Genomic DNA, 114,173 nt, shown 5'->3' with positions numbered 1-114,173 from the left:
GGGTCAGACGTCGGTGGAGAAGCGGACTCCACCGTCGGGCAACTTGACGCCTGGCCACACGCGCGCGCCGCGGAGCAACTCGCAGCGGGCTCCGATGTCGGCACCGTCGCCGATGACCGCGTCGCGCACCAGAGCGCGGGGTCCGATACGAGCACCGAAGCCGAGAATCGATCGCTCGACGACGGCACCCGCTTCGACGACGGCACCGTCGAACACGACGGCTCCGTCGAGGCGGGCACCCGCTCCGATCTCGGCACCGCGTCCGACGACGGTTCCACCGATCAGCAGTGCGCCCGGTGCCACTCCCGCGCTCGGATGTACCAGCGATTCGCCGCGGTCCCCGTGCAGCGCAGGCGACGGCGCGATGCCGCGAACCAGATCGGCCGAGCCCTTGACGAAGTCCTCGGGTGTTCCCATGTCGCGCCAGTACGCACTGTCGACGTGTCCGTAGACCTTCTTGCCCTCGGCGAGCAAGGCCGGGAACACTTCTCGCTCCACCGACACCGGACGGCCGGCCGGAATGGACTCGATGATCTCGCGCTTGAAGACGTAGCACCCGGCGTTGATCTGATCGGTCGGCGGATCCTGCGTCTTTTCGAGAAACGCTGTCACTCGGCCGGATTCGTCGGTCGGCACGCAGCCGAACGCGCGCGGGTCGCCGACACGAACCAGGTGCAACGTGACATCGGCATCGGTGTTCCGGTGCGTGTCGAGGACCGCGGTCAGATCGGTGCCGCCGAGGACGTCGCCGTTGAAGACCATGACGTTGTCCGCGCGCAGGCGCGGAAGTACGTTCCTGATGCCGCCACCGGTACCCAGCGGCTCGGTCTCGAAGACGTACTCGAGGTCGATGCCCATCGAGGACCCGTCCCCGAAATGCTGCTCGAACACTTCGGCTTTGAACGACGTTCCGAGGACGACGTGCTCGATACCCGCGGCCTTGATGCGCGCCAGCAGGTGCGTGAGGAACGGCAGGCCTGCGGTGGGGAGCATCGGCTTGGGTGCCGAGAGTGTCAGCGGCCGGAGCCGAGTTCCCTTGCCGCCGACCAGAATGACTGCGTCGGTACGTGCGGCGACCGATGTGGGACTATCCGGCATGTCCAGCCTCTGTTCTCTCGTCCGATTCTCGTCCGTCAACTGCTCGCGCCCGAAGCGCCGAGGCCACAACGATCTTCGAACGAAGACCGAGACCGCCACGCAGGGCCCATCGTAAGGGAGCCTGCCACGTTCGGTCGTGTCGATCGGCCTGGAAGCGGTACGCACTGGTGTGATGTGCGGGCAACATCACTTCCGGATGCCGTCCTGCCGCATGGCCTTTCGAGTGGGTCACCTCGACGTCGGGAACGTAGACGTTGTGCCAGCCCGCTCTGCCCAGACGGTCGCCGAGATCCACGTCCTCCATGTACATGAAGTAGCGCGAGTCGAATCCGCCGATCGAATCGAACGCCGAACGCCGCAGCAGCAGACAGGATCCCGACAGCCACCCCACCGGCCGCTCGCTGACGGTCTCGTTCTCCTGGCGATACCGCCGAGTCCACGGGTTCGTCGGCCAGAGCTTGCCGAGCACCGCGTGACCCGCACCGGACGTGAGATCGGGTACCGACCGTGCCGACGGGTACCGCGAGCCGTCCGGCTCGCGAATGAGCGGTCCGAGGGCACCTGCCCGTGGCCACCGCGCCGCTGCGTCGAGCAGACCGTCGAGCGATCCGGGATGCCACCGCACGTCCGGATTGGCCACGACGACGAACTCGACGTCGGGGTCGATCTCGGCCACCGCGCGATTGACCGCTGCGCCGTATCCGATGTTCGCGCCGGTTCGCAGCAACTCGGCCTCCTCGAACGCGACCTCGGCTGCCTCGGGCGCGCCGTCGACCGAGCCGTTGTCCGCCATGATCACCCGAAGGGGCCGCGTCGTCGCCTCACGTAGAGACGTCAGGAACTGGTCAAGGTATTCGCCGGGTGAATAGGTCACCGTCACCACGGCCAGCTCGGAACTCACGCGGGCAAGACTAGCCCGATCTCCCGTCGAACCCTCATGTCGACTGCGTCAAGGCTGCTGACAACGCATCCGACCACGGCCGCGCCGGGGTCAGACCGGCATCGACCCACGCGGTCGGTGAGAGCACCGAGTACGCGGGCCGAGGGGCCGGAACCACGTATTCGGCGCTCGAGCACGGCTCGACTCGCTCGGGATCGGCACCGATCCCCGCGAACACCGCGCGTGCGAGGTCGAACCAGCTGGCCTGCCCCGCATTGGTGAAGTGCAGCGTTCGTCCGCGCACAGCAGGGTCGGCTTCGATCTCGAGCAGGCCCGACGCCAGATCCAGGGCGAACGTGGGCGAACCGATCTGATCGTTCACCACGGAGATCGTTTCGCGCTCGCCTTCGAGTCGGCGCATCGTGGTCACGAAATTCTTGCCCGTGTTGTCGTACACCCAGGCGGTCCGCACGACCACGGCCTCGGGCAGCTCCTCGTGCACCGCGAGCTCGCCTGCGAGCTTGGTGCGTCCGTACGCCGACTGCGGTGCGGTCTTCGCATCGACCTCGTACGGTTCGGTTGCTGTGCCGTCGAACACATAATCGGTGGAGACGTGGATCAACCGGGCTCCGACACGCCCGCAGGCGCGCGCAAGATTTCGAGGGCCGTCCGCGTTGACCGCCGACGCCCGGTCCTCGTCGGTCTCGGCGGCGTCGACGGCGGTGTAGGCAGCGCAGTTGATCACCGTTGCCCCCGCGCTCACCGCGGCGTTCACGGCGTCGGGGTCGGTGATGTCCAGGTCGGCGGACGAATATCCGAACACCTCGACTCCGTCACCTCGTTCGGCGGCCAGAGACATCACTCGGCGGCCCAACTGGCCGTGTGCACCGGTCACCACGATCGCATTCACGGTTGCCAAGTGTGGCACGCCGCGTTCGCTTCGGCGAGGCAGCGACCGGTGACAAGTAACCTTCGAACGGCGGGGGGAGAACAACGAAGTAGGCGGGTTTCAGGCCGGCCGGAAACGAGAGAGGGTCGTCACGGTGCCACGAGATCCAGGCACGCCCGGAGGTGAGCGCACTCCCCCGCCGAGGCGGAGCGGTCCCCGGCGATCCGACGATCCCCGAGCGCGCACCTCGGGACGCTCCAGCGAGCGCGAGGGCGCCGCCCACCGATACGTCGACGACGAACACCGCGGAGAACGCCGCACCGGAGAACGCAGACATGGCGCTCCCAGCGAACGCGCGACCAGATCGCGTCGTCCCGATCGGCGAAGCCCTCGCGGTGGCGTCGAGCGACCCGGATCCGGCGGCAGGGGCCCTCGCGTCGGCAGTACCCGATGGCCCGCGACCCACGTCGCGGTCGCAGTGCTCTCGATTCTCGTCCTGCTGGTGACCGGTTTCGCGTGGCGCAGTGTCGACAGCCTGCGCTCCAATATCGCCACCGCGGGTGGTCTCGGTCTCGGCGGAGCCGCCGACGGTGCCGTCGACATTCTGATGGTCGGCACGGACAGTCGTACCGATGCCCACGGCAATGCGTTGTCCCCCGCCGAACTCGCATCCCTCAATGCCGGCGAAGAGGTGGCGTCCAACACCGACACGATCGTGCTGATCCGCGTTCCGAACGACGGTTCGTCGGCCACCGCGATTTCCATCCCGCGAGACTCGTACGTCGAGGTACCCGGCATCGGCATGTCCAAGATCAACGCCGCGTACGGCGCGACCAAGGAGAACAAGCGACTCGAATTGGTCGAGCAAGGGGTGACGGACGCCGATGCCGAATCCCAGGCCACCGAGGCCGGCCGCGAGGCCCTCATCGATTCGGTCGCCAACCTCACCGGCATCACCGTCGATCACTATGCCGAGGTGGGGCTGCTCGGCTTCGTGCTGCTGACCGATGCCGTCGGCGGTGTCGCGGTGTGCCTGAACAACCCTGTGCAAGAACCACTGTCGGGTGCGAACTTCCCCGCAGGCGAGCAGAATCTCTCCGGTTCGCAAGCTCTGAGTTTCGTCCGACAGCGGCACGATCTTCCGCGCGGAGATCTGGACCGCATCGTGCGCCAGCAGGTGTTCATGGCCTCGCTCGTGCGGAGTGTGCTCAGCGCCAAGACGCTGAGCAACCCCGGCAAACTGGGCCAACTCAGCACCGCGGTGCAGCGATCGGTGACTCTCGATTCCGACTGGGACATTCTGCAGTTCGCCACTCGCCTGCAGGATCTCGCCGGCGGCAAGGTCAAGTTCGAGACGATCCCGGCAGTCGACATCAATGCGACCACCGACTACGGCGAATCGATCGTGCAGGTCGATCCCGCTGCGGTGAAGAAGTACGTCGCAGGCCTGCTCGCCGACGGTAATTCGGCGGAGGCCAACGCCGAGGATTCGGACGCGCCGGCTGTCGATCCGTCTACGGTGACCGTCGACGTCGCGAACGACAGCGGTATCGACGGGCTGGCCAACGGTGTCGCCGGTTCGTTGACGGCGTTGGGGTACGTCGACGGCACCATCGGAAACTACGAGGGCGCGTCGATCTCGGCGAGCCGCATCCAGGCTGCCGATGTGGACAGCGATGCCGCGCGCGCCGTCTCGGCAGCGCTCGGCGGACTGCAGATCACCGCGGACGACACCCTGTCGGCAGATACCGTTCGGGTGGTCCTCGCGAACGACTACGCGGGGCCGGGCTCGGGTCAGGCCGCGACGGCGGAAACCGTTGCTCCCGAGTCGGGTACGGCGGTTCCCGAGGCACCGGCTGCTCCGATCGACGCCGGTTCCGTCGGCCCGATGTGCGTCAACTGATCGGCGTTCGCTCAGAGCGTGTGAATCGGAGTCGTCGAGCGTCATCTAGGGTCGTGGGGTGGCTTCGAATCTGACTCAGACCCTGCTCGACCCGATTCTCGCCGCCGATCCGGCCGGTCCGCGCATCACGTTCTACGACGACGCGACCGGTGAGCGGGTCGAGGTGTCGGCGGTGACCCTCGCGAACTGGGCGGCCAAGACCGCCAATCTGTTGCGCGACGAGTTCGGCTTCGAGGTGGGTGGCAGGGTGAGTGTGCTGTTGCCCGCGCACTGGCAGACGGCTGCGGCGCTGCTCGGAATCTGGTGGGCAGGCGGCGAGGTGATCCTCGGGGCCGACGACTCCGCGGACGTCGCGATGGTGTCGGGTGATCGGCTCGACGAGGCTCCCGACACAGACGAAGTGCTGGCCTTCTCGCTCGACGCCTTCGGCAAGGCGGTCCCCGATCTGCCGATCGGGATGACCGACTACGCGACATCGGTGCGGGTGCACGGCGATCAGTTCAGGGTCGCAGGTTCCGGGAGCGCGGGTTCCGGGAGCGCAGCCGCGGCGCTGGACGGACGTTCGGTGGACGAGGTACTCGCTGCCGCTCGTGAGCGAGCCGACGCACGGGCCTGGACGGCCTCGGATCGGGTCATGTCCAGCGCGTCCTGGACCACAGCCGACGAGCTGATCGACGGTCTGATCTCGGTAATCGTCGTGGGGGCGTCGCTGGTTCAGGTGGCACATCCGGACGAGGAAAAGTCGCAGCGGCGCGCCGAGACCGAGAAGGTCACCGGCAATCTTGCTCAGCCGGGCTGACGGTAGCCACCGTCGGCGAGTCCGGCCTCGATCTCGTACTTGTTGGCCGGGCCCCGATGTCGCGCTTCTTCGGCGAGGTAGCGGAACGGGAAGGTGACCCCGAAGTTCGCCCATTGGTCTGCATGGACGGCCTCGTGTCGCAGTACCCGACGGGCGGTGTTGCCCTTCGTCAGGTAGGCACCGCCGAATGTCGTTCCGCCGCGGCCGAATCCGCCACGCAGACCGGTGCACACGAACAGGGAGAATTCGTCGTCGAAGCGCGCCGTGCCGCGCCAGAGTCGGGCATAGAACAGCGCCAGCCGCGTCACCAGCATGGACTGCCGACTACCGCGACCGGCGCGCCGGATCTGCTCGCTTCGTGACACGGCTGCGCTCACCCGAGCAGAGTGGTGCGCAGAGCTTTGTCCTTCTCGAGCACCATGGCCTCGAGTGAGGCCTGGAACGCGGACATCCGTTCTTGCAGAGCCGGATCGGAGGCACCGAGAATCCGTACCGCGAGCAACCCTGCGTTGCGTGCACCGCCGATGGAGACCGTGGCCACGGGGACTCCGGCGGGCATCTGAACGATCGAGAGCAGCGAGTCCATACCGTCGAGGTACTTCAGCGGCACCGGCACGCCGATGACCGGCAACGGCGTGGCCGACGCGACCATGCCGGGCAGGTGGGCCGCTCCCCCGGCCCCGGCGATGATCACGCGGATCCCCCGGCCTGCGGCCTCGCGGGCGTAGTCGAGCATGCGCTGCGGGGTGCGGTGCGCCGACACCACGCCGACCTCGAAGCGAATTCCGAACTCCGCGAGCGCTTCTGCCGCGGCTTCCATCGTCGGCCAGTCGGAGTCGCTGCCCATGATCAGGCCGACTTGGGGGCCTGAGTCGATCGTGTTGTCAGTCATCGTGCGGGTCCCATCCGTCGGTCCATTCGGCGTGCGACATCCAGTGCGCTGCACGCTCGGCTCGCTCGCGCACCGAGGCCACGTAGGCGGGGTCGGCGAGCGAACCCGACTGCGCGCCCAGGATGTTCACGTGTCCGATCTTGCGATCCTTGCGCTCGCCCTTGCCGTACAGATGCACCTTCGCATCGGGCAGACGGGCGAACAGGTGATGCAGCCGCTCGTCCATCGTCATCTCGGGGGCCTGCGGTGCGCCCAGAATGTTGGCCATGACCGTCAGCGGAGCGAGTGGATCGGTGTCACCGAGCGGGTAGTCCAGTACTGCACGCAGGTGCTGCTCGAACTGCGAGGTGCGGCACCCGTCCATGGTCCAGTGACCGGAGTTGTGGGGTCGCATGGCCAGTTCGTTGACCAGGAGCTTGCCGGAGGTGGTCTCGAACAGTTCGACCGCGAGATCTCCGACCACGCCGAGCGCACCTGCGATGTCGAGGGCAAGCCTGCCTGCGAACGTGGCCACGTCCTCGTCGAGGTCGGGAGCCGGTGCCAACACCACCGCGCACTGGCCGTTGCGCTGCACTGTCTGCACCACGGGCCATGCAGCTCCCTGGCCGAACGGCGATCGTGCCACCATCGCCGACAGCTCACGGCGCATGGCCACCTTCTCCTCCACCATGAGCGGTACACCCAGGTCGAGTTGTGCGGTGACGATCTCCTCGGCTTCCTCGGCGTCGGCGGGCATCCACACTCCGCGCCCGTCGTAGCCGCCGCGCACTGCCTTGAGCACCACCGGCCAGCCGTGCTCGTCGCCGAACGCGATCGCGTCCTGCGCCCACGAGACCTCCGCGTAGGCGGGACCGGGCGCGCCCAGTTCGGCGAGCTTGCGACGCATGCGCAGTTTGTCCTGGGCGAAGATCAACGCGCTCGGCGGCGGTTGTACGTTGACCCCTTCTGCCACGAGTGTCTCCAGGTGCGCGGTTGGCACCTGCTCGTGGTCGAAGGTGAGCGCATTGGATCCGGTCGCGGCAGTGCGCAGCGCATCGAGGTCGTCGTGGTGGCCGAAGACGACGTCGGGGCTGACCTGAGCTGCCGGCTCGTCGGCACCGGCGGCGAGAACGCGAAGAGTCTGTCCGAGTTCGATCGCGGACTGATGAGTCATGCGGGCGAGCTGACCGCCGCCGATCATCGTCACCACGGGCATTCCGGTCGACGACGGGCGCGCAGCAGTGGGGCGCGGTTCGGTACCTGTCACGGCTCACCATGGTGTCATGTCGCACGCATTCGGTCCGAACCGGCAGTCTCACTCGAGACGGCGGACTCGGCGAGGACCTGTGGAAACCCTGATGATCGGAGCCTCGGTTCGGCGGAACCGGAATGTGTTTCGTAGACTTCACCGTTGTGCCGACGATCGCAAGCGTGCTCCAGCGCTTACCCACGCCCCTTCGGGACCTCGCGATTCGGCACAGTGAGCTGATCAAGTTCGCCATCGTGGGTGGCACGACGATGGTCTTCGACCTCGTCATCTTCTATTCGCTCAGCCTGACGGTGCTCGAGCAGAAGCCGGTGATCGCCAAGATCATCTCGGGTGTCCTCGCCACCCTGCTCAGCTACTTCCTCAACCGTGAGTGGGCCTTCAAACACCGCGGCGGACGCGAGCGGCACCACGAGGCACTGCTCTTCTTCGCGATCAGCGGTATCGGTGTGCTCATCGCAGCCGGTCCGCTGTGGATCGCGAACAACGTCTTCGACATCCGCGATACCAGCGAATCCCTGACGACCGTGGTCATCATCGACTTCGTCCTCAACTACATCATCGGCAACCTGTTGCAGATGGCATTCCGGTTCTGGGCACTACGGCGCTTCGCTTTCCCCGAGGACAACGCGCGCACGATCCTGGAAGTGGACGCCGAACGCAACGAGGATCCGACCGACGCAGCGGACGCACTCGACCAACCCTGAGATGCACCACCCCTGAGATGCACCGACCCTGGGATGCTCAGCGCGGTTCGCGCCGAGGCACCGCAGGCGACGGTTCCCGCCACGCAGGCAGGAACACCGAGAAGAGTGCCGGGCGGCGTCGCTGCAGTTCCAGACGTCCGCCGTCCGCCTCGATCAGCGCCCGGGCCAGTGCGAGCCCGACACCGGTGGAGCCGGCTCCCGAGAATCCGCGGTCGAAGATGTGCGGAGCAAGTTCGTTGTTCACCCCTGGCCCCTCGTCCGAGACCTCGACGCAGACCAGTCTCTCGCGGCGTCCCTCCGTGCTCTCGACGGCCGAGACGGCTCGAACCGCCACCGTGCACGCTCCCTCTCCGTGCACCAGGGAATTGTCGATCAGCACCGAGACCGCTTCGCGCAAGCGCGATCCGGTCACCGAGGCCTTCAGATCCGCGTCGCCCTTGATCGCCAGGGTACGACCCACGTCCTCGAAGTTCCGCTGCCATTCGACGATGGTTCCTGTCAGTTCCTCGACGACCGAGACCTCGTGCGCGTCGGCCGCGCCGTCACTACGAGAGGATCGAACGAGCTCGTCTATGGCAAGGGTCAGCCGATCCACCTGGTCCATCGCCTCGTTGGCCTCGTCTACCACCGCCGGGTCCGGGTGTGTGGAAATTTCGTCCAGGCGTAGACGGACAGCGGTCAGGCGACTGCGAAGCTGATGCGAGACATCGGCAACCAACGTGTGCTCACGCTGCAGCCGTCCGGCGATCTCGACGGTGGCCGAGTCCAGAACCTCCGAGACCCGATCGAGTTCGGCGATGCCGTGCCGTCGTGGATCCGGCCTGAAGTCGCCCTCGGCCAGGCGAGCAGCTCGCCGCGCCACATCCTGCAGCGGGTCGGCCAGGCGCTTGGCCGTCACGACGGCCACGACGGTGCCTGCCATCGCAGATGCGAGAACGACGAGCGTCACCGCTCCCAGCGCTTGGCGCTGAAGGGACCGCATGTCGTCGGACGGCACTTCGAGGCGAAGCGAACCCGAGGTACCCATCGACAGCGATTCCACCAGCGGGCGAGGCACGGACGACTGCCCGATGTCCGCGCGCGAGGCGGCATCCTCCGGAGTCGGATAGATGACCACGAGCCGGCCGCCCTGCGGGATCGCCAACCGGAGCGAGCCGATGTCGAGTTGACCCTCGATCAGCCCCGCAGACCCTTCCTGCGAGATGATCTCCGCTGCCATTCGATCCAGGCGTGCCTGCAGGTCGTTGCGGGTGAAATCCTCTACCCACAACCACGCGGTGTACATCAGGGGCAAACCGAGCAGCAACGCCGTCATCACGACGACGGCGAGAATCGAGACCAGAATTCGACGCCGCATCGACCGCTAGTCGCTGTTGATACGGAAGCCGACGCCGCGCACCGTGGCGATGCGACGCTCGGCCACCGGCCCTTCGTCGCCGATCTTGCGACGCAGCCAGGACATGTGCATGTCCAGAGTCTTCGATCCGCGCAACTCTGCGTCGCCCCAGACCTCACGCAGGATCACTTCGCGAGAGACGACCTGGCCCGCATGGTCGAGCAGGACCTTGAGCAGCTCGTATTCCTTGTTGGCGAGAGATATCTCGGTGCCACCGACCAGGACGCGTCGGGCGGCGGGCTCGAGACGAATCGCACCGACCTCGATCGGGGAATCCTCCCCGGCACCACGGCGGCGGAGCAACGCCCGTACGCGGGCCATGAGCTCGGCGAGCCGGAAGGGCTTACCGACGTAGTCGTCGGCGCCGGCGTCGAGACCGACCACGAAGTCGACCTCGTCGGTGCGTGCGGTGAGCATGAGTACGGCAACCTCGGATCGGTTGGCACGCACCTGCCGACACACTTCGAGGCCGTCCATCCCCGGCAGGCCGAGGTCGAGTATCAACAGGTCGAATTTTCCGTCCAGCGCACGCTGAAGGGTGGCGGGGCCGGTCTGTTCGACGGTCACCGTGTAGCCCTCGCGCCCGAGCGCTCGGGACAGGGGTGCAGCAATGGCTTCGTCGTCTTCGGCAAGCAGCACGTCGGTCACATCGGTCACCCTACGGTTCGAAGGTGAGAACAGCCTGTGTTACCTGCGTTTACCGGCTCGCCAACCGGGCTTGGACTCGCCGGCCGAATCCTCGGGTGTCGGCTCGAACGCCGCTTCCCGGCCGTGCACGGGTTCGCGACGGTACTCCATCGAGTCGAATACTTGCTGGTAGAGCAGCGAATGGACGCGTTGCACGTGCGGAATGTCGTCGAACTCGAGTGGGTCGTCCGATGCCGAGGCGATGATCAGCGTGCCGGTCCGCAACATCCGGTCGATCAGTCCGTGTCGAAACTGCACATTGCTGATTCGGCTCATCGGAATGTCGATGCCGGAGTGGGTGAGCACGCCTTGTCTGATCAACACTCGTCGATCGGTGACGATGAAATGCGTGCACTTCCAGCTGATCAGCGGCACCAGGCACCGCCACACGACGATCGCCGCCCACAGCACCGCTGTGGCGATCATGGCGGCGTTCGCAGCGGTCGATTCGAGGCGTGCACTCGCGGCCCCCAGCCCGACGCCTGCCAGGCCCGTGACGAGAACGAACGTGACCGACGGCAGGACGAGCATCTTCCAGTGGGGGTGATGATGAAGCAGGAGCTCTTCCTCGTCGGCCAACGCGTCCTGTGGATAACCCACGTGCACTCCTGACTACTCGCTACGACTTCCGTCGAGTCGATATGGTCTCACGCGAGAGGTCGCAGATGAGTGACATCACCGGCGGCCACGGCCAGCACCGACGGGTGATCGGACCCGGGGTGCTCGACCTCGATCACGATCCGGCCGTGCTCGTCGACGTCGACCGCGGTTCCGACCTTCTCGTCGCCGCCGGGCAGATCGACTCGCACACGCTGCCCGATCGTGCCGCACCTCTCCCGGTACCGGTGGGCGAGGGCGTCGGTGTTCCAGTTCGAGTCCCGCCACGAGTCCACCTCGGCGGCCATCCCCCGCAGAATCGCCCGAACCAACGTGTCGCGGTCGAGAACCGCGGCCCCCTCCAGCGCCAATGACGTCGCCGTGGGTACCGGCAGCTCGTCGACGGTCATCGTCACGTTCACCCCGAGCCCGATGACGACAGTGGGCGACGGTCCGTGCGCGGCGACCTCGGCCAGGATGCCCGAGACCTTCTTACCTCCGATGAGGACGTCGTTGGGCCATTTCAGCCGAGCGTCCACTTCACCGACGGTGCGCAACGCGTCGACCAGAGCGATTCCGGTCATGAGCGACACCCACCCGAGCACGGCGGGATCGATTCCCGGGAACTTCAGCAGCATCGACACGAGGATCTGCGACCGAGGCGCGCCGGAGAACGGTCGCGCATGCCTGCCACGTCCGCTGTCCTGGTGTTCGGCGATCAATGCCGTCCGGTCTGCGTAATTCGCAACCCCCGCGATCAGGTCGGCATTGGTCGAACCGGTCTCCGCCACCACGTCCAGCCGGGACCACGAGGCCTGCGGGCCGTCCACCAGTGCCCGACGAAGCGCGCGGACGTCCAGTGGTGGCCGATCGAGGTTTGTCCACATGCGCACCAGCATATGGGCTCGCCGACAGGCCGACGGCCTGTCGGCAACCACCCTCGGTCGGGGCGCAGATCACACTCGCAGTTAAAGTGGTTCCCCATGACCAGCGTCCAGGATTCCACTGCACACGGGTCGGCCGAAGCCCCCGATATCCATACCACTGCGGGTAAATTGGCCGATCTTCGTAAACGTCTCGCGGTTGCGGAGATTCCGTCCGGTGAGGCAGCGGTGGACAAGGTCCACGCCAAAGGCAAGCTCACCGCCCGCGAACGGATCACCGCGTTGCTCGACGAGGGCTCGTTCGTCGAACTCGACGCCCTCGCCCGGCACCGCTCCCAGAACTTCGGGCTCGGAGACAACCGGCCCTTCGGTGACGGTGTCGTCACCGGCTACGGCACCGTCGACGGCCGCGATGTGTGCGTGTTCTCCCAGGACGCAACCGTCTTCGGCGGCTCCCTGGGCGAAATCTACGGCGAGAAGATCGTCAAGGTCATGGACCTGGCCATCAAAACCGGACGCCCCCTGGTCGGCATCAACGAAGGTGCCGGAGCCCGCATCCAGGAAGGCGTCGTCTCCCTCGGACTGTACGGCGAGATCTTCCACCGCAACGTCCGCGCCTCCGGAGTCATCCCCCAGATCTCGGTGATCATGGGACCCGCCGCCGGCGGGCACGTCTACTCCCCGGCACTGACCGACTTCGTGGTCATGGTCGACGGCACCTCCCAGATGTTCGTCACCGGACCCGACGTCATCAAAACCGTCACCGGCGAGAACGTCACCATGGAAGAACTCGGTGGCGCGCACACCCACATGGAGAAATCCGGTGTCGCGCACTACGTCGCCTCCGGCGAACAAGACGCCCTCGACTACGTCCGCGAACTCCTGTCCTACCTACCGAGCAACAATCGCGCCGACGCCCCCCGCACCGCACCCTCGGACCCGATCACCGGGTCCATCGAAGACAATCTGACCGCCGAGGATCTCGAACTCGACACCCTGATCCCCGACTCACCGAACACCCCGTACGACATGCACGAGGTCATCACCCGGATCCTCGACGACGACGAATTCCTCGAAGTCCAACAAGGTCGGGCCCGCAACATCATCGTCGGGTTCGGGCGCATCGACGGCCGATCGGTGGGGATCGTGGCCAACCAACCCACCCAGTTCGCCGGAACGTTGGACATCGACGCTTCCGAGAAAGCAGCCCGGTTCGTGCGGACCTGCGACTGCTTCAACGTCCCGATCATCACCCTGGTCGATGTTCCCGGGTTCCTGCCCGGCACCGGGCAGGAATACAACGGCATCATCCGACGCGGCGCGAAACTGCTCTACGCCTACGGCGAAGCGACCGTCGGCAAGATCACCGTCATCACCCGCAAAGCGTACGGCGGCGCCTACGACGTGATGGGATCCAAGCACATGGGAGCCGACGTCAACCTCGCCTGGCCGACCGCGCAGATCGCCGTCATGGGAGCCTCCGGTGCCGTCGGGTTCGTCTACCGCAAACAACTACTCGAAGCAGCGAAGAACGGTGAGGACGTCGACGCCCTGCGCCTGAGGTTGCAGCAGGAATACGAAGACACCCTCGTCAACCCCTACATCGCCGCCGAACGCGGCTACCTCGACGCCGTCATACCCCCCAGCCACACCCGCGGCCAGATCGTCACCGCACTACGACTACTCGAACGCAAACAAGTCACCCTCCCACCCAAGAAACACGGAAACATCCCACTATGAACGACGAAGCGAATCATGACGCAGCGAACGACAAAGCGAATCATGACGCAGCGAATCCGAGCGAGGTGGTTTCCCCGTCCCCTGCGGCTGTTCGGGTGGTGAAGGGCAATCCGAGCGATGAGGAAATCGCCGCGCTGGTGACGGTTCTGACGGCTGCCCAGGGCGGGTCCGAGTCGACGGGCGATTCTCGTCCTCGTGAGCTGTGGGGTTCACCGAAGTTGCTGCATCGCCGATTCGCACCTCAGTCGGCGTATTCGTATGCCGCGTCGGGCCGCTACCCACGGTGACAATGCGGTCCTCCGACGCTGCGCCGGGGCCTGTTCGTCTGGTCCTGGCGTCGGCGTCGCCTGCGCGTCTGTCGGTGCTGCGCGGTGCCGGGGTGGAGCCGATCGTCCGGGTGTCGGGTGTCGACGAGGATGCGTTGACAGCAGCGCTCGGGCCGTCGGTGTCTCCGGAAACGGTGGTCACGGAACTGGCCCGAGCCAAGGCCGCCGCGGTGGCCGAGACGTTCTCGGATTCGAGCGACGACCTGGTGATCGTCGGCTGCGATTCGATGTTGGCCATCGGCGGGGAGCTGCACGGTAAGCCACATTCGGTCGAGGTGGCGCGCACGAGATGGCAGTCGATGGCGGGCAACAGCGGCGACTTGCTGACCGGCCACGCTGTGCTCCGGGTGACCGACGGAGTGGTCGTGGCGCAAGCTGCAGCGCACAGTTCGACAGTCGTACATTTCTCGACGCCGTCCTCGGTGGACCTCGAGGCCTACCTCGACTCCGGTGAACCGTTGTCGGTGGCCGGGGCGTTCACGTTGGACGGGCTCGGCGGCTGGTTCGTCGACCGCATCGAGGGCGATCCGTCGTCGGTGATCGGCATCGGCCTACCGCTGGTGCGAACACTGCTCACTCGTGTGGGTACGTCTCTGGCCGCACTGTGGGGCAGCGCCCCGTCCTGACCGTCCGGCTCCGCCGACCGCTGGGCCGGACGGAGCCGAGTTCTGCCGTCAGGGCAGAAGATCGATCAATTCGCGAGCCCACTCCTCGGCCATGGTCTTCGGCTTGATGTTCGACGAGCTGTCGTGCCGAGCATGGGTACCGACCTGCTTGCCGCCGAGCTCGGTGAGCTTCTCCGCGATGATCTCGCCGCCGCGGTTGAAGGTGTCCTCGTAGACCCGGTCGCCCAGACCGAACACCGCGAACTGCAGTCCCGCGAGGTCCGGCGCGTCCTCGACGAGCGCATCGAAGAAGGGTTCTGCACCGGTGGGGAGCTCTCCGTCTCCGTAGGTGGAGCAGATGACCACGTGGAAGTCGTCGGTGTCGATGTCGGACACCTCGTACTCGAGCATGTCGCGTACCTCGGCGTCATGATCGCTGAGCACGTCCGCAATCTTGTCGGCGACCTCCTCGGCCGTACCGGTCTCGGACCCGAACAACACGACCACTGCCATGGATCGCTCCCCTTTCTCACACCTGCTCGAACACTCGAACAGTCGGAAAGCATAGCCTCACCGGCGATCCGGTCGAAAATCCGTCCTTGCCCGCGGTTGTGACTTGTCTCGAGGTCACCAGAACTCGGGCGTCAGGCCCCATCGATCGAACTCCACCTCGACCAGCCCTCTCAGGTGCTCTTTGCTGGGAAAGCTGTCCGGATCGAGCCCGGTGACGCACAGGGTGGCGCGTTCGCCCGATTCGTTCCACCAAGCGCTGACTCCACCGCCCGTGCGGCGTAGTAGGGCCACGTCGGTGTTCTGCGTGATGGACCTCATCGCCACCGCGGTGGCGTCCAGACCACCGATGGTCCGCAGTGCGACGCCTCTGGCACCGAGATTCGAGCACAGGCACAGCGGGGCCGAGCCCGACGCGGCGAGTTTGGCCACGATCGCGTCGGGCAGCAACTGCATCAGCGGTTTGAGGAGCTCGAATGTCGTGGTGACCGTGCGATCGGCCTGGGTTCTGAATGCCTGCTTGCTCGCCGCTCGAATTGCTCCGAGATCGTCGAGATACGTCCCTCCCGGCTCGACGTGGATCGAGACGCCGGACGTCGCGTTGGCACGCCGATCACCCGTGGTCCTGGTACTGACCGGAAGGGCGACGCGTACCCGGTCCTCGGTCGAGACTCGGCCGCTCCCGGTCAGTATCCCGAGCACCACCGCGACCAGCAGGCTGTTGGAACTGCCCCCTTTGCTCGCCGCGGCGGCAGACCACTCCGCGGACAGACAATCGACGACGACGGTGCTCGGCCTCCACGCGCCCTCGGCAGGGGCGACGATCGCACGCGGACGGTCGGCACCGGTGCCCTCCGGTGTTCCTGCGCTCGCGTCGGCGGACGCCGTGGACCGTGCCCGTACCGCCGCCACCGCGGTGCGGCCGAGCGCTCGTGCCGCACCCGAGAGCGCTGCACCGACACGGCCGAGACCATCGGAGAGATCGGCACGGGAGATCGCCGTCGCGGACAGGGGACCGTCATCGAGGCCGACACGCAGAAAATCGTCGGGGACGGCGTGTCCGGCCAGCGCGGCCGCGGCTGCGGAGGTGAGCGCCCCGCCGTCGCCGACGACGTGAGAGCCGACCAACGACACGACCGTGCCGCCTTCTTCCACCGACGTGGCCGACAATCGCCACGCCGGTCCCCCGATCGGATCCAACGCCACGGCGGCCTCGTCCTCGATCCACCTGTCGACCGCCGCGCGGGCGATCGGTGGCCCTATCACCACCGGATCAGCGGATCGACGCGCTGCGGTCCAGCTGTCACGGGCTCCGGGCAGCCGGGCCCGTCGAACGGATCGATCGATGGGGCCTTCGGCGAGCATTCGCCACATCGATCGCAGCGCGTCCGGAGCGACGGCGCGGTCGAACCGCCAGACGATCTGGTTCACCACCGGTACCCCGAGAACGCATTCCATGCGGAGGAACAGGTCGTCGTCGTACGTCAGTCTTTCCACCCCGCGAGACTATCGCTGCACGAGCGCGGACGCAGGTGGGCCGCAAATGTGTTTCCCGCCATATGTTTTCCGATCCGAACTGCGGCCTGCGGGACTGATAGGTTGAGGACGTTTTCCACGCCGACGCGACTGCGAGTGACCCTATGAAGTTCGTGATGCCATTCAACGGCAGTCGCGGTGACGTGACGCCCGGTCTTGCACTCGGCGTCGAACTCGCGGATCGCGGACACGACGTGGTGTTCGGCGCACCACCGAACCTCGTGGACTTCGCTCGCGCGAAAACGGCTGAGTCCGAACGAATCGGCGTGCTCTCGTTCGGGCCGGACACCCAGCGACTGCTGGAGTCGGAGTTGATCAGGGTGCGCATCAAGTCGCGTAACCCGCGGACCAAGATGGCGGCACTCGCGGAACTGGCCAATCACGGCTGGGATCAGATGACGGCCGAACTCGAACGGATGGCCCAGGGCTGTCACGCGATCGTCACCGGTTCGCTGGGGCAGGAGATGGCGTTCAACATGGCGGAGTCTACGGGCAATGCCTTTGTGGCACTTCACTACTGCCCGCTCCGCCGCAACGACGTCGTGCCCGTGACCCCGGGCATCACGTTACCGGGATACGTCAACCGGTCGATGTGGGCGCTGGCGGAGTCGATGCGCTGGAAATCCATGAAGGCCCGCGAGAACGCGCAGAGGAAGTCCCTGGGTCTTGCACCGACGCGTCATTCGCTGCCTGTTCGGTCCGAACGCTACGGCGGAGTGGAGATTCAGGCGTACGAGTCGGCGCTGTTCCCCGGGCTCGCAGAACAGTGGGGCTCACACCGCCCGTTCGTCGGATTCCTGGGGCTGAGCAGCGCTGGCGTCGATTCCGATCCTGCGTTGGAAGAATGGCTGCGGGCAGGCTCCGCGCCGGTGTACTTCGGCTTCGGCAGCATGCCCGTCCCCGATCCCGCGGCACTGCTGCGCATGATCGAGAACGTGACCCGAAGGCTGGGCGTTCGCGCTCTCGTCTGTGCCGGCTGGAGCGATCTGGCCGGTGCCGATCCTGCTGCAGTCCAATCGAATTCGAACATCATGATCGTCGAGTCGGTCGATCACGCGAGCATCCTGCCGCAATGCGTGGCTGCGGTCCACCACGGTGGCGCAGGCACGACGGCTGCCACGGCGCGGGCCGGCCTGCCGACACTCGTCTGCTGGTTCAGCGCCGATCAGCCGTTCTGGGGTGCCGCGCTGCGCAGGATCGGAGCCGGCACCAGCACGAAATTCTCGACCTTGACCGAATCCGTTCTCCAGCAGGGCATTACCGATATCACTACCGCCCGAGCCAGGCAGGCGGCACACCGATTGGCCGGCTCGGTCGCCCCGACTGCAACTGCGGTGGCCGCAGCTGCCGACATCACCGAGGCGGCAGCGCGGAACCGCTGACGCACTCACCAGAAGCGCGCAGTCAACTCCCAGCGGCCCAGCGCCTCCGCCAGATGGTCACGCAGTGCCCGGTCATCGACGAATCGATCTGGGTCCATGGCGTGGACGGTCACGGTGACGCTTGCGTCCGTCTCGCACAGCCAGGCCGTCAGCCCACCGTCCAACGATCGCGCGAATGCGGCGTCGGCACCCGCGAAGGTCGCCCTGCCCGATACGGCACGAGCTCCGATACCGGCCACCGTGGTGAAGACCTCGGGCAGAGCACCCAGGTTCGACGCCAGGCCTTCCGCACCGTCACGCGGTTGCGGAACACGCGCGACCACGGCGTCGGGCAGCATCTGCACGAGGGCCTGCGAGATGCCTGCGGGTGGTAGACCGGCAGCCTGCCTCGCGGCGAAAGCGGTGAACGCCGCCTTGCTGATTTTCCGAATCGTCGACAGATCGCGGTCGGCCGCGTCGGTGACGGGGACCTCGATCTTGACGATCTTGGTGGCATTGGAGCGAGTGTCGTCGACGGTGCGATCGCTGACCGGCAGTGACCACTGCACCGAGTCTCCGATCGAGGCTCGCCCGGCCTGCCCGGAGGCTGCCGTGAGAACGGCGATGAACAGTGAATTGGACGTGCCACCCCATCGTTGCGCAGCCGCTTTCCAAGTACCTGCGTCCACCTCTGCCACCGCGTGAGGCGATACCCAGTCTGCATCCACGGCACCGGCCGTCGGCTGTGAGCGAGTCGGCTGCGAGCGCGGGACAACGATGCCCGGACCGGATCGGGTGGGAATCGGTAGCGCGGATGCAGCGGTGTTCACCAACCAGCCGGCTACGGACCGCACCTGCCCCACGGCGTCTCGCAGGTCCGAGCCGATGGCCGCGATTCCGTCCTCGGTCGGAACCGACCGAGGGTGCACGGACGGGGAGTTCGCAGCCGCGAACGCGGCGATCAGAGCGCCGCCGTCGGCGACCATGTGCGAAGCGACCAACGAGAGCACCGTCCCTCCGTCGGTCAGAGGAGCTGCCGCCAGTCGCCAACCGAGACCGGTCTCGGGATCGATGTCGTCATCGATGCAACCGTCGGCCCAGGCCGACACTTCGGTCGATCCGATGAAGTGTGGGTGAAAATCCAGTGAATGGGAGACGTTCGAGGCCACCCATCGAGCGCGGGCAGTAGGCACCGTCGACGAGACCACTCGGCGCGCGAGCAGACCGTCGGACAGGTTGTCGCGTAGCTTTTCCAGGTCCACTCGCTGGACGGTTTCGTCGAACCACCACAAGAACTGGTTGTAGACGGGATATCCGATGCCGTGATGCATTCGCAAGAATAGGTGATCGGCAAATCCAATTCGAGTCACGCGCCGAACCTACTACATCCACGAACCAGGGGCAGTGGTGTCAATTCGCCACACCAATGCATTCACATTCGGCAATAGGTGCACGAAAAAGGCGTCCCGAATGTGTCCCGGACCATGTTCGATCCATTCGGTGGCGTGGGTCGTGTTTCGGGTCGCACGACAGTTTGCACCACACTTCGATTGTGAACTATCATCACGCTGACCAGCAAAGTCAGTGATTCGTTCATAAGATACGACAATCGGACGCTCCCTCGACTCCCGATCGGCGACCGGCGAGTCAAGACGCTCGGCAGTGAGAAGTATTACTTTTTCGCGCTGCGAAATAATTTCGCTTTCGCCCTATCGTGTTCTCTGAACTCACTTCGGGTCGACGGCAACGACGTTGTTCTTTCAATGCGGAAAGCAGCAATCCAACAGCAATCGGATAAAACGACCGGTCGGCTGCCCGATCATCACCGACGGGTTTACACGATCGACTCGACCGTAATCGAACGTGCAATACCGAACCAACGCCGCGCACCGCCGACCGAGCCCGGAACGGAAGAGGACTCCCATGGAATACACCGAACTCGCCGACTACCCCCTCCCCGCCGGTCGCCTGACCGAGTGGGTCCCCCGCGTCGACGACGACCGTTGGGAACCGGACCCCCGCGGTCTGTCCTACACGCACCAGGACCATTGCGAGCGCAGCGCTCCGGGCTCGTGGATCGGCACGGTGTTCGAGATTCATCGCCGCTACGACGTCGAGGCAGTGCGCGCAACCATCACCGCGTACATGGGTCGGCACGAGGCATTTCGGACCAAGGTCAGGCGCGACGAGGAATCCGGTTCCTGGCTGCGCTACACCGCACCGACAGATGCAGTGCAGGTGACCGACCGGGCACACACCGAACCCCGGACCGAGACTCAGGTCTTCAGCCATCTGCACTCCTGGTTCGGCGACACCGTCTCCCCGACGGCGTGGCCGCATTTCGTCCTCGCGACCATCGAACCGGACGATGCCTCCCGCGCTCTCTCGAACGGGCCGGGAGAGTCGTTTCTGCTTGCGTTCGCCGCCGACCACTCGGTGATGGACGCCTACAGCCAGATCTACGCCATCAACGAGATCGACAAGCTCTACGCGCACGCCCTCGAAGGCATCGACCCCCAGTTGCCCGAGGTCGGCAGCTATGTGGACTTCAGCCAGTCCGAGAGGGCTCTCGGCGAGACACTGACCGGTGACCACAGCGCCGTGCGCACCTGGCAGGACTTCCTGGCCGTGGAGGACGGACGCTTTCCCGCATTTCCCCTTCCGGTGTCGGTCGACCGGTCGCTCACCGGCCCGGCCGCACAGAGCAGCATCTCGTCCTGGCTGCTGACTTCCGAGCAGTCGGATGCCTTCAACGCTGCATGCCGTAACGCCGGGTACAACATGCAGGCCGGAATACTGGCCGCTCTGGCGCTGACGAACGTCCGCCTGTCCGGTCGCACGACGTTGCGCACCGTGATGCCGATGCACACCAGAGACGAACAGAAGTGGGCCGCGGCGGTGGGTTGGTACGTCGGGATTCTGCCCATGGAGATCGAGCTCGGTGACGCTCGCACCTTCGGGGAGGCAGTCGCGGCTGCAGCAACTGCAGGCGCGGCGAACAAGGGGTTGGCACGGATGCCGTACTCCAAGATCGCCCAGATCCTCGAGTCGACAGAAATTCCTCGATTCGTGGTGTCCTACATCGATCTTCGATTCCTCCCGGACGCCGAGCAGTGGCAGGACCGCAAGGGTCGGGCTCTGCGGAGCAACTGCCACGCCGAGGACGAGGTCTACTTCTGGGTCAACCGGACGCTCCAAGGGCTCAACATCTCCGCGCGATTCCCCAGCTCGGATGTCGCGTCGACCAACGTCCACCGCTTCATCACCGAGTTCGTCGCCGTGCTGACGGCAGTGATCGACTCCGACAGTGGTACCGATACGGTGCTCACGTCGGCCTCACGGTCGGTGACCGTCGCCGCAGAGTGAGTCGTCGAATCAGCCCGCGGCCCTTATCGAGGAGGATGAAGCGACCATGATCATCACCGCTATGGGCAGATGGAATCCTGCTCCCGGCCGAGTGCTCGAATGGCACCCCACTGCGGCTGCCCGTGCGAGTGCCCAAGCGGCACCTGTCGATTCGACTCCGGTCTCGTTTCTCCAGGAGGACCACCTGAAGGCCGCGTGGGCGGCCCGCGAACGCGGCGATGTGCACACCGCGTACACCGGGGTGGCAACCGAGATCGACGGTGACGTGGACACGGATGCGATGAGCCGCGCACTGGCCGCCTACGTGCTGCGTCACGAGGGCCTTCGATGCTGGTTCGAGGTCGAGGGAAACAACGTCGTCCGGCATCTCGCCCCGCCCGAGGTCGCGGCGTTCGAGGTGACCGACGCCGGAGAAACCACGGACGACGACCGATTCCAACGGTACGTACGGGGGCGCTTCTCGTCCGAGGCGACCGCGGACGCCTGGCCCGGATTCGTCGTCGGTGTCGTGGCCAGGCCCGGCAGCTTCACCCTGTACTACGGCGCAGATCACGCATTCACCGACGGCGGCTCGCAAGCGTTGGTCATCAGCGAGTTGGCCGATCTGTACGCACTCGAGACCGGCGCGGACGTACCTACCCCGGCAGAGGCAGGTAGTCATCTGGCCTACGCCGCCGACGAACGGGCTCGGGCCGCGACGTTCGGGGCCGATTCTCCCGAAATCGCGGCCTGGCGAGACATTTTCACCCGACACGACGGCCGGATGCCTCGGTTCCCGCTCGACCTCGGCCTCGCGCCCGGCGAGAAAGCTCCGGTCCGCATCGTCGAACGCGACCTGTTGAGCAAAGAACTGACCGCTGCATTCGACGCCGCGTGCAAGACCGCCGGGGCCCGGATGAGCAGCGGCATATTCGCCGCCGTCGGGATCACCGACTTCGAATTGGCCGGTAACACCGACTACTTCGGGATCACCGTGCTCAGCACCCGGCATCACGGTGACTACGGACAGTCCCAGGGATGGTTCGTCAACTTCGCTCCGGTCGCATTCGAGGTGGCGGGACACGACAGGTTCTCCGACGTCGCGGCTGGAGCCCACCGAGGCTTCGAGCAGGCCAAGCAGATCGCGGAGGCCCCGGTGCACGCCGTGCTGGGCGCGCTGGCCGCCGACGGCACTCTCGGTAGCGAGTTGGCAGTGAGTCCGAACATGCTCTCGTACATCGACTTTCGCTGGTTCCCCGGCGTCGGACGAGACGCGGACACGCGCGCGAAGCATTTCACCGGCGAGGGTTCGACGTCGAACGCATCGATGTGGATCAACCGAGACGGTGAGCACCTGTACCTGGTGGCCCAGACCCCTGATACCGACGTTGCCGCCGCAGCGGTGAAGCGGTACCACGATCATCTGGCGCATGTACTGGAAACCATCGCACGCGAGGGTGATTACAATCTGACGCTCGAAAATCTGGTTCAGGAGCCGGCCGGTGCGGGTCACCTCGATCACTGAGTACACCCCGCGCGCGGGCACCGTCGTCGAGTTCACCGCCGTCGTCACTGGGAAACCGCAACCGTCGACGGTTCCGCCGTCGTTCAACCAACGGTTTCACCTCGGCGATCTGGACGAAGCCGAGCGCGTCTGGATTGCCGGAGCCTTCGAGGTGCAGGGCAGGCTCGACACCCGCGCTTTGGGGTGGGCCTTCGAGCGCCTGATCGACCGACACGACACCCTGCGTAGTTCGTTCGTTCGCGCGGCGGCGGGAATCGAGCGGATGGTTCACGAACCGGGTGCGGTCGAGATGAGGGAAACCACTCGAACCACCTTCTCGTCAGGGTCCATGCTCCGGAGTCACCTCCGAAATTCGCTCGAACTACACTGCGACGCACGACGATTCCCGTCGTACACCTGTTTCGGAATCGATCGGCCGGACACCTCGACGGTGTTGTGCGCCTTCGATCATTCCAACGTCGACGCCATGTCGATCGCAGTCGTGGTCGACGAGATCAACACCCTGTACGACGCCTACCGCCGCTGTCCGTCGAACCCGGAGGCAGCCCTGCCTCCGGTCGGTGGGTTCGTCGAGTACTGCCGTGTCGAAGCAACCCAGCCACTCGTCGATCCCACGGACGAACGCATGGTGCGGTGGTCGAACTTTCTCACCGAGTGCGGTGGCACCACGCCGCGTTTCCCGCTCGACCTCGGCGTCGCCGAGGGTGAAACCGCGCCTCAGGCAACGACTGTCACGCCCTTGCTCGACGCGCAGCACACCCTCGACTTCGCGGAGCTCTGCGCCCGTTCCGGAGCCGGGATGTTCGCCGGGGTCGTCGCTGCGATCGGGCAGGCGTGCGCCGGGATAGGCGGACCGAGCCGCGTGCCGTTCCTGTTCCCGTTGCACACCCGCCATCAGCAGCAATTCTCGCGTGCACTGGGCTGGTTCACCACGAACGCTCCCATGACCGTGGAGGTAGAACACGACCTCACCGACACGATCACCGCGGCCCACACAGCGTTTCGTGCAGCACTGCCACTGAGCACCGTTCCGATCCCCCAGGTACTGAACAACCTCGGTGATGCGTTCACCTTGTCGCGTCGAGACGTGTTCATGGTGTCGTACATCGACTACACCAGAATCGGTGGACACGAACGCTTCGACCGAACCGATGCACACCACATCAGCAATGCCACGGTGTCCGACGACGCGCAGTTCTGGGTTTCGCGCACCACGTCGGGCCTGGCATTGCGGTCACGATTTCCCGACACTGCACAGGCACACTCGGTGATGAATGCGTTCACCGCCGAACTCGTCGCCCTCCTGCGGGTCTCCACAGCGAAACCCGAGAGCGCTGCCCTGACGCCCTGACAAAGTCGTTCCGCAGGCTCCACTCCTGCCCTGATAGAAGTCGTTCCGCGGGCTCCACTCCTGCCCCGTGACAGAGGTTCCGCATAGGATCGACAGTGCAGACCGTCCACCCCCGGGCGGGCCGCCAGCCGAATATCTTCCGTAGGAGCCGATACGTGCCTGTACCAACCGATTCCAACGCAACGTTCGCCGACTATGCGCATCCGGATCGTCTCGTATCGACCGAATGGCTCTCCGCTCATCTCGGTACCCCCGGCCTTCGGGTCGTCGAATCCGACGAGGACGTGTTGCTCTACGACGTCGGCCACATTCCCGGCGCGGTCAAGATCGATTGGCATCTCGACCTCAACGATCCGGTCACCCGCGACTACATCGACGGCGAGCAGTTCTCGAAACTGATGAGCCGCAAAGGCATTTCCCGGGACGACACCATCGTCGTGTACGGCGACAAGAGCAACTGGTGGGCCGCGTACGCACTGTGGGTCTTCACGCTGTTCGGACATCAGGACGTGCGTCTGCTCGACGGTGGCCGCGACGCCTGGTTGTCGGAGAACCGCGACACCACCCTCGACGTGCCCGAGTTCCCCGCCACCGACTACCCGGTGATCGAACGCGACGATGCACCCATTCGTGCGTTCGCCTCCGATGTTCTCGGCTCGCTCGGAACGGTGCCGCTGATCGACGTTCGCTCCCCCGCCGAGTACACCGGCGAGCGCACCCACATGCCCGACTACCCAGAAGAAGGTGCACTGCGCGGAGGTCACATCCCCACCGCCGTGAGCATCCCCTGGGCCAAGGCAGCCGCACCGGACGGACGGTTCCGGTCTCGCACGGAACTGGACGAGATCTACTCCGGTACCTCCGCCACCGACGACGTGATCGCCTACTGCCGGATCGGTGAGCGTTCGAGCCACACCTGGTTCGTGTTGACCCATCTGCTCGGGTACCAGTCGGTGCGCAACTACGACGGCTCGTGGACCGAATGGGGCAACGCCGTTCGCGTCCCGATCGCCAAGGGCGAGGAGCCCGGATCGGCTCCGGCCACACGATGAGCGCCTTGCCGGAATCCCTGGCCGAGATAGTCGAGGACTTCGCCGCGGTGGAGGGGCAGGACAAGCTGCAGCTGTTGCTGGAGTTCAGTCGCGAACTGCCTCCTCTGCCCGACCACCTTGCTCAGGATGCGATGGAGCCGGTGCCGGAGTGCCAGTCTCCGCTGTTCCTGTCGGTGGATGCAGGCGATCCGGCGCGGGTCCGGCTGTACTTCAGCGCCCCACCGGAAGCTCCGACCACGCGGGGGTTCGCCTCGATCCTGGCGCAGGGGCTCGACGGTCTCGGCGCACAGGAGATCCTCGACGTACCGGACGATTTCTACTCGGCTCTGGGGCTGAGCGACGCGGTGAGCCCGTTGCGACTGCGCGGTATGTCGGCGATGTTGGCGCGGATCAAGCGTCACCTGCGTTGACCGGCGACGGCGCAGGTGACGTGCCGTCGTCTTGATCGATACAACGCGTCGTCGTTAGACTCCGCGGCAGGGCCCCTGAAGCCCAGTCCCCCCGATGCGTACGACGAAGGTTGGTTGCTGCCGATATGGAGTTCACGGAGTTGGCGGACTACGCGGTTCCCGCGGGCACGCTCACCGAGTGGATACCCAGCGTCGGCCCGCAGGCCCGCACTCCGGAGGCTGCTGGCTGGCATCCCGACGCCAGGCCGACGTCCTACGTCCACGAGGCACACCTTCGTACGAGCCTGAGCAGTCCTCGCCGCGGTCGTGAATCATGGCTCGGCGCGGCCTTCGAAATCGCAGGCCCGCTGGACAAGCCCGCGTTTCGCCAGGCAGTGCTGAACTGGATCGACCGGCACGAGGCGATGCGTTCGAGCGCGTCGATCGACGAGGTGACGGGCGAGATGACGAGGGTGACCGCCGCGCAGGGTGCCATCGACATCTGGCAGGTCGAGCAGGAACGGTGCGCGCAATCGAGTGAGGTGTTCGAGCACCTGCAGTATCTGTTCGACGAGTTCACCTCACCGTTGATCTGGCCCGCCTACGCCTTCGTGACGCTCGAACCGGTGGACGAGACGCGTCCGGTCACCGTGTTCTTCGCAGCGGATCATTCGATCATCGATGGCCTGTCCACGGTGCTGGTCGCGCACGAGATAGCTGCTCTGTACGGCGAGGAACTCGGTGGTGCGCCCGCTGCCCTGTTCGAGGCCGGCAGCTACCTCGACTTCGGTTCCTCCGAACGCGAGAGGAATGCAGAGCTGGAGCATTCCCACGACGCGGTGCGGATATGGCGGGATTTTCTCGTCGACGGCGAAGGCGAGCTACCGGCCTTTCCACTCGACATCGGAGATCCGAGCCCGGACGATCTGCCGCAGGGCGGTTTGTCCGCGTGGGTGCTCGACCCGGACCAGGCCGACTCGTTCTCGGTCGCCTGCCGCAAGACCGGACACAGTCTGTTCGCCGGGTTGCTCGCAGTTCTGGCCATCACCGGCTCCGAACTGGGCGGCGGCACTCGTTTCCGCACGGTGACGCCGGTGCACACTCGCGACGAACCGCAATGGGCGTCGGCGCTGGGTTGGTTCGTCGGACTGTGCCCCATCTCTTTCGACATCGCCGGTGCGGACTCGTTCGGCTCGGTGGTCGCGGCGGCCTCGGCCGAGGTGAAGAAGACCAAACCGATCGCCCGAGTTCCTCTCGATCGCGTGTTCACCACTCTGGGCTATTCCGCCCGCCCGCGTTTCGTCGTCTCCTTCATGGATGTGCGGTTCGCGCCTGCCGCCGAGCACTGGCCGGACTGGAACGCCCGAGCGTTGCGCAGCAAGCAGTACCAGCACGACGTGTACATCTGGATCAACCGCACGCCGCAGGGGATCAACATCGCGGCTCGCTATCCCAACACCGAGCAGGCGACCGCGCGGGTTCACGAATACGTCGGTGCCTTCCGAAAGTTGTTGAGCGATGTTGCGGACACGGGTACCGCCCGATTCCCCCTCACGGGCGACGAGCGTTCCGATATCGGACATACCGACACCGGTCAGATCGCTACCAATCAGTAGCTCACTGCGGCTCGCCGCCGGTCAGCTGCAGCTCTGCAGACCGATTGCAGCGATGACAGTGCCGATGCTTAGACTCCGACGTGACGTTCGTAACGAAGCACGCGAGAAACACATCCGTAGGAGGCTCAGTGCCCAGCCATGCCAGTGCTCAGATCACCAAGGTTCTTGTCGCCAATCGTGGTGAGATCGCGGTGCGGGTGATCCGGGCTGCGGCCGATGCCGGGTTGGCCAGTGTCGCTGTGTACGCCGAACCCGACGCCGACGCCCCGTTCGTCCGTCTGGCCGATGAGGCGTTCGCGCTCGGCGGGCAGAGCTCCGCGGAGTCGTACCTGGTGATCGACAAGATCATCGATGCAGCCGCCAAGTCCGGGGCCGACGCCATCCACCCCGGCTACGGATTCCTCTCCGAGAACGCCGACTTCGCCCAAGCCGTCATCGATGCCGGTCTGATCTGGATCGGACCGTCCCCGCAGTCCATCCGCGACCTCGGCGACAAGGTCACCGCCCGCCACATCGCCGCCCGCGCCAAAGCCCCCTCGGTCCCCGGCACCTCCGAACCGGTCAAGGACGCCGACGAAATCCTCGCCTTCGTCGACGAACACGGCCTGCCGATCGCGATCAAAGCCGCGTTCGGTGGCGGCGGACGCGGCATGAAAGTCGCCCGCACCCGCGAGGAAATCCCCGAACTGTTCGACTCCGCCACCCGCGAAGCCGTCGCCGCGTTCGGGCGCGGAGAATGCTTCGTCGAGCGCTACCTCGACAAGCCCCGCCACGTCGAAGCGCAGGTCATCGCCGACCAACACGGCAACGTCATCGTCGCCGGCACCCGCGACTGCTCCCTGCAACGCCGCTTCCAGAAACTCGTCGAAGAAGCACCCGCCCCGTTCCTCACCGACGCCCAACGCAAAGAAATCCACTCCAGCGCCAAAGCCATCTGCCTCGAAGCCGGCTACTACGGTGCCGGCACGGTCGAATACCTCGTCGGACAAGACGGCCTCGTGAGCTTCCTGGAAGTGAACACCCGCCTGCAGGTCGAGCATCCCGTCACCGAGGAAACCTCCGGCATCGACCTGGTGCTGCAGCAGTTCAAGATCGCCAACGGTGAAGAACTGTCCATCACCGACGACCCCGAACCCCGGGGGCATTCGTTCGAGTTCCGGATCAACGGCGAAGACGCCGGACGCGGCTTCCTACCCGCCCCCGGACCGGTCACCACCTTCCGTGCGCCGTCGGGACCGGGTGTGCGCGTCGATTCCGGTGTCGAATCCGGCTCGGTGATCGGCGGCCAGTTCGATTCGATGCTCGCCAAGCTCATCGTCACCGGCGCGACCCGCGAGGAAGCCCTCGCCCGTTCGCGTCGAGCACTCGCCGAATTCGATGTCCACGGGTTGGCGACGGTGATTCCGTTCCACGCCGCGGTGGTTTCCGATCCGGCGTTCATCGGCGACGGCGACTCCTTCTCGGTGCACACCCGCTGGATCGAAACCGAATGGGACAACCAGGTTCCCCCGTTCACCGCCGGACAACCCATCGACGACGAGGAAGTCCTGCCGCGGCAGTCCGTGGTCGTCGAGGTCGGTGGCCGCCGCGTCGAGGTGTCGTTGCCCGGGGAACTGTCCCTCGGCGGCGGTAGCGGCGGCGGGCCCGCGGGCGCGGTACGCCGCAAGCCCAAAGCTCGTACCCGTGGTGGTGCTGGAGCAGGCGCGGCATCCGGAGACGCGGTCACCGCACCCATGCAGGGCACCGTGGTCAAAGTCGCCGTCGACGAAGGCCAAACCGTCGACGCCGGTGACCTCATCGCCGTCCTCGAAGCAATGAAAATGGAAAACCCCGTCAACGCCCACAAAGCAGGCACCATCACCGGCCTGACCGTCACCGCAGGCGACGCCATCACCCAAGGCACCGTCCTCGCAGAGATCAAATGACGTAGCGATGTCCGAGCTTCCGGAGATCCGAATCGGTACGGCTGATCGAGAGAAAGCCCTCGAGGCACTGAGTCTGCACTTCAGTGAGGGTCGGCTGACTGTGCCCGAATTCGACGAGCGCAGCGCCGTCGTTGCTTCGGCGACGACGCGTGGGGAGATCGACAAAGTCTTCGTCGATCTCCCCGCTGCGTCGACGTCGCACACTCCCGCCCAGCTCGGGAAATCTCCGGCACCGACCGAGGGCGGTGCCGGAATCGATTGGCGCGCAGTGGTGATGCCCCTGGTGATCTTCGGTTCACTGGCATTGTTCTTCCTCACCGACTTCGATCAGAAGTGGCTGTTCTTCCTTCTCATCCCATTGGCGGGTGCGCTGCTGTCGGCGGGCGGTCACTCGAAGAGTCCGAAGAAAAAGAAGAGAGATCGTTGAAGGCGCTTCTGTTCGATGTGTTCGGCACAGTGGTCGATTGGCGTACCAGCGTGGCCCGCGAGGTCAAGTCGCTGTGTGGTCCCGACATCGACAGTCATGCGTTCGCCGACCGCTGGCGCAGCCTGTATCAGCCGGCGATGGAACAGGTTCGGTCGGGCAACCGCCCGTTCACCCGGCTCGATGTACTTCATCTCGAGTCACTTCGAGTCGTGTTGTCGGAGTTCGATGTTCAGCTAGACGACAGTGATGTCGCATCCTTGAATCACGCGTGGCATCGATTGGATCCGTGGCCGGATTCGGTTTCTGGGCTCACCCGACTACGCACCGAGTTCATCATCGCGCCGCTCTCCAACGGCAACATCTCGCTGCTGCTCGATATGGCCAAGAATGCCGGACTGCCATGGGACGCAATCCTCGGAGCAGAACCGGTGCGTGCGTACAAGCCCATGCCCGACGCCTATCTACGCACCGCGGACATTCTGGGTCTCGAGCCGAGCGAGTGCATGATGGTCGCCGCACACAACAGTGATCTCGCTGCCGCTGCCGACTGCGGCTTCGCAACGGCATTCGTCGCTCGTCCCCTCGAACACGGGCCGCGTCAGACCACCGACCTCGCCGCGGAATCCGACTGGAATCACAGCGTCGACTCGATCGATTCTCTCGCAACGCAATTGGGCTGCTGACAACAGCTATCGGGTCACAGGAATCAGCTGGTGCGCAATCCACGCGTCCACGTCCCGGTGCGAACGGAAGCGAACAATCGTCAGCTCCGGGCGGCGCACACTCAGTTGCTGCACTCGCTCGGTAGTCGACCGGTAGGTGTTCCATGCCCATCGAACGATGTGGTCGCGGTCGAAGAGGATGCGGTGCAGTGGGGGTTCGATGTTGCCGTTCCACAGCTCGCGCCTACCGAGCCTGCGCCGTAGCGTCCGAACCATCACCTGCCGCATGACTGTTCGGCGCGGTAGGTCCAGCCACAGAAACAAATCGGCTCGATCGGCGAGACGGTCTCGAACGATGTTGTACTGCCACTCGGTGACCCACGACGGGCGCGCGATGAACTCCTCCACCTCGGACTCGAACGTCGCACGCGGCGTCCAATTCGGGCCGTGGAACAAGCTGTCGATCTCGATGTGTTCGATTCCCAGAATCGATCCGAGACGGGCAGACAGCGTCGTTTTCCCGGAACCGGACGTCCCAGCAACGACGATCCTCGAGGGACAGAACACTGCATCGTTCGGTCCGAGAATCACGGAGACGACGCTACCGAATCGCGAGCACCGATGCTGCGTCCAGCGTGCTGTGCCCGACTGATATCGCCCTCTACGGCTGGGCACACAGCGCTACGATCGCCTCCGCCATGTGGTTCACGAACTCTCGACGCGCCGACTCGGTCAGCCGGTCGAGTGAGAGGTACGGGTTCAGGTCTTCGAGCTCGACCAACAGCAGCGTTCCGTCGACGGTGCGGCATGCGTCCACCCGAGTGATTCCGTGGTCGATGTCGTTCCAATCGACGAATCGTTGCGCGAACTCTCGGTCCTGAGCAGTAGTCGAGTACGGCTCCAGGTCCCAACGTCGGTCGGGGTCAGGAGCGTACAAGGCGTATCGAACTGTGTGGCCGATGAAGTAGAACGACACTTCGTACACGAAATCGATTCGCGGCTGAATCAGGCTGCCCGGCTCTACTTGCGATAATTCGGCGCGCCCGGAATGACGCATGCCGATCGAGTCGGCACCCCATTTCGGTTTCACCACATAGGTATTCACCTCGGGTAAGCGCGAGACGTTCCGCGGGTCGTCGACGGTAGGTATGACCGGAAAACCATCTGCGAAAAGATCGACCAGGTACTGCTTGCCTCTCTGGTCGCCTTTGCCGGTCAGCTGGGTGAAAACCTTCGTGCCGTTCTCGCGCGCATGGCGAGCAAACATGTCGAAAGCATCCTGGTACCCCAGCACAGGCCCGGAGTTCCGGATGACGACCACATCGAAGCCGTCCATCAGCGGAAGCGCGTCGAGCGGGTGACAGAGCGCAATGTCGAACCACTCGCGGAGCTGCGACGACAGAAAGATGTCTTCGTCGCAGTAGCGTCGGCCCTTCGACAGATACGCCAGGTCGGTGACGAAGAGAACGCGTGGAAGGGGTGCATGCATCGGGCAACTCCTACCGGTCTCGAAACATCACGATGTTCGTTCGCGGGCCAACAGAAATGCCTGCGATGTCGACTCGTATCCCATCGGAGCTCGATGCACGCGGACGTCCACCTCGAAGTTCGCCTCGACGAGCATGCCTGCGACCATGTCGGGGTCGAGTCGGTATGCGTCGTACGAGACCGAGTGTCCGTACGCCTGCTCGAGTCGCACCCGCTCGTTGCCTGCTTGAAATGCCAACAGCAGCAGACCTTCCGGCATCAGCACCCGATGCAATTCGGCAAAGATCTTCGACAATTGGTGCGGAGGCGTGTGGATGATCGAGTACCAGGCAACGATCCCCGCCAGAGAGCTGTCACCCGCGTCCAACGCCTCCATCGACCCGACATCGAATCGCAGGTGCGGATGTTCGCGCCGAGCGACCTCGATCATATTGGGCGACAGATCCATCCCCGCTACGTCGAGGCCGAGGCGGTGCAGCTGCTCGGTGATACGGCCGGAACCACACCCCACCTCCAGAACGTGCCCACTCGGCACCCGGGCTGCGAACGTCGCCAACAATCCGTGCTCGAGATGTCGGCCGTCGAGTTCGTCGCGAACAAGTTCGGCGTAGCTCTCGGCAACGGTGTCGTAGGCGGCCCTCGTCATCGAAACATGCTGTTGCTCGGCCACAGTGGCTACGGTACCGGCTCACCCGGTGTCGGCAGGTACGAGTGCGTCAGCATCTCGAAGAAGTGCCCGGTCGGGTCGCGGAAATACACTCCGCGGCCCCCGTGGTCGGTGTTGACGGTGCCGGGTTCGGTCATCCGGGGGTCGGCCCAGTGTTCGACGCCCTGGTCGACCAGCCTGGCGTAGGCCGCGTCGAACAGATCGTCGCTCACCCGAAATGCGTAGTGCTGGAACTGAATATCATCGAAGGGGGGCTCGGCGAATTGAACGAGAGTGCCGTCGGTGAGCTGTACGTTGACGAACGGCCCCCATGACGGCGCCTCGGGTAAAGCGAACAGGGTGCAAAAGAATTCGGCCGATGCGGCACTGTTCTTTGCAACGATGATGGTGTGATCGAACGAAATGGACATGCGCTGCCTCCTGGGCAGTACGACGCCTCCATGCCTGACGCAGTCCGTCATCGACACGCGACGCTGAGGACGATGCTCGCACGGACCCCGAATCCGAGTCAACCGGTGAATTCACGGCCGCGATTCGGTCTTCTTCGGTGACAGCATTGCCGAGGAGAGGAACCCACTATGGTCGGTCGACTTCTGTTCGTTCACGGTGCCGGCGGATTTTTCGACGACGCACCGCTGGCCAACGGACTTGCACAGGCTTTGCACCTCGATCTGTGCATGCCCGAACTGTCCGACACTGCCATGGGTTTCGAGGACTGGGCCGCGCCGGTTCGGCAGCACCTGGACCGGCTCGGATCGGATGATGCGGTCATTGCGCATTCCTTCGGCGCATCGATCCTCGTCAGAGTCTTGGCAGAACATCGCCGGGAGCGACCCCTGAGAGCCACTCTATTGGCGATGCCGGACTGGACTCCGCATGGGTGGGATGTCACGGACTACGCGTTCACCACCCAGGAGCCCGAGACCGACCTGACGCTCGTCCACTGCCGGGACGACGACGTGGTTCCCATTTCTCACCTGGCGTCGAACTCGACCGCTCTCCCGTCGGCGAGAGCGATCGAGTTGTCGACCGGTGGCCATCAATTCGACGGCATGATCGAGGCCGTTGCCGCCGAGATCCGCGGATTCGAGCGTCCCCGCGGGGACGCTTCTACTGGCCCCGATCCTCGTCGTCGATGACGAGGCCGACTCGGCCGAACATGCAGACTGGGCGTCCGCTCACCGATAGTCGTGGTCGATTCCCGTTGCCCATTGCGAACATTCGACGGCGATCACGTCGTCTCTTCCCCGCAGGAAGTCGCGTGCACCGAAGTCCCCCGAGGCCGATGCCACGGCTGCGTCGACGTGTCGACGCGCCAGGACGACCGGATGTCCGGGACGGCCGTCGAACACGGCCCTGGCCAGACCGGTTTCCCGCGCTGCGGCGAGTACTGCCTGCACCACCTCGGGTCCGACGTCCGGCGTGTCTACCACGTGCACGACCGCGTAGTCCGCGTCCGACGCTGCGGTCAGACCGGCCTCGAACGACGCGCTCATTCCTTGTTCCCACTGGGGTGCATAAACAGCGATCACACCGTCGGGCACGGGCGCATCCGCCGCGCCCAGCACCACGACCACGCGATCACAGCCGCCGTCGCGCAATGCCTGCACCGCAGTCCTGAGCCACAGCCCGTCGTGGGCGAGCACTTTGGGCGATCCGTATCGCGTTCCGGCACCGGCGGCCAATACCACTCCGACGGCAAGGTCCGACACGATCGTTCCTTTCACTCTCGGGTGGAGTCTTGGATGTTCGCACAACGTCCACGTCGAGTACGTCCCGAAGTTTGTGCTCGCTCGACTAGCGAGGATAGGCGTGATGACTGATTCTTAGTGCACTTCTCCTGCAGCGTCGCAGGAATCCTGCCCTGTTGCTTCCGCGAGGTGCCCACCCATGTCCGTCAAGCCCACCACACGCAAACGTGTCCATCCTGTCGACGAAGTGCTCCCCGTTCCGAAACTTGCTGCTTACGGGTTCCAACATGTCGTCGCGTTCTATGCAGGCGCCGTCTTGGTGCCGATCATCATCGGCAGCGCGATCGGACTGACCAACGAACAGTTGATCCACCTGATCAATGCGGATCTGTTCACCTGCGGCATCGCATCGATCATCCAATCGGTCGGATTCTGGAAGATCGGTGTCCGCCTGCCGCTCCTGCAGGGCGTGACGTTCGCCGGCGTCTCTCCGGTGATCGCGATCGCGATGGCGAACGGCGGCGGCACCGAGGGGTTGCTGTACGTCTACGGCGCCGTCATCGTCGCCGGTCTCGTCACGTTCTTCATGGCTCCGTACTTCAGTAGGCTGCTGCGATTCTTCCCACCGGTGGTCACCGGTACCGTCATCACGATCATCGGTGTGGCGTTGCTGCCGGTGGCGGTCAACGACGCTGTGACCAATCCTGCTACCCACGAACAGGATCCGTCCAACGGACGGTGGATGGCATACGCGATCGGCACCCTGCTGATCATCGTGCTGATCCAACGATTCTTCAAGGGTTTCATGGCGACCATCGCTGTGCTTCTGGGCCTGGTGATCGGTAGCGCCGTGGCGTTCGCTCTGGGAGACATGAACTTCGACGGCACCTCGGAGGCGTCGTGGGTCGGTTTCACACAGCCCTTCCTGTTCGGCGTGCCCAAATTCAGTGTCGTCGCGATCATTTCGATGATCGTGGTCATGCTCATCATCGCCGTCGAAACCACCGGCAGTGTGTACGCGACGGGTGAGATCGTCGGCAAGCGCATCAAGAAGGACGACATCGCAGCGACACTGCGCGCGGACGGCGTGGCCACCGTCATCGGCGGCACGTTCAACTCGTTCCCGTACACGGCCTTCTCGGAGAACGTCGGCCTGGTGCGCCTGACCGGTGTGCGCAGCCGTTGGGTGGTGGCCACGGCAGGCGGCATCATGATTCTGCTGGGTCTGCTGCCCAAGACGGCAGCCGTCGTGGCATCGATCCCGCCGCCGGTGCTCGGCGGAGCCGCGCTCGCCCTGTTCGCGACCGTCGCCGTGGTCGGAATCCAGACTCTGTCGAAGGTGGACTTCACCGATCACCGCAACCTGATCATCGTCGCCACAAGTCTCGGTCTCGCGATGCTCGTGACCATTCAACCGACGATCTCCGAGGGTGTGCCCGATTGGCTGGAAATGTTGTTCGGCAGTGGCATCGTTCTCGGTGCGGTCTCGGCAATCGTGCTCAACGTCTTGTTCTTCCACATCGGCAATCGCGGGCAGGCCGTCGCCGGTGGTCCGGGTAAGGGCATCACCCTCGACACGGTCAACGAGATGTCCGCCGAGGACTTCGCTGCCACGTTCGGCGGCTTGGTGCAGGGCACTCCGTGGGTGGTCGAACGCGCGTACCAGCAGCGGCCTTTCGCCGATGCGCACGGGTTGCGCGAGGCGTCCCAGGAGGCATTGTTGGCCGGCACCACCGAGGAACAGATCGAGCTGATCAACAGCTATCCCGATCTCGGTAGCGAGGACGCCACCGGCACCCTCAACGCAGCGGACCACGTCGGCTTGTCCAACCTGGAGGAGGACGAGCACGACAACATCGTCCAACTCGCCGCCGAATACCGCGAACACTTCGGCTTCCCTCTGGTGATCTGTGCACGGGAGACGGAGCGTTACGATCGAGTTCTGGCCAACGGGTGGTCACGCGTCGAGAACGCACCGTCGGCGGAGCGGTCGTTCGCGATGATCGAGATCGCCAAGATCGCGAACTACCGGTTCGACGACCTCGTGGCCGACGCCAACCCGATCGCGGCCGCGCGGTTCGGTCGCATCAACGACTTCAGATAGCGAGCGAGATGTGCTGCACGAATGGATAGGGCTCGACGGGTTCAATCGGCTCAGTGATCGGCAAGCGATGCATGCACTCTACGAGTGCTGCGCATCGTCGATCTGGGCCCGTCGAGTCGCCCAGGGTCGCCCCTTCGAAAGTCGAGATCTGCTGTTGGACAGGGCGGATCGAGTACTTGCCGAACTACCCGAGGCCGAGATCGACCATGCACTCGACGGTCATCCACGCATCGGCGGCAAGGCCGACAACCCGTCCTCGAAACGTGAGCAGGCCGCTGTGACGACGGCGGGTACCGAGGTGCGCGAGAAGCTGGCGGCGGGAAACCGTGCGTACGAGGACAAGTTCGGCCATGTGTATCTGGTGTGCGCCACGGGCAGGTCCGCGGAGGACCTGCTCGCTATCCTCGAGGAGAGACTCGACAACGATGCCGAAACCGAAAGACGGGTGCTCCGCGTGGAACTGGCCAAGATCAACCGAATTCGCCTCGGGCGCATGCTGGGACCAGAGCAGTGACGGGGCTGTCGACCCACGTCCTCGACGCCACCTCGGGGACACCTGCGGTGGGGATGCGGGTGCGGTTGTTCCATCCCGAGAAGGGTGAGATCTCCACCGCCACCACCGATGGCGACGGCCGAATCGGCGAGGTGGTGCCGGGGCCGATCGATCCGGGCGTGTATCGCCTTTCGTTCGACACCGGCGATTATTTCGAGGCCACATCGACGCCGAGCTTCTATCCCGAGGTGTCGATCTCGTTCACCGTCACCGATCCCGATGCCCACTATCACGTCCCATTGCTGTTGTCCCCCTTTTCTTATTCGACCTATCGCGGGAGCTGACATGACCGACCTGACCGGAAAGATCGTCCTCGGATCCAATCAGTACGGCAAGGCGGAGAACCGCGTGGTGCGGATCTATCGCGACTCTCCCCGGCACGAGATCCACGACATCAACGTGTCGAGCGCCCTGCGCGGCGACTTCTCGCCCGCGCATCTGGTGGGAGATCAGTCCAACGTGCTTCCCACCGACACCCAGAAGCAGACCGCGTACGCGTACGCGAAGACCAAGGGGTTGCTGCATCTGGAGAGCTACGGCCTCGATCTCGCTCGGCACTTCGTCGACGATGTGGAACCCGTCGACGGGGCCCGCATCGAACTCGAGGAGTACGCCTGGGCTCGCGCGGTGATCGACGGCGTCGAGCACGATCACACGTGGACCCGCAAGGGTGAGGAGATCCGCACGTCGGCGGTGACCGTCGAGGGCAAGGGCGACGCGCAGCAGACGTGGGTGATCAGCGGCTTCAAGGAGATGGTGATTCTCAAGTCCACGGGCTCGGAATTCCACGGTTTCCTCGAGGACGACCTGACTGTTCTCGAACCCACCACCGACCGGGTGATGGCGACATCGCTGACCGCGCAATGGCGATACACCACCACCGACGTCGAGTGGGACGCCGTGTACGCGGGTGTGAAGGCGGCGATGATCGAGCGGTTCGCCAATCTGCAGTCGCTGGCCCTCCAGCAGACTCTGTACGCCATGGGCGAGGCGGTGCTGGAGAAGTATCCGTTCATCGCAGAGATCACGATGTCGGCACCGAACAAGCATCACTTCGTCTACGACCTGGGCAGGTTCGGCATCGAGAACAATCTCGAGGTGTTCAACGCGGACGATCGGCCGTACGGTCTGATTCAGGCAACCGTCGAGCGCGAGGATGCCCCGGACGCCGGAAGTGCCTGGCGGACATACTCTGTCGTCGGATAGAGCCCTGAGCTCACGTGTGCAGCGCCGCAGTCCACTCCACCAACGGGGTCAGAGCTCGCCAGGCATCGCGCACCTTCGTGGCGGCCTTGGGTGTCTCCAGCCACGCGGGTGAGCCGAAATGCTTACCCGCGGTGAGTGACTTGTGGCGCAACAGGTCGATGCGCGGGTGGTCCAGCTCGTATCCCCGGGGCTTGGTCTTGAGCTTGTCGCCGCCGATCTCGTATCCGGCTTTGGTCAGCGTCGCCAGAATTCGCTCGAGTTCGGCACCGCGGACGTCGTCGTCGACGGTGCGGCGGTAGCGGGCAACGCCGTCGGTCGAGGAGTTGTAGAAGCCACCTGCGACGAACAAGCCCGCGGGGTCGATCTGGACGTAGAAGCCCAGACTGTCCCCACGAGCGACAAATCCACCCTGATGGGTCTTGTACGGGGTCTTGTCCTTCGAGAAACGGACATCGCGGTAGGGGCGAAACACCTTGGCGCTGCCGAATTCCGGTTCGAGGGTCGCGAGCAATGCTGTCATCGGCCCCTTGACCGCACTGTCGTAGACCTCCTTGTGCTCGCTCCACCAGAGCTTGCTGTTGTCGGCTTCGAGGTCCTCGTAGAAGTCCAGGGCAGCGAAGGGTATTCCGGTGAAGCCAGTCATTCCTCGATCCTATGCGGCCCCGGTGGCCGACGAAGGAGGGATGGATTGAAGCGCGAGGTAGACATCGAGCCGGTCCGAGGTGGAATTCAGATCCCGGCCCAGCAACTCCTCCACTCGCTTGATTCGGTACCGCACGGTGTTGAGGTGGACGTGCAACGACTCGGCCGTCCGGTTCCACGATCCACCGGTCGCCAGGAATTCGCGGAGGGTGTCGGTCAGACCGGCATCGGTGCGCCGGTCGTAGTCGAGCAGTGGAGCGAGTACGTGTTCGACGAACGACCGACGCACGTCGTCCGGCAGAGCCGAGAGCATCGACACCGCCGAGGTCAGTTGCGCACCCGCGGTGACGGTCACCGGGCTTGACCCTTGTCTGCTGACTTCCAGTGCGTGCCGGGCCGACCGCAGCGCGCCGTCGATGGTGATGCCGGTTGCCTCGGAGCTGACCCCCACGAGCAGACGGCTGTGCCCGATGCCGGAACCCAAGCGAGTCAATCGAGTTCGCAGTGTCTGTGTGAAATCAGGATCGTCGGTGTTCACGACAGCGACGATGTCCCCGTGCGTGCTGCACCCGACGCATCCTCCACCGAAGGAGGTGAGTGTGTCGCTGAGAACCGTACGCAGCATCTCGCGCAGGTCGATCCGTCCGCTGTGAACGACCCTGACGACGACCAGCGAGCGGTCGGGGTCGACACCTGCCTGACGCAGCCGCGTCAGGGCTTCGGGTCTGGTGCTGTCGGCCTCGATCAACGCCACTGCCTGGTCGGCGATTTCGCGTCGGACCAGTCGCCCCTCCTCGCGTCGAGCACGATCGAGCGCGGCGATGGCCGCGAGCTGGCCGAACGCATCGGCGATGGCAGGTGGGAACCTCGCCATGTCTCCCGCCACCGCGAGGAACCATCGGGTGGTCCGCTGCGCGAGCGCAGGCCCGACACCGAAGATGCTGTACACACCTCCGTCACTGAGAGTGGTTGTCGTGGGCAGCCTTTCGGAGGACAGCGCAGCGTGCGTCAGAGTATCGACGTCGGCATCGGAGAACGCCGAGACCTCGGCCACCAGCCGGCGTCCGGTCGCCGTGAAGATCAGACACGCCATCCCGGTTTCCCTCGAGGTGTGCAGCGCCAACTCGTCGAGCGCTCTGCCGTCTGCGATCGCGGTGAGCAGCTGGCGTTGCCGGACGAGCGAGGTGTTCAGCGAGGCTATGCGATCTCCGGTGACACGGCCGACGAGAAACTCCGTCACCTCGCCGAACGAGACGGACTCGGGTACCGCGAGCAGGGGTAGTCCGTGCCGCTCGCATGCGTCGACCAGGTCCGGTGGAATGTGACCGAGCAGCCCTTCACCGGCGGCCAGTGCCGAGGCCCCTGATTCGGCGACGGCCCTGACGAACATCTCACTGTCCGCGGGCGTTCGATGCCATACGAGACCGGTGATGACCAGCTCGCCGCCCGCGATGTAGCGCGACGGATCGGGCAGATCGGTCGTGTAGGTCCAACGCAGCGTGCGGCCGAGGGCGTCGGTATCGGAGGTGAGCAATCGAATGCCGAGCTGCGTGGCGTCGAGCAAGTCCTTGACCTGCACTGCTGTTCCTCCCCCGGCCCTCGCTGAGCGTGCTCGAAACAGCTGAGCTCGTAGGAAAAACAGTATGTGTGGGTTGTTTCGTGCGAGTTTCGGGCGTATCGCCGAACGACCGAAGATCGGTAACAGATACTCACTACAGTTCGAAGGGACACATCGGGTGTTGGATCTGTCGGGGTGGTGGATCTGCCGGCGAGAACGAGGTGAACGAAGGCCATGGATCTCGGCACTGTCGACGACATTCTGCTTCCCGGCTCCCGCGCGGACCTTCCGCCCGGACGCACGGACACCGCTGTCCTTGCCGGCGGTACCTGGCTGTTCTCCGAGAAGCAGGACCACCTGGCCACCCTCGTCGATGTCACCGCCTTGGGCTGGGAGCCGTTGACCGTCACCGAGACCGGGCTCGAGATCGCTGCCACCTGCACCATCGAGACTTTGGCGCGCTACTCCTCTCCTTGGCCGGCCACCGCATTGTTCCCCCGCTGCGCAGCAGCATTGTTGGCCTCGTTCAAGATCTGGAAGACCGCCACCGTCGGCGGCAACATCGCGCTGGCCCTGCCTGCCGGAGCAATGATCTCGTTGACCGCCGCTCTCGACGGTGTCGGGCAGGTGTGGTCGGGTGACGGGCCCGATCACGACTACCGCATCGCGATCGCGGATCTGGTCACGGGCCCGCACGAAAACGCCCTTCGACCGGGAGACGTGCTGCGCAGCATCGATATCCCGCTGCACGCGCTCCAGTCCAGAACGGCGATGCGCAAGCTCGCACTGTCACCGCTCGGGCGATCGGCCGCCGTGGTGATCGGGCGGGTCGACGACGACGGCGAATTCGTTCTGACCGTCAGCGCGTCGACCGTCCGTCCGTTCGTTCTGCGTTTCCCCGGCCTGCCGACGGCGGGCGAACTCGACGACGCGCTCGCCGCCACCATCGCTCCCCGGCACTGGTACGACGACCCCCACGGGGCTCCGGACTGGCGTCGACACATCAGTTGCACTGCAGCGCAGCAGATTCGCGAGGAGTTGTCATGATCGTAGACATCAACGGTGTGCCGACCGATGTCACTCCGCGGCCCGGTCAGTGCCTGCGCACCCTGCTCCGTGAACACGACCACTTCGAGGTGAAGAAAGGGTGCGACGCAGGCGACTGCGGCGCATGCTCGGTGCTCGTCGACGGCGAACCGGTGCACTCGTGCATCTTCCCCGCGTTTCGTGCTGCCGACCGGTCCGTCACCACCGTCGCGGGACTCGGTACACCGGACGACCTCCATCCGATGCAGAGCCGATTCGTCGAAGCCGCCGGTTTTCAGTGCGGATTCTGCACTGCGGGAATGGTCGTCACCGCCTCGACGCTGACCGAGGAAGATCTGGACGAGCTTCCCGAACGGCTGAAGGGAAACCTGTGTCGCTGCACCGGGTATCGCGCCGTGTCCGACGCCGTCTGCGGGGTGGTCAACACCGAGAAGTCCGTCGACGGTCCGGCGTGTGGACGGTCGCTCGCGGCACCCGCCAGCACGCGCATCGTCACCGGAACCGAGCCCTACACACTCGACCACACCCCTGCCGGGTTGCTGCACGCCAGTGTTCTCGGAAGTCCACACGCGCATGCCCGGATCGTCTCCGTCGATACCACCGCGGCAGAGCAGGTGCCGGGGGTGCACCTGATTCTGACTGCGAAAGACAGTCCGGCGACGGCATTCTCGACGGCCCGCCACGACCGCCGCGTCGACGATCCGGACGACACCCATGTGCTCGATACCGTCGTGCGCTTCATCGGCCAGCGAGTGGCGATCGTGGTCGCAGAATCGGTGGCAGCGGCCGAAGAAGGGTGCCGCGCACTTGTCGTCGAGTACGACGTGCTGCCTGCAGTGTTCGATCCGGAGTCCTCGCTCGCACCCGATGCGCCGAAGATCCACGGCGACAAGGACGCGACGGCGCGAATCGCGGATCCGTCTCGCAATCTGGTGGCCGAGCTGCACGGCAGTACCGGGGACGTCGACGCTGCCGTTCGCGACGCGGCGGCGGTGGTCACCGGCCGCTGGACCACGCAGCGGATTCAGCACGTGCACCTGGAAACCCACGGCACCATCGGTTGGTTGGACGAGACCGGAAAACTGAATCTACGCACCAGCACTCAGGTTCCGTTTCTGGTGCGCGACGAGATCTGCGAGATCTTCGGTTTGGCACGCGATCGTGTTCGCGTGTTCACCGCGCGCGTCGGCGGCGGATTCGGCGGCAAGCAGGAGTTGCTCACCGAGGACGTGGTGGCGCTGGCGGTACTGCGTACCGGTCGACCGGTGCAGTTCGAGTTCACGCGCACGGACGAGTTCACCGTGGCACCGTGCCGTCATCCGTTCCGCGTCGATGTCACGGCCGCCGCGAGCGCCGACGGCACGCTGACCGCCCTGTCGATCGACGTTCTCACCGACGCCGGTGCCTACGGGAACCACAGTGCCGGTGTGATGTTCCACGGCTGCGGCGAGTCGGTGGCGATCTACCGGTGCGCCAACAAACGGGTCGACGCAAAGACCGTGTACACCAACAACATCCCGTCCGGAGCTTTCCGAGGCTACGGTTTGGGACAGGTGATGTTCGCGATCGAATCGGCGATGGACGATCTGGCGCGAGAGATCGACGTCGATCCGTTCGAGTTTCGCAGACGCAACGTGATCGTCCCCGGCGACGACATCGTCGCCGCCCACCACGAGGAAGACGACCTGCAGTTCGGCAGCTACGGCCTCGATCAGTGCATCGACCTTGCCGAAGCCGCTCTGCGACGAGGCAACGGCGAGCACGCACCGGCGGGCTGGAAGGTGGGCGAAGGAATGGCGGTGGCCATGATCGCGACCATTCCCCCGCGCGGCCACCGCGCCGAGACCTCGGTGGCACTGCTACCCGAGGGGCGGTACGAGATACGCGTCGGGACTGCGGAATTCGGCAACGGAACCACCACCGTCCACACTCAGATCGCGGCGAGCGAACTGGGCACGTCCGTCGACCGCATCGGAGTCGATCAATCCGACACCGACTCGGTCACCTACGACACGGGCGCATTCGGTTCGGCGGGCACCGTGGTGGCAGGCAAGGCCCTCTATGCGGCGGTTCGCGCGATGTCGGCTCGGATCCTGGATCTGGCCGCCACCGCGACCGGACACCGAAATTCGGACTGCACACTCGGACCGGAGGGCGTGCGCTGCGGAGATCGCTTCGTCACCCTCGACGACATTCTGGCGATGGCGGGAGGCACCCTCGTCACCGCAGGCAACAGTGGCGGGCTGCCGCGTTCGCTCGCGTTCAACGTGCACGCGTTCCGAGTGGCGGTGCACGAGGACACCGGCACCGTGAAAATACTGCAGTCGGTGCAGAGCGCGGACGCCGGAACCGTGATGAACCCGCAACAGTGCCGTGGTCAGGTCGAGGGCGGCGTCGCACAGGCGATCGGTAGCGCACTGTACGAGGAGATCCGCACCGACGGTGCCGGTCTGGTCACCACCGATTCGATTCGTAGCTACCACGTTCCGCAGTTCGCGGACATTCCTCGCACGGAGGTCTTGTTCGCCGACACCTACGACCGGCTGGGTCCATTCGGCGCGAAGTCGATGAGCGAGTCTCCGTACAACCCCGTGGCACCGGCTTTGGCCAACGCCATTCGCGACGCCGTCGGTGCCCGACTGTACGACCTACCCATGTCGTCGGACCGCGTCTGGCGGGCGGTCAGCGGTCGTAGAACGTCTGCAGAATGATCGTGCTGCGCGTCTGCACGTTGGCGGTTGCCCGGATCTCCTGCAGCAAGCGTTCGAGCGCCCTCGGCGATTCGACTCGCACCAGCAGAACGTAGCTTTCCTCACCGGCAACCGAGTGACACGACTCGATGGCCGACAGATGCTTCAACCTGGCGGGGGCATCGTCCGGTTGGGCCGGATCGATCGGAGTGATGGCAACGAATGCCGACAGCGGACGGCCGAGGGCCTCCGGATCGACCTGGGCCGTGTATCCACGGATGACGCGCCTGGACTCGAGCCGTCGAACCCTCGATTGAACGGCCGAGACGGACAGGGAAGCCTTTTCCGCCAACGTCGCCAAAGTAGCGCGTCCGTCGGAGACAAGCTCGTCGATGATCAAGCGATCGACGCGATCGAGATTTTCACTCACCTGCGCAATGTAGCCCAGATCCGAGACGAATCAGCGGCCACATCCGTTTCTGCTGGTCGAATCGGTGCTTGTGCCTCTTTTTCACAGGAACAGAGGGGGTAGGGCCAGGACCATGACCGCCGACCAACTGACGTGCGTGAGAATCGGAGCCAGGATGCCACCGGACGCACGCCTCTGCAGACCCATCACGTAACCGAGTAGGACAGCCGCGAAGCCCAGCATCGGATTGCCGGATGCGAGGGTGGCAATCGCGTAGATGACGGTGGAGATGATGACCGGATGCTTGACCCCGATGGCCGAGTACAGGGCTCCCCGGAAGAAGATCTCCTCGGCGACGCCGTTGAGCAGCGCGATGAAGACGATCAGAACCAGTGACCCCACCCGGGCGTGTGCGAGCACGTTCTCGGTGAAGTCGGCCAGCGGCGGAATCTGCCGAACCACGAGTCCGCCGAGCAAGAAGACTCCGCCCACGGCGAGTCCGATCAGGATGGGGGTGACGATCGGCCGTCTGATCGACCCGCCGACCTGGATACGGCCCAGGTGCAGTGGTCCGGACGCAAATCCACCGATCGTCCAGACTGCGGCCAGCACCAGCGTCAGCGCATAGAACGTCGGGTCACCCGGCTCCGTCTTGAGCGAGAAGTACAGCACCGTCGCGCCGATCACCAAGGTGATCATCACGACGATTCGGCGCTTGCGAAACGCTGCGTCGGACTGTCGGTGATCGCGCTCGACCGGATCGACCAGAGCGGACTTCATCACGTTGAGCGCGGTCGTGGACCACGTTCCCATTACGCCTCCTCGGTATCGGTCAGTCGGCGTACGGCCGACCTCGCGCGTCGATTCACGTCGGCTATCACGTCGAGATTGGTGCGCACCGCTGCCGCGACGGGCTTGGCGTACAGCAGTCGACGCCCGCCGAGGGCTTCGATCAACCCCCAGGTGCGGTCCGAGGATGCCGCGACACCGCGACGTCTGATCCCCAGAGCGTCACCGCCGCTCCAGGCCGCGTCGGTGCGCGCGAGCCGAAGCGGATCCTTCAGCCCACACACACCGGGAGGGTCACCGACCATTCCCCGCACACTACGGGCCATGGCGTCGGCAATCGTGGTGAGACCTCGGGGAGGGTCCGGCACGAGTTCACGAATCCGACTCTCCGACGTCGTCATCGTGTTGTGCAGCGACCCGACGAGGTCTTCGGCGAGTCCCGCGGGAACCGGAATGATCTTTCCGATGACCTTGCCTGCGAGCGAGGTCGGCACCAGCGGCACCGGAACGCCGATGCGCTGGAGGCCGGCAGCTTCGACGTACGCGAACACCAGATCTCGATACGGCACCACATCCGGCCCACCGATGTCGTAGGAACCCGCTGGGACTGCATCGGTGTCGGCGCTTGCGAGCAGATAGTGCAGAACGTCGTCCACGGCAATGGGCTGCACGGGCTCGGCGAGCCAACTCGGCAGCGGCAGCACCGGCAAGCGGTCGGCGAGGTAGCGCAACATCTCGTACGACGTCGAACCTGCACCCAGGACGATGGCCGCTCTGAGCCAGACCAGCTCGACGCCGTCCACCGTCAGAGCCTCGCCGACGTCCGCCCGGCTCGCGAGGTGCTCCGACAGCTGGTCGTCATCGGGTACGAAACCACCGAGGTAGACGATTCGGCGTACTCCCGCCCGCGCCGCCGCCGCGGCGAACTGCTCGGCAGACCGCCGGTCCTGCGCGCGGTAATCGGACTCGCCGATGGCATGCACGAGGTAATAGGCCACGTCGATGTCGCCGGACTGCGCGAACGCGGCAGCGCAGGACTGCTCGTCGGTGACATCGAGCGAGACTGCGGTGACGGAGTCGTAGAAGTCGAAGGTCCGCAGGTTGTCCGGCGTTCGGGAGCCGACGACGACCTCGAACTCGTCGGCCAGCAGAGCTGCCACCAACCGCGACCCGATGTACCCGCTGGCACCGGTGACGAGAGCTCTCATGCTTCGAGGCTAACGGCACTCGGGGCGTTGTGTCGGTGTGGCATTGTCGCTCCTATGGCTCTGGTCTTGGCAGGTGTGGTGCTCCCCGATCCCCTCGGTACCGAAACTGTGCTCCGGCGAGGAGTCGCGGTCGCTCGGGCCGGTGCGGGCTGGATGCTCACCACGACCGCTTTCGCGCTTACCCTGCCCGGCCGAATCGAAGCACTGCTGACGCGCATTGAGATGTTGATGACACGTATCGATCACGTGATCGACTCCGCCGACGCCGTGGTCGCCAGCGTGCAGCGGACAACCGGGGCCGCGGACGAGGTGGTCGCGTCGGCGTCGGTCGCCTCACACACCGCGCTGGAGCTGATCGAGTTGTTCGATCCCATCGCCAAGAAGTCCGAGCCCATGGCCCGCAAGTTCGTCGACAACCTGTCCGAGGAGGAAGTCGACGCCGCGATCGCGATGGTCGATCAGCTCCCCGGACTCCTCGATCACATGGAAGCGCTGCTTCCCATTCTCGCCACCCTCGACACGGTGTCCCCCGAGATTCACGAACTCCTCGGAGTCACCAAGGACGTTCGGCGCGCGGTCATCGGCATTCCGGGATTCAAGTTCTTCCGCAATCGCGGTGAGGACAAGCTCAACGAGGAGCTACGAGACGAAGAGAACTAGGCGCTCGGGCTCAACGCCCCCGGGCGAGCCTCGTACGTAGTCGCGTCCACCAGGACGGTGCCTCCGAAACCGCCGCATTCGTGGGTGTCGCGGGCGACTGCGCCGCATGCTCGCGGGCCAGTCGGTCGACCTCGGCGCGGTTGATCCGCCAGCTCTCCATCCAGTTCTCGACGTCCACCGGGCCGAGCGGCACGATCGGCGGCGTCGGGAACCGAATCCAGTCGACGATGCGAGCGTTCAACTCGTCCAACACCTCTCGTGCCGAATCCTCGCGCCGAATGCCGATCAATGTCGACGGCAGCCGCTCGATCTCCTTGCGCAGCTGCAATGCAGTGGGCAGCAAGGCGTCGGCGGGCAGGTTCTCCCGTTTCAGGTAGCCTCGCACCCACCACAGCTCGTCGCCGGGATCGCCGACCGGGATCGGCTTGCCGGTGCCCTCCAGGCCCTCGAACGCACCGTTGTCCTGCGCCTCGCGAATCTGCTTGTCCACCCAGGACTCGAACGTGACTCCTGGTTTCTTGCGTTCGGTCACCCCGTCGACTGTAGATCCGGTGCCGGGCTCCGCGCCACGGCTGCGAACACGACGAAGCCCCGACCCACGTAGGCGGGCCGGGGCCGGTGTCGCGCAGCGGTGCTGTTCAGCCGTACTCGGCGACCAGTCGATCGAATTCCTCGCGGTCGATGACCTGGGGCTCGTTGATGGCGAGAGCCTGCGCGTATTTGCTCGCCAGGTGGTAGTCGCGGCCGAGTGGCCCGTGCTCGGCATCGTCCTCGTCGGACTGGATGCTCGCGCCCGGAGGCACCTCGTTCTGCAGGCCGTTGGTCTTGCTGCCGAGCAGAGCGTCGAGTTTCGCGGAAATCTTCTGCATGATCTCTTGGTCGTCGGTCATGGGGGCGGTGTACCCGAATCGCTCGAATCGACACCGCCGCACGCTCGGGGAACGGCGTGAGGGTTATCTGTCGGTGCCCGGGGGCATGATGATGGGATGGCCAGGCAGAGTACGGGCACCGACGCAGCGGGCGATCTGTCGGTGATGCAGAAGTTGTCGCGGCCGACCCGGGAATGGTTCACCGGCGCTTTTCCCGCTCCGACGTCCGCGCAGTTGGGCGCGTGGTCGTCCATCTCGAGTGGTTCGCACACCCTCGTGGTTGCTCCGACGGGTTCGGGCAAGACGCTCTCGGCCTTCCTGTGGGCCCTAGACGAGCTTGCGCAGCTGGGTGCGGACAGCACCCGCAAGACCAAAGTCCTCTACATCTCGCCGCTCAAGGCCCTTGCCGTCGACGTCGAGCGCAACCTGCGCGCTCCCCTCGTCGGCATCACCCAGACCGCCAAGCGCCTCGGCCTGAACCCACCGGAGATCTCGGTCGGTGTGCGATCCGGCGACACCAGCGCCGCCGACCGCAGGAACATGATCAAGACTCCGCCGGACATCCTGATCACCACCCCGGAGTCGCTGTTCCTCATGCTCACCTCGGCCGCGCGAGACATCCTCGCCGAGGTCGACACTGTCATCGTCGACGAGGTACACGCCGTCGCAGGCACCAAACGTGGCGCACACCTCGCGGTGTCTCTCGAACGGCTCGACGCGATGCTGGACAAGCCGGCTCAACGCATCGGCCTGTCCGCGACGGTGCGACCCCACGAGGAGGTCGGCCGATTCCTGGCCGGTGCCGCTCCCATCGAGATCGTCGCTCCGCCTGCACCGAAGACGTTCGATCTGACGGTCCAGGTGCCGGTCGAGGACATGACCGAACTGGGCGTCACCGACCCGAATGCGGACACCTCGGCCGCTCCCCCGGCGCAGGGATCCATCTGGCCCCACGTCGAGGAGAAGATGGTCGATCTCATCCTCGAGCACAAATCGTGCATCGTCTTCGCCAATTCTCGACGGCTCGCAGAGCGGCTCACTGCGCGGCTCAACGAGGTGTACGCCGAACGGATCGGCGACGGCGTCGACACCGAGCACAAACCGCCCTCGCAGGTCGGCACTCCCAACGACGTGAACCACGGTGCCGATCCGTTGCTGGCCCGAGCCCACCACGGCAGTGTCAGCAAGGATCAGCGCGCGCTGATCGAAGACGATCTCAAGACCGGCAGGCTGCGCTGCGTCGTCGCCACCAGCAGCCTCGAACTCGGAATCGACATGGGCGCAGTCGATCTGGTCGTCCAGGTCGAAGCGCCACCATCGGTGGCGAGTGGATTGCAACGCGTCGGACGCGCAGGTCACCAGGTCGGCGAGATCTCCAAGGGCGTGTTGTTCCCCAAGCACCGGACCGACCTGATCCACTGCGCCGTCACCGTCGAACGCATGACGTCGGGCAAGATCGAGGCGTTGTTCGTTCCCGCCAATCCACTCGACGTGCTGGCGCAGCAGACGGTGGCGGCCTGCGCCCTCGAACCGATCGACGCCGAGGACTGGTTCGATTCCGTCCGTCGCACAGGCAGTTTCGCCACGCTGCCCCGTTCGGCATACGAGTCGACTCTCGACCTCCTCTCGGGTCGCTACCCCTCGGACGAGTTCGCGGAACTGCGGCCGCGGCTGGTGTGGGACCGCGACGCGAACACTCTCACCGGCCGTCCCGGCTCGCAACGGCTGGCCGTCACCTCCGGTGGCACCATCCCCGACCGCGGCCTGTTCACCGTCTACATGGTGGGCGAAAAGCAGTCCAGGGTAGGCGAACTCGACGAGGAGATGGTCTACGAATCGCGAGTGGGTGACGTGTTCGCTCTCGGTGCCACCAGCTGGCGCATCGAGGAGATCACCCACGATCGCGTACTCGTCAGCCCGGCGTACGGCCAACCCGGCCGGCTCCCCTTCTGGCACGGCGACGGCCTGGGCCGGCCGGCCGAACTGGGCCAGGCCCTGGGCGAGTTCCTGCGCAGCACCACCGATCGCAGCAACTTGGCCGACCGGCTGAGCTCCGACGGTCTCGACGCCAACGCGGTCAACAACCTCATCGCATTGCTCGACGAGCAACTCGAGGCCACCGGCCAGCTCCCCACCGACAAGACGATGATCGTCGAGCGGTTCCGCGACGAACTCGGTGACTGGCGGCTCGTGCTGCATTCCACCTACGGTCAGCAGGTGCACGCGCCGTGGGCACTCGCAGTCGGCGCGAGGCTGATCGAGCGATACGGCATCGACGCCGCGCCCACCGCATCCGACGACGGCATCATCGTCCGGCTTCCGGACACCGACGACCAGCCGCCGGGCGCAGAACTGTTCGTCTTCGAGCGCGACGAGATCGCCGACATCGTCACCGAGCAGGTCGGCGGGTCGGCTCTGTTCGCATCGAGATTCCGCGAATGTGCCGCTCGCGCACTGCTTCTCCCCCGCCGCAACCCGGGCAAGCGAGCGCCGCTGTGGCAGCAGCGCCAGCGTTCGGCTCAACTGCTCGACGTGGCACGCAAGTACCCGACGTTCCCGATCCTGCTCGAGACCGTCCGCGAGTGCCTGCAAGACGTGTACGACCTCCCCGCCCTCGAGGACATCCTGGCCAGAATCGGCCGACGCCAGATCAGAATCGTCGACGTCGAGACGCCGTCACCGTCCCCGTTCGCCAACTCGCTGCTGTTCAACTACGTCGGCGCATTCATGTACGAGGGCGACAGCCCGTTGGCCGAACGCCGAGCCGCCGCACTGTCACTCGACTCGGCGCTCCTCGCCGAGCTGCTCGGACGCGTCGAACTGAGAGAGCTGCTCGACGACAGCGTCATCACCACCACCGAACTCGAGCTACAGCGCCTCCCCGAGGACCGCCACGCCAAGGACATCGAAGGCGTCGCGGACCTGCTGCGACTGCTCGGTCCGCTGACCGTCGAGGAAGTCGGCCTTCGAACCGACGGCGACGAATACCCGCAGTGGCTCACCGAACTCGCCGACGCCAAGCGGGCGATGGAGGTCTCGTTCGCCGGCAAGAACTGGTGGACGGCGATCGAGGACGCCGCTCGGCTGCGCGACGCACTGGGCGTCCCGCTCCCCATCGGAACTCCGTCCGCCTTCATCGAACCCGTCGACGACCCGCTGGTCGACCTGATCAGCCGGTACGCCCGAACCCACGGACCGTTCACCCTCGACGACGCGGCGGCGCGCTTCGGGGTGGGCACCGCCGTGGTACGCGACGTCCTGCGCAGACTCGCCGTCGACAAGCGCGTCGTCGAGGGCGAATTTCGGCCCGGAGCCACCGGCAGCGAATGGTGCGAGGCCGAGGTCCTGCGACGTTTGCGGCGCCGGTCGCTCGCTGCGGCCCGGCAGGAGATCGAACCCGTCTCCACCGCCACCCTCGGCCGCTTCCTGCCGGCGTGGCAGCACGTGGACAGCCGACGCCTGAGCGGAATCGACGGCGTCGCAACCGTCATCGAACAGCTTGCGGGCGTTCCTGTTCCGGCATCGGCCTGGGAATCACTCGTGCTCTCGTCGCGGGTGACGGACTACAGTCCGGCGATGCTCGACGAACTGACCTCCACCGGAGAGGTGTTGTGGTCAGGACACGGCGCGATCTCCTCGAAGGACGGCTGGGTGAGCCTGCACATGGCCGACACCGCTCCGCTGACTCTCGTGCCCGCTGCGGAATCCGACCTGTCGGAGTTGCAGATTCGCATTCAGGATGCCGTTGCGAACGGCGGCGCGTACTTCTTCCGCCAACTCTCCGACACCGTCGGCAGTACCGATGACACCGCACTTCAGGCCGCCCTGTGGGAGCTGGTGTGGGCGGGCCGTCTGAGCAACGACACATTCGCCCCGCTGCGCGCGCTGTTGAACTCCACGACCACCCGCTCGGCCCCGAGCCATCGAGCACCGCGTCGCACACCGCGGTTGCGCTCGTACCGGCAGTTCGAGCGGCCGTCCCTGCCCACCCGCACCGGACCTCCTACCGCGGGTGGACGATGGTCGAGGTTACCCGAGCTCGAACCCGACCTGACCGTCCGCGCCCATGCGACCGCCGATGTACTGCTCGAACGCTACGGCGTGGTGACCCGCGGCTCGGTGATGAACGAGGGCGTGCCCGGCGGATTCGCCACGATGTACAAGGTGCTCACCGGATTCGAGGATTCCGGTCGCTGCCGTCGCGGCTACTTCGTCGATTCCCTCGGCGGGGCGCAGTTCTCCACCTCCGATGTGGTGGACCGGTTGCGCAGCTACGACGAACCGAAGAAGAACGCCACCGCCGTCGTGCTCGCGTCGTGCGATCCGGCCAACCCCTACGGCGGAGCACTGCCCTGGCCGAAAGCAGGCATCGGCGAGGCCGGTGTCGGAGACAAGCCGGACGAGACGACGAAGCATCGGCCGGGTCGCAAGGCCGGTGCACTGGTGGTCCTCGTCCGGGGCGAGTTGACGATGTTCGTCGAACGCGGCGGAAAGTCGGTGCTGACGTTCGGTGAGAACACCGAGGACATCGGCGCTGCAGCAACCGCATTGGCGGCCACCGTTCGCCGCGGCGGAGTCGACAAGCTACTCGTCGAGCGGATCAACGGTCACGATATTCACGGCACCGACTTCGCCAAGACCCTGACCGAGGCCGGTTTCTCGGCGACGCCACGCGGCCTTCGTCTGCGTCGCTGAAGCACCGCAACACTCCCCAGGAACGAGAAAGGACACCGATGCCCGAGGGCGATACCGTCTGGCGCGCTGCGAACACTCTGCGGGCAGCGCTGGAAGGCCAGCGACTGACGACCTGCGACATTCGCGTACCCCGTTACGCCACAGTCGACTTCACCGGAGAGACCGTCGATTCCGTCGCCTCACGCGGAAAGCACCTGCTGATCAGAGTCGGCGGCTACGTCATTCATTCGCATCTGAAGATGGAGGGCACCTGGCACGTCTACGCACCCGGCGCTCGCTGGCGTCGCCCCGCGTTCCAGGCACGGATCATCCTGAACACCGCCGACGCGCAGGCCATCGGGTTCGAACTCGGAGTGCTCGACATCGTCGAGGACGAGGACGAGGTTGTCGGCTATCTCGGACCGGATCTACTGGGTCCCGACTGGGACCCGAAAACCGCCCTGACCAATCTGGAGTCGGATCCGGCTCGTCCCGTCGGACTCGCTCTGCTCGATCAGCGCAACATCGCAGGGCTCGGCAACGTCTATCGAAACGAGATCTGCTTCCTGCGTGGCATAGACCCGCGTACACCGGTCGGCGACGCGGGTGACCTGAAGAAGACGATCGACCTGTCCTATCGATTGATCATGGCCAACAAGGATCGAAACCAACGCGTCACTACCGGGGATCGACGCCCGGGCCGACACTTCTGGGTGTACGGCCGGGAGAACAAGCCATGCCGACGCTGCGGAACCACCATCGAATTCGGCCTGATCGGAGACAACCCACTCGAGGAACGGCAGATCTACCACTGCCCGCACTGCCAGAACTGAGGTCTGGCGAGATCGTCCGGTCCGTGGTGTCCTTTTCGACGAACCTCGTTCGTCCTTCGTGTGTAGGTCGACGAACGGCGCCGACCACGACGATTCCAAGGAGACCTCATGACCACGTACGCAGCCATCGTCTACACCCATGACGCCGACTGGACCTCGCCCGAGGTCGCGGACGAGATGGCCGAATACGGTGCATTCAGTGCCGCGGCCGGACCCGCGATCATCGGCGGAGCGGTCCTTCACCCCACCTCGACCGCCACCACCGTGCGCGTGTCGGGCGGGAAGGGAGGTGACGTCCTGACAACGGACGGTCCGTTCGCCGAAGCAAAAGAGGTACTCGCGGGGTTCTTCCTCCTCGAGGCACAGGACCTCGATGCCGCGATCGCACTGGCCGCACAGATCCCAGCGGCATGGAACGGAGCAATCGAAGTACGGCCGATCATCCCGATGGCTCAGTGAGCACACCGGCCGAGCACCTGGCGGCCGTGGTCCGTGACGAGGGTCGCCGAGTGCTGGCGACCCTCGTGCGCACCACCGGCAGCCTTGCCGTCGCCGAGGACGCAGTCTCCGAGGCTGTGGTGACCGCACTCGCTCACTGGCCTCGATCGGGTGTCCCCGACAATCCGCGCGCCTGGCTCACGACCGTAGCTCGAAACAAGGCACTCGACATCATCAGACGCGAGGCCGGGCGCACCACGAAGGAACGAGAGGCGGCGGATCTCGCCGTGCTGAAGCAGAATTGGAGCGAGAGCGACGAGTCCGCGATCGCCGACGATCTGTTGCGGTTGGTCTTCACCTGCTGTCATCCGACGCTCTCCGTCGACGCCCAGGTGGCACTGAGCCTGCGCACGCTCTGCGGGCTCGCCACGTCCGACATCGCCCGATTGATGCTCGTGCCCGAGGCCACCATGGCCAAACGCCTCACACGCGCGAAGAAGAAGATCGCAGCTGCCAACATTCCGTATCGAGTACCGGATTCGGCAGAGTTACCGCAACGACTCGACGCTGTGGCCACCACGGTGTATCTGATGTTCACCGCCGGCCATCTCGGGGGCGAGACGCTGGTGCGGCCGCAGCTGTGCGACGAGGCACTTCGGTTGGCCCGCTTGCTGATCGACCTGATGCCGGACGAGCCGTCACTCCAGGGGCTTCTGGCCCTCATGCTGTTCACGGACTCGCGCCGGGCGACCAGGACCGATGAATCGGGCGGCCTCGCCAGGCTGGAGGATCAGGACAGATCTCGGTGGAATCGAGAGGCTATCGAGGAGGGTGCTCGGTTGATGGACAGTGCACTGCGTCGCAACGACTCTCGGCCCAGCCGCTACACCATCCAGGCAGCCATCGCAGCATGTCACTCCACTGCAGCGACCTACGCCGACACCGATTGGTCACGAATCGTCATGTTGTACGACGCGCTCGTGGTTGTGGAGAACACCCCGATCGTGGCACTGAACCGCGGTGTCGCCGTAGGGGAAAGCCAGGGTCCTGCCGCCGGGCTCGACGCACTCGACGCCATCGATTCTCTCGGCAGCCACTACCTGTGGCATGCCTGTCGAGCTGTGATGCTCGATCGCCTGGACCGCATGGAAGAGGCCGAGAACGCACGAACGGCTGCGCTTGCTCTCGACCCATCGCCGGTCGAGAGAGCGTATCTCCGGGCGCAGCTCGCGCCGTCCTCGCGCCCTGTCGAGCAAAGACGGGAAGAAACCTGAAAGCTCCCTGTCAGGTGCGGCCAAGCCTGTTCACAGCTTCGCCGATCACCATGGATCGTATGTTGACACTTGCGATACTCACCCTGCTGATCATGGCCGTGTCCGGCGCGACAGCTGCTCGCGCACCCCGGACGCTGGTTCGACTGCGCTAGATCGTGCGAACGGGTTCGAGGATTTCCTGGCGGGCCTCGGGAGCGACGACTCGCAGAGCGTCCGCCGAGGCGTCGTCGGGCTGGCGCTGTGACTCGATCTCGGCTTCCACCCGGGCGCGGTAGGTCTCGACCTCACGGTCCACCGTGGCCTCGTCCCAACCCAGGACAGGTGCGATCAACGCCGCAACCTGACCCGCACAGTTCATTCCGCGATGGGAGTACTCGATGGAAATCCTGGTACGACGCGAGAGCACGTCCTCGAGATGCAGTGCGCCCTCCGCTGCCGCGGCGTAGACGACCTCCACCTGAAGGTAGGCCGGCGCATCGGTGAGTGGTTGCAGCAGTTCGGGTTTGCCGTCGGCCATCGCCAGCACCTCGTCGATCAACGAACCGTATCGATCGAGCAAATGCGTCACCCGATGTGGATGCAGCTTGTACATCTCGCCCAGATGCGGTGCCTGATTGACCAGGGCGAAGTAACCGTCGGCACCGACGAGGGGCACCTTCTCGGTGATCGAGGACGCCACCCGCACCGGGATGTCCTCGGCCGCCAGATCGACGGCGTCCTCGGCCATCACTCGGTAGGTCGTGTACTTGCCGCCGGCGATGGCGATGAGTCCCGGGGCCACCCGAGCGACCGCGTGCTCGCGAGAGAGCTTGGAGGTCTCGTCGCTCTCGCCTGCCAGCAGTGGCCGCAGGCCCGCGTACACACCGTCGATGTCCGCGTGGGTGAGCGGCGTGACGAGCACGCCGTTGACCTCGCCCAGGATGTAGTCGATGTCGGCTTTGGTGGCGGCCGGGTGCGCCAGATCGAGATTCCAGTCGGTGTCGGTGGTACCGATGATCCAGTGCGCACCCCACGGAATGATGAACAGCACCGACTTCGCGGTACGCAGAATGATCGCGGCCTCGCTGACGATTCGATCGCGCGGCACCACGATGTGCACGCCCTTCGAGGCGCGTACCCGGAACCGGCCGCGCATGTTGGACAGCGACTGAATCTCGTCGGTCCACACGCCGGTGGCGTTGATCACCACGTGTGCGCGCACCTCGGTGGTGGCACCGGTCTCCGAATCACGCACGCGCACACCGGAAACCCGGTCGGCCTCACGCAGGAAGCCGACGACCTGGGTGGAGGTCCGCACCACTGCGCCGTAATGAGCGGCCGTCCTGGCGACGGTCATGGTGTGCCGGGCGTCGTCGACGACGGTGTCGTAGTACCTGATCCCGCCGATCAACGACTTGCGTTTGATCCCGGGCGACATCCGCAGCGCACCGGATCGAGTCAGGTGCTTCTGCTGCGGCACCGATTTGGCCCCACCCATCCGGTCGTACAGAAAAATACCCGCGGCGATGTACGGACGCTCCCACAACCGGTGAGTGAGCGGGAAGAGGAACTTCAGCGGCTTGACCAAGTGCGGTGCGAGCGTGGACAGGGAAAGTTCGCGTTCGTGCAGGGCCTCACGGACCAGCCCGAACTCGAGCTGCTCGAGGTATCGAAGCCCGCCGTGGAACATCTTGGACGAGCGAGACGACGTTCCCGACGCGTAATCCCGCGCCTCGACCAGCGCCACCTTCAGTCCGCGCGTCGCCGCGTCGAGGGCCGCACCGGAGCCGACGACCCCACCGCCGATCACCACCACGTCGAACTGCTCGGTTCCGAGCTGGTCCCACGCCTCCACCCGCTGGTCGGGTCCGAGGAACTTCGTATTCGATCGGTTGCTCATCTCGAACGCTCCATATCCATCGAAAATCCCCGCATTGCTTGCACGTCAGGCTACCGCCCCAGGTCCTCGAGGCGCAGAACCTGCCGTGGTCGAAACAGTCCGGTCGAAGCAGTCGGGTCGGGGCAATCAGATCAGCGCACCCGAGTCGACGCCGTGTGCGCGGCACCCAATCGTCGCACTGCCTCTGCCAGCACGGCCGGGGTCGATCCGGCGAAGCTCAACCGCAGCGAGTGACGGTACTGCGCATCCGAAGCGAACGCCGTGCCCGGCACGAAGGCAACTCCGTGATCGAGCGCCGCGTCGAGCAACTCACCGGTGTCGGTTCCGTCCCGGAAGGTGGCCCAGGCGAACATGCCACCCTCGGGGCGCGAGACGGTGAGCCGATCACCGAATTCGGCGCCGAGAGCATTCGTCAATGCCGTTGCACGGCAGGCGTACTCGCGCCGCAGAACGACCAAGTGCGCATCGAGCCACGCGGTGTCGGCGAGCATCTCCGCTGCCATCAGCTGCGTCATCGAGGATCCACACAGATCCGCGCCCTGCTTGAGCAGTTCCACCGCCGCACAGATGCTGGGCGGGGCGACGAACCAGCCGACACGGAGCGTCGGAGCGAGGATCTTCGACGCACTGGAGAGTCGAATGACGCGATCGCTGTGGCACGCGATCGGCAGCGGCGGAACGCCGATATCGGATTCCGTTGTGTCGAAACATATCTCACCGTACGGGTCGTCCTCGATGACCCAGAACCCGTAACGATCCGCGAGCGCCGCGAGATGGCGTCGACGCTGCTCGCTCATCGTGACTCCCCGCGGATTGTGAAAGTTCGCGACAGTGTGGACCACCGCGGGACGCAGCCCCGCCGCCAGTCTGCGTTCGAGTTCGTCGGTGTCCATTCCGGTATCGGTGATCGGAATGGACTCGATGCAGGCTTCGGCGATCGAGAACACCTGCAGCGCACCGGTGTACGCGGGCTCGTCGACCACGACGACAGCACCGGGGTCGATCAGGGCCTGCGCGAGCAACGTCAGGGCTTGTTGCGAACCGTGCGTCACGATGACGGACTCGACCGGAACGGGCATTCCCCCGCGCGTGAGCGATTCCCTGGCTGCAACGACGCTACGCAGAGTGCGGTGGCCGGATGTCTCGCAGTACTGCACCGCGTCGGGGCGACGAAGCGCAGCCTCTGCTGCTGCGGCGATGCGGTCGATCGGTATCAGATCGGTGGCCGGTAGACCTCCGGCGAGGCTGATCACATCGTCGCGTGCAGTCAGAGCGAGGAGGTCACGGATGGCCGAGCTGGTGAGCGAGTCGGTGCGGGCGGCCAGGCCGGCGGGACGGTACGTGGTGGACATGAGAGAGGCTCCGGGGCAGCAGGAATGGGGAGACGGCCCGCGGATCCGCTGAGTCGAAGAAGGAGCGGACGGGTGTGTCCGCTCCTTCGACTGTCTCACGCGCTACCGAAATATGAAACGCAATTCTCACATGATGAGATCAATCCAGATCGTCGTGCGCCATCAGCTGACGCGCGGCCTCGATGACCGAACCGGACAGCGACGGGTACACCGAGAACGTGTTCGCCAGGTCGTTGACCGAGAGGTTGTTCTGTACCGCCATCGCGATCGGCAGAATCAGCTCCGACGCACTCGGGGCGACCACGACGCCACCGATGACGACGCCGGTCGCCGGGCGGCAGAAGATCTTCACGAAACCGCGCTTGAGTCCGCTCATCTTGGCTCGCGGGTTCGTGGTCAGTGGCAGCATCACCACGCGCGCCGGTACGTCGCCGGCGTCGATCTTGGACTGCGCGACGCCGACCGACGCGATCTCCGGCCGCGTGAACACCGCCGAGGCGACGGTCTTGAGCTTGATCGGGCTGACGGCCTGTCCCAGTGCGTGATACATCGCAATGCGTCCCTGCATTGCCGCAACCGAGGCCAGCGGCAGCAGACCGGTGCAGTCACCGGCTGCATAGATTCCGGCGACCGCGGTCCGCGAGACGCGATCCACCCGCAGGTATCCACCCTTGTCGAGTTCGATGCCCACCTTCTCGAGTCCGAGACCGGAGGTGTTGGGCACCGAGCCGACGGTCATCAGGGCGTGGCTGCCCTCGACGGTGCGGCCGTCCGACAGCGTGACCAGAACGCCGTCGTCGGTGCGAACGACCGAATCGGCGCGGGCGTGCTTGACGAGGGTGACGCCGCGCTCGTTGAACGCGTCCTCGAGCACCAGAGCGGCGTCCTCGTCCTCGTGCGGAAGGACGCGATCGCGGCTCGAGACCGCGGTGACCTTGACGCCCATCTCCGTGTAGGCCGAGACGAACTCGGCACCGGTCACACCGGATCCGACGACCACCAGGTGCTCGGGGAGGGACTCGAGATCGTAGAGCTGACGCCAGTTGAGGATGCGTTCGCCGTCGGGCTCGGCTCCCTTGACCACGCGGGGACGGGCACCGGTCGCGATGAGCACGACATCGGCGTCGAGGATGCGCTCTTCGCCGTCGGCGAGCACCGCCTTGATCTGGTGCGAGGCCATCCCGACGTGGGAGTCGATCATCTCGGCGCGTCCGGCCAGCAGCTCTACGCCGACGGAGGTGACGCGGTGGGCGATGTCGGAGGACTGCGCCTGCGCGAGGCTCTTCACACGGTCGTGAATCTTCGGGAGCGCGACGGCCGCCTGCGACGGATCGAGGGAGATACCGAGGTCGCTGGCTCGACGCATCTCGGTGCGAATGCCGGTCGAGGCGATGAACGTCTTCGACGGCACGCAGTCCCAGAGAACGCAGGCACCGCCGATACCGTCGGAATCGACGAGCGTCACCTCTCCGCCGTACTGTGCGGCAACCAACGCTGCTTCGTACCCTGCCGGACCACCACCGATGATCACAATCCGGGTCATTGATCCTCTTCTCGCATGCTCGAAATCTCTCGCTGTGTCGCGTCAACGGTATTCCAGAGGCTGCCCTCGCGCGTCGGTAGGGCTGGCTTGCCTTGCCCCGCAGGAGGGCGGACCTGCGGCGACGCACCGAAACACGACCACGAGGCGTCAGTGTGCACCGATACGGTTTAGGCTGGCCGACGTGCCAATTTATGCCGCCTACGGATCCAACATGCATCCGGAGCAGATGTTGCAGCGATGCCCTCACTCGCCCCTGTCGGGAACCGGGTGGCTGCACGGATGGCGGTTGACCTTCGGCGGTGGCGACATCGGTTGGGAAGGCGCGCTGGCCACGGTCGTGGAGGATCCCGACTCGCAGGTCTTCGTCGTGCTCTACGACGTGTCCGAGGAGGACGAGGAGAGCCTGGATCGCTGGGAGGGCTCGGAACTCGGTATTCACCGGAAGATCCGGCTGCGCATCGAGACCGGCCGGGAGCCGGTGCTCGCCTGGATGTACGTGCTCGACGCCTACGAGGGCGGCCTACCGTCGGCACGCTACCTCGGAGTCATGGCCGAGGCAGCCGAAATCGCCGGTGCCCCAGCCGAATACGTGCGGGACCTACGAACCCGCAACAGCCGCAACGTCGGTCCCGGTACCGCCTCGTAGTTCGAGGGACGGATCAGAAGTAGTTCTTCATCACCGACGCCACCCACGTCGGTTCCTTCACGTCTTCACGCTCGGGAACCATGGACTGCAGGAACGGCTTGACATCGAACACCGGTGTGCCGTCGATCGCGTCGAGACCTCGGACTCGGATGCGCAGTCCGTCCACGTCGACGATCTCGCACCGCGACACCCCGAGATGATTGGGCCGGTCCTTGACCCGTTGAGCGAGGACTCCCACCCGAGGAAGCGTCGTGTCACCGCGGGGGTGCCGAGAACCGGTGGTCGCCTCGGCCGGATCGCACAGGTGGAAGCCGTAGACCACTTCGAGGTGGGAGAATTCCGCGAGACCGAGGGTCGAGTCGGCGTCGAGCACACTGTCGTGGAGGTCGAGGACGGATTCGACCGATCCCCAATTGTCGTCCACCACCTCGACGCGTTCGGATCTGACGATCCCGATCGGCGACACATCGAACGCCATCTCGTCTCCTGCCTCTAGTTCGGATCCAGCGCGATTCCGGTCATCACCTTCACGCCCACGGCCAGTGCTCGTTCGTCGAGATCGAAGGTGGGTTGGTGGATGTCGAGTTGCGGTCCGGTGCCCGGCCACACGCCGAGTCGAGCCATCGCGCCGGGCACTCGTTCGAGGTACCACGAGAAATCCTCGCCGCCACCGGACTGCGCGGTATCGGCCAATGCGTCGGGTCCGACCCTCTCGATCGCCTTCTCGAACGTGTGCGTGGACGCCGGATCGTTGACCACAGGAGGCACGCCGCGACGATAGTGCAGCTCGAAGCGGACACCGGTCGGTGCGAGCAATCCGGTGACGATCTCGCGGACCAGCGGCTCGAGCAACGCCCAGGTCTCGTGGTCGCCGGTGCGGACGGTGCCGGTCAGCATGCCGGTCTGCGGTATGGCGTTGGGGGCCTGGCCCGCGACCACAGCTCCCCACACCATGACCGTGCTGGTCCGCGGGTCGACGCGCCTGCTCAGCATTCCGGGCAGGCCGGTGATGACGGTGCCCAGTGCGTAGATCAGATCGGTGGTCAGGTGCGGCCGAGAGGTGTGTCCGCCGGGCGAATCCAGCCGCAGCTCGACGGTGTCGGCCGCAGAGGTGATCGCACCGAGGCGCACGCCGACCTGCCCCACCTCGAGCCGCGGATCACAGTGCAGCGCAAAGATCTTGGTGACACCGTCGAGCGCTCCCGCGGCCACCGCGTCGAGGGCACCGCCCGGCATGACCTCCTCGGCGGGCTGAAAGATCAGGCGCACCCCGTACTGCAGGTCCGGCAGTGACGCCAGCGCCAATCCGGTCGCGAGCAGCACCGTGGTGTGTGCGTCGTGCCCGCAGGCGTGCGACACCCCCGGCACGGTCGACGAGTACACCGCGCCGGTGTTCTCCTGCAGCGGCAGGGCGTCCATGTCCGCCCGCAACGCCACCCGCGGACCATCGGGCCCGATGTCGCAGATCAACCCCGTTCCACCGGGGAGCGGCTTGGGCGACAGACCCGCCGCTTCGAGCTGCTCCATCACGAACGCGGTGGTGCCGAATTCGCGTCGGGCAAGTTCCGGATGTGCGTGAATGTGCCGCCGCCACAGAGACAGATCTGCCGTGTGCGCGTGAATCCACCGATCGATCGCGTCCTCGCGGGTACTCACGACTGCGCCGCCGAGCGAGCGGTCACGCCGTCGAGCAGACGGGCGCGAGTACCGGGATCGGCTGCGGCGCGCGCAGCAGTTCTGGCGAGACCGAGAGCTCCGTCGAGCAACGCTCGGTCGGCCGACTCGGTGACACACGCGGCGGCGAACTCCGGCTGATGTGTCACCGCGCCTCCCGCATCGAGGCCGACGACAGGATGAATACCGGGTAGAACATTCGTCACGTTTCCCATGTCTGTGCTGCCCAACGGGCGAAATCCTTCCAAATCCGGAGCCAGGGGCGATCGGCCCAATGCTTCGATCTCCTGCCGAAAAGCCGCAGCCAGCCACGAATCCGGCGTCAGCGCCGCATAGGTCGGCGACACCGTGCGGATCTCGTGAGTGCACCCGGTGGCGATTGCTCCCGCCTCGAAACATGCGTACGTCTTCGCCGTCAGAGCGTGCAGCGATTCGGTGGTGTTCGCGCGCAGGTAGTAGAGCAGCTCGGCATGGCCGGGCACGATGTTCGGTGCCACACCCCCGTCGCTGACGATGCCGTGGAGCTGCTGACCCGGCGAGAGATGCTGGCGCAGGAGCCCGAGTGCAACCTGGCTGATGGTCACCGCGTCGCCTGCGTTGATTCCCCACTCGGGAGCAGCCGACGCGTGCGCGGCGCGGCCGGTGAACTTGACCGCGATGTCCGCCAGCGCCAGCGAGGTCGCACCCACGATGTCGAAGGGACCGGGATGGACCATCAACGCCGCGCCGACGCCGTCGAACACTCCTCGCTCGAGCATCAAGACCTTGCCGCCGCCGGTCTCCTCGGCCGGGGTACCGAGCACTCGCACGGTGATCCCGAGCGCGTCGGCGACCGGAGCGAGCGCAAGCGCAGCACCCACAGCCGAGGCCGCGATGATGTTGTGCCCGCACGCATGACCGATCTCGGGCAGAGCGTCGTACTCCGCACAGATTCCGATCACCAGATCGCCGCTGCCGAACGACGCGGTGAACGCGGTGTCGATGCCTGCGACGGCCGTCTCGACCTCGAAATCGTGGGCCCGGAGCGTGTCGAGGATCTTGGCGACGCTGCGATGTTCGGCGAACGCCAGCTCCGGTTCCGCGTGGATCGAGTGCGAAAGCGCAACCACTTCGTCGGTGGCGTCGGCCAGGGCGCGGTCCATCGCCTCACCCACGTCGGCATTGTTCGATTCGTCGATCACGAGAGACAGTGTGTCACTAGCGCGACCGACTGTCGGAACAGCTGTGCCGAGTGACTACTTCCCGAAGCTGAAGTTGCTGTCGTCGGTCGCAGTGTTCAGCGCGGCGAGCAGATCCACGTGCATGCGAGCCTTGATGCCGGCCAGGTTGGCACCCCGGGTGCTCGTCAGTGCGGCGGCCTTGGCGACCGCGTCGGACACCAGCGACTCCTCCGCCGCCGTCGCCTCGACGATTCCGGCAGCCACGGCGTCGGCACCGCCGTACCGACGACCGGTCGTCATCGCCTCGACGGCGGTCTGCTTGGGCAGCCGGGAGTTGATCAGAGCAGACATTCCGACGGTGAACGGCATGTTCAGGTTCACCTCGGGCAGGCAGTAGAAGCCGCGATCGACCCGTTGGATGCGGAAGTCGTGGGAGGTGGCGAACATCGCCCCTGCGCCGAATGCGTGGCCCTGCACAGCAGCGACGGTGGCCATCGGAAAAGCGAGCAACCTGGTGTAGAGAGTGTGCACGCGATCGAGATACCAGGTGATCTTGTCCAGGTTGGCGAACAGCCAGTCGGTGTCGAGGCCGTTGCTGTAGAACTTGCCCGCCGACGTGGTGACCAGCGCCGCCGGACCGGTCGAGGCCTCGACCTCGTCGAGCAACGCGTGGGTGGCGTTGATCCAATCCGGGTGAAAACGGTTCTCGGGATTGTCCGCTCCGTCCTGGGCACCGAGGAACAGGATGTGGACGTCACCGTCGCGTTCGAGATAAGGCATGCAGCGGATACTACCCAACAGTAACTTCCGCCGGTCGCACATCCGTTGCGTCGATCTCCTACTGTTGTTCATCGTGGCAACCACCGACGCACATGCGACCGACCCAGTGACCGATCCCGAGGGTGCCGCGCGCACCGCCGCCGACGCACTCGCCGCAGCAACCGGAGTCGACACCCACACCGTGGCCATCGTTCTCGGTTCCGGATGGCAGGCGGCAGCCGACGTCTTCGGCTCCCCCACCGCGACCGTGCGCATGGCCGACCTGCCCGGGTTCGCGCCACCGTCGGCGTCGGGCCACTCCGGCACCATCACCTCGGTGGACGTCGGCGGCACCCACACACTGCTGCTGCAGGGACGCACGCATGCCTACGAGGGGCACGACCTGCGACGCGTCGTGCATCCGGTGCGGACCGCGATCGCGGCAGGTGCCACGACCGTCGTGCTGACCAACGCTGCAGGCGGTATCCGAGACGGCATGAGCGTCGGGCAGCCCGTGCTGATCTCGGACCACCTCAATCTGACGGCTCGTTCGCCCCTCGTCGGGGCGGAGTTCGTCGATCTGGTCGACGCGTACTCCCCCGAACTTCGGGCCCTTGCGGCCGACATCGATCCGTCTCTCGAGGACGGCGTCTATGCCGGCCTTCCCGGTCCGCACTACGAGACGCCCGCCGAGATCAGGATGCTGCGCACACTCGGTGCGGACCTCGTGGGAATGTCGACCGTGCACGAGACGATCGCCGCGCGAGCGAAAGGCGCACGCGTCCTGGGCATCTCGCTGGTGACCAATCTCGCGGCCGGAATGACCGGTGAGCACCTGAATCACACCGAAGTACTCGCTGCAGGCAAGGAGTCCGCTGCCCGCATGGGATCGCTGTTGCACGAGTTGGTCTCCCGCCTGTGACCGAGAATCTCACCGAGCGAGTACAACGATGGATCGCAGGCGATCCCGACCCCGCTGCTCGCGAAGAACTCGACGGCCTGCCCGATGCCGAACTCGCCGACAGGTTCAGCGGACCGCTGACGTTCGGTACCGCAGGTCTTCGTGGCCCGGTGCGCGCGGGACCGAACGGGATGAACGTGGCGGTGGTGACGAAAACCTCGGCCGGCATCGCAGCCTGGTTGGTCGAGAACGGTCTGGGTGGGTCCACCGTCGTGGTCGGTCGCGACGCCAGGAACGGCTCGGAACAGTTCGCCTTCGCGGCCGCCGAAACCTTCTCCGCCCAGGGCTTTTCGGTGGTGATGCTGCCTCGGCCGCTCCCGACCCCCGTCGTCGCCTTCGCGGTGCGGGCACTCGATGCCGAGCTCGGCGTGCAGATCACCGCGTCGCACAATCCCGCTGCGGACAACGGGTACAAGGTGTATCTCCGCGGCGGCTCGCAACTGATCCCGCCGAGCGACGCCCAGATCGAAGCGCTCATCGAGGCCACTCCCGACGCGATCGAGATTCCGCGCGCGATCGTCCAGCCCGGCGGCTCCGACATCGCTTCTCGGTATCTCGATTCCGTTGTTGCACTGCCACGTTCGAGGGGTCGCGACATCCGCATCGCATTGACTCCCCTACACGGCGTCGGCGGTGAACTTGCGATGGCAGCACTACGTGGTGCGGGGTTCCGCGATATCCGGGTGGTCGAGGAGCAGTTCGAGCCCGATCCAGCGTTTCCGACCGTCACGTTTCCCAACCCCGAGGAGCCAGGAGCAGCCGACGCCGTGCTCGCGCTGGCGGCGGACATCGACGCCGACATCGCGATCGCCCTCGACCCCGACGCCGATCGTTGTGCGGTCGGGGTGCCGACGGACAGCGGGTGGCGCATGCTGACCGGCGACGAGACCGGGGCTCTGCTCGCGAACCATCTCCTCGCCGATGCGCCCGCCGACTCGTTGGTGGCCAACACGATCGTCTCGTCGCAACTGCTCTCGGCGCTCGCTCCGGCGCGGGGCGCTCGCTATGCCCGCACCCTGACCGGATTCAAATGGCTCGTCCGCGCGGGCGAGGGCCTCGTGTACGCCTACGAGGAGGCCATCGGGCACTGTGTGGATCCGAACGTGGTGCGCGACAAGGACGGTATCTCGGCCGCGGTGGTGCTGGCAGATCTGGCCGCCGGCCTGAAGCAGGATCGTCGCACCCTGCTCGACGTACTCGACGACCTCGCGGTCGAGTTCGGGGTTCACCTGGGTGCGCAGGTATCGCGGCGGGTCGCGGACCTCGCCGACATCGGGAACATGATGCACCGGTTGCGCAGCGCACCGCCGACGGAACTGGCCGGCCGGACGGTCACCGTCCTGGACTACGCCCAGCGCGACGACGAATTACGCACCGACGCAGTCGAGATCAGCGGGTCGGGGCTGCGGGTGATCGTGCGGCCCTCCGGCACCGAACCCAAGCTCAAGGCCTACCTCGAAGTGATCGAGCACGTCGACGGCCCCGAGGACCTGCCGAGAGCGCGGGCGGCGGCAGCCGAGATCCTGGCCGAACTGACCGACTTCGCCCAGCACCTCTAGGCGTCGACGACCCGAACGTCAGAACAGCGCCGACTGCACCGCAGGCAGATCTGATGTGAAGGCCCCGAGTTCGATTCGCCGACCCTTCAACGGCGCAAGATCCACGACGTAGGTCTCGTCGTCGACGGTCGCGATCACCGCCTGCCCGACGCATGTCCTGATCTCGAGTCCGTGGGAACCGGTTGCGACATCCGCGGGGTAGGCGACGCGGCTGACGTTCTCGCTCAATGCCTCCCGGCCTGCGGGCGGGACCCATGGTTCGTCGATCGGGGTGCATCCGGCGACGCCGGCCTCGGTCAGCATCTCGCGGACCTGCTGGGCCCGGACGGCGACGGCGGCCTCGAGCCTGTCCACGTCGATCGGCAGACACAGCGACGCGGCTTTCGCCGCGGACCGCACGGCCTGCCGTAGCCCCATCGATTCGGTCACGAGGTCCTCGGCCACCCGGACGGCCTTGCCGTCGTCGGCATGGGCGACGTACTGCGCGCAGATGGCACCCTGCTCGGCGAGCCGACCCCATTTGCGCGTGTCCGCCGCCGTCCCGATCTTGAAGGTGCCGTTGGCGAACGCCGCAAGGTACAGCCAATGCGGTTGCATCACATGTTTTTCCAGATCACGCGAGACGAATCCGCTGCGATGCACGGTGTGCACGAATCGAAAGCTGTCCTTGTCGGCGCACGTCGCGCACTGTCCCGACGCGACGGCCCGCTCCCGACCGGGGCACGGCACGTAGCGCGGCGGGCCGTCGGCCCGAAATGCCATGCGCCCGGTGCAGTACCGATCGGTCGAAGCACCCGGCGCACGGAAACCGAGCCTGCGGCCGACCAGTTCGTGGAACTCGATCTGCTCGGTGTCGACATCGAGCACCCGCAATCTCGGTCGCGGTGTAGGTGACGCCTCCGATGGCCAGGAGACGCCGAGAACCAATCGACCTGCGACAGAGGGAGTCAGCGCGGACCGAACTGACGATCGCCCGCGTCACCGAGGCCGGGAACGATGAAGGCGTTGTCGTTGAGGCCGTCGTCGATGCTCGCTGCCACCAGTCGCACCGGCAGTCCCGAGGCTTCGAGCGCGGCAACTCCTTCGGGAGCGGCCACGACGCAGATGGCGGTGACGTCCGCCGCACCGCGGCCGACGAGCAGTTCGATCGTGTGGACCATGGATCCGCCGGTGGCGAGCATCGGGTCCAGCACGTAGACGGGCGTCTGCGACAGGTCGTCCGGCAGGGATTCCATGTACGGGACGGGCTGATGGGTTTCCTCGTCACGGGCCATTCCGACGAAACCGACGCGGGACTGCGGGATGAGGCTGCTGGCCTTCTCGACCATGCCGAGGCCTGCGCGCAGAACCGGGACCAGCAACGGCGGTCGCGCCAGCCTGGTGCCCTCGGTGACCGCGACGGGCGTGCGTACCTCGAAGGTGTCGATCGCAGCGTCGCGAGTGGCCTCGTAGACCAGCATGTGAGTGAGCTGACGCAGAGCCGACCGGAACGTGGCATTGTCGCTGCGCTCGTCCCGCATCGTGGTGAGCAGGGCTGCGGCCAGTGGGTGATCGACCACGTGTGTTTCCATGCCGACAAGGATAGGACCTGGGCGGCAGGACGCGAACGGCAACTCGGGGGAACCGAATGGCACGTACCCGCGTCGAACCAATTGGGCGTCGCACTCGGCGACCGTGAATCGATCGCATTCTCAGGGGGCACTGATGGCCGAGCTCGTCGTCGAAACCGAGGGGGTCCTCGCGTACGGTGCGGTGGCGTCGACCATGGCCGAGCAGATCGCCGCGGCAAGTGCTGCCGCCGCCGCGTGCGGCCCCGCGGTGCTGGCTCCGGTCTTCGGTCTGATCGGACAGGAGTTTCTCGGTGCGGTCACCGGCACCCATCTGGCGCACACCGACGCCGTCGTGCGCCTGGCGAGCACGGTGGCGAGCATCGGTTCCTCGGCCACCGCATCCGCGGTGTCGTACGCCCTCACCGATGCCGGCACCGGCGCAACCGTTGCGGCCTCGGCCGCTGATACCACCGCGGCCTCGGCCGCCGGTATCGCACAGGACGAGCGGTAAGCGCCGATGATCGATCTGCTGGCCCGTCCCATCGTCGATCTGCTCGGAGCCTTCGGCAACGGGGCGCTCCCCACCGGCGGTCCGGCCGACGTACTGCGCGTGTCCTCGGCAGCGATCGAGGCGGCCCAGGGAATCGGCAGGGTCGCGATCACCGAGCTCGCGGCGAACTGGAACGGTGACGCCGCCGACGCGGCCATTCGGTACGCCGAGAACGCTCATACGAGCGCACTTGCCCTCGCCGACCACGCCGACGACATCGCTGCCGTGGTCGACCAGGCCTGCCGCGACACCAATCGAGGCTTTCTCGAACTGCAGTCGATCGTGCACTCGTTCGTGGGAATCGCACTGTCGGCCGGACCGATCATCGCCACCCCGCCGGGGCAGACCATGCTGATCACGGCGGCCATCGAACACCTCGAACGAGCGCTCGTGGTCGTGGCGCGCGTGCGGGGCGAGTTGGCCGTCCACACCGCGAAAGTCGGCGATCTGGCCGCTCCCCCGACAGTTCCCGGCCCCGTCGGCGGCGGACCGACATCGTCCCCCGGCTCACCCTCGAATCTCATGACCTCGCCCGCGACATCACAGGTGATCGAAGCAGGCGAGAAGCTGGCGAAGACGTTCGCGCAGTCCGTCTCCTCCCCCGCCGCCGGAGCCGAGTCACCGAGCAGCGGTGTCGGTGGCGGCGGTGCCCATAACTACCTGGGCAATCCGGGCACCGATCCCTACCGAACCCCAGACAGCACCGGCCGGGGAGTCGAGATCCGGCTACCGGACGGCAGTACCGTCACCGCACCCAACGCCGAAGCCGCAGGTGCCGTCCGTAGCGCACTGACCCAACAGGGCGTGCCCTACGCGTGGGGCGGCACCACGCCGGGCAGCGGACTCGACTGCAGCGGATTGACCCAGTGGGCGTACGCACAGCAGGGCGTCGAGATTCCGCGTCTGGCACAGGAACAGGACATCGGCTCCGCCGTGGCACCGGGTGAGGTGATGCCCGGTGACCTCGCCGTCTGGGACGGACACGTGGCCATGGTGATCGGCAACGGTCAGCTCGTCGAGGCAGGCGACCCGGTGCAGGTGGGGCCGATCAGAACGACCAACAGCGGTATGGGCTTCAAGGGCTTCTACCGTCCGACCGAATGAAGGGCCGGCCAGTGACGGACTCGGACATCACCGTCGTCAGTGCCGTATCGGGAACACGATCGGGATCGGTGACGGTGCGCGCCACCGAACACGGACTGCCGATCGGGATCGCGATCGACGAACGCGAACTGCGCTACGGCGGAGGCGCTTTGGCGTCGACGATTCTCGAGCACTGTGTACGGGCGAGTGCGGCCGCACGAGCTCAGCGGCGCACCCTCCTCGCCGAGGACGGCGTTCCCACCGAGGTTCTCAATCGTCTCGGTCTGCCCACCCGTGCCCGAGTCGCCGCCGAAGCGAACGAGCATCTTGCAGGGGACTCCGCACCCACGAGTTGGTTGAAGCAGGTATGACCCACGCCCACACCACCGAACTCGACGCTCTGGTCGGCAGTGCCCAGCACCGGCTGGACGCACTTCGCGAAACGCACGAGCGACTGGACCGCATCAGAATTCGACTCACCTCGCCGGACGATCTGGTGACCGTCGTCGTCGATGGGTCCGGCGCCCTGGTCGAGCTCGAACTCGCCGAGAACCTCGGATCGGTTGCCGCTCATGCACTCGCGTCGACGATCACCGTCGTCGCTGCCGACGCTGCACGTGCGGCGCTCGACCAGCGCGAGGCGATCCTGCAAAGTCTGCAGGGTTCGTTCACAGACTCCTGAGATAGGCTTCGCGCCATGGCTGGAGACATCATCCCGATCGAACTCGGTCTCACCGCCGGTGACTTCTCGACACTGTGGGCACCGGAGTGGCGAGAAGGCGACGACGAGTGGGAGGCATTCCTCGGACACGAGGAAGACCTGTACGGATTCTCGACCGTCGCAGAGCTCGCGGCATTCGTCAGGTCCGACGACGACAACGACCTCGTCGACCATCCGTCGTGGAAGGTGGTCTCCGCACTCGCCGCACACGAACTCGAGCCCGACGATCTGCACCGCTTCGATCTGGTCGCCGTGCCGGAGTTGGTGGCCTCCGATCCCGAAGCCGACGTTCTCGCCGAACTGCAGGCCACCTTCGACATCGTCTCCTCGATCGGCGATGTCTGCGAACTGCGCCCGGTCACAAGCTTTTTCGGATCCAACCCTTTCGTCGGGGCAGTCGGCGGAGGCGTCGAGAACTTCCTCGGTCGCGAGGGCGGTGAACTGTGGGACCGCATCGGTGCAGCGGTCGCCAAGCACTGGGACGACGTGCTCGACGCGGTCGACTCCATCGTCACCTCCCCCGATGTCGACTCCGCTGCCGTTGCCGTCGCCGAAGCCGAGATCACCGCAGCCGCCGAGAACGCCGTCGACGCCGATGACGTCACGGACGACATCGACTCCGATTCGGACGACGACGACGAAGACGACGACTCCGCCGCGGTGGATCGCGATCCGATCGCCGCAGCCGCGGCCGAAGATACCTTCTGGACCACCGTCGGCATCGACCCGATTCGCATCATCACCTCGGACGACACGCTCTACACCCTGCGGTGCTACCTCGGCGACAAGCCGGTGTTCCTCGGTCGCGGCGGTGCCATCAGCGTCTTCGGTTCCGAGCGTTCGTTGGCCCGCTACCTGGCCGACGATCACGATCACGATCTGGCACAGGTCAGCACCTACTCCGATGTTCAGACCGCCGCCATCGACGGCTCCCTCGACATCACGATCACCGACGACAACGTGTACGTCCTGCCCGGCCTGGCCGACGATCTCGCCGCCGGGCCAACCGCAGTCGACGTCGAACAACTCGACCTGGCCGTCGAATTGTTCACCGACGCCGCCGATTTCGCCGGTGATGATTCCGTCGACGAAGCACTCGCCACGTCCACGCCACTGGGTTGGTACGTCTCGTACGCCCTCGAGCCCAGTCCCGACCGGCTCGCGCCGAGCGCACCGTTCGACGTCGAGGCCGAAGCGTGGCGCGCCCTCGAGCGCGAGTTCGAGAGCCGACTGCGCAAGAAGTAGCCGGCCCCCGGGGCTGCTCGATCAGCCGATCAGCACCGCGTAACCCGGCTTGATGACGTCGTCGATCAGCGCCAGCCGCTCGTCGAACGGCAGGAACGCCGACTTCATCGCGTTGATGGTGAATCGCTCGAGATCGCTCCAGCCGTAGCCGAAGGTCTCGACGAGCTTGACCATCTCTCGACTCATCGACGTATCGCTCATCAAGCGGTTGTCGGTGTTGACGGTGACCCGGAATCGCAATCGGGCAAGCAGATCGAACGGGTGGGTCGCCAACGACTCGACGGCACCGGTTTGGACGTTCGAGCTCGGGCACAGTTCCAGGGGCATCCGTGTGTCGCGGACGTAGGCGGCGAGCAGGCCGAGCTCGGGTGTGCCGTCGGCGTCGGTGGTGATGTCGTCGGTGATCCGAACCCCGTGACCGAGCCTGTCGGTGCCGCAGAACGCCACTGCTTCCTGGATCGACGGCAGACCGAACGCCTCTCCAGCGTGAATGGTGAAGTGCGCGTTGCTCGCTCGCATGTATTCGAAGGCGTCGAGGTGGCGACTGGGAGGGAAGCCCGCTTCGGCACCGGCGATGTCGAAGCCCACGACGCCGCGGTCACGGAACCGGACCGTCAGTTCGGCGATTTCCCGCGAACGCGCCGCGTGCCGCATCGCGGTGAGCAAGGTTCCGATCGTGATGTTCTTGCCGCGCACCTTGGCCGCGGAGATCCCTGCCTCGAAGCCGGCGAGCGTATGGGTGACGACCTCGTCGAGAGTCAGTCCGCGCTCGAGGTGCTGTTCCGGCGCGAAGCGAACCTCGGCGTACACGACGCCGTCGTCGGCCAGATCCTCGGCGCATTCGCGCGCCACCCGGAACAGTCCTTCGGGAGTCTGCATCACGGCAACGGTGTGCGCGAACGTCTCGAGGTACCGCACGAGCGAGCCGCTGTCCGCGGCGTCGCGGAACCACTCGCCCAATGCCGCGCCGTCGGTGGCGGGAAGATCGCCGTAGCCGCATTCGTCGGCCAGTTCCAACACGGTCTGCGGGCGGAGTCCGCCGTCGAGGTGATCGTGCAGCAACGCCTTGGGAGCTGTCCTGATCGACGCGAGATCGAGTGGCGCACTGCCACCGATCGAGGACTGAGTGTTCTCCGCGGTGCTCATGTGACGACGGTAGCGTGCGGCTCGCACGCACGCGCGTCTGTCATCACCACTCGGCGAGTCCGCGGATTCCCCCGAACTTCGCCGCTTCTGCGACCTATTTCGTTGCATTGTTACTCTAATGAAAACAATTCCGTCGATACACAGCGGATCTGCGACGGAAATCGTAGTGTTCAGCACACACGCGCGGCCGATTCTGTCGGGTCCCCTCCGACGTCCTCGGTCGTCTCGAACCTCGGAGAGATCTATGTCCACTGTGGAACCGCCGAACACCCTTCCGGGTAAAGGACTCAACACCGGCGCTCTCGGGCTGGTCGGCAACATCGTCATCGGCTTGTCGGCGGTGGCCCCGGCCTACAGCCTCGCCGCGACCCTCGGTTACGTGGTTCTGGCCGTCGGCGACAAAGCGCCCTCGATGTTCCTCATCGCCTTCGTTCCGATGCTGCTCACCGCCTTCGCCTACCGCGAACTCGGGCGTGACACACCGGACTGCGGCACGTCGTTCACCTGGGGTACCAAGGCATTCGGGCCCTGGGTCGGTTGGATGGCCGGGTGGGGGCTGGCCGTCTCGGCGATCATCGTGCTGGCCAACGTCGCCGAGATCGCTGCCATCTATCTGTTCGAGTTCCTGGGACTGTCCGGGTTGGCGGAGTCGACCGCGGCCAAGGTCGCCCTCGGTTCGTTCTTCATCGTCTCGATGACCTATGTCAGCTTTCGCGGCATCCTCATCAGCGAACGCATGCAGAACGTGTTGCTGGTCGTGCAGTTCGGGGTGCTCATCGGAGTGTCGGTGACTGCTCTGGTCAAGGTGGGTACCGGGACCGCAGGACCGCAGGCGATCACGCCGCAATGGAGCTGGTTGGTTCCCACCGGAGTGACGATGTCCGACGCGGCCCAGGCCATCATCCTGTGCATCTTCATCTATTGGGGATGGGACGCCTGCCTTGCCGTCGGCGAGGAAACGAAGGATTCGGAGAAGACTCCGGGACGCGCCGCGGTGATCACCACGCTCATTCTCGTGGCCACCTACGTGCTCGTCGGATACGCCGTGCAGTCGTTCGCCGGGTTCGGCGACACCGGCATCGGCCTGAACAACCCGGACAACGTCGACGATGTGCTCACCATTCTCGGCGATCCGGTCGCGGGTTCGATCGTCGCGTCGCTCCTACTGCTGACCGTCTCCATCTCGGCACTGTCCTCCACGCAGACGACCATCCTGCCCACGGCCCGCGGAACATTGTCGATGGCCGTGTACGAAGCGATCCCCAAGCGGTTCGCCAGCGTGCACCCCAAGTACATGACGCCCGGCTTCGGCACGCTCGTGATGGGTGCCGCGGCGCTGATGTTCTATCTGGTGCTCACTTTCGTCAGCGCCAACGCGCTGCAGGATTCGGTGGCATCACTCGGGCTCGCGGTCGCGTTCTACTACGGCATCACCGCGTACGCGTGCGCCTGGTACTTCCGTCGCACACTGTTCTCGTCCGTCCGAAACCTGTTCATGCGCGGGATCTTTCCGCTCCTCGGCGGGCTGTCGATGACGTGGGCGTTCGTGCAGAGCGCGGTCGACATGATCAAGCCCGACTACGGTTACACCGTCTACGGTCCGATCGGCGGTGTGTTCGTCCTCGGCGTCGGCATGCTGGTACTCGGAATTCCGCTCATGCTGCTGTGCTTCGTGGGCAACAAGGACTTCTTCCAGGGCAAGACACTCACCGCGTCCACCGAAGTCAAGGTTCCGGACACTTACCAGTAGAGAAGGACACCCCATTCATGAAGATCACCGTCGGCTATCTCGCCACTCCCAGCGGCGACGACGGCGTAGCCCTGGCCACCGCCCTCGCCCGCGCCCTCGACGCGTCCATCGACATCGTGCTGGTCATGGCCGTGGACGAACCGGTCATGGAAGGCAGTGGACCGTATCGAAAAGTTCTCGCGGCCAAGGCCGAGGGCTGGGTGGCCGACGCGGCCGCCCAGGTGCCGTCGGGCATCGAGGTGACCACGCACGTGCTCTCGCACGAGTCCTTCGCCCGTGCCCTGATCGACTTCGCGGTGCAGACCGATGCGGACATGATCGTCGTGGGCGGAGCCGGCGACGGCTTGCTGAATCGGCATTCCGTCGGTTCGGTTGCCGGCCAGCTCCTGCATGCGTCGGAGGTGCCGCTGGCACTCGCACCTCGGGGCTACCGGCTCTCGAACGCACCGATCACCGACCTCACCGTCGCAGTACCGACCCGAGCGTCCGCCCCTAATCCGTTGCCGTTCGCGATCACTCTCGCCAGCGCCGCGCACGTGCCTCTTCGGTTGGTGTCGCTGGTCTCGCTCGAGCCGACCGGGGCCCCGAGTGACGAGACCTCACTGGATACGCGTCGACGACAGGTCGCTGCCGCGCAGGACAATCTCGACCACGCGGTGCGCACGCTCCCCGATATCGACGGCCTGGAGTCGATCGTCGCCGACGGTTCGACGCTGGCCGAGGCGATGGGCAACCTCGATTGGAAGCCGGGCGATGTGCTGTTCCTCGGCTCGAGTCGATTGGCCACTCCCAAGCGGGTGTTCCTCGGTTCGAGTGCGGCGAAGATTCTGCGTGCCGCCCCGGTGCCGGTGATCGTCGTTCCGCACGAGTAGAGCGGCTTCGGCGCACGTGAGCAGAAGCTCGTAGCAGAGGTCGAGTTTCCGTGCACGTGCGGCGCAGCCGCTCTAACTGTCGAAGCCCAGACCCAGCGCGTCCATGCCCTTGAGCCACAGTCCTCGTTTACCGCCGTTGCGATCGGCTCGGGCGAATGCCGCGCGGGTGATGTTGATCCCGATCGACTTGAGGGGCTCGGGTGGGAACGGCAACGGCATGCTGCGCACCATCTTCAGGCGTGTTCGTTCGGTGTCCTTGCCGTCGAGCAGATCGAGGGCGGTGCGGGCACCGAAGTGCGACGCGCCGACGCCCAGGCCGGTGAACCCGGCGACCGAGGCCACCCGTCCGTTCATGCCGAGATCCCAGAAGGCGCTGAACCGCGAGCACGTGTCGATCGATCCGCCCCAGGCGTGGGTGGCGCGGATTCCCTCGAGGCTCGGGAACATCTGCAGCAGGTGTTCGGCGAGCAAAGCGAACTCTTCGGGATGTTGGGTTCGGCGTGGGTCGGTGTCGCCACCGTAGAAGTAGTGCGCGTCCCACCCGCCGAACAGGATGCGGTTGTCGGCCGTCAACCGGAAGTAGTGAAATCTGTTGCCGGAGTCGGCCAATCCTTCGCGGCCGGACCAGCCGATGTCGGCGAGCTGGGCCGACGTCAGTGGTTCGGTCATGATCACGTAGTCCCACACCGGGACGATCCAGTGACGGAGTTTGCGACGCAACGATTTCGATGCCGAGGTGGCCAGCAGCACCTTGCCGGCCTCGATGGTACCGTAGCCCGTCTTGACTCGAATACCTGTGCGGGACTTGCCGATCGACAGCGCCCGAGTGTTCTCGTGAATGCGAACGCCGAGCGACTCGGCCGCGTCGGCCAGGCCCCAGGCGAGTTTGGCGGGGTCGATCATCGCGACATCGGGGTCGAACAGTGCACCGCGCGCCATCGGCGAGATGATCCTGGACCGCACTGCAGCGGCGTCGAGGTATTCCATCGGCTGCGCCAGTCGCCTCCCCTCGTCGCCGAGCTCCCGCAGGTCGTCCACCTGCCAGTCGAAATTGGCGATGTCGAGCTCGCCGGTGCGTTCGATGTCGGCGTCGATCCCATACTTGTCCGCAGTCGCGCAGATCGCGTCGAGCGTCTCGGTGCCCATCCTCAGCAGTTCCGGTAGTTCGTCGGCGTAGCGATCGAGTCCGTTGCCCAGTCCGTGCGTCAGACTGGCCGCACAGAAGCCGCCGTTGCGTCCGGTTGCACCCTCGGCGATGCGGTCGCCTTCGAGCAGCACGATCGATCGGTTCGGGTTCTCCTCTGCCGCATGCAGAGCCGCCCACAGTCCGGTGAATCCGCCGCCGACGATCACCAGATCCGCTGCAGTCGAACCGGTATGCCGGGCCCGTGGCTCCGGGCGTTCGGGACGATCGAGCCAGTAGGACTCCGGTGCCGCGCCCGCAACCATGGTCACGCCGCGGTCGGTGGGAGTGGTTGCCCACGGTGCGTTCATCGGGCATCTCCCTGCGTTGCAGCGTCGACGGACGCGAAGACCGTTCGGTGCCAGGGCTTTCGGGCCACACCGGTGATGTCGGTCATGACGTGCTTGACGGTGAGGTACTCGTTGAGCGAGTAGCTGGACATGTCCTTGCCGAAACCCGAGGCCTCGAATCCGCCGTGTGGCATCTCGCTGATGATCGGGATGTGGTCGTTGATCCATACACAGCCGGCGGCGATCTCCCGCGTCGCTCGGCCCGCGCGGTACAGGTCGCGGGTCCACGCCGAGGCGGCGAGTCCGAACTCGGTGTCGTTGGCACGTCGGATCGCGTCGTCGTCCCCGTGATGTGTGGACACCGTGAGCACCGGACCGAACACCTCGTCGCGATAGATCTCGTCCTGCTCACCGACATCGGCGATCAGGGTGGGCGGATAGAAAGCGCCTCGCCCCTCGGGCACACGGCCTCCGGTCACCACCCTGGCACCTGCATCGCGGGCCCGATCCACCATCGCAGCCACCCGATCTCGGTGCGCGACGGAGATCAACGATCCCATGTCCGTTGCCGGATCCCTCGGGTCTCCCACGACGACGCGACCCATCAACTCGGCGACTCCGGCGACGAAGTCCTCGTACAGGGATTCGGCGACTATGGCGCGGGTGGCCGCCGTGCAGTCCTGGCCGCCGTTGATCAGCGATCCCGCGACGGCACCGTGGATGGCTGCGTCGAGGTCGGCGTCGTCGAACACCACCAGCGGTGCCTTGCCCCCGAGCTCGAGCTGCACCCGCGTGCCGTGCGCGGCGGCTTGCGCCATGACGCGCCTGCGGACGGGAGTGGAGCCGGTGAACGTCATCAGGTCCAGTCCGGCATGGGAGGACAGCGCGACTCCGGCGTCCACTCCGGTTCCGGTGACGACGTTGAACACCCCGTCGGGTACGCCTGCCTCGGTGGCCAAGCGCGCCAGCCGCAGGGTGGTCAGCGGCGTGAGTTCACTGGGCTTGAGCACGATGGAACACCCGGCCGCCAACGCCGGTATCGCTTTCCACACCGCCATCTGCAGCGGATAGTTCCACGGAGTGATCGACCCGACCACTCCGACGGCGTCCCGGCGGATGGCGGAGGTGTGCTCACCCGAGTACTCCGCAGCAGCCTTGCCGTCCAGGTGCCGCGCCGCCCCGGCGAAGAACTCGATGTTGTCGATGCTGCCCGGAACATCGAATTCGGTTGCCAGCCTTGTCGATTTGCCGGTCTGCGCCACTTCCTCGGACACGAAGTTCTCCGCGTCGGCCGCAACGAGACGCGCCAGTTCCATCAACACGGCGCTGCGGTGCGCGGGGGTGGCGGTGGACCATGCCGGAAAGGCCGATCGAGCATGCGAGAGAGCCGAATCGACGTCCTCGGCGGTGGCCAAACCGACGTCGGCAGCGACAGCTCCGGTCGCGGGATCGTCGACCTCGTACCGATCACCGCCACCGTCGACCGCGCGTCCGTCGATCCAACAACCAGGAATGTTCGCCATGCCTGCAGAGTACCGGCGAACCCACTGATTCTCTCTGTTTCGAGCCTTTCGACAACTGATTCTGTCGTTTGGATCGACAATTGACACGCTTTTCATCGTGGACGGGTTGTGTTCACGGCCACGACAGTGACAAGATCGAGCCATGCCCGAGCAACCGCCCATCGCACTCGACGACGTCTCCAAGGCGATCATCGAGCAACTCCAAGAGGACGGGCGTCGCTCGTACGCCGCCATCGGCAAAGCCGTCGGACTCTCGGAAGCGGCTGTCCGTCAACGAGTTCAGCGCCTGACGGACTCCGGCGTCATGCAGATCGTCGCGGTGACCGATCCGGTGCAGGTCGGATTCAAGCGGCAGGCCATGATCGGCATCAAGTGCACCGGCGACAGTTACGCACTGTCCGAGGAACTGTCGGCGATCGATGCGATCGACTACGTCGTCCTCACCGCAGGGTCGTTCGACGTCGTCGTGGAAGTGGTGTGCGAGGACGACGAACAACTCCTGCAGATCCTGAACAAGCAGATCAGAAGTCTCGACGGCGTCACCAGCACCGAAACCCTGGTCTATCTCAAACTTGTCAAGCAGCAATACAATTGGGGAACACGATGACACGAACGACAGCCGAACTCGATGCTTCCGCAGCCAAGCACCTGTGGGGCCACTTCACCCGCCACGGCGCAGGGGTCACTCCCCCGATCATCACCCGCGGGGAAGGCTCGACCATCTGGGATTCCAACGGAAAGAGCTACATCGACGGTCTGTCGGGGCTGTTCGTGGTCCAGGTGGGACATGGCCGTGAAGAACTGGCCGAGGCCGCAGCCAAGCAGGCCAAAGAACTGGCGTTCTTCCCATTGTGGTCGTACGTCACCGAACCGGCCATCGAACTTGCCGAGCGGCTCGCCGGTTACGCCCCCGGCGACCTGAACCGGGTCTTCTTCACCACCGGTGGCGGCGAGGCCGTCGAGAGCGCATGGAAGTTGGCCAAGCAGTACTTCAAGAAAGTCGGCAAGCCCGGTAAGCACAAGGTGATCTCGCGAGCGATCGCCTACCACGGCACCCCGCAGGGTGCGCTGGCCATCACCGGAATCCCCGCGCTCAAGGAACCGTTCGAGCCGCTGACGCCGGGCGCGTTCCGAGTGCCGAACACCAACATCTACCGCGCCCCCGCTCCCCTGGACACAGATCCGAAAGCATTCGGAATCTGGGCCGCGGACCGGATTGCCGAGGCAATCGAATTCGAGGGCCCCGATTCGGTGGCCGCGGTGTTCCTCGAGCCGGTTCAGAATGCCGGGGGTTGCTTTCCTCCCCCGCCCGGATACTTCGAGCGCGTCCGTGAAATCTGCGACCGCTACGACGTACTCCTGGTTTCGGACGAGGTGATCTGTGCGTTCGGCCGGATCGGATCGATGTTCGCGTGCAACGACTTCGGCTACGTACCGGACATCATCACCTGCGCCAAGGGATTGACCTCGGGCTACTCCCCCATCGGCGCAATGATCGCCTCCGACAAGCTCTTCGAGCCGTTCGACGACGGCACGTCGAGCTTCGCACACGGATACACCTTCGGCGGCCACCCCGTCTCCGCCGCCGTTGCCATGGCCAACCTCGACATCTTCGAGCGCGAGGGCATCAACGCGCACGTCGCAGACAACGCCCCGGCGTTCCGTGCCACGCTCGAGAAACTGCACGACCTGCCGATCGTCGGCGACGTCCGCGGCGAGGGATTCTTCTACGGCATCGAGTTGGTCAAGGACAAGGCCACGAAGGAAACGTTCAGCGATGCCGAAGCAGAGCGCATCCTTCGCGGATTCCTGTCCACCGCGCTGTTCGACGCCGGGCTGTACTGCCGCGCCGACGACCGCGGCGACCCGGTGGTACAGCTGGCACCACCGCTGATCTGCGGCCAGAAGGAGTTCGACGAGATGGAGCAGATCCTGCGCAGCGTGCTGACGGAGGCAGGCAACCTGATCTGACCGGGCTCGCTACTGCCCGAGCTCCTCACCGACCGATGCGGTCGATCACCAGGGGCCTCGGCTGCGAGGCCGTGGCCCCTATCTCCCAACTGGATTCGAGTGCCTGCTGCGCATACTCGAAGCGCTCGGGGGTGTCGGTGTACAGCGTCGCCAGTCGATCCCCAGCACGTACCCGATCGCCGGGCTTGGCGTGCAGCCGCACACCGGCAGCGCTCTGCACCGGCTCACCCTGTCGCTCGCGGCCCGCGCCCAGTCGCCAGGCCGCGAGCCCGACGCCCATTGCGTCCACCCCGGTGACGACGCCGTCGGCGGTGGCGGTGAAGTCCTGGCTCTCCCGGGCGACAGGTAGTGCGGCATCGGGATCGCCGCCCTGCGCGGCGATCATCGTTCGCCACCGATCCATGGCCGAACCGTCGGCGAGCTTGTCGGCCGGATCGATGCCCTCGATCCCGGCCGCGGTGAGCATCGTGCGCGCCAGCGTGATCGTCAGCTCGACGATGTCGGCCGGGCCACCTCCGGCGAGAACCTCGACCGACTCCTCCACCTCGAGCGCGTTGCCCGCGGTGAGCCCGAGCGGGGTGTCCATCGCCGTCAGCACCGCCAGAGTCCGCACGCCCGCATCGGTTCCGAGCTCGACCATCGCTGTGGCCAGTTCACGTGCGTCGTCGACGTTCTTCATGAACGCACCGGCACCGACCTTGACATCCAACACGAGCGCCCCGGTGCCCTCCGCGATCTTCTTGCTCATGATCGAGCTGGCGATCAGTGGGATCGACTCGACCGTTCCCGTCACGTCGCGCAGTGCGTAGAGCTTCTTGTCGGCCGGAGCCAGATCGGCACCGGCAGCGCACACGACAGCACCGATCGCCGGATCGGCCAGGATGCGATGCATCTCCTCACCGCTCAGATCCGCTCGCCAGCCGGGGATGGACTCGAGCTTGTCGAGCGTTCCGCCGGTATGTCCGAGTCCTCGACCCGACAGCTGCGGCACAGCCGCCCCGCAGGCGGCGACGAGCGGAGCCAGCGGCAGCGTGATCTTGTCTCCGACACCACCGGTCGAGTGCTTGTCGACGGTGGGCAGCGGCAGCGCCGAGAAGTCCATTCGGGTACCCGACGCGATCATCGCGTTCGTCCACGTACCGAGCTCGCGACGCGACAATCCACGCCACAGAACGGCCATCGCGAGAGCCGACATCTGTTCCGGCGCGACGGATCCGCGGGTGAACTCCGCGATCACCCATTCGATCTGTTCGTCGTCGAGAACGCGCCCGTCTCGCTTGGCGCTGATGATGGATACGGCGTCAGGCATGGTTGTTCACGCGTCCTTCGTCGAGGTTGTCGGGGCCGAAAGCATTCGGGAGCAACTCTGCCAGTCGAGCCGGTCCCGAGACGGTGTCGACGAGCAGATCCGGGCCGCCGAACTCGTACAGCAGCTGTCGGCATCGCCCGCACGGCATCAGAATTTCACGCCTGGAATCGCAGCAGGAAAAGGCGACGAGTCTGCCGCCGCCGGTCGAGTGCAGGTTGGACACCAACCCGCACTCCGCGCAGAGCCCCAAACCGTATGAGACATTTTCCACATTGCACCCGGTGACTATCCGATTGTCGTCCACCAGAGCCGCCGCACCGACCGGAAAGTTCGAGTACGGGGCGTAGGCACGGCCCATTGCCTCATGAGCATTGTCGCGCAACGTCTTCCAGTCGATTTCGTTCATGGTGAACCATCCAATCACGGTGTCTGAATTGATGCAGAGATCCGGTCCGATGAGCATTCATCAATTGGGAAGGCAAACCTAACACCGCATTTCGGCACCGTACGAACCTCGAGTCGAATTAGTTCCGTGTTTCGAATGGGTTTACAGTTTCCAGTAAGCGGCTAGTACAACCAGCACTAGGGCCGAATCGCGACAAATCGAGCCAGGCAAGACCGGCCACCGGGGCTCGATGCGTCCACCAACGACGTTGGAGGCATTGCACTCGATGAGTAGCACGACGGAAGTCGCTCCGGTCAAGGAGCGCAAGCGGTCTCTGTACCGCGGGGACCCGGGCATGTGGTCCTGGGTTCTGCACCGCATCACAGGCGTTCTGGTCTTTTTCTTTCTGTTCGTCCACGTTCTCGACACGGCGATGGTTCGGGTCAACCCCGAGACGTACGACGCCATCATCGAGACCTACAAGACCCCGCTCGTCGGCCTGATGGAAATCGGCCTCGTCGCGGCAGTGCTGTACCACGCGTTGAACGGCATCCGCGTGATGTTGATCGACTTCTGGTCCAAGGGACCGCAGTACCAGAAGCCGATGCTGTGGGCGATCGCAGTCATCTGGCTCGTCGTCATGATCCCCGGCGCGGGACGAATCTTCTACAACATGTTCACGGCGGGTGGTCACTGATGTCGACGCAGGGTCCCGAGGCCAAGGTCCTCGGCACGAACTACGACCGTCCGGCCAGCTTGGCCAACCCGCGTTCGCCGCGGCGGCAGAGCAAGGGCAACTTCGAGCTCTACGCATGGCTGTTCATGCGCTTCTCCGGCCTGGCACTCGTCGTGCTCGTCCTGGGCCACATGTTCATCATGCTGATGCTCGACGACGGTGTGCACCGCATCAACTTCGCTTTCGTCGCCGGTCGTTGGGCCAGCCCGTTCTGGCAGTTCTGGGACCTGACGATGCTGTGGCTCGCTCAGCTGCACGGCGGCAACGGCCTGCGCACGATCATCGCGGACTACTCCCGCAAGGATTCGACGCGATTCTGGCTGACCACGCTGCTGGTGCTGTCGATGATCCTCATCATGGGCGTCGGCACGTACGTCATCTTCACGTTCGATCCCAACATCACGGCGAGCTAAGGACACTGACGCTTACATGCAGGAACATCGTTACGACGTACTGATCGTCGGCGCAGGCGGTGCCGGTATGCGTGCTGCGATCGAGGCCGGACCCCGTGCTCGCACAGCCGTACTGACCAAGCTCTACCCCACGCGCTCGCACACCGGCGCAGCCCAGGGTGGCATGTGTGCCGCCCTGGCCAATGTCGAGGAAGACAACTGGGAGTGGCACACGTTCGACACCGTCAAGGGCGGCGACTACCTCGCCGACCAGGACGCGGTGGAGATCATGGCCAAGGAAGCCATCGACGCGGTTCTCGACCTCGAGAAGATGGGCCTTCCCTTCAACCGGACACCCGAGGGCAAGATCGATCAGCGGCGCTTCGGTGGCCACACCCGCGATCACGGCAAAGCTCCCGTGCGTCGTGCGTGCTACGCGGCCGACCGCACCGGCCACATGATCCTGCAGACGCTCTACCAGAACTGCGTCAAGCACGACGTCGAGTTCTACAACGAGTTCTACGCACTGGATCTGTGTCTGACCGAGACCGACGACGGTCCCGTCGCGACCGGAATCATCGCCTACGAGCTGTCCACCGGTGAGCTGCACATCTTCCATGCGAAGTCGATCATCTTCGCCACCGGAGGCTCGGGCCGGATCTACAAGACCACCTCCAATGCCCACACCCTCACCGGTGACGGCATGAGCATCGTCTTCCGCAAGGGTCTTCCCTTGGAGGACATGGAATTCCACCAGTTCCACCCGACAGGTCTCGCAGGCCTGGGCATCCTCATCTCCGAGGCCGTGCGCGGTGAGGGCGGAATCCTGCGCAACGAGTCGGGTGAACGCTTCATGGAGCGCTACGCACCGACCATCAAGGACCTCGCGCCCCGCGACATCGTCGCGCGCTCGATGGTGCTCGAGGTGCTCGAAGGACGCGGTGGCGGCCCGAACAAGGACTACGTCTACATCGACGTCACGCACATCCCCGAGGAAGTTCTGGACGAGAAGCTCCCGGACATCATGGAGTTCTCTCGCACGTACCTCGGTGTCGACCCCGTCAAGGAGCCGGTGCCCGTCTACCCGACGTGCCACTACGTCATGGGCGGCATCCCCACGAAGATCCGCGGCGAGGTTCTGCGCAACAACGAGGACATCGTCCCCGGCCTCTACGCGGCCGGCGAATGTGCCTGCGTCTCCGTGCACGGAGCCAACCGTCTCGGCACCAACTCGCTGCTCGACATCAACGTCTTCGGACGTCGTGCCGGCATCGCGGCGGCCGAGTACGCGAACTCGGTCGACTTCACCCCGCTCCCCGAGGAGCCGGCGAAGATGGTGCAGGACTGGCTGGAGCTGATCCTCTCCGACCACGGACACGAGCGCGCAGCCGACATCCGTACCGAGATGCAGCAGTCGATGGACAACAACGCCTCGGTGTTCCGCACCGAAGAGCGTCTCGAGACGGCACTCAAGGATGTCCGCGCCCTCAAGGAGCGGTACAACAAGATCACCGTCGAGGACAAGGGCAAGCGCTACAACAGCGACCTGCTCGAGGCCATCGAACTCGGCTTCCTGCTCGAAATGGCGGAGGTCACGGTCGTCGGTGCACTCAACCGAAAGGAATCGCGCGGCGGACATGCTCGCGAGGACTACCCCGAGCGCAACGACGCCGAGTACATGAAGCACACCATGGCCTACAAAGAGGGCGAAGGTCTGCTCACCGAGATCCGCTTGGATTACAAGCCGGTAATCCAAACCCGCTACGAGCCGATGGAGCGGAAGTACTGACATGAGCGCACCCACCCTGGACAAGAAGTCCAACGAGTCCGATCTGCCACCCGTCCCCGAGGGCGCGGTGATGGTCAACCTCAAGATCGCGCGCTTCAATCCCGAGAGCGGTGACGGTCAGCGCTGGGACACCTTCCAGGTCCCCACACTGGCCACGGACCGTCTGCTCAACCTGCTGCTGTACGTGAAGGGTTACCTGGACGGCACCCTGACGTTCCGTCGTTCGTGCGCACACGGTGTCTGTGGCAGCGACGCGATGCGGATCAACGGTGTCAACCGTCTCGCCTGCAAGGTGCTCATGCGCGACATGCTCCCCAAGGACTCGTCGAAGACGCTGAACATCACCATCGAGCCCATCAAGGGTCTGCCGGTGGAGAAGGACCTCATCGTCGACATGGAACCCTTCTTCGACGCGTTCCGCGCCGTGAAGCCGTTCCTGATGACGACCGGCAACGAGCCGACCCGAGAGCGGATCCAGTCCGCTGCGGACCGCGCCCGCTTCGACGACACCACCAAGTGCATCCTGTGCGCGTGCTGCACCACCTCGTGCCCCGTGTTCTGGAGCGACGGCAGCTACTTCGGTCCGGCCGCCATCGTCAACGCACACCGGTTCATCTTCGACAGCCGTGACGAGGGCGCAACCGAGCGTCTGGACATCCTCAACGACGTCGAGGGTGTGTGGCGTTGCCGCACCACCTTCAACTGCACCGACGCATGCCCTCGCGGCATCCAGGTCACCAAGGCGATCCAGGAAGTCAAGCGAGCGTTGCTCTTCGCACGCTGACAACTCCCCCGCAATCGAAAGGCCCCTTCGCACACGCGGAGGGGCCTTTCGACGTTCTACGTCACACGAACGCGCCGAATCCGGTCACTCCGCGTCCGACGATCAGATTGTTGATCTGCGCGGTTCCCTCGTAGGAGTACAGGGCCTCGGCATCGGCGAAGAATCTGATGACGTCGTGCTCGATGAGAATTCCGTTGCCGCCCAGGATCTCTCGGGCCCAACCCACCGTCTCGCGCAGCCGCGTCGTACAGAACGTCTTCGCGAGCGCCGCATGCTCGTCGTAGTGGACGCCGTTGTCCTGCAACTGAGCGACACGAATCGCCATCCCGAGCGCGGCGGTGATGTTCGCCGTCATGCGGGCGATCAGGTCGGAGATCAGCTGGAACGAGGCGATCGGAGATCCGAACTGTTCGCGTTCGCGCGCATACGCCACGGCCCGCTCGTACGCGCCCATCATCACGCCCACGGCTTGAAACGCCACTCCCCCGCGCGTCAGCCGAAGCACCTTCGCAGTGTCGGCGAACGAGTTGGCCTCGGCAAGCTTGTTGCCGACCGGGACTCGGCAGTTCTCCAGATGGATGTCGGCGTTCTCCACCGCGCGGAGCGAGTACTTGCCCTCGATCTTCTCGGCCCGGAAGCCTTCGAATCCTTGCTCCACGACGAAGCCCTTGACCTCACCGTCGGCCTCGTCCTTGGCGAACACGATGGTCAGATCGGCGAAGGTGGCATTGCCGATCCATCGCTTGCTGCCGTTGAGGATCCAGTGATCACCGTCGAGGCGGGCGGTGGTCTCCAGGCCGCCCGCGACATCGGAGCCACCGTGCGGTTCGGACAGACCGAACGCGCCGATCTTCTCCATTCGACGCATGGCAGGCAACCACCGTTCGCGCTGCTCCTCGGAGCCGAGAATCGAGATACTGCTCATCGCCAGCGAACTGTGCACGCTGAACATCGTTCCCGTCGACGGATCGACCCGCGCGAACTCCATTTCGAGCCAGCCGGTGAGCAGCTTGCGTGAGGCCTTGCGGTCCTTGAACGCGTAACCGAGACCGGCGATTTCGAGCTCGGCGATCTTCGGCATCAGGTGCACCGGAGAGGTGGCCTTCTCCCAGAACTCGTTCGCCCTCGGCGCGACCTCGTCCTGCAGGAACCGACGGGTACGCAGGACCACCTCGATCTCGGAGTCGTCGAGCATGCTCTGATACCCGTAGAAATCGGATTCGAGAAAGTCCGGCGACAGTGGTCCGAGGGGCTCGTGCTCGCTCATGTTCGGCTCCTTCGTCTGGCACCTCCATCGGGCACCGCTATCGATCTTCTACCCGCCACGCGCGATTCTCACGCATGGGCCCGCGGCCGCCGACCGGTCAGCGACGCAGTTCGTCGGAGAGGGTCTCCAGTTCGTCGCCGCCCGCCATTTCCTTGGTGAGATCGTCGAGGGAGATGTCGTCGTGCGCGCAGTCCAGCGTCTGACGTCCGCGATCGAGGAGGACGAAGTGGTCTCCGACCATGTACGCGTGGTGAGGATTGTGGGTGATGAACACGACGCCGAAGCCCTTCTCCCTGGCCGCGGAGATGTATCGGAGAACCATGCCGGATTGCTTGACGCCGAGAGCGGCGGTCGGCTCATCGAGAATGAGCACTCGCGCACCGAAGAAGATGGCGCGAGCGATCGCCACGCACTGACGTTGACCGCCGGACAGTGAGCCGATGGGGGCATCGACGTCGGGCAGATCGATACCCATCTTGCGCAGTTCGTATATGGTTCTCGCGCGCATGGCGTGGGTGTCCAGGGTCTTGAAAATCTTGCCCCTGCGCAGCTCCTGGCCGAGAAAGAAGTTGCGCCACACCGGCATCAGGGAAACGACCGCGAGGTCCTGATAGACCGTCGATATGCCCTGTTCCACGGCCTGCTTCGGCGAGCCGAACGTTGTCGCCTTGCCGTCGACGAGCAGTTCCCCCTCCGACTGGCCATGCAGACCGGACATGATCTTGATCAGAGTGGACTTGCCTGCGCCGTTGTCACCGAGCACGCAGGTTACCTCACCGGCACCGACACGCAGGTCTATCCCGTGCAGCGCGATGATGTTGCCGTAGCTCTTACCGACGCCTTTGAGCTCGATCAGGGGCGTGTTCGCGGAAGACGTCATGGTCACCTTTTCGCCGCGTAGTTGCGGAAGGAGCTGTTCGCGATCACTGCGAACAGCAGCATCGCGCCGAGGAAGAACTTGAACCAGTCCGGGTTCCAGCCTGCGTACACGATGCCCTGATTGGTCATGCCGAAGATGAACGCACCGACAGCCGTACCGTATCCACCGGTGAGCAGGCAGCCGCCGATGACGGCGGCGATGATGTAGAGGAATTCGTTGCCCACGCCTTGGCCGGACTGCACGGTGTCGAAGGCGAACAGCAGGTGCATGCCGACGAACCAGGCGCAGAAGCCGACGAACATGAACAGGCCGATCTTGACCCTCGTGACCGGGACGCCGACGGCACGCGCCGATTCCTGGTTGCCGCCGACGGCGAAGATCCAGTTGCCGACCCGGGTCTTCATCAGCACCCAGGTCGCGGCGAGCGTGAACACGATCCACCACACGACGGTGATGCGGACCGAGACCCCCAGCAGCGAGAACGAGGACGAGAAGAAGGCCTTGGCCGAGTCGAATCCCTCCATGTCCGAGATGGATGGGGTGGCGACCTGGCCGGTGACGAGTTTGGTGACGGCGAGATTGACGCCGGTGAGCATCAGAAACGACGCCAACGTGATCAGAAACGACGGAATCTTGGTCGTCATCACCAGGTATCCGTTGAGGAAACCGACCGCCAGTGCCAGTACCAGCGCCAGCGCCGAGCCTGTCCATACGTTGAGGTGCAGGTTGTAGGCCAGCATGGAGGCCATGATCGACGAGAACGTCACCGCGACTCCGGTGGAGAGGTCGAATTCTCCGCCGATCATCAACAGCGAGACCCCGATCGCCATGATGCCGATGGTCGAGGATGCGTACAGCACGGTCGCGAGAGCCTCGGGTGATCGAAACGGTGGTGCCACGATGCAGAAGAAGACGAAGATGGCGACCGCACCGAACAGGGCACCGATCTCCGGGCGAATCAGCAACCGCTGCAACGGTTTCTGCTTCTTGATCCGCTCATCGGTGATCACGGTGTGTTCGGACAGAGCCGGATCGGCCTGTGTGGACATGCTCTTCCTTCCGCGCCGAAGCGACGCACTCAGCGTGTGCCGTTGCGGGCGTACTCGGCGACCGCGTCGATGTTGGTCGAGTCGATGAACGCGGGCCCGGTCAGCACCGGGGTTCCGCCGCCGATCGTGTTGCCGTTGTTGAGGTAGAGCCACAGCGAGTCGACGGCCAGGTAACCCTGCAGGTAGGGCTGCTGATCGATGGCCCACGCCACGTCGCCCGACTCGATCGCGTCGACGAGTGCGGCGTTGGTGTCGAACGTGACGATCGTGGCGTCGCTGCCCGCGTTGTTCTTCGACTGCACCGCAGTCAGCGCGATCGGAGCGGCGAGGGCAATGACGTGGTCGATGGTCGGATCCTGCTGCAGCTTGGCGGTGATGGTCGACTCGACGGACGGCATGTCCTTGCTGTTGACGTTCAGGATCTCGGTGGTACCTCCGAAGCCCTGCGTCACGCCGGCACAGCGAGCCTCGAGGGCAACCGCCCCCTGCTCCTGGATGATGCACAGAGTCTTGCGGGCACCGTCATCGGTGAGCCGCGCACCCGCGGCCTCGCCGGCGATGGTCTCGTCCTGGCCGAAGTACTGCTGGACTCCCATGTCCTTCCAGGACTCGTAACCGGAATTGAACGCGACGACCGGTATGCCCGCGGCGGTCGCTACCTCGACGGCGGGGGCCATCGCGTCGGGTTTGGCCAACGTGACCGCGATACCGTCGACCTTCGAGTCGATCGCACTCTGGACGAGGTTGGCCTGGTTGGGCGCTTCGGGATCTGCGGAGTAGCGCAGTTCGATGTTGTCCTTGGCCGCGGCGGCCTCGGCACCCTTTCGAACCAGATCCCAGAAGGTGTCGCCGGGAACCTCGTGCGTGATCATCGCGATCGTCGCCGACGGAGTGTTTGCCACTCCCGCGTTGCTTCCGTCGTCGGACGATCGAGGAGCACCACCGGTGCTCGAACAGGCAGCGACCGTCAGTGCTGCGACCGCACAGATCGCGCCGACCGCGATCGGTCCGCGCCTTTGCCGAACCCTCATTGCATTTCCTCTCGAACAGCCGACAAGTATTCGGAGCAGCACGGGACCTCGGACGACATGAGAGAACTCTCATCTCCGATTCACGTAGCCACAATCCGCCGTCGTCAGACTCGACCGTGTGCGAACCATCATCGTCTCGGCCCTGGGTCTGCTCACGCTCGGCGTGCTCGTCGTGGCATTGCTGACGACTCGATCGACGGGCGAGCAGACCCCGTTGCCCGCACCCATAGTCGCACCCGCCGCACCCGTGCAATCCGCCCCGGGTACTCCGCAACCCGTTCCCGGTGCACCACAGCCGGGCGAGCCCGCGCCCAGCACCGCGCCGACCGCCGCGCCACAGCCGGTGGCACCGGACGGATTCGTGCCCCCGCCGCCGCTGCCGCCTGCCGACTGGGACGATGACTTCGACGACGACTGGGATGACGATGACGACGACTGATCCTGCTGCAAGACCGACCACGTGATGCGGACGCGACTGCTTGCCCTACGCCCGACGAGCGCCAGGAGCCGCATCTTCTCGTGGGTCCTGTTGCTGGTGTTGGCGTCTCTGGCGGCCGTCACCGTCACCACCTGGCTGCTCATGATCCGCGCCACCGACAATCGCATGCGTGAATCGCTGCGCACCGAGATCGCCGAGTTCACCACCCTCACCGACGCAGGCGTCGATCCCGGCACCGGCGCACCGTTCGACGACATCAACGACGTGCTCCGCGTGGTGATCACCTACAACCTCGCCCGCCCCAACGAGAAGTTCCTGGGCTACGTGGACGGCGCTTTCGCCGTGCAGAGCAGGCAGCAGGCACCGGTGCGACTGTCCGACGACAGCGGCTTCACCGCCGAAGTCGGGACCGTCACCGCGCCCGTCGAGGGTTCGTATTCGAGCGCCGCAGGTGAAGTGGTGTACCTCGCCGTGCCGGTCTCGCTGGCGGGCGACCCGGTGCCCGGGGTCGTGGTCGCCGCGTACTTCGCCGACCAGGAACGCGCCTCCGCCGACGAGACCGCGACCTTGATGCTCGTCGTCGGCGGCGTCACCTCGGTGCTGGCGGCAGTAGGGGCGTGGTTGGTCGCGGGCCGCATCATGTCGCCGATCAGACACATCACCGCAACCGCCAGAACGATCACCGAGACCGACCTTTCCGGCCGAATCACCGACGCCAGAACAACGGGTCGAGGCGACGACATCGGAGCCCTGATCGACACACTGAACTCGATGCTCGATCGGATCGAGTCCGGCGCGGCCAGTCAACGCCGATTTCTCGACGACGCAGGCCACGAACTCCGCACTCCCATCACCATCGTCCGCGGCCATCTCGACGTGCTCGACCACGACGACCCCGTCGACGTGCGCGATACCGTCGCGCTCGTCGACGACGAACTCGATCGGATGAACCGGCTCGTCGCGGACCTGTTGCTGCTCACCCGAGCCGATCAGACGAGCTTCGTCAACCCCGTCGTCACCGATGTCGACGCGCTCACCCGAAGCGTGTTCGACAAGGTGACCACCCTCGCCGACCGGGAATGGGTGCTCGAGGCCAGCGCGACCGTCCACGCGCCGCTCGACGCTCAACGGCTGACCCAGGCGCTGCTGGCGTTGGCGGACAACGCAACCCACCACACGATGCCCGGCAGTCGTGTCGGCATCGGATCCCAACTGTCCGACGGTGACATCCGGTTCTGGGTCACCGACTCGGGCCCTGGAATCGCGCGCGACGAGCAGGAACGAATCTTCGAGCGCTTCGCCCGCGGTCGCAACGGAACCAGACGCACCGAGGGCGCAGGGCTCGGGTTGTCCATCGTCACCGCAATCGCACAGGCCCACCGCGGACGGGTGAGTGTCGGCAGCGCACCGGGGCACGGTGCCACGTTCACCATCACGATCCCACTGACCGATTCCGTTCCCTCGCAGAAAGATCGACCATGGCCCGCATCCTGATCGCCGAAGACGAACCCCGCATCGCCTCGTTCGTCCAGAAGGGGCTCCGAGCGAGCGGCTTCAGCACGACCACCGTCTCCGACGGTAGATCCGCTTACGAACACGCCCGCAGCGGTGACTTCGATCTGGTGGTACTCGACATCGGTCTGCCGAACATGGACGGCTTCGAGGTACTGCAGCGACTGCGCGGAGAGCAATGCGAGATACCGGTGATCGTGTTGACTGCCCGCGACAGCGTCCACGACGTGGTGTCCGGTCTCGAGACCGGTGCCGACGACTACATGGCCAAACCGTTCCGGTTCGAGGAACTGCTGGCGCGCATCCGAGTTCGCCTGGGCACCAAGAGAACCGTCGACACCACCCAGCTCACCGTCGCGGACCTCACCCTGGACCTGCGTACTCGACGAGCTGTGGCGGGAGACCGCACTGTCGACCTGTCGGCCCGTGAGTTCGCCCTCGCCGAGACCTTCATGCGCCACCCGGGCCAGGTCCTCTCGCGAGAGCAACTCCTGTCGCAGGTGTGGGGCTACGACTTCGACCCGGGCTCCAACGTCGTCGACGTCTACGTCCGCTACCTCCGGGCGAAATTCGGTGCCACACGAATCGAGACCGTCCGCGGAATGGGGTACCGACTGTCCGAGACATGAATGGCGTCGGCCGGCGCCGACGCCACTGCTCGAGTCTCAGTCGTCCCGGTCGTTGTCGTCGTCCTGATCGTCGTTGTCGTCCTGATCGTCGTTGTCGTCCTGATCGTCGTTGTCGTCGTCCAGGTCGTCGTCGTCGCTGCGATCGTCCAGATCGTCCCAGTCGTCGTCGTAACGGTCGTCGTTGCGATCGTCCCAGTCGTCGCCGTAACGGTCGTCCGAGATCCGGGTCGATGCGGACTGCTGGGGCGCTGCCGGCGGGGTCGAGGCCGAATCTGCCTCCGACAGAGGCTGTTCCACCGAGATCGACGACGGCCGCTGCTGGGTGGGGCCGTCGTCGGCGATCGCGAGTACGCCGACGCTTCCGAGGGTGACGACAACGGCTGCTGCACCGACGATCATGAACTTTGCCGGCATTCTCATGACTGCTCCTTCGATCCGAGTTCTGTGGACCACCGTTTCGGTGATGACTCAACGATCGCTGTCGAACGTGAGAACCGAAGGAAGACAACATGAGCGAGTTCTCATTCTGGTGGCGGGCGCGTGCCGCTGCGCGAGGGGCTGCATTCGGCCGTCGCCGGTGACGATGTCGGGACAAGGATCGGAGCGGTCGTTCGAGCGACGCTCGCCGGTGGGTCGCCACGTCGACCGACCCCCGAGCGCCTATGGTGATTCGCGATGAAAAGGATTCGAGTGTGCGTGGCCGCGTCGGCAGTGTCGATGATTCTCGTCGGCTTCGGCTGTGGACCGGCTCTGGCACAACCTGCCGCCGAGCCACCGGTGGTGACGACGACACCGCCGTTCACGACGCCCGACACCGACAGCTGCCCCTTCGCCGCGTCACCGCCCCCGGCGATCGACCTGTCCGAGGTACCGGCCCCTGGAAGCACTGCCCCGCAACCACTCCCGATTCCCGCGGAGGCCGTCGGCGGGGATCGGCTCGCCGAGTGTGGAGCGGTACTGCCGGACGGGGCTCCCCCGTTGCCTGCGGACATCTCGGCCACCGGATTCGTGGTGGCCGACATGGACTCGGGCTCCGTTCTGGTCGCCAAGGATCCGCACGGGCGGCATCGGCCGGCGAGCACGATCAAGGTGCTGCTCGCACTCGTTGCGCTCGACGAACTGAACCTGAATACCCAGATCACCGCGACCGCGGAGGACGCCGATGCAGAGGGCAGTGCCGTCGGCATCGGCGAGAACGGTGTGTACACCAATCTCCAATTGATGCAGGGACTGGTGATGGCATCGGGAAACGATGCAGCGCATGCGTTGTCCAGGCAGCTGGGCGGTGACTCCGCCACCGTGGACAAGATGAATGCCAAGGCCGCGGAACTGGGGGCGCTCGATACGCGCACCGCCACGCCGTCGGGTCTCGACGGTCCCGGCATGGCGAGCTCTGCCTACGATCTGGCGTTGATCTACCGCGCGGCCATGCGTAATCCGACTTTCGCACAACTGATTTCGACCGAGACGGTTCAGTTTCCCGGCTACCCGAAGGATCCCACGATCCCGGACGACCAGGACCGGCCCGGGTTCACCCTCTCCAACGACAATCAGTTGCTCTACAACTACGAGGGCGCACTCGGCGGCAAGACCGGGTACACCGACGATGCGCGCCAGACGTTCGTCGCAGGAGCAGAGCGGGGCGGTCGACGCCTCGTCGTGACGATCATGAAGGGAGACGTGCTGCCGATCCGGCCGTGGGAGCAAGCGGCCCGCCTGTTGGACTACGGTTTCGCTCTCGATTCGAGCCGCGGCGTCGGCGAGCTCGTGGAGCCGCAATCGACGTCTCCGGTGACGAGCACCCGCGCGCCCGAGGCCACGCCGACTCTTGCCCAGCCACCCGCATCGGCGTCGGGCTCGAGCTCCCGCCAGTCCGAGATGCAGGCCCAAGGCGACACCGTCGTTCGCATCGCGATCGGTGTCCTCGGGTCGATCGTGGTGATCGGGCTGTTGTGGGGCGCTCGGCGTCTTTCGCGCAACCGCTGATCAGCGACGCCGGTTGCGCAGTCCTGCGAAACCGAGAGCTGCGAGGGCACCGGCACCCACCAGAGCCAGACCGCCCGTGACGCCCGGCCCATCACTGACCTCGACCCTCGTGTTGATCACCGCCGGCTCCGGGGCCGGAACGTGGGCTTCGGCCAAGCTTTCTCGAGTCGTCGCGGCGAACGACGTGGAGAACAACACGAGACGCGACGTCGTGAACACGAACACCAGCAGACCGATGATCGGTCCGAAGACCACGCCCGCAGGACCGCTCGTCACCGAAGCCAGGTAGAGGGCACCGAGCTGCTTGAAGATCTCGAATCCGACGGCAGCGAGCAGCGCACCTTTGGCTGCGCTGCGCCACGACACCGGCTCGCGCGGAAGCCTCGAGATCACCCAGGTGAACAACGCCCAGGTACCCGCCAGCGCAAGTAGAACGGAGAACACGCGCAGTGCGACGCCCACTCCTGGAACGGAATCGAGATTGGCCCACTCGAGAATGCTGCGCATCAGGTCACCACCGGCCAGTGCCGACAACGCCAGCGACAGCACGAGCGCGGTTCCCAGCCCGAGCAGCGCGGCGAAGTCCTTGGCCTTGGTGGCCAGAAATCCGCCCTGCTCGTGCTGGCTCTCCCACATCGCGGTCAGCGCCTCGCGCAAGTTGGCGATCCAACCGAGACCCGCATACAACGCACCGAGCAGACCGATGATGCCGACGCTCGTCCGAGACTCGATGGCAGTCTGGATCAGCGAATTGATCGTCTCGCCGAAGCTGCCCGGCACGTTCTCGGCAATCTGCGACTGGATCTCGGCAAGCCACTCGGGCTGATTCACCAGCACGAACCCAGCGATCGCGAAGGCGACCATCAGCAAGGGGAACAAGGCCAGCACGCTGAAATACGTCATCCCGGCCGCGTAGTAATCGCCCTTCTGGCCCTGATACCGCTGCGCAGCAACAACAGTGTGATCGAGCCACGGCCACCGGTTGCGCCGGTCGTCGAGGATCGCCTTGAAATCTGGCATGGCACTCGCCTTCTCGCTGTTGTCGGCTGCTGTCGGATCGTGTCGCCGCGGTGCTGCGTCTCGAAGTACTGTTTGCCGGAATTCAGCACGACGAAACTCGGTGTGCCGTAGATGCTATGCACCCGGAGGCAGGAAACCCACCCTGTCGTAGACCTGAGCGAGCGTTCGACTCGCCACTTCCCTGGCTCGATCCGCACCGGACGCGAGGATGCGGTCGAGTTCGGCCACATCCGCCATGAACCCGTCCATCCGCTCCCGCAGCGGAACGACGAACTCGGTCAGAACGTCGGCGGTGTCGGATTTGAGGTCGCCGTAGCCCTTGCCCGCGTACCCGGCAACGAGATCGTCGATACTCACGCCCGACAGCGCGGACTGAATCACCAGTAGGTTGCTGACGCCCGCTTTGTTCTCCGGATCGAACACGATGTCGCGTTCGTTGTCCGTCACTGCCGATCGAATCTTCTTGGCCGACACCTTCGGATCGTCGAGAATGTTGACGATGCCCGCCGGATTCGACGAGGACTTGCTCATTTTCGCGGTGGGATCCTGTAGGTCGAAGATCTTCGCGGTGCCCTTGATGATGTGCGCATCGGGCACGACGAACGTCTTCTTGAACCGCGTGTTGAAACGCTGCGCCAGATCGCGAGTCAGCTCCAGGTGTTGCCGCTGATCCTCGCCCACGGGCACCAGATTCGGCCGATAGAGAAGAATGTCCGCGGCCTGCAGAATCGGGTAGGTGAACAGCCCGACACTGGTGTGATCGCGACCCTGCTTGGCAGACTTGTCCTTGAACTGCGTCATCCTCGCTGCTTCGCCGAATCCGGTGATGCAGTTCAGAACCCACGCCAGCTGCGCATGCTCGGGCACCTGACTCTGCACGAACAGCGTCGACTTCTCCGGATCGATCCCTACCGCGAGCAACTGCGCCGCGGCCACCCGGGTGCGGCGGCGAAGCTCCTTGGGATCCTGCGGAACGGTGATCGCATGCAGGTCCGGAATGAAATAGAACGCGTCGAACTCGTCCTGCAACTCCACCCAGTTCCGCACCGCGCCCAGGTAGTTACCGAGATGGAACGAATCCGCAGTCGGTTGGATGCCGGAGAGTACCCGCCTACGCGGACCTTGCGGAGTGTCGATGGAGTCGGAAGAAGACATACCGCAATCTTTTCACGACCCCATCGACGCCAACTCCCTGCCTAGCGGTAGCGCACTGTCACCGGAGCATGATCGGACCATCGCTGGTCGTACGCCTCGGCCCGCTCGGTGATCGCTTCCTTGGCGCGCTCGGCCAGATCGCTCGTGGCCAACTGATAGTCGATCCGCCACCCGGCGTCGTTGTCGAAGGCCTTGCCGCGGTAGGACCACCAGCTGTACGGACCTTCGACGCCCGGGTGCAGCGCACGTACGACGTCGGTCCACGGTGCCTTCTCGGCGAGCAACCGCGCCACCCACTCGCGTTCCTCGGGCAGGAAGCCGGAGTTCTTGCGGTTGGTCTTCCACGCCTTGAGATCGGCCTCGGTGTGGGCGATGTTCCAATCGCCGCACACCACCACGTCCCGATCGTCGGACTTCGCGGCCTTGGCCGTCTTGGCCAGATACTTAGCGAACGCCGCCATGAAGCGTTCCTTCTCGTCCTGACGTTCGGTACCCACCTCGCCCGAGGGCAGATACAGGCTCGCCACGGTGACATCGCCGAAGTCACCTTCGATGTAGCGACCCACATCGGCGAATTCGGCGGCACCGATGCCGGTGCGAATCGCGTCGGGAGCCGCCTTCGACAGCAAGGCCACCCCGTTGCGGCCCTTCGCGGACGGCTCGGCCGAGGCCAGGTGCCAGCCCGCATCGAGGGCCGGGGCCAACGCCTTGGTCAGTTCCCCGTCGTTGGCGCGGGTTTCCTGCAGGCAGATGACGTCGGCATCGGTGGTCTCGAGCCATGGCAGCATGCCCTTGCGAACAGCTGCGCGAATTCCGTTGACGTTGACAGTGGAAACAGTGATCGGCACGCCGACGACGGTAGCGGAGCCCACCGACAGTCGGCAGGTCGCCTTCTGCCGGCGGCACCTCCGGCGAGGTTGCTAAGGACGCCTCGGCTTGGCCCCGGGCTTGGGGGCGGTGACCGCCGATGTCACCTCCGGCGAGGTAGTCGGTTCTCGATCGATGCGTCGGTAGACGAGGTGCTGCTGGGCGTAGGTCCAGATGTTGTTGCTCACCCAGTACAGCAACACCGCGATAGGAAGTACCGGCCCACCGACGAGCACGCCTGCCGGGAACACCCAGAGCACGAGCTTGTTCATGATCGCGGTCTGCGGGTTTGCCAGCGCCGCTGCGTCCTGCCGAGCGACAGACGCCCGCGAGTTCAGATGCGTGGCCACCGCAGCGACGATCATCAGCGGGACCGCGACGAGCGCGATGCTCAACACCGACGGCACTCCCCCGAACGGGCCGAATGCCTCCAGAACCTCGCGCGAGCTGTTCATAGCAGCAGAGATCGGCGCACCGAACAGTCGCGCGTCGAGAAAGGACTGCACATCGGCAGCGCTGAAGACGTAGTTCGCGGTGTTCGCATTCTCCTGCGCCGTCATGCCGAGATGACCGAATCCTGTTCCGGTTCGGTTGAACGAGCGCAGCACGTGCAGCAGGCCGATGAAAACCGGGCCCTGCGCCAGCAGGGGCAGGCACCCCATCAAGGGGTTGAAACCGTGTTCCTGCTGCAATTTCCGCATCTCGGTTGCCTGTCGAGCACGGTCCCCGGAGTATTTCTTCTGTACGGCCTTGATCTGCGGTTGGAGCCTTTTCATGGCTAGCTGCGAACGAATCTGACTGACGAACGGCTTGATCAGCAGCGCGCGCAGCGTGAAAACCAGGAATATCACCGCCAAGGCCCAGGCGAAGCCGTTGTCGGGGCCGAGCACAGCCCCGAAGACTCTGTGCCAGAACCACAGCACCGCGGAGACGGGATAGTAGACGACATCGAGCATGGTGGAGAACCTCACTGTGAGAGAAGTCGGTCGGTTGGCGTCTCGACCGGATCTCGCAGTGGCTCAGGAGAACTGGAGCCACCGGTCCGGTCCGTGGACCGGACCGGGTGCTCTGGGCATGGGGCGACCGGGCGCATCGGGTTGCTGTTGCCTGCGGAACGATCCACGAAGCCGCCGACCGTCCGCGCCTGCGGCGCACGACGACAGCGGTGCGATCACGGCGAGGTCGCACGGCGCACCGAGGACGACCAGGGACGCCGCGACCAACGCACCGAACATCGCTATCTGTGCGGCGGGTTGTGCGTCGACGACAGCGAAGACGACGAGCAGGACGGCAAGGACGCCGACCAGTGTCCCGGCGTAACGTCGCATCGCCAGGTGGAGGGTTCGAGAATCGAGCATCTTCGGTTCCTTGGGACAGCCTCGCGGACAACGGATTGCGAAGGCGTGGGGGAACTGTCGAGCTACAGTGCCCCCACCAGTGCACCGGGTGCTCGTGGCTGTGGGCGGCCCGGAGCATCCGGGCGATGCTGACGCCGGAACGAGCCTCGAAGATGGCGTTCCTCTGCGGCGGGGCCGACGTTCGGCAGCAGGCGCAGCAGTGCCGGAACATCGACACGGTGTGCGAGCAGCATCAGCGTTGCCAGCGCCGCGACGAGGATCAGGGCCACGTCTGCGGTTGCGGTCGGCATCGTCAGGTACAGCGTCACGAGTAGCAGCGAGGTGACGACCATGCGCTGGTATCTCATCCCGCACCTCCCTGGTATGCCACCGAACCCGAGTCGTTGCTCAGGGTACAGATACCGCAGGGTCCGTGCACAGGTGCCAGGTATCCCCGACGAACACCGGACCTCGGGCTTGCACGCAGGGACGCACGTAGACGGGCAGTCGCTCGAGCTCCGCGTCGGCGTCGGACGACAACCCACCGACGTAGGACGTATCGATGCGTCCGGTCTGCTCGAAGCGATCGACGTTGTGCCGTGCGATGTACGCGTCGGGGTTCAACGCCGCCAGAGTGAGCACGGTCAGAACCGCACCGACGCCCACGGCTCTCGGTAGCCAGCGCCCCGACATCCGCGCGCCCGAGATCAGAAGCAGTACGAACACCGAGCCCAGCCACCACTCGACGGCCGTGACGAACAACCTGAGGGTGGTGTAGCCGTACTGCTGCTCGTACAGGGACATTCGATGCAGCGCCGACGCAACGATCACCAACGACAGCAGGCACAGCGCTCCGAGCAACGCCCGCAATGCAATTCGATCTCCTCGGCGGTTTCGCGGGGCCTTCGCGACCGTCACCGCAATGACGAACAGTGTCAGTACCGTCACTGCCAGCAATTGCCAGAAGCCCTGCCGGGCGTACTCGGCATTGGTCAGTCCCTCCGTGGTCGCCACATGCCCCTGCCCGCCGAACAGCGTCGGAACCTGGAACCCGACGAACACGACGAACAACGCCACCACCGCCCCGAGCGGAATCATCCACTCCCACAACTGCACCGATCGACGCGGCGACGGAGCAAGGCGATCGAATCGAGGCGGATGCAGCGCGACGTAGCAGACCGCGAGCGCACCTGCTGCAGTGAGCACGAAGACGAGAATGCGTCCGAAGATGGACGCGGCATCGAACTCGGGCGTCACCGCGCCCAGCGCATCCGAGAAGCGCTTGTCGGCTGCACCGAACAACGCTGCGAACACGACGACGAGTGCGATCGTGACAGCGGCGACCATGCCGGCCCGCACCGGCCGCGGCCCCTCCAGGTCGATCGAACCGGCTCCGCGTCGGATCCACCGAGCAACTCGCACCGGCAGCAACACCGGCAGGAGACCGCCGAGTGCAATTCCCGTCCACGTCCAGGCGCGGGAGAGCACCACCACTGCGACCACGATGGCCAGCGTCGTCGACATCGTCACGATCCACTCGGCCGCGCGCAGTGCAGACACGCTCGCCAAGGCCAGCGCTCCTGCCACGCCGGCCCATTCCCACCGCGAGAGCCTGCCGCGGCGGGCTGCGAGCAGGACGACGACGAAGGCCACGGCAGTGACCGGCACACCGAACGTGTTGTCCACCAACGTCGCTGCACCGACCAGTCCGGCGAGAGCCGACCCGAGGAGTGCCGCGCGCGGGGGCTGCGAATACCGCAGCACCGGCCAAGTGCGCGGCCCCCAGACAGAGCGCCCGTGCTTCGATCTCGGCTGAATCGGAATGTCGATCGTGCTCATAACACTTCCTTCTTGTGTGTTTCGGGCATGGAAGGTCGGCGGCTGCAGTCCGGAGACGAGCAGTCGCGGTTCGGGTGGATCGGGAAAGTCAGTGCTCGGGGATGGCCACTCTGATGTGGCAGCCGAATTCGGTGTCGAGAACTTCGATGGTTCCGCCGTGCAGCTCGGTGGCCCAGCGGGCGATGCCGAGGCCGAGACCTGTTCCGCCGTCGGTGGATCCGCCGCGGGTGAATCGGTCGAACACCGCATGGCGATCGGCGAGGGCGATGCCCGGCCCCTGGTCTACGACGTCGAATGCATAGGCTCCGCCGATTCGGTGAGCCCGCAGCGTCACAGTGCTCGAATGGGGGGAATGCCGCACAGCGTTGTCGACGAGGTTGGTGATCACTGTGTCATGCGAGATCGGTCGGCCACGACCGTCGAATCTCCGGGCGAGACGACGATCGACACTCGTCCTCGGTGAACGGAGGTCGCGTCCTCGAGGAATTGCTGCACCGCGAACTCCTCCGGGGCAATGGTGAGCACACCGCCCTCCACCCGAGACAGGTCGAGCAGTTCGCTGACCAGATCTCCGAGTCGTTCGGTTTGACGCAGCGCCACCGACAGCGTTGCGGGATTCGCGTCGGTCACCCCGTCGACCATGTTCTCGAGCACGGCACGCAGCGCAGCGATGGGCGTCTTCAACTCGTGCGAGACGTTGCCGATCAGTTCGCGGCGGTACTTCTCGGCAGCTTCCAGGTCACTCGCCATGGTGTTGAACGCCGTGGCGAGCTCACCCACCTCGTCCCTCGACGTGGCTCGCACTCGTGTCGAATAGTCCCCTCGCGCCATCGCTTTGGCGGCCGAGGTCATCTCGCGCAGCGGCGACGTCATCCCGTGGGCGACGAACTGTGTCACGGCCAAGGACACGACGAGAGCTGCGAGGAGGGTGTAGCGAAATTGCCAGCCCGCCCCGATCCAGAAGACGACGCTCGCGAGCACCAGCACGATACCGACGACGAGCGAAACCTTGAGCTTGAACGACCGCAACGGATCCAACGGACGCGGCAGCATGCGCGTCATCGCGGCGACTCCACGGCATAGCCGACGCCGTGCACGGTGCGGATGAGATCGCCACCGAGTTTGCGACGCAACGCTTTCACGTGAGAATCGACCGTCCTGCTGCTGGCCGAATCGTCCCAGCCCCAGAGCTCCGACAGTAGAGTCTCCCGCGAGACCGCAGTACGCGGCCGAGCCGCCAGATAGGCGAGGATGTCGAATTCCGTTCTGGTCAAGTGGATGTCACCGGAGGAAGTGGTCACCCGCCGTTCCCGGTGATCGATCTGCACGTCACCGACTCGAACCGCCTGCGGTTCGGCTGCCACCGTTCGCTCGGCACGCCGAACCAGGGCGTGCACGCGAGCGACCAACTCGCGCATACTGAACGGCTTACCCAGGTAGTCGTCCGCGCCGACGCCCAAGCCGACGAGCATGTCCGTCTCGTCGGACTTGGCCGTCAACATCAACACCGGGACCGGGCGGGACGCCTGGATACGGCGGCACACCTCGAGCCCGTCGAACCCGGGCAGCATCAGATCGAGCACCACCACGTCGGGATCGATCCTGGCGCACGCGTCGACGGCAGCCGGCCCGTCGGCGGCAGTGACGACCTCGTACCCTTCGCCGCGCAGCCGAGCGGCAACGGCGTCGGAGATCGTGGGCTCGTCGTCGACGACGAGAACTGTGCGGCTCATGAGAATTGACCCTAGAGGGCGCACGTGGAGGAGCCCGTCGGGAAATGTGGAGGTTCGGTGAAGGTTGAGCCAGGCGCGTTTCACATCGCACTCGGTGGAACGCCGGTAACGATCACCGGCTGATCCTGGGCGCTCCTACGCGGCGGAACGCTTGTCCATCCACATGGCGGTGGCCAGTACACCGAGACCGGCCACCGCCAGGCCCGAGCCGACGGCGGCGGGTGCCGTGTACCCGAATCCTGCGGCGATCACGGCACCACCGACTGCCGCTCCGATGGCGTTGGCCAGGTTGAACGCGGCATGGTTGAGCGATGCGGCGAGCGTCTGAGCGTCCTCGGCCACGTCCATCAACCTCGTCTGCAGACCAGGGACCACAGAAGAGCCGGACGCGCCGATGAGGAACACCAGCAGGAGTGCGGTGATCGGATTGTGTGCGGCCACGACGAACACCGCAAGAGTTACCGCAGTAGCGGCCAGACCGACGAAGGTGCCCTTGAGCTGGTACCTGTCGGCGAGCCAGCCGCCGGCGTAGTTTCCGACGACCATTCCGAGTCCGTAGATCATCAGGGCGACCGGAACGAGTGCGCGGGCGAGACCGGCGACGTCGGTCAGAGTCGACGCGATGTAGGTGTAGACCGCGAACATGCCGCCGAATCCGACGATGCCCACGAACAGGGTCATCCACACCTGGCTGCGGCGCAGTGCGCCCAGCTCGGTGATGGGGCTGGTGGTCGGCATCGCATCGAGTCGTGGCATCCAGAGGACGAGCGCGGCGACGGTGAGGGCACCGATGACAGCCACGAGCGTGAATGCACTGCGCCATCCCAACGCCTGCCCGATCCAGGTCGCCACCGGGACGCCGACGACGTTCGCGACGGAGAGTCCCATCATCACCATCGCGACGGCCTTGGCTCGCTTGCCGGGTTCGGCGAGGTGAGCAGCCACCAGGGCCGCGACACCGAAGTACGCACCGTGCGGCAGGCCGGCGACGAAGCGCGAGGCGACGAGTTCGTTGAAGCTGGGCGCGAACACCGTGCCGAGGTTGCCGAGGGTGAAGGCCACCATCAGCGCCAGTAGCAACATCCGCCGGGGAACGCGAGCAGCCAGGGCTGCGATGGTCGGCGCACCGACCACGACGCCGAGCGCATACGCGGAGATCATGTGGCCGGCCGAGGGCTCGGAGATCCCCATCGTCGTGGCGATGTCCGGCAACAGACCCATCGACGCGAACTCCGTGGTGCCGATTCCGAAGCCGCCGATGGACAGTGCCAGCATCGCGAGCTTGCGGCGGGTGGAGTGCGGTCGGTGACTGACACTCAGGCCACTCGACACCTTGCCGCGCACAGCGCTGACTCGGGCAAGAGCGGAATCGGTGACAGTCACAGCAGTACAACCTTCGTGTGCAAATCGGGGGCAGAGGAAGCGGCCGGAATTCGAGCCTGCGGTCGGGGACCCACCGGGCCCGACCCAGAAGGCAACGTCGCTCCCGTCAATTGTCTTCCCGACGGCAGATTGTTTCGCGTGGATGCACCGTGATTGTCCTCACCCGAACATCTGCTCGAGCTCGACCCGATCGGATGCCGTGCCCTCGTTCCGGTGGGGTGCCGTTACCCGCTACGATGTTCGCCAGGTCATGAGTGCCAGCATCGAGCCCCGGCTTGCTGGCCGGCAACCCTCCAACCGCGGTGGGGTGCCCCGGGTGAACGACCAGGCCGATACGGCACGCGAGTGCCGTTTCGACAAGCGCGGGTCCGCAGGAAGCGGACCCACTGAACCTTCGGTCCCCAGGGGCCGAAGCCTGTCAGGAGGTTCTTCCATGTGTTGCTGTACCGATACGCCCCGTAGCGCTCGACTTCTCGAGCTTGATTCGACATTCGATTCGTCTCAGACACACTCGTCTCAATAAAACGGAGTATCACCAGCCATGACCGATTCCACCCCCGACGTCGTCGACGCCACCGGAGCACCCACCGAGGATCCGTTCACCGATCCCGCAGCCGACTGGAGCTTCGAGACCAAGCAGATCCATTCGGGTCAGACACCGGATGGCACCACCAGGGCTCGTGCGTTGCCCATCTACCAGACCACCTCGTACACGTTCGACAACACCGATCACGCCGCCGCCTTGTTCGGTCTGGCCGAGCCCGGCAACATCTACACCCGGATCATCAACCCGACACAGGATGTCGTCGAGCAGCGCATCGCGGCCCTCGAAGGTGGCGTCGCGGCATTGCTCCTCGCGTCGGGGCAGGCCGCCGAGACGTTCGCGATTCTCAACCTCGCCGAGGCGGGCGACCACATCGTGTCGAGTCCGCGGCTCTACGGCGGCACGTACAACCTGTTCCACTACACGCTCCCCAAGCTGGGTATCACCGTCTCGTTCGTCGACGATCCCGACGACCTCGAGCAATGGCGTGCCGCGATCACTCCGTCGACCAAGGCGTTCTACGGCGAGTCGATCTCGAACCCCAAGAACGACATCCTCGATATCCCGGGGATCTCGGCAGTGGCCCACGAGAACGGCATCCCGCTGATCGTGGACAACACCGTGGCGACGCCGTACCTGCTGCAGCCGTTGAAGCACGGTGCCGACATCGTGGTTCACTCGGCGACGAAGTACCTCGGCGGACACGGAACAGCAATCGCGGGCGTCATCGTCGACGGTGGCACGTTCGATTGGACGCAGGGCCGTCATCCCAACTTCACCACCGCGGATCCGAGCTACCACGGCGTCGTGTTCGCCGATCTGGGCGCGCCCGCGTTCGCATTGAAGGCACGCGTCCAGCTGCTGCGTGACATCGGTGCTGCAGTCTCGCCGTTCAACGCCTTCCTCATCAGTCAGGGTCTGGAGACGTTGAGCCTTCGGATCGAGCGGCATGTGGCGAATGCGCAGAAGGTCGCTGCCTTCCTCGCCGGTCGCGACGACGTCGTCTCGATCAACTACGCCGGACTCGAATCGTCGCCGTGGTACCAGCGTGGGCAGGAATTGTTGCCGAAGGGGCAGGGCGCGATCATCGCGTTCGAGCTGAAGGGCGGTGTGGACGCGGGCAAGAAGTTCGTCAACGCTCTCACTCTGCACAGCCACGTCGCTAACATCGGAGACGTGCGCTCACTCGTCATCCACCCCGCATCCACCACGCATTCCCAGCTGACTCCGGAGGAGCAGCTGGCATCGGGCGTCACTCCCGGCCTGGTCCGTCTCGCCGTGGGCATCGAGGGGATCGACGACATCATCGCCGATCTCGAGGTCGGATTCAGCGCGGCGGCATCTTGAGCAACAGCTGCGACACAGGCGTTCGTCCGGAGGCGGTTCTTCCGTCTCCGGACGGGCGGTTGGGCACCATCGACATCGGTGGTCTCGATCTCGAGAACGGCGAGCGAATCCCCCAGGTGACCGTCGCGGTGCAGCGGTGGGGTGAACTCGCCACCGACCGCAGCAACGTCGTACTCGTCGAACACGCCCTCACCGGGGACTCGCACGTGTCCGGTGCGCCGGACGCCGATCACGCTCTGCCCGGGTGGTGGAACGGAATGGTCGGTCCCGGCTGCCCCATCGACACCGACGAGTGGTGCGTCGTGGCGACGAACGTGCTCGGCGGGTGCGGCGGGACCACGGGCCCGAGCAGCGTCTCGCCCGACGGCACTCCCTACGGCTCTCGTTTCCCGGACATCTCCATCCGCGACCAGGTCGCTGCGGAAGCGGCCGTGGCCGACGTCCTCGGAATCGAGCGGTTCGCTGCTGTCGTCGGCGGCTCGATGGGCGGTATGCGCACCCTGGAATGGATCGTGGGACATCCCGACCGAGTGGCGGCGGCGTTGGTCCTCGCGGTCGGTGCCAGGGCGACTGCCGACCAGATCGGCACCCAGACAACACAGATCGCCGCGATCAAAGCCGATCCGGGATGGCTCGGCGGCAACTATCACGACACCGGCACCTCACCGTCGGCCGGACTCGGCATCGCGCGGCGCATCGCGCATCTGACGTACCGGACCGAGAGCGAACTCGACATCAGGTTCGGAAACTCACCGCAGAACGACGAAGACCCGTGGGCCGGTGGCAGGTACTCCGCGCAGAGCTACCTCGAGCATCAGGCTGCCAAGCTCGTCAACCGGTTCGACGCGGCGACGTACGTTCTGCTCAGCGAAGCGATGAACCGACACGACGTAGGCCGTGGCCGCGGCGGAGTGGCCGACGCTCTTGCGTCCACATCTGTCCCGACCATCGTCGGCGGAGTCGACTCCGATCGCCTGTATCCGCTTCGACTGCAGAAGGAGATCGCTCGCGAACTCCCCCAGTGCCGCGGACTCGAAGTGATCCAGTCGCGTGACGGACACGACGGCTTCCTCACCGAGGCCGATTCGGTGGCCAAACTGCTCGCCGAGACGATGGAGCTGGCCCGCCTCGGTCGGCGCTGACACCACACTCGTTCACCGGGCGCTCCAGATCCGAGGTCAGTCGGTTCCCAGCGGATCGATCGATAGCGACAGAAAGACAATGGCTCCGCCGACGCCACCCAGCGCCAACACATCGAACACGCGACTGCGCACTTGCAGTGTGCCGACACGTGTTTCGGGCAGACACAGCCGCAGGACGGCCGCCAGCAGCGCTGCGCATCCGAAGATGAACGCGCCGCGCCGCCAGCGATCGGCCAGCACCAGGATCAGCGCGGCGAGGACGACGACCGAGACTGCGACGATCGGTAGGTTGCGCGCGACTGCCGCGCGAAATCCCGGGTCGGGCTCGCTTCGCTCGTCCTCTGCATCGTTCACGTCGGGTCCGCTCAGCTCTCGGCGGCGACGCGTTCGGCGCGCTCGACGACATTGGTGAGCAGAAAGGCCCGCGTCAGCGGACCGACACCGCCGGGGTTGGGCGAGAGGAAACCTGCCACCTCCGCGACACCGTCGGCGACATCTCCGCGCAATCCGTCCTCGGTGCGGGTCACCCCGACATCGAGCACAGCAGCACCAGGCTTGACCATGTCCGCAGTGATCAATCCGGGTACTCCGGCAGCGGCGATGACGATGTCCGCACGTGAGACCTCGGCGGCCAGATCACGAGTTCCGGTGTGGCACAAAGTAACTGTCGAGTTCTCCGAACGCCTCGTGAGCAGCAGTCCGATGGGTCGCCCGACCGTCACACCGCGGCCGATGACCACCGCGTGCGCGCCGTCGAGAGCAACGTCGTAGCGGCGCAGCAGGTGCACGATCCCGCGAGGTGTGCACGGCAGTGCGGCGTCCTTGCCCAGCACCAGACGGCCGAGGTTGATCGGGTGCAGACCGTCGGCGTCCTTGTCCGGATCGATTCGCTCGAGCGCAGCGTTCTCGTCGAGATGCTTCGGCAACGGCAGTTGGACGATGTAGCCGGTGCATTCGGGGTTGGCATTGAGTTCGTCGATCACGGCCTCGAGATCTGCCTGGGTGATGTCCGCGGGTAGGTCGCGACGAATCGACGTGATGCCTACCTTGGCGCAGTCGTTGTGCTTGCCCCGGACGTACGCAGCCGAACCCGGATCGTCGCCCACCAATACGGTCGCCAGACCTGGGGTGATGCCCTTCTCACGCAGCGCTGCCACGCGGGCGGTGAGATCGACGAATATCTCGTCACGGGTCGCTTTGCCATCGAGAATCGTTGCAGTCACCCGGTCATTGTTCCAGGTTCTGCGTCAGCAGCGGCGCACCGGTCCGATCACCGCCGTCAGCCCTCGACCACGAGCCCGTGCGCTCCTGCATATGCGACGGCCTGCATCAGCTCGATCTTCGCGTTGCGCACGCTCGCGCTGACCCACAGCGATGCGTCGGCGACGGCTCCGCGCAGATCTGCCTCGTCGAACTTCGCGTCGACGGTGCGGGCACCGGTGAAATCGACCGATCGCACCGTGGCCTTGCGGAAGTCTGCGGATACCAGGTTGGCCTCCCGCATTCGGCACCCCGTCAGATCGAGACCACGAAGGTCGGCCCTACCCAAAGACGCGAGGGTGAAGTCGACCTCGTCGTACGTCGCGGGACGCATGCGACTGTCGACGAACATCGATCCCATCAGAGTCGAATGACGAAAAGTACTGTGCTGCAGATTGGTACGAGTGAAAGTGCACGATCGAAATGCGGAGTTCGTGTGAATCGATTCGGTGAGGTCCGTGCCGGTGAAGTCGCATTCGGTGAACACCACCGAGTCGGTTCGGACGCCGCTCATGTCCGCATCGCGAAAGGTGCACCGAACGAACTGCCTACCGGTCCACTCCTGCCCGTCCAGTCGCGTGTCGGAAAAGTCTTCACCGATCGTCTGTTCGTCGTCCACCTGCCCCATACTTCCCGGGCTCGAGATGGCAGAGTGAACCGGGTGTTTCGACTCATGTTCTTCGAGCCCCGCATCCCACAGAACACCGGCAACGCGATTCGCCTGGTCGCCGGGACCGGCTGCGAACTGCACCTGGTGGGTCCGCTCGGCTTCGACATGTCCGAGCCGAAGCTCAAGCGGGCAGGCTTGGACTACCACGACCTGGCGTCGGTGACGGTGCACGATGACCTACCCTCGGCGTGGGCCGCGCTGGCGCCGACTCGCGTGTTCGCCTACACCGCCCACGCGGACCGGTCCTACGCCGACGTCGCATACGAACCCGGCGACGTCCTCCTGTTCGGACCGGAACCCACTGGATTGCCCGACGACGTTCTGGACGACCCGCACGTGACCGATCGACTGCGAATCCCGATGATTCCCGGCCGCCGATCGTTGAACCTGGCGAACGCGGCAGCAGTGACGATGTACGAGGCATGGCGCCAGCACGGATACGAAGGCAGCGTCTGAAGGGTTGGCGTTCGAGCTCGCTCGAAGCCCTGGCTGTCGGAGCGCGCGCTGACCGAAGGTGCGTTGGCGGCAAGCGAAACTGTGGTCGCGTCGGATCGTGAGTTCAGGTCTTCGACCATCGACGCAGACGGCCAGCATCTTCGGTCTCGGAGGTGAAACTGATTGTGAGCGTCGACAAATCGATCCGGTACGCGAGGTAGTTCTTCTGTGACACCGACCTGTCGAGTTCGCCCTGTCGGCTCGACCGTGTCGATTCCACCTCGACGAGATCGGCAGTATTCGACGCGGCCGCGGTCGGATCGTCGGCGATCAGCGAGAGCCGTCCGGTAACGATTTCCTTGCATTCGATCGGCGCCGGGGCCCGCTGCCGGGCGGAGTCGACTGCCATCTCGTGCGCGAGCGCCGGCCCTGCCAGAGAAGTCGAACAGTCAAGTGGTGGAGGCACATTCGATGGATCGGGAGCGGAGCACAACAGCAACACGAACGCGCATCCGGGTACCGCGACCGCTGCAGTCAGGGTGCGGGGAACCGGACTTCTACGACGATTCATCCCCGGACGCCAGCGGCACCGTTACACAAACCTCACCGGCTTGCTGCCATGGACTCGCGGGGCGGGGTACCGTGTGCCGCACCGGCCCGTTTCGCTCGTGAAGGAGCTTTCTTTTGTTCTCTGTTTCCCTCCCCCGTCTCTCGTCCTCCAACTCCTCCTCCGCGCGCACGTCCAGTCGGTTCGGTAGTCGAATTGCCCGCACCGCAGCAATATTCGCCATGGGCTCGGGATTGACGGTTGCAGCCCTGTCGGGCACGGCCACTGCGTCGGCAGCCCCCGTCAACTGTGTGTCTCCGCCCTCGGCCAACGACATCCAGGTCGACGACACCGCGAGCTGCGAAGCAACCTCGAACGGAACCGGACGGGCCACCGCAGGTGCTGCCGACAGCGGCACCGCAGTCAGCGTCAACGACGGCCCGGGCTCGACGACCACCTATGCCAACGGATACGGCGTCGCCCTCGGAGCGAGCAAGAATGCAGGGACGGCGTACGCACTGGCACTCGGCGGCGGAATCGCTCACTCGTGGGCAGACGCCGGACAGACGACACTCGCTGTCGCCGGGTGGGGATCGGGCGCTACCTCCGAGGCTCAGGGCGTCGACTGCGTCGGCCCCCTGTCACTGGCACTGAACCTCACGAGCGGCCAGTTCTGCGTCCTCGGTAGCTGATCGTCCGGTTGCAGACACAAATCCGGTCTACGGAGCCGATTACCCCGACACGAACTCGTCGAGGTAATCGGCTCCTCCTACTTAGACGGTGTGACCGGACCTCCTGAACCGCTCGGCACATCCTTCGGGGAGCCGCGGAGCGGTCCGTTCGGTTTGCTCGAGGACTCCGACGAGCACCTATTGCCTCCCCGAGACTTGGCAATGATTTGGGGCCGGCCACTCGAACCAGTCTGGCGATGGGCGCAACGATGGAACGAGGGTGCCGGCCCCGATCACCAGCTCTGACCAGCAAGTTAGCCGCCCCGACCCGCCTTTCCGTTCTTGTCGGTGGGTCGAGATAGTCTTCTTTCAGTTCGAACGCACGTTCTGAAATGTTGCTCACCAGGGGGTGAAAAAATGGGTGCAATCCCGACCGTGTCACTGGAGGCGTTGACCGCTGCCGCGCATGAGGAAAATCGGCAGGCGGCCCGCAAGATCACCGCCTGCTATCGCGTGCACTGCGACTGGATCACCCGCGACATCAAGCACAAGCACTACAGCCGATACGGACGCACCGAAATGGCAGTGGCATTGGGCTGCTCCGCGACCGTCGCCGAAGCGTATGTCTCCGTCGGCGTCGCCCTGCACACGCGGATGCCGCTGCTGCGGGCAGCCTTCGAGACCGGCGATATCGACCTTCCCCGCGTGCGGACGGTGTGCCGGATCCTCGACAATCTTTCCGACGACATCGTCACCCGCGTCGAAGCCGAGGTGGTCGAGGCGGCGAGGAGGTCGTCCCCTGGTCCGCTCGAACAGGCGATCTGGGACATCCTGCTGCGCGTGGCACCCGAGGAAGCCGCGGCGTTGCGGGAGTTCGCGAAGAAGTTCCGGACCGTCACCTACAGTCCCGCCGGCGAACTCGCCCGCATCCGAGCCGAGCTGACCGCACCCGAGGCCGCCGCCGCATGGCAACTCCTCGAGGAGATGGCCGATACTCTCTGCCCGAAAGACCCGCGCGGGAAGAAAGAACGCCTGTGCGATGCGTTCATGGCCCGCATGCACGGCGAACCCCGACTGGCTTGCCTGTGCCAACGCGAGGATTGCCCGAAGAAAGACACAGCGTTGCCGGATCGGCGGGTGCCGCTCACGATGATCACCGTCGACATCGCCACCCTCATCGGACTACTCGCCAACCCCGCCTACCTCGCCGGGCACGGATCCATCGACCCCGACCTCGCGCGAGAGTTGGCACGCAGCAGTCACTGGCAGATCCTGCTCACCGAAGCAGTGACGCTGGCGGAGAAACTCGGGCTCGCTGTGCAGAACCCGGACACCGGGGAATGGGAACGAACACCGAAAAACCCCACGCCGGAAACAGAAGAAGATACGGATCCGCCGACGAACACCGACCCGGCAGCATCAACGGCATCGGCAGCAAGCAGGACCGAGACTCGCACAGACACAGCATCGGCAACGGACTCCGAGACCGGATGCGGCACTTCCACCGATACCGATGCGACCACTGCACCGGAAACGGAACCGGCGAACGAATCCGCCGCAAGCAATGACCCCGCCACCGAATCAACCACCGCACCATCACCCACCCCAGCTTCTTCGCCGACAAGCGTGACGGCAACGACCACCTCGCCCTCGCCGACAAGCGTGACGGCAACGGCCACTGCGCCAGCACCGGCGACAGCAGCGGACTCGGCCTCCGGCCCGGGGACAAATCCCGGCCGTGGCTCCGATGCAGCACAAGCACCTGCGCCGATTGCGGAGACGGCACCCAACGTTGCGTCCGATACACGTTCAGCTGCAACACAACACGAACGGTCCGACACCACAACGGCGGCACCGACGGATGAAACTTCACCAGCAATGGAGGACGGACCATCGAGTCCGAGCGCTGACACATCCCCACACACAGCTGACAGCCGCGACAACCAGCGTCGCCCGCAATCGCTGACCTCCGCCGCAGCCCTGTTCTGCACCCACACACCCCTCGGCCGGGGCACACGGCACAGCTCTGCCCTCGACCTGGACGACATCAGACATCCCGCCCGCAACATGAGAGCACTCGACCTCCGCTCGGCAATCCGGCTGGACAACCCGACGATCCCCACTGCAGGCCACACACCCGCAAACCGCACGCCCTCAGGCATCTACCTCGGCAACGCATCGCTGGCCGCGGCTCTCGAAGCCGCCATCGCCGCCGACCCCACCCTCGGAAAATCCGTCCCCCGCGACCCACTCACCGACCGCGCCCTGATCTACCGACCCGACACCCTCACCACCGCAGCCGTCCGACTACGCGACAAACACTGCCGCTTCCCCGGCTGCCACCGACCCGCCACACGCTGCCAACTCGACCACATAGTGCCCTTCGACCACGCCAACCCTCGCGGCGGCGGCTGGACCACCCTCAACAACCTCCAATGCCTCTGCGACTACCACCACACCGTCAAAACCGCCGGCTACTGGACAGCCGTCATGCTCCCCGGCGGAGCCATCCTCTGGACCTCCACCTCGAAAACCACCCGAATCACCCTGCCCACCAATGGCACAGCCGTACCCATCCTCGGCAACGACCTCAGACCACACATCCCCACCACACCGAAACGATCCGGCCACATCGCCTACCCCAACCCACCCGACAACCAACAGCCCGAAACAGAACCCCCAGCCGAAGACACCGACACCCCGCCCTTCTGAAGATCGGAGTTTCACGGAAGTACGGCGAACCCATGCCGCGCGTGCACCAGGGTCGGGGAGCCGAACCCCGCTACACGAACCCGCTCGGCCCCGACCGTCGCCGACCGTCGCCGAACGTCGACGTCGGCCCACGCGGCCTGCAGAGTGGCCCTCGCTGATCGACCGGCATACTCGAGAAATGAGCAATCCACGTGCAACCGCTCGCCCCCGAGCACTGACGTTGCACGGCCGCATCAGAGTGTTGACGATGAGCGTGGCGGCCCTGGCAGTCGCCGTCAGTGCTCTCGCGATCTATCTCGTCGCGGAGCAGGCCCTCCGCTCACAGATCGCGGACCGCGTGGAACGCAACAGCGACGCCATTATTGCCAGCGCGGCAACGGGGGTTCCGGCCAATCTGCTCGGCTTCGCCATCGGAGACACCGAGGGCACCGCGGTGAAGGTCGCCTTCGCGACGACTGACGGCGCATTGGTGACGTCGACGAACGGCTCCGAGCCGTTCACCAATTCCGATGGCGTTCTGGACGCCGCGGAAAGATCGGTCATCGACGGCGACACCGATCAGTCCCTGCGCGAGGCGCGGGGCTATTACATTTCGGCCAAGCGCACCGACTCAGGCGAAACGATCCTGGTGGCCGAATCGCTCAGCGCGGCGTCACCGCTACTCGGCAAACTCACGCTCGCCCTGGTCCTGGTCGGTGCGTTTCTCGTCGCACTGGCAGGTGTCGCGGGTGCCGCCGTGGCACGCACCGGACTCCGCC

General features: G+C 65.3%; 111 protein-coding genes, 1 pseudogene and 1 riboswitch (1 of these 113 only partly in view). Of the genes and pseudogenes, 54 read left to right on the top strand and 58 right to left on the bottom strand.

The window, feature by feature from the left end:
* Nucleotides 1-3: 3 nt before the first annotated feature.
* From R3P93_RS01945 to rfbD, 3 genes are read right to left on the bottom strand one after another with little or no spacing between them, the layout of a single operon-like run.
* The gene (locus tag R3P93_RS01945) at nt 4-1,098 is read right to left on the bottom strand and encodes a mannose-1-phosphate guanylyltransferase (protein WP_068045714.1); all 1,095 of its coding nucleotides are present in this window, start codon (nt 1,096-1,098) and stop codon (nt 4-6) included.
* Nucleotides 1,088-1,999: a glycosyltransferase family 2 protein gene (locus tag R3P93_RS01940; protein WP_149405443.1), complete on the bottom strand. Its 912-nt coding sequence runs from the start codon at nt 1,997-1,999 to the stop codon at nt 1,088-1,090. The genes R3P93_RS01945 and R3P93_RS01940 overlap by 11 nt, the downstream gene beginning before the upstream one ends.
* 34 nt (nt 2,000-2,033) lie before the next feature.
* Complete coding sequence (gene rfbD / locus R3P93_RS01935; protein ID WP_317532312.1) at nt 2,034-2,888, bottom strand: dTDP-4-dehydrorhamnose reductase; 855 nt, start codon at nt 2,886-2,888, stop codon at nt 2,034-2,036.
* Nucleotides 2,889-3,345: 457 nt separating this feature from the next.
* Here rfbD and R3P93_RS01930 point away from each other — a divergent pair, with 457 nt between their 5' ends.
* On the top strand, nt 3,346-4,770 hold the full coding sequence (locus tag R3P93_RS01930) for an LCP family protein (RefSeq protein ID WP_317532475.1): 1,425 nt from the start codon (nt 3,346-3,348) through the stop codon (nt 4,768-4,770).
* Between the two features lie 58 nt (nt 4,771-4,828).
* Nucleotides 4,829-5,569 (top strand): TIGR03089 family protein, encoded by a 741-nt coding sequence (locus R3P93_RS01925; protein WP_068045723.1) that lies wholly within the window; start codon nt 4,829-4,831, stop codon nt 5,567-5,569.
* Here the strand turns inward: R3P93_RS01925 and R3P93_RS01920 are convergent.
* Genes R3P93_RS01920 through R3P93_RS01910 form a run of 3 tightly spaced genes read right to left on the bottom strand, consistent with a single transcriptional unit; the run spans nt 5,557 to nt 7,656 of the window.
* Nucleotides 5,557-5,883 carry a hypothetical protein gene (locus R3P93_RS01920; RefSeq protein WP_068045751.1) on the bottom strand — a complete coding sequence of 109 codons (327 nt, stop codon included), beginning with the start codon at nt 5,881-5,883 and terminating at the stop codon, nt 5,557-5,559. The two genes, R3P93_RS01925 and R3P93_RS01920, sit on opposite strands and share 13 nt — an antisense overlap.
* A 59-nt stretch (nt 5,884-5,942) precedes the next feature.
* The gene (gene purE / locus R3P93_RS01915) at nt 5,943-6,461 is read right to left on the bottom strand and encodes a 5-(carboxyamino)imidazole ribonucleotide mutase (RefSeq protein WP_068045724.1); all 519 of its coding nucleotides are present in this window, start codon (nt 6,459-6,461) and stop codon (nt 5,943-5,945) included.
* Nucleotides 6,454-7,656, bottom strand: coding sequence for a 5-(carboxyamino)imidazole ribonucleotide synthase (locus R3P93_RS01910; RefSeq protein WP_394855247.1), 1,203 nt, complete (start codon nt 7,654-7,656; stop codon nt 6,454-6,456). The genes purE and R3P93_RS01910 overlap by 8 nt, the downstream gene beginning before the upstream one ends.
* 197 nt (nt 7,657-7,853) lie before the next feature.
* Between R3P93_RS01910 and R3P93_RS01905 the strand changes: the two genes are divergently transcribed.
* Complete coding sequence (locus R3P93_RS01905) at nt 7,854-8,414, top strand: GtrA family protein (protein ID WP_179272203.1); 561 nt, start codon at nt 7,854-7,856, stop codon at nt 8,412-8,414.
* A gap of 37 nt (nt 8,415-8,451) precedes the next feature.
* On the opposite strand, the gene R3P93_RS01900 is transcribed toward R3P93_RS01905, so the two are convergent.
* Genes R3P93_RS01900 through R3P93_RS01885 form a run of 4 tightly spaced genes read right to left on the bottom strand, consistent with a single transcriptional unit; the run spans nt 8,452 to nt 11,981 of the window.
* A complete protein-coding gene (locus tag R3P93_RS01900) occupies nt 8,452-9,771 on the bottom strand; it encodes a sensor histidine kinase (protein WP_094642328.1) in 1,320 nt (439 codons plus the stop codon).
* A 6-nt stretch (nt 9,772-9,777) separates the two neighbouring features.
* A complete protein-coding gene (locus R3P93_RS01895; protein WP_037190266.1) occupies nt 9,778-10,458 on the bottom strand; it encodes a response regulator transcription factor in 681 nt (226 codons plus the stop codon).
* Between the two features lie 39 nt (nt 10,459-10,497).
* The gene (locus R3P93_RS01890; protein WP_068045754.1) at nt 10,498-11,097 is read right to left on the bottom strand and encodes a PH domain-containing protein; all 600 of its coding nucleotides are present in this window, start codon (nt 11,095-11,097) and stop codon (nt 10,498-10,500) included.
* Between the two features lie 47 nt (nt 11,098-11,144).
* Entirely contained in the window at nt 11,145-11,981 is an 837-nt protein-coding gene (locus R3P93_RS01885) for a biotin--[acetyl-CoA-carboxylase] ligase (RefSeq protein ID WP_094642499.1), read from the bottom strand.
* Nucleotides 11,982-12,077: 96 nt separating this feature from the next.
* Here R3P93_RS01885 and R3P93_RS01880 point away from each other — a divergent pair, with 96 nt between their 5' ends.
* From R3P93_RS01880 to R3P93_RS01870, 3 genes are read left to right on the top strand one after another with little or no spacing between them, the layout of a single operon-like run.
* Complete coding sequence (locus tag R3P93_RS01880) at nt 12,078-13,718, top strand: acyl-CoA carboxylase subunit beta (protein ID WP_317532310.1); 1,641 nt, start codon at nt 12,078-12,080, stop codon at nt 13,716-13,718.
* Entirely contained in the window at nt 13,715-14,005 is a 291-nt protein-coding gene (locus R3P93_RS01875; protein WP_317532309.1) for an acyl-CoA carboxylase subunit epsilon, read from the top strand. The genes R3P93_RS01880 and R3P93_RS01875 overlap by 4 nt, the downstream gene beginning before the upstream one ends.
* Before the next feature lie 2 nt (nt 14,006-14,007).
* Entirely contained in the window at nt 14,008-14,670 is a 663-nt protein-coding gene (locus tag R3P93_RS01870) for a Maf family protein (protein WP_094669205.1), read from the top strand.
* A gap of 48 nt (nt 14,671-14,718) precedes the next feature.
* On the opposite strand, the gene R3P93_RS01865 is transcribed toward R3P93_RS01870, so the two are convergent.
* Together R3P93_RS01865 and R3P93_RS01860 are read right to left on the bottom strand one after the other, a co-directional pair.
* Nucleotides 14,719-15,162, bottom strand: coding sequence for a flavodoxin domain-containing protein (locus tag R3P93_RS01865; protein WP_068051234.1), 444 nt, complete (start codon nt 15,160-15,162; stop codon nt 14,719-14,721).
* A 114-nt stretch (nt 15,163-15,276) separates the two neighbouring features.
* Nucleotides 15,277-16,656: a hypothetical protein gene (locus tag R3P93_RS01860; protein ID WP_317532308.1), complete on the bottom strand. Its 1,380-nt coding sequence runs from the start codon at nt 16,654-16,656 to the stop codon at nt 15,277-15,279.
* A 155-nt stretch (nt 16,657-16,811) separates the two neighbouring features.
* Between R3P93_RS01860 and R3P93_RS01855 the strand changes: the two genes are divergently transcribed.
* Nucleotides 16,812-18,077, top strand: coding sequence for a glycosyltransferase (locus R3P93_RS01855; protein ID WP_317532307.1), 1,266 nt, complete (start codon nt 16,812-16,814; stop codon nt 18,075-18,077).
* 5 nt (nt 18,078-18,082) lie between these two features.
* On the opposite strand, the gene R3P93_RS01850 is transcribed toward R3P93_RS01855, so the two are convergent.
* Nucleotides 18,083-19,387 carry a hypothetical protein gene (locus R3P93_RS01850; RefSeq protein WP_317532306.1) on the bottom strand — a complete coding sequence of 435 codons (1,305 nt, stop codon included), beginning with the start codon at nt 19,385-19,387 and terminating at the stop codon, nt 18,083-18,085.
* A gap of 592 nt (nt 19,388-19,979) precedes the next feature.
* Here R3P93_RS01850 and R3P93_RS01845 point away from each other — a divergent pair.
* The 9 genes from R3P93_RS01845 (at nt 19,980) to R3P93_RS01805 (ending at nt 30,369) form a co-directional block, all read left to right on the top strand.
* A complete protein-coding gene (locus tag R3P93_RS01845; RefSeq protein ID WP_068051242.1) occupies nt 19,980-21,422 on the top strand; it encodes a condensation domain-containing protein in 1,443 nt (480 codons plus the stop codon).
* Between the two features lie 46 nt (nt 21,423-21,468).
* The gene (locus R3P93_RS01840; RefSeq protein WP_317532305.1) at nt 21,469-22,926 is read left to right on the top strand and encodes a condensation domain-containing protein; all 1,458 of its coding nucleotides are present in this window, start codon (nt 21,469-21,471) and stop codon (nt 22,924-22,926) included.
* The gene (locus R3P93_RS01835) at nt 22,904-24,277 is read left to right on the top strand and encodes a condensation domain-containing protein (RefSeq protein ID WP_317532304.1); all 1,374 of its coding nucleotides are present in this window, start codon (nt 22,904-22,906) and stop codon (nt 24,275-24,277) included. Before R3P93_RS01840 ends, R3P93_RS01835 begins: the two co-directional genes overlap by 23 nt.
* A gap of 155 nt (nt 24,278-24,432) precedes the next feature.
* Nucleotides 24,433-25,329, top strand: a complete 897-nt coding sequence (locus tag R3P93_RS01830; RefSeq protein WP_094639333.1) for a sulfurtransferase — start codon at nt 24,433-24,435, stop codon at nt 25,327-25,329.
* The gene (locus R3P93_RS01825; protein WP_037188062.1) at nt 25,326-25,739 is read left to right on the top strand and encodes a SufE family protein; all 414 of its coding nucleotides are present in this window, start codon (nt 25,326-25,328) and stop codon (nt 25,737-25,739) included. Before R3P93_RS01830 ends, R3P93_RS01825 begins: the two co-directional genes overlap by 4 nt.
* 125 nt (nt 25,740-25,864) lie before the next feature.
* Entirely contained in the window at nt 25,865-27,334 is a 1,470-nt protein-coding gene (locus R3P93_RS01820; RefSeq protein WP_149405426.1) for a condensation domain-containing protein, read from the top strand.
* 128 nt (nt 27,335-27,462) lie between these two features.
* A complete protein-coding gene (locus R3P93_RS01815) occupies nt 27,463-29,259 on the top strand; it encodes an acetyl/propionyl/methylcrotonyl-CoA carboxylase subunit alpha (RefSeq protein WP_317532303.1) in 1,797 nt (598 codons plus the stop codon).
* Nucleotides 29,260-29,266: 7 nt separating this feature from the next.
* Entirely contained in the window at nt 29,267-29,686 is a 420-nt protein-coding gene (locus R3P93_RS01810; RefSeq protein ID WP_068051410.1) for a DUF1707 SHOCT-like domain-containing protein, read from the top strand.
* The gene (locus tag R3P93_RS01805) at nt 29,683-30,369 is read left to right on the top strand and encodes a haloacid dehalogenase type II (protein WP_317532302.1); all 687 of its coding nucleotides are present in this window, start codon (nt 29,683-29,685) and stop codon (nt 30,367-30,369) included. Before R3P93_RS01810 ends, R3P93_RS01805 begins: the two co-directional genes overlap by 4 nt.
* A gap of 6 nt (nt 30,370-30,375) precedes the next feature.
* Here the strand turns inward: R3P93_RS01805 and R3P93_RS01800 are convergent, their stop codons facing one another.
* The 4 genes from R3P93_RS01800 to R3P93_RS01785 all read right to left on the bottom strand — a co-directional run bounded on the left by R3P93_RS01800 (nt 30,376) and on the right by R3P93_RS01785 (nt 32,913).
* A complete protein-coding gene (locus tag R3P93_RS01800) occupies nt 30,376-30,939 on the bottom strand; it encodes a P-loop NTPase family protein (RefSeq protein WP_256980675.1) in 564 nt (187 codons plus the stop codon).
* 70 nt (nt 30,940-31,009) lie between these two features.
* The gene (locus tag R3P93_RS01795; RefSeq protein WP_317532301.1) at nt 31,010-31,837 is read right to left on the bottom strand and encodes an ATP-grasp domain-containing protein; all 828 of its coding nucleotides are present in this window, start codon (nt 31,835-31,837) and stop codon (nt 31,010-31,012) included.
* A gap of 27 nt (nt 31,838-31,864) precedes the next feature.
* Nucleotides 31,865-32,482: a class I SAM-dependent DNA methyltransferase gene (locus tag R3P93_RS01790; protein WP_068051457.1), complete on the bottom strand. Its 618-nt coding sequence runs from the start codon at nt 32,480-32,482 to the stop codon at nt 31,865-31,867.
* A gap of 29 nt (nt 32,483-32,511) precedes the next feature.
* Nucleotides 32,512-32,913: a VOC family protein gene (locus tag R3P93_RS01785; protein ID WP_068051419.1), complete on the bottom strand. Its 402-nt coding sequence runs from the start codon at nt 32,911-32,913 to the stop codon at nt 32,512-32,514.
* Between the two features lie 168 nt (nt 32,914-33,081).
* On the opposite strand from R3P93_RS01785, the gene R3P93_RS01780 reads away from it, so the two are divergent.
* Nucleotides 33,082-33,642: an alpha/beta fold hydrolase gene (locus R3P93_RS01780; protein ID WP_317532300.1), complete on the top strand. Its 561-nt coding sequence runs from the start codon at nt 33,082-33,084 to the stop codon at nt 33,640-33,642.
* A 39-nt stretch (nt 33,643-33,681) separates the two neighbouring features.
* Here R3P93_RS01780 and R3P93_RS01775 read toward each other — a convergent pair whose 3' ends face one another.
* Nucleotides 33,682-34,218 carry a nucleotidyltransferase family protein gene (locus tag R3P93_RS01775; protein WP_094686491.1) on the bottom strand — a complete coding sequence of 179 codons (537 nt, stop codon included), beginning with the start codon at nt 34,216-34,218 and terminating at the stop codon, nt 33,682-33,684.
* Between the two features lie 175 nt (nt 34,219-34,393).
* On the opposite strand from R3P93_RS01775, the gene uraD (R3P93_RS01770) reads away from it, so the two are divergent.
* Genes uraD (R3P93_RS01770) through pucL form a run of 4 tightly spaced genes read left to right on the top strand, consistent with a single transcriptional unit; the run spans nt 34,394 to nt 38,057 of the window.
* Nucleotides 34,394-36,298, top strand: coding sequence for a 2-oxo-4-hydroxy-4-carboxy-5-ureidoimidazoline decarboxylase (uraD, locus tag R3P93_RS01770; RefSeq protein ID WP_317532299.1), 1,905 nt, complete (start codon nt 34,394-34,396; stop codon nt 36,296-36,298).
* Nucleotides 36,299-36,308: 10 nt separating this feature from the next.
* On the top strand, nt 36,309-36,812 hold the full coding sequence (gene uraD / locus R3P93_RS01765) for a 2-oxo-4-hydroxy-4-carboxy-5-ureidoimidazoline decarboxylase (RefSeq protein WP_094686415.1): 504 nt from the start codon (nt 36,309-36,311) through the stop codon (nt 36,810-36,812).
* The gene (gene uraH, locus R3P93_RS01760; RefSeq protein ID WP_094686416.1) at nt 36,809-37,135 is read left to right on the top strand and encodes a hydroxyisourate hydrolase; all 327 of its coding nucleotides are present in this window, start codon (nt 36,809-36,811) and stop codon (nt 37,133-37,135) included. Before uraD (R3P93_RS01765) ends, uraH begins: the two co-directional genes overlap by 4 nt.
* A 1-nt stretch (nt 37,136) precedes the next feature.
* Complete coding sequence (gene pucL / locus R3P93_RS01755) at nt 37,137-38,057, top strand: factor-independent urate hydroxylase (protein WP_094686417.1); 921 nt, start codon at nt 37,137-37,139, stop codon at nt 38,055-38,057.
* Between the two features lie 10 nt (nt 38,058-38,067).
* Here pucL and R3P93_RS01750 read toward each other — a convergent pair whose 3' ends face one another.
* Nucleotides 38,068-38,700, bottom strand: coding sequence for a DUF2461 domain-containing protein (locus R3P93_RS01750; protein ID WP_094671212.1), 633 nt, complete (start codon nt 38,698-38,700; stop codon nt 38,068-38,070).
* 9 nt (nt 38,701-38,709) lie between these two features.
* Nucleotides 38,710-40,278, bottom strand: coding sequence for a PucR family transcriptional regulator (locus R3P93_RS01745; RefSeq protein WP_317532298.1), 1,569 nt, complete (start codon nt 40,276-40,278; stop codon nt 38,710-38,712).
* 213 nt (nt 40,279-40,491) lie between these two features.
* On the opposite strand from R3P93_RS01745, the gene R3P93_RS01740 reads away from it, so the two are divergent.
* Together R3P93_RS01740 and R3P93_RS01735 are read left to right on the top strand one after the other, a co-directional pair.
* Nucleotides 40,492-41,304: an FAD binding domain-containing protein gene (locus R3P93_RS01740; protein WP_317532297.1), complete on the top strand. Its 813-nt coding sequence runs from the start codon at nt 40,492-40,494 to the stop codon at nt 41,302-41,304.
* Nucleotides 41,301-44,015 carry a molybdopterin-dependent oxidoreductase gene (locus R3P93_RS01735; protein WP_317532296.1) on the top strand — a complete coding sequence of 905 codons (2,715 nt, stop codon included), beginning with the start codon at nt 41,301-41,303 and terminating at the stop codon, nt 44,013-44,015. Before R3P93_RS01740 ends, R3P93_RS01735 begins: the two co-directional genes overlap by 4 nt.
* Here R3P93_RS01735 and R3P93_RS01730 read toward each other — a convergent pair.
* The 3 genes from R3P93_RS01730 to R3P93_RS01720 form a co-directional block, all read right to left on the bottom strand.
* The gene (locus R3P93_RS01730) at nt 43,987-44,424 is read right to left on the bottom strand and encodes an Lrp/AsnC family transcriptional regulator (RefSeq protein WP_032376860.1); all 438 of its coding nucleotides are present in this window, start codon (nt 44,422-44,424) and stop codon (nt 43,987-43,989) included. The genes R3P93_RS01735 and R3P93_RS01730 overlap by 29 nt on opposite strands.
* Nucleotides 44,425-44,505: 81 nt before the next feature.
* Nucleotides 44,506-45,216, bottom strand: a complete 711-nt coding sequence (locus R3P93_RS01725; RefSeq protein ID WP_068051435.1) for a CPBP family intramembrane glutamic endopeptidase — start codon at nt 45,214-45,216, stop codon at nt 44,506-44,508.
* Nucleotides 45,216-46,400, bottom strand: a complete 1,185-nt coding sequence (locus tag R3P93_RS01720) for an NAD(P)H-binding protein (protein ID WP_317532295.1) — start codon at nt 46,398-46,400, stop codon at nt 45,216-45,218. Before R3P93_RS01720 ends, R3P93_RS01725 begins: the two co-directional genes overlap by 1 nt.
* A 54-nt stretch (nt 46,401-46,454) precedes the next feature.
* Here R3P93_RS01720 and R3P93_RS01715 point away from each other — a divergent pair, with 54 nt between their 5' ends.
* On the top strand, nt 46,455-47,060 hold the full coding sequence (locus R3P93_RS01715) for a ribulose 1,5-bisphosphate carboxylase large subunit (RefSeq protein ID WP_068051439.1): 606 nt from the start codon (nt 46,455-46,457) through the stop codon (nt 47,058-47,060).
* Nucleotides 47,061-47,070: 10 nt separating this feature from the next.
* Here the strand turns inward: R3P93_RS01715 and R3P93_RS01710 are convergent, their stop codons facing one another.
* Together R3P93_RS01710 and R3P93_RS01705 are read right to left on the bottom strand one after the other, a co-directional pair.
* Nucleotides 47,071-47,592 (bottom strand): DnaJ family domain-containing protein, encoded by a 522-nt coding sequence (locus R3P93_RS01710; protein ID WP_094671204.1) that lies wholly within the window; start codon nt 47,590-47,592, stop codon nt 47,071-47,073.
* A gap of 106 nt (nt 47,593-47,698) precedes the next feature.
* Nucleotides 47,699-47,950, bottom strand: coding sequence for a modification methylase HgiDII (locus R3P93_RS01705; protein ID WP_068051442.1), 252 nt, complete (start codon nt 47,948-47,950; stop codon nt 47,699-47,701).
* Between the two features lie 96 nt (nt 47,951-48,046).
* Here R3P93_RS01705 and R3P93_RS01700 point away from each other — a divergent pair, with 96 nt between their 5' ends.
* The 4 genes from R3P93_RS01700 to R3P93_RS01685 all read left to right on the top strand — a co-directional run bounded on the left by R3P93_RS01700 (nt 48,047) and on the right by R3P93_RS01685 (nt 55,148).
* A complete protein-coding gene (locus tag R3P93_RS01700) occupies nt 48,047-52,624 on the top strand; it encodes an ATP-dependent helicase (RefSeq protein ID WP_394855238.1) in 4,578 nt (1,525 codons plus the stop codon).
* Nucleotides 52,625-52,662: 38 nt separating this feature from the next.
* Nucleotides 52,663-53,436, top strand: coding sequence for a DNA-formamidopyrimidine glycosylase family protein (locus R3P93_RS01695; protein ID WP_068051446.1), 774 nt, complete (start codon nt 52,663-52,665; stop codon nt 53,434-53,436).
* A gap of 108 nt (nt 53,437-53,544) precedes the next feature.
* On the top strand, nt 53,545-53,895 hold the full coding sequence (locus tag R3P93_RS01690; protein ID WP_068051448.1) for a YciI family protein: 351 nt from the start codon (nt 53,545-53,547) through the stop codon (nt 53,893-53,895).
* Nucleotides 53,892-55,148 carry an RNA polymerase sigma factor gene (locus R3P93_RS01685; protein WP_317532294.1) on the top strand — a complete coding sequence of 419 codons (1,257 nt, stop codon included), beginning with the start codon at nt 53,892-53,894 and terminating at the stop codon, nt 55,146-55,148. Before R3P93_RS01690 ends, R3P93_RS01685 begins: the two co-directional genes overlap by 4 nt.
* 148 nt (nt 55,149-55,296) lie before the next feature.
* Here the strand turns inward: R3P93_RS01685 and glpD are convergent, their stop codons facing one another.
* The 3 genes from glpD to R3P93_RS01670 all read right to left on the bottom strand — a co-directional run bounded on the left by glpD (nt 55,297) and on the right by R3P93_RS01670 (nt 59,922).
* The gene (gene glpD / locus R3P93_RS01680; RefSeq protein WP_317532293.1) at nt 55,297-57,027 is read right to left on the bottom strand and encodes a glycerol-3-phosphate dehydrogenase; all 1,731 of its coding nucleotides are present in this window, start codon (nt 57,025-57,027) and stop codon (nt 55,297-55,299) included.
* 131 nt (nt 57,028-57,158) lie between these two features.
* A complete protein-coding gene (locus R3P93_RS01675; protein WP_317532292.1) occupies nt 57,159-58,379 on the bottom strand; it encodes an aminotransferase-like domain-containing protein in 1,221 nt (406 codons plus the stop codon).
* Between the two features lie 139 nt (nt 58,380-58,518).
* Nucleotides 58,519-59,922, bottom strand: coding sequence for an NAD(P)H-quinone dehydrogenase (locus R3P93_RS01670; protein ID WP_068051456.1), 1,404 nt, complete (start codon nt 59,920-59,922; stop codon nt 58,519-58,521).
* Between the two features lie 181 nt (nt 59,923-60,103).
* Here R3P93_RS01670 and R3P93_RS01665 point away from each other — a divergent pair, with 181 nt between their 5' ends.
* Nucleotides 60,104-60,568, top strand: coding sequence for a gamma-glutamylcyclotransferase (locus tag R3P93_RS01665; protein ID WP_037188123.1), 465 nt, complete (start codon nt 60,104-60,106; stop codon nt 60,566-60,568).
* Nucleotides 60,569-60,581: 13 nt separating this feature from the next.
* Here R3P93_RS01665 and R3P93_RS01660 read toward each other — a convergent pair whose 3' ends face one another.
* From R3P93_RS01660 to R3P93_RS01645, 4 genes are all read right to left on the bottom strand, one after another.
* Entirely contained in the window at nt 60,582-61,046 is a 465-nt protein-coding gene (locus tag R3P93_RS01660; RefSeq protein WP_317532291.1) for an SAM-dependent methyltransferase, read from the bottom strand.
* Nucleotides 61,047-61,060: 14 nt separating this feature from the next.
* Nucleotides 61,061-62,224 (bottom strand): M20 family metallopeptidase, encoded by a 1,164-nt coding sequence (locus R3P93_RS01655; RefSeq protein WP_269593465.1) that lies wholly within the window; start codon nt 62,222-62,224, stop codon nt 61,061-61,063.
* Nucleotides 62,221-63,384, bottom strand: a complete 1,164-nt coding sequence (locus tag R3P93_RS01650; RefSeq protein ID WP_149405633.1) for a M20 family metallopeptidase — start codon at nt 63,382-63,384, stop codon at nt 62,221-62,223. Before R3P93_RS01650 ends, R3P93_RS01655 begins: the two co-directional genes overlap by 4 nt.
* 93 nt (nt 63,385-63,477) lie before the next feature.
* Entirely contained in the window at nt 63,478-64,182 is a 705-nt protein-coding gene (locus tag R3P93_RS01645; RefSeq protein WP_317532290.1) for an enoyl-CoA hydratase/isomerase family protein, read from the bottom strand.
* Between R3P93_RS01645 and R3P93_RS01640 the strand changes: the two genes are divergently transcribed.
* On the top strand, nt 64,181-65,083 hold the full coding sequence (locus tag R3P93_RS01640; RefSeq protein ID WP_373454880.1) for a purine-nucleoside phosphorylase: 903 nt from the start codon (nt 64,181-64,183) through the stop codon (nt 65,081-65,083). The two genes, R3P93_RS01645 and R3P93_RS01640, sit on opposite strands and share 2 nt — an antisense overlap.
* Nucleotides 65,080-66,681, top strand: coding sequence for a phospho-sugar mutase (locus tag R3P93_RS01635; RefSeq protein ID WP_149405397.1), 1,602 nt, complete (start codon nt 65,080-65,082; stop codon nt 66,679-66,681). The genes R3P93_RS01640 and R3P93_RS01635 overlap by 4 nt, the downstream gene beginning before the upstream one ends.
* Before the next feature lie 18 nt (nt 66,682-66,699).
* On the opposite strand, the gene R3P93_RS01630 is transcribed toward R3P93_RS01635, so the two are convergent.
* Together R3P93_RS01630 and upp are read right to left on the bottom strand one after the other, a co-directional pair.
* Complete coding sequence (locus R3P93_RS01630; protein ID WP_231893807.1) at nt 66,700-67,548, bottom strand: DUF2797 domain-containing protein; 849 nt, start codon at nt 67,546-67,548, stop codon at nt 66,700-66,702.
* Nucleotides 67,549-67,628: 80 nt separating this feature from the next.
* A complete protein-coding gene (gene upp / locus R3P93_RS01625; RefSeq protein WP_037188128.1) occupies nt 67,629-68,252 on the bottom strand; it encodes a uracil phosphoribosyltransferase in 624 nt (207 codons plus the stop codon).
* Nucleotides 68,253-68,385: 133 nt separating this feature from the next.
* Between upp and R3P93_RS01620 the strand changes: the two genes are divergently transcribed.
* From R3P93_RS01620 to R3P93_RS01600, 5 genes are read left to right on the top strand one after another with little or no spacing between them, the layout of a single operon-like run.
* The gene (locus R3P93_RS01620; RefSeq protein WP_317532289.1) at nt 68,386-68,742 is read left to right on the top strand and encodes a type VII secretion target; all 357 of its coding nucleotides are present in this window, start codon (nt 68,386-68,388) and stop codon (nt 68,740-68,742) included.
* A 6-nt stretch (nt 68,743-68,748) separates the two neighbouring features.
* Complete coding sequence (locus R3P93_RS01615; RefSeq protein ID WP_317532288.1) at nt 68,749-69,885, top strand: C40 family peptidase; 1,137 nt, start codon at nt 68,749-68,751, stop codon at nt 69,883-69,885.
* Complete coding sequence (locus R3P93_RS01610) at nt 69,882-70,235, top strand: hypothetical protein (protein WP_317532287.1); 354 nt, start codon at nt 69,882-69,884, stop codon at nt 70,233-70,235. The genes R3P93_RS01615 and R3P93_RS01610 overlap by 4 nt, the downstream gene beginning before the upstream one ends.
* On the top strand, nt 70,232-70,546 hold the full coding sequence (locus tag R3P93_RS01605) for a YbaB/EbfC family nucleoid-associated protein (protein WP_094639011.1): 315 nt from the start codon (nt 70,232-70,234) through the stop codon (nt 70,544-70,546). The genes R3P93_RS01610 and R3P93_RS01605 overlap by 4 nt, the downstream gene beginning before the upstream one ends.
* A 15-nt stretch (nt 70,547-70,561) precedes the next feature.
* Complete coding sequence (locus R3P93_RS01600; RefSeq protein ID WP_317532286.1) at nt 70,562-71,830, top strand: primosomal protein; 1,269 nt, start codon at nt 70,562-70,564, stop codon at nt 71,828-71,830.
* 21 nt (nt 71,831-71,851) lie between these two features.
* On the opposite strand, the gene R3P93_RS01595 is transcribed toward R3P93_RS01600, so the two are convergent.
* Nucleotides 71,852-72,976, bottom strand: a complete 1,125-nt coding sequence (locus R3P93_RS01595) for an adenosine deaminase (protein WP_094686433.1) — start codon at nt 72,974-72,976, stop codon at nt 71,852-71,854.
* Between the two features lie 244 nt (nt 72,977-73,220).
* On the opposite strand from R3P93_RS01595, the gene R3P93_RS01590 reads away from it, so the two are divergent.
* Together R3P93_RS01590 and R3P93_RS01585 are read left to right on the top strand one after the other, a co-directional pair.
* On the top strand, nt 73,221-74,726 hold the full coding sequence (locus R3P93_RS01590; protein WP_068051657.1) for an APC family permease: 1,506 nt from the start codon (nt 73,221-73,223) through the stop codon (nt 74,724-74,726).
* Nucleotides 74,727-74,743: 17 nt separating this feature from the next.
* Nucleotides 74,744-75,598 (top strand): universal stress protein, encoded by an 855-nt coding sequence (locus R3P93_RS01585; protein ID WP_317532285.1) that lies wholly within the window; start codon nt 74,744-74,746, stop codon nt 75,596-75,598.
* Between the two features lie 72 nt (nt 75,599-75,670).
* On the opposite strand, the gene R3P93_RS01580 is transcribed toward R3P93_RS01585, so the two are convergent.
* Nucleotides 75,671-77,092, bottom strand: coding sequence for an NAD(P)/FAD-dependent oxidoreductase (locus R3P93_RS01580; RefSeq protein ID WP_317532284.1), 1,422 nt, complete (start codon nt 77,090-77,092; stop codon nt 75,671-75,673).
* Entirely contained in the window at nt 77,089-78,594 is a 1,506-nt protein-coding gene (locus R3P93_RS01575) for a gamma-aminobutyraldehyde dehydrogenase (protein ID WP_317532283.1), read from the bottom strand. The genes R3P93_RS01580 and R3P93_RS01575 overlap by 4 nt, the downstream gene beginning before the upstream one ends.
* Nucleotides 78,595-78,736: 142 nt before the next feature.
* Between R3P93_RS01575 and R3P93_RS01570 the strand changes: the two genes are divergently transcribed.
* Together R3P93_RS01570 and R3P93_RS01565 are read left to right on the top strand one after the other, a co-directional pair.
* A complete protein-coding gene (locus R3P93_RS01570) occupies nt 78,737-79,201 on the top strand; it encodes an Lrp/AsnC family transcriptional regulator (protein WP_032376836.1) in 465 nt (154 codons plus the stop codon).
* Entirely contained in the window at nt 79,198-80,565 is a 1,368-nt protein-coding gene (locus tag R3P93_RS01565; protein WP_068051664.1) for an aspartate aminotransferase family protein, read from the top strand. Before R3P93_RS01570 ends, R3P93_RS01565 begins: the two co-directional genes overlap by 4 nt.
* Before the next feature lie 25 nt (nt 80,566-80,590).
* Here the strand turns inward: R3P93_RS01565 and R3P93_RS01560 are convergent, their stop codons facing one another.
* Together R3P93_RS01560 and R3P93_RS01555 are read right to left on the bottom strand one after the other, a co-directional pair.
* Nucleotides 80,591-81,874 (bottom strand): thymidine phosphorylase, encoded by a 1,284-nt coding sequence (locus tag R3P93_RS01560; protein ID WP_317532282.1) that lies wholly within the window; start codon nt 81,872-81,874, stop codon nt 80,591-80,593.
* Complete coding sequence (locus tag R3P93_RS01555; RefSeq protein ID WP_037188964.1) at nt 81,867-82,280, bottom strand: cytidine deaminase; 414 nt, start codon at nt 82,278-82,280, stop codon at nt 81,867-81,869. The genes R3P93_RS01560 and R3P93_RS01555 overlap by 8 nt, the downstream gene beginning before the upstream one ends.
* A gap of 265 nt (nt 82,281-82,545) precedes the next feature.
* Between R3P93_RS01555 and sdhC the strand changes: the two genes are divergently transcribed.
* Genes sdhC through R3P93_RS01535 form a run of 4 tightly spaced genes read left to right on the top strand, consistent with a single transcriptional unit; the run spans nt 82,546 to nt 85,960 of the window.
* Nucleotides 82,546-82,956 (top strand): succinate dehydrogenase, cytochrome b556 subunit, encoded by a 411-nt coding sequence (gene sdhC / locus R3P93_RS01550; protein WP_082898767.1) that lies wholly within the window; start codon nt 82,546-82,548, stop codon nt 82,954-82,956.
* On the top strand, nt 82,956-83,408 hold the full coding sequence (locus R3P93_RS01545; RefSeq protein ID WP_032397462.1) for a succinate dehydrogenase hydrophobic membrane anchor subunit: 453 nt from the start codon (nt 82,956-82,958) through the stop codon (nt 83,406-83,408). Before sdhC ends, R3P93_RS01545 begins: the two co-directional genes overlap by 1 nt.
* A gap of 16 nt (nt 83,409-83,424) precedes the next feature.
* Nucleotides 83,425-85,176, top strand: a complete 1,752-nt coding sequence (sdhA, locus tag R3P93_RS01540) for a succinate dehydrogenase flavoprotein subunit (RefSeq protein ID WP_032397463.1) — start codon at nt 83,425-83,427, stop codon at nt 85,174-85,176.
* Between the two features lies 1 nt (nt 85,177).
* The gene (locus tag R3P93_RS01535) at nt 85,178-85,960 is read left to right on the top strand and encodes a succinate dehydrogenase iron-sulfur subunit (protein WP_008718029.1); all 783 of its coding nucleotides are present in this window, start codon (nt 85,178-85,180) and stop codon (nt 85,958-85,960) included.
* 61 nt (nt 85,961-86,021) lie between these two features.
* On the opposite strand, the gene R3P93_RS01530 is transcribed toward R3P93_RS01535, so the two are convergent.
* The 4 genes from R3P93_RS01530 to R3P93_RS01515 form a co-directional block, all read right to left on the bottom strand.
* Nucleotides 86,022-87,227 (bottom strand): acyl-CoA dehydrogenase family protein, encoded by a 1,206-nt coding sequence (locus tag R3P93_RS01530; protein WP_317532281.1) that lies wholly within the window; start codon nt 87,225-87,227, stop codon nt 86,022-86,024.
* Between the two features lie 97 nt (nt 87,228-87,324).
* Nucleotides 87,325-88,107: an ATP-binding cassette domain-containing protein gene (locus R3P93_RS01525; RefSeq protein ID WP_317532280.1), complete on the bottom strand. Its 783-nt coding sequence runs from the start codon at nt 88,105-88,107 to the stop codon at nt 87,325-87,327.
* Nucleotides 88,108-88,109: 2 nt separating this feature from the next.
* Nucleotides 88,110-89,156: an ABC transporter permease gene (locus R3P93_RS01520; RefSeq protein ID WP_317532279.1), complete on the bottom strand. Its 1,047-nt coding sequence runs from the start codon at nt 89,154-89,156 to the stop codon at nt 88,110-88,112.
* 29 nt (nt 89,157-89,185) lie between these two features.
* The gene (locus R3P93_RS01515) at nt 89,186-90,187 is read right to left on the bottom strand and encodes a substrate-binding domain-containing protein (protein WP_094669655.1); all 1,002 of its coding nucleotides are present in this window, start codon (nt 90,185-90,187) and stop codon (nt 89,186-89,188) included.
* A 118-nt stretch (nt 90,188-90,305) separates the two neighbouring features.
* Between R3P93_RS01515 and R3P93_RS01510 the strand changes: the two genes are divergently transcribed.
* Genes R3P93_RS01510 through R3P93_RS01500 form a run of 3 tightly spaced genes read left to right on the top strand, consistent with a single transcriptional unit; the run spans nt 90,306 to nt 92,767 of the window.
* Entirely contained in the window at nt 90,306-90,626 is a 321-nt protein-coding gene (locus tag R3P93_RS01510; RefSeq protein ID WP_068051693.1) for a hypothetical protein, read from the top strand.
* A gap of 24 nt (nt 90,627-90,650) precedes the next feature.
* On the top strand, nt 90,651-92,120 hold the full coding sequence (locus R3P93_RS01505; protein WP_317532278.1) for a sensor histidine kinase: 1,470 nt from the start codon (nt 90,651-90,653) through the stop codon (nt 92,118-92,120).
* Nucleotides 92,105-92,767 carry a response regulator transcription factor gene (locus tag R3P93_RS01500; protein ID WP_068051697.1) on the top strand — a complete coding sequence of 221 codons (663 nt, stop codon included), beginning with the start codon at nt 92,105-92,107 and terminating at the stop codon, nt 92,765-92,767. Before R3P93_RS01505 ends, R3P93_RS01500 begins: the two co-directional genes overlap by 16 nt.
* A 36-nt stretch (nt 92,768-92,803) precedes the next feature.
* On the opposite strand, the gene R3P93_RS01495 is transcribed toward R3P93_RS01500, so the two are convergent.
* Nucleotides 92,804-93,187, bottom strand: a complete 384-nt coding sequence (locus R3P93_RS01495; protein WP_317532277.1) for a hypothetical protein — start codon at nt 93,185-93,187, stop codon at nt 92,804-92,806.
* A 297-nt stretch (nt 93,188-93,484) separates the two neighbouring features.
* On the opposite strand from R3P93_RS01495, the gene R3P93_RS01490 reads away from it, so the two are divergent.
* Complete coding sequence (locus tag R3P93_RS01490) at nt 93,485-94,753, top strand: D-alanyl-D-alanine carboxypeptidase family protein (RefSeq protein WP_317532473.1); 1,269 nt, start codon at nt 93,485-93,487, stop codon at nt 94,751-94,753.
* Here R3P93_RS01490 and yhjD read toward each other — a convergent pair whose 3' ends face one another.
* From yhjD to R3P93_RS01440, 10 genes and pseudogenes are all read right to left on the bottom strand, one after another.
* A complete protein-coding gene (gene yhjD, locus R3P93_RS01485; protein WP_283347099.1) occupies nt 94,754-95,773 on the bottom strand; it encodes an inner membrane protein YhjD in 1,020 nt (339 codons plus the stop codon).
* Nucleotides 95,774-95,887: 114 nt separating this feature from the next.
* Nucleotides 95,888-96,928 carry a tryptophan--tRNA ligase gene (gene trpS / locus R3P93_RS01480; RefSeq protein WP_283347100.1) on the bottom strand — a complete coding sequence of 347 codons (1,041 nt, stop codon included), beginning with the start codon at nt 96,926-96,928 and terminating at the stop codon, nt 95,888-95,890.
* 41 nt (nt 96,929-96,969) lie between these two features.
* Complete coding sequence (locus tag R3P93_RS01475) at nt 96,970-97,716, bottom strand: exodeoxyribonuclease III (protein ID WP_394855246.1); 747 nt, start codon at nt 97,714-97,716, stop codon at nt 96,970-96,972.
* A gap of 132 nt (nt 97,717-97,848) precedes the next feature.
* The gene (gene yidC, locus R3P93_RS01470; RefSeq protein ID WP_317532276.1) at nt 97,849-98,751 is read right to left on the bottom strand and encodes a membrane protein insertase YidC; all 903 of its coding nucleotides are present in this window, start codon (nt 98,749-98,751) and stop codon (nt 97,849-97,851) included.
* Nucleotides 98,752-98,814: 63 nt separating this feature from the next.
* A complete protein-coding gene (locus tag R3P93_RS01465) occupies nt 98,815-99,153 on the bottom strand; it encodes a DUF6412 domain-containing protein (protein WP_317532275.1) in 339 nt (112 codons plus the stop codon).
* A 62-nt stretch (nt 99,154-99,215) separates the two neighbouring features.
* The gene (locus R3P93_RS01460; RefSeq protein WP_068051721.1) at nt 99,216-99,500 is read right to left on the bottom strand and encodes a DUF6412 domain-containing protein; all 285 of its coding nucleotides are present in this window, start codon (nt 99,498-99,500) and stop codon (nt 99,216-99,218) included.
* Nucleotides 99,501-99,540: 40 nt separating this feature from the next.
* Nucleotides 99,541-100,971: a DUF4153 domain-containing protein gene (locus R3P93_RS01455; protein WP_317532274.1), complete on the bottom strand. Its 1,431-nt coding sequence runs from the start codon at nt 100,969-100,971 to the stop codon at nt 99,541-99,543.
* An 88-nt stretch (nt 100,972-101,059) separates the two neighbouring features.
* A pseudogene (locus R3P93_RS01450) lies at nt 101,060-102,033 on the bottom strand (HAMP domain-containing sensor histidine kinase).
* Nucleotides 102,030-102,704 (bottom strand): response regulator transcription factor, encoded by a 675-nt coding sequence (locus tag R3P93_RS01445; protein ID WP_283347107.1) that lies wholly within the window; start codon nt 102,702-102,704, stop codon nt 102,030-102,032. The pseudogene R3P93_RS01450 and the gene R3P93_RS01445 overlap by 4 nt, the downstream one beginning before the upstream one ends.
* A gap of 135 nt (nt 102,705-102,839) precedes the next feature.
* A complete protein-coding gene (locus tag R3P93_RS01440; protein WP_068051784.1) occupies nt 102,840-103,979 on the bottom strand; it encodes an MFS transporter in 1,140 nt (379 codons plus the stop codon).
* 354 nt (nt 103,980-104,333) lie between these two features.
* A riboswitch (SAM riboswitch) is annotated at nt 104,334-104,456 on the top strand.
* A gap of 172 nt (nt 104,457-104,628) precedes the next feature.
* Between R3P93_RS01440 and R3P93_RS01435 the strand changes: the two genes are divergently transcribed.
* Both R3P93_RS01435 and metX read left to right on the top strand, forming a co-directional pair.
* A complete protein-coding gene (locus tag R3P93_RS01435; protein ID WP_082323496.1) occupies nt 104,629-105,978 on the top strand; it encodes a bifunctional o-acetylhomoserine/o-acetylserine sulfhydrylase in 1,350 nt (449 codons plus the stop codon).
* Nucleotides 105,975-107,120 (top strand): homoserine O-acetyltransferase MetX, encoded by a 1,146-nt coding sequence (metX, locus tag R3P93_RS01430; RefSeq protein ID WP_317532273.1) that lies wholly within the window; start codon nt 105,975-105,977, stop codon nt 107,118-107,120. Before R3P93_RS01435 ends, metX begins: the two co-directional genes overlap by 4 nt.
* A gap of 36 nt (nt 107,121-107,156) precedes the next feature.
* Here the strand turns inward: metX and R3P93_RS01425 are convergent, their stop codons facing one another.
* From R3P93_RS01425 to R3P93_RS01415, 3 genes are read right to left on the bottom strand one after another with little or no spacing between them, the layout of a single operon-like run.
* On the bottom strand, nt 107,157-107,474 hold the full coding sequence (locus R3P93_RS01425; protein WP_068051743.1) for a DUF3017 domain-containing protein: 318 nt from the start codon (nt 107,472-107,474) through the stop codon (nt 107,157-107,159).
* A gap of 11 nt (nt 107,475-107,485) precedes the next feature.
* The gene (locus tag R3P93_RS01420) at nt 107,486-108,343 is read right to left on the bottom strand and encodes a bifunctional methylenetetrahydrofolate dehydrogenase/methenyltetrahydrofolate cyclohydrolase (protein ID WP_317532272.1); all 858 of its coding nucleotides are present in this window, start codon (nt 108,341-108,343) and stop codon (nt 107,486-107,488) included.
* Between the two features lie 56 nt (nt 108,344-108,399).
* Nucleotides 108,400-109,008: a pentapeptide repeat-containing protein gene (locus R3P93_RS01415; RefSeq protein WP_317532271.1), complete on the bottom strand. Its 609-nt coding sequence runs from the start codon at nt 109,006-109,008 to the stop codon at nt 108,400-108,402.
* 33 nt (nt 109,009-109,041) lie between these two features.
* Between R3P93_RS01415 and R3P93_RS01410 the strand changes: the two genes are divergently transcribed.
* Nucleotides 109,042-109,506, top strand: a complete 465-nt coding sequence (locus R3P93_RS01410) for a tRNA (cytidine(34)-2'-O)-methyltransferase (protein ID WP_317532270.1) — start codon at nt 109,042-109,044, stop codon at nt 109,504-109,506.
* 103 nt (nt 109,507-109,609) lie between these two features.
* Here R3P93_RS01410 and R3P93_RS01405 read toward each other — a convergent pair whose 3' ends face one another.
* A complete protein-coding gene (locus R3P93_RS01405; protein ID WP_317532269.1) occupies nt 109,610-110,056 on the bottom strand; it encodes a DUF4349 domain-containing protein in 447 nt (148 codons plus the stop codon).
* 113 nt (nt 110,057-110,169) lie between these two features.
* On the opposite strand from R3P93_RS01405, the gene R3P93_RS01400 reads away from it, so the two are divergent.
* The 3 genes from R3P93_RS01400 to R3P93_RS01390 form a co-directional block, all read left to right on the top strand.
* Nucleotides 110,170-110,724 (top strand): DUF6764 family protein, encoded by a 555-nt coding sequence (locus R3P93_RS01400; protein WP_317532268.1) that lies wholly within the window; start codon nt 110,170-110,172, stop codon nt 110,722-110,724.
* Between the two features lie 396 nt (nt 110,725-111,120).
* Nucleotides 111,121-113,415 carry a DUF222 domain-containing protein gene (locus R3P93_RS01395; protein ID WP_317532267.1) on the top strand — a complete coding sequence of 765 codons (2,295 nt, stop codon included), beginning with the start codon at nt 111,121-111,123 and terminating at the stop codon, nt 113,413-113,415.
* Between the two features lie 178 nt (nt 113,416-113,593).
* Nucleotides 113,594-114,173, top strand: partial view of a methyl-accepting chemotaxis protein gene (locus R3P93_RS01390; protein WP_149405376.1) — the 5' portion only. It continues 374 nt past the right edge of the window; 580 of the gene's 954 nt are visible here — the first part of the coding sequence; the start codon lies at nt 113,594-113,596; its stop codon lies beyond the right edge, outside the window.

The organism is Rhodococcus cerastii, assembly GCF_033042195.1.
Taxonomy (GTDB): Bacteria; Actinomycetota; Actinomycetes; order Mycobacteriales; family Mycobacteriaceae; genus Rhodococcoides.
Note: the sequence above shows the minus strand (reverse complement) of the source record. Positions and strands in the feature narration are given on the sequence as shown.

Bases quoted from the DNA above. Each gene is read 5' to 3' on its own strand.
- R3P93_RS01945 (WP_068045714.1), bottom strand. From the start codon at position 1,098: ATGCCGGATAGTCCCACATCGGTCGCCGCACGTACCGACGCAGTCATT.
- R3P93_RS01920 (WP_068045751.1), bottom strand. From the start codon at position 5,883: ATGCTGGTGACGCGGCTGGCGCTGTTCTATGCCCGACTCTGGCGCGGC.
- purE (WP_068045724.1), bottom strand. From the start codon at position 6,461: ATGACTGACAACACGATCGACTCAGGCCCCCAAGTCGGCCTGATCATG.
- R3P93_RS01910 (WP_394855247.1), bottom strand. From the start codon at position 7,656: ATGCCCGTGGTGACGATGATCGGCGGCGGTCAGCTCGCCCGCATGACT.
- R3P93_RS01900 (WP_094642328.1), bottom strand. From the start codon at position 9,771: ATGCGGCGTCGAATTCTGGTCTCGATTCTCGCCGTCGTCGTGATGACG.
- R3P93_RS01885 (WP_094642499.1), bottom strand. From the start codon at position 11,981: ATGTGGACAAACCTCGATCGGCCACCACTGGACGTCCGCGCGCTTCGT.
- R3P93_RS01880 (WP_317532310.1), top strand. From the start codon at position 12,078: ATGACCAGCGTCCAGGATTCCACTGCACACGGGTCGGCCGAAGCCCCC.
- R3P93_RS01875 (WP_317532309.1), top strand. From the start codon at position 13,715: ATGAACGACGAAGCGAATCATGACGCAGCGAACGACAAAGCGAATCAT.
- R3P93_RS01870 (WP_094669205.1), top strand. From the start codon at position 14,008: ATGCGGTCCTCCGACGCTGCGCCGGGGCCTGTTCGTCTGGTCCTGGCG.
- R3P93_RS01865 (WP_068051234.1), bottom strand. From the start codon at position 15,162: ATGGCAGTGGTCGTGTTGTTCGGGTCCGAGACCGGTACGGCCGAGGAG.
- R3P93_RS01855 (WP_317532307.1), top strand. From the start codon at position 16,812: ATGCCATTCAACGGCAGTCGCGGTGACGTGACGCCCGGTCTTGCACTC.
- R3P93_RS01850 (WP_317532306.1), bottom strand. From the start codon at position 19,387: ATGCATCACGGCATCGGATATCCCGTCTACAACCAGTTCTTGTGGTGG.
- R3P93_RS01845 (WP_068051242.1), top strand. From the start codon at position 19,980: ATGGAATACACCGAACTCGCCGACTACCCCCTCCCCGCCGGTCGCCTG.
- R3P93_RS01840 (WP_317532305.1), top strand. From the start codon at position 21,469: ATGATCATCACCGCTATGGGCAGATGGAATCCTGCTCCCGGCCGAGTG.
- R3P93_RS01825 (WP_037188062.1), top strand. From the start codon at position 25,326: ATGAGCGCCTTGCCGGAATCCCTGGCCGAGATAGTCGAGGACTTCGCC.
- R3P93_RS01820 (WP_149405426.1), top strand. From the start codon at position 25,865: ATGGAGTTCACGGAGTTGGCGGACTACGCGGTTCCCGCGGGCACGCTC.
- R3P93_RS01810 (WP_068051410.1), top strand. From the start codon at position 29,267: ATGTCCGAGCTTCCGGAGATCCGAATCGGTACGGCTGATCGAGAGAAA.
- R3P93_RS01795 (WP_317532301.1), bottom strand. From the start codon at position 31,837: ATGCATGCACCCCTTCCACGCGTTCTCTTCGTCACCGACCTGGCGTAT.
- R3P93_RS01790 (WP_068051457.1), bottom strand. From the start codon at position 32,482: ATGACGAGGGCCGCCTACGACACCGTTGCCGAGAGCTACGCCGAACTT.
- R3P93_RS01785 (WP_068051419.1), bottom strand. From the start codon at position 32,913: ATGTCCATTTCGTTCGATCACACCATCATCGTTGCAAAGAACAGTGCC.
- R3P93_RS01780 (WP_317532300.1), top strand. From the start codon at position 33,082: ATGGTCGGTCGACTTCTGTTCGTTCACGGTGCCGGCGGATTTTTCGAC.
- uraD (WP_317532299.1), top strand. From the start codon at position 34,394: ATGTCCGTCAAGCCCACCACACGCAAACGTGTCCATCCTGTCGACGAA.
- pucL (WP_094686417.1), top strand. From the start codon at position 37,137: ATGACCGACCTGACCGGAAAGATCGTCCTCGGATCCAATCAGTACGGC.
- R3P93_RS01750 (WP_094671212.1), bottom strand. From the start codon at position 38,700: ATGACTGGCTTCACCGGAATACCCTTCGCTGCCCTGGACTTCTACGAG.
- R3P93_RS01740 (WP_317532297.1), top strand. From the start codon at position 40,492: ATGGATCTCGGCACTGTCGACGACATTCTGCTTCCCGGCTCCCGCGCG.
- R3P93_RS01735 (WP_317532296.1), top strand. From the start codon at position 41,301: ATGATCGTAGACATCAACGGTGTGCCGACCGATGTCACTCCGCGGCCC.
- R3P93_RS01725 (WP_068051435.1), bottom strand. From the start codon at position 45,216: ATGGGAACGTGGTCCACGACCGCGCTCAACGTGATGAAGTCCGCTCTG.
- R3P93_RS01720 (WP_317532295.1), bottom strand. From the start codon at position 46,400: ATGAGAGCTCTCGTCACCGGTGCCAGCGGGTACATCGGGTCGCGGTTG.
- R3P93_RS01715 (WP_068051439.1), top strand. From the start codon at position 46,455: ATGGCTCTGGTCTTGGCAGGTGTGGTGCTCCCCGATCCCCTCGGTACC.
- R3P93_RS01705 (WP_068051442.1), bottom strand. From the start codon at position 47,950: ATGACCGACGACCAAGAGATCATGCAGAAGATTTCCGCGAAACTCGAC.
- R3P93_RS01700 (WP_394855238.1), top strand. From the start codon at position 48,047: ATGGCCAGGCAGAGTACGGGCACCGACGCAGCGGGCGATCTGTCGGTG.
- R3P93_RS01695 (WP_068051446.1), top strand. From the start codon at position 52,663: ATGCCCGAGGGCGATACCGTCTGGCGCGCTGCGAACACTCTGCGGGCA.
- R3P93_RS01690 (WP_068051448.1), top strand. From the start codon at position 53,545: ATGACCACGTACGCAGCCATCGTCTACACCCATGACGCCGACTGGACC.
- glpD (WP_317532293.1), bottom strand. From the start codon at position 57,027: ATGAGCAACCGATCGAATACGAAGTTCCTCGGACCCGACCAGCGGGTG.
- R3P93_RS01675 (WP_317532292.1), bottom strand. From the start codon at position 58,379: ATGTCCACCACGTACCGTCCCGCCGGCCTGGCCGCCCGCACCGACTCG.
- R3P93_RS01670 (WP_068051456.1), bottom strand. From the start codon at position 59,922: ATGACCCGGATTGTGATCATCGGTGGTGGTCCGGCAGGGTACGAAGCA.
- R3P93_RS01660 (WP_317532291.1), bottom strand. From the start codon at position 61,046: ATGGCGTTCGATGTGTCGCCGATCGGGATCGTCAGATCCGAACGCGTC.
- R3P93_RS01650 (WP_149405633.1), bottom strand. From the start codon at position 63,384: ATGGACCGCGCCCTGGCCGACGCCACCGACGAAGTGGTTGCGCTTTCG.
- R3P93_RS01640 (WP_373454880.1), top strand. From the start codon at position 64,181: ATGCAGCGGATACTACCCAACAGTAACTTCCGCCGGTCGCACATCCGT.
- R3P93_RS01645 (WP_317532290.1), bottom strand. From the start codon at position 64,182: ATGCCTTATCTCGAACGCGACGGTGACGTCCACATCCTGTTCCTCGGT.
- upp (WP_037188128.1), bottom strand. From the start codon at position 68,252: ATGGAAACACACGTGGTCGATCACCCACTGGCCGCAGCCCTGCTCACC.
- R3P93_RS01620 (WP_317532289.1), top strand. From the start codon at position 68,386: ATGGCCGAGCTCGTCGTCGAAACCGAGGGGGTCCTCGCGTACGGTGCG.
- R3P93_RS01615 (WP_317532288.1), top strand. From the start codon at position 68,749: ATGATCGATCTGCTGGCCCGTCCCATCGTCGATCTGCTCGGAGCCTTC.
- R3P93_RS01610 (WP_317532287.1), top strand. From the start codon at position 69,882: ATGAAGGGCCGGCCAGTGACGGACTCGGACATCACCGTCGTCAGTGCC.
- R3P93_RS01605 (WP_094639011.1), top strand. From the start codon at position 70,232: ATGACCCACGCCCACACCACCGAACTCGACGCTCTGGTCGGCAGTGCC.
- R3P93_RS01600 (WP_317532286.1), top strand. From the start codon at position 70,562: ATGGCTGGAGACATCATCCCGATCGAACTCGGTCTCACCGCCGGTGAC.
- R3P93_RS01595 (WP_094686433.1), bottom strand. From the start codon at position 72,976: ATGAGCACCGCGGAGAACACTCAGTCCTCGATCGGTGGCAGTGCGCCA.
- R3P93_RS01590 (WP_068051657.1), top strand. From the start codon at position 73,221: ATGTCCACTGTGGAACCGCCGAACACCCTTCCGGGTAAAGGACTCAAC.
- R3P93_RS01585 (WP_317532285.1), top strand. From the start codon at position 74,744: ATGAAGATCACCGTCGGCTATCTCGCCACTCCCAGCGGCGACGACGGC.
- R3P93_RS01580 (WP_317532284.1), bottom strand. From the start codon at position 77,092: ATGAACGCACCGTGGGCAACCACTCCCACCGACCGCGGCGTGACCATG.
- R3P93_RS01575 (WP_317532283.1), bottom strand. From the start codon at position 78,594: ATGGCGAACATTCCTGGTTGTTGGATCGACGGACGCGCGGTCGACGGT.
- R3P93_RS01570 (WP_032376836.1), top strand. From the start codon at position 78,737: ATGCCCGAGCAACCGCCCATCGCACTCGACGACGTCTCCAAGGCGATC.
- R3P93_RS01565 (WP_068051664.1), top strand. From the start codon at position 79,198: ATGACACGAACGACAGCCGAACTCGATGCTTCCGCAGCCAAGCACCTG.
- R3P93_RS01560 (WP_317532282.1), bottom strand. From the start codon at position 81,874: ATGCCTGACGCCGTATCCATCATCAGCGCCAAGCGAGACGGGCGCGTT.
- R3P93_RS01555 (WP_037188964.1), bottom strand. From the start codon at position 82,280: ATGAACGAAATCGACTGGAAGACGTTGCGCGACAATGCTCATGAGGCA.
- sdhC (WP_082898767.1), top strand. From the start codon at position 82,546: ATGAGTAGCACGACGGAAGTCGCTCCGGTCAAGGAGCGCAAGCGGTCT.
- R3P93_RS01545 (WP_032397462.1), top strand. From the start codon at position 82,956: ATGTCGACGCAGGGTCCCGAGGCCAAGGTCCTCGGCACGAACTACGAC.
- sdhA (WP_032397463.1), top strand. From the start codon at position 83,425: ATGCAGGAACATCGTTACGACGTACTGATCGTCGGCGCAGGCGGTGCC.
- R3P93_RS01535 (WP_008718029.1), top strand. From the start codon at position 85,178: ATGAGCGCACCCACCCTGGACAAGAAGTCCAACGAGTCCGATCTGCCA.
- R3P93_RS01530 (WP_317532281.1), bottom strand. From the start codon at position 87,227: ATGAGCGAGCACGAGCCCCTCGGACCACTGTCGCCGGACTTTCTCGAA.
- R3P93_RS01525 (WP_317532280.1), bottom strand. From the start codon at position 88,107: ATGACGTCTTCCGCGAACACGCCCCTGATCGAGCTCAAAGGCGTCGGT.
- R3P93_RS01520 (WP_317532279.1), bottom strand. From the start codon at position 89,156: ATGTCCACACAGGCCGATCCGGCTCTGTCCGAACACACCGTGATCACC.
- R3P93_RS01515 (WP_094669655.1), bottom strand. From the start codon at position 90,187: ATGAGGGTTCGGCAAAGGCGCGGACCGATCGCGGTCGGCGCGATCTGT.
- R3P93_RS01505 (WP_317532278.1), top strand. From the start codon at position 90,651: ATGCGGACGCGACTGCTTGCCCTACGCCCGACGAGCGCCAGGAGCCGC.
- R3P93_RS01500 (WP_068051697.1), top strand. From the start codon at position 92,105: ATGGCCCGCATCCTGATCGCCGAAGACGAACCCCGCATCGCCTCGTTC.
- R3P93_RS01495 (WP_317532277.1), bottom strand. From the start codon at position 93,187: ATGAGAATGCCGGCAAAGTTCATGATCGTCGGTGCAGCAGCCGTTGTC.
- R3P93_RS01490 (WP_317532473.1), top strand. From the start codon at position 93,485: ATGATTCTCGTCGGCTTCGGCTGTGGACCGGCTCTGGCACAACCTGCC.
- yhjD (WP_283347099.1), bottom strand. From the start codon at position 95,773: ATGCCAGATTTCAAGGCGATCCTCGACGACCGGCGCAACCGGTGGCCG.
- trpS (WP_283347100.1), bottom strand. From the start codon at position 96,928: ATGTCTTCTTCCGACTCCATCGACACTCCGCAAGGTCCGCGTAGGCGG.
- R3P93_RS01475 (WP_394855246.1), bottom strand. From the start codon at position 97,716: ATGCTGCCATGGCTCGAGACCACCGATGCCGACGTCATCTGCCTGCAG.
- yidC (WP_317532276.1), bottom strand. From the start codon at position 98,751: ATGCTCGATGTCGTCTACTATCCCGTCTCCGCGGTGCTGTGGTTCTGG.
- R3P93_RS01465 (WP_317532275.1), bottom strand. From the start codon at position 99,153: ATGCTCGATTCTCGAACCCTCCACCTGGCGATGCGACGTTACGCCGGG.
- R3P93_RS01460 (WP_068051721.1), bottom strand. From the start codon at position 99,500: ATGAGATACCAGCGCATGGTCGTCACCTCGCTGCTACTCGTGACGCTG.
- R3P93_RS01455 (WP_317532274.1), bottom strand. From the start codon at position 100,971: ATGAGCACGATCGACATTCCGATTCAGCCGAGATCGAAGCACGGGCGC.
- R3P93_RS01445 (WP_283347107.1), bottom strand. From the start codon at position 102,704: ATGAGCCGCACAGTTCTCGTCGTCGACGACGAGCCCACGATCTCCGAC.
- R3P93_RS01440 (WP_068051784.1), bottom strand. From the start codon at position 103,979: ATGCTGGCACTGTCCATCGGCGGCTTCGGAATCGGCACCACGGAGTTC.
- R3P93_RS01435 (WP_082323496.1), top strand. From the start codon at position 104,629: ATGACCGATTCCACCCCCGACGTCGTCGACGCCACCGGAGCACCCACC.
- R3P93_RS01415 (WP_317532271.1), bottom strand. From the start codon at position 109,008: ATGGGGCAGGTGGACGACGAACAGACGATCGGTGAAGACTTTTCCGAC.
- R3P93_RS01405 (WP_317532269.1), bottom strand. From the start codon at position 110,056: ATGAATCGTCGTAGAAGTCCGGTTCCCCGCACCCTGACTGCAGCGGTC.
- R3P93_RS01395 (WP_317532267.1), top strand. From the start codon at position 111,121: ATGGGTGCAATCCCGACCGTGTCACTGGAGGCGTTGACCGCTGCCGCG.